The organism is Curtobacterium sp. VKM Ac-1393, from assembly GCF_015350995.1.
Lineage (GTDB): Bacteria > Actinomycetota > Actinomycetes > Actinomycetales > Microbacteriaceae > Curtobacterium.
Window position 1 is genome coordinate 319373 of record NZ_JADKRW010000001.1, and the last position, 111823, is coordinate 431195.

The following is a 111823-nucleotide window of genomic DNA, read 5'->3' on the forward strand; positions in this document are numbered from 1 at the left end:
GGTCGAGGTGGCTCATCAGGTGGTACATGCTCGGAGCGGCATACGGGCTCGTGCCCAGGAACACCGCGGGGTAGCCGAGGATCTGCCACAACCGGCGGTCCTTCACCGCCGAGGCCGCGCGGGACGACAGCGGCTGGAGCAAGAGGCGCGCGAGCTTCGGCAGGCGACGCAGGACGTCGGGGGCCGCGAGCTTCGTGAGGTCTTGGAACGTCGTGTACAGGAACCGGCGCACGGCCATCGTGTAGGTGTCCTCAGCCGAGGCGAGGTACTTCCGGATCCGCTTGCCGGCACCGGGCTCGACCGATTCGAACAGCGCGATGTTCGCCTCGGCGTCGCCACGGAGGTCGATCGGCTCGTCGTGGCCCTCGCTGTACACGCGGTACCCGGGGTCGAGCTTCACGAGGTCGAGCTCGGCATCGGCCGAGGTGCCGAGCAGCTGGAAGAAGTGGTCGAACACCTCGGGCATGAGGTACCACGACGGCCCGGTGTCGAACCGGAAGCCGTCGCGCTCCCACGAGCCGGCACGGCCACCGAGCTGCGACCGCTGCTCGAGCACCGTCACGGCGAAGCCGTCCCGCGCGAGCAGCGCGGCGGACGCGAGTCCGCTGATGCCGCCGCCGATCACGACAGCGCGTCGGGCGGGCACCTTGCGCCGGGTGGTGGTGGCGGTTGCCGTCGGTCGGGAGGCGCGGGGCGGGGTCATGACGTTCCTCCTGACAGACGGGTGGTCGCCTTCGACCGCACGGGGGCGCGTCCGGCGAGCACCTGTGCGGCCAAGCGCGCCTTCACCGGGTTCGGGACGCGCACGCGCGTCGTCACCAGGCGCGTAGCCGGCGTGCGTGCGATGCGGTCGTTGAGTTCCTGGAACAGGGCGTGCGCGAGTCCGACCGCGTTGCGCGCGTCGACCGGCAGCAGCCGGATCGTCCGGGCCGCGTGGTCGAGGTCGGCCTGCACGTCGGCGACCAGGCGGTCCTTCGTGGCCTCGTCGAACGAGCGGATGTCCACCCCCGGGAAGTACGAGCGACCGAGCACCTCGAAGTCGGCGTGCAGGTCGCGCAGGAAGTTCACCTTCTGGAAGGCTGCGCCGAGCGCGCGCGCACCTGCGACGAGCTCCGTCTGGTCGAAGGTCGGGCGGCCGGCGCGGTACACGAACGCGCGCAGGCACATCAGCCCGACGACCTCGGCCGAGCCGTACACGTACGCGTCGAACGAGGCGTCGTCGTGCTCGGTGCGCTCGAGGTCCATCCGCATCGACGCGAAGAACGGCTTCGTGAGCTCCGCGCCGAACCCGGTGACCCTGGCGGTCCGGGCGAACGCGTGCACGACCGGGTTCACCGAGAAGCCGAACGCGATCGCGCGCTCGGTGTCGGCCTCGAGCTCGTCGAGGACCGTCCGTGCCAGCTCCGGGTCCAGCCCCGCCTCGGTCGCGGGACCGTCGACGACCTCGTCGGCGACGCGGACCAGGGCGTAGACGTTCCGGATGTGCTCGCGGGTGTCCTTGGCGAGCAGCCTGCTCGCCAGGCCGAACGACGTGGAGTACCGGTCGATGACGACGCGCGACGCCGCCTCGGCCGTGGCGTCGTACAGGGGGAGCCGGCCGGACGGCGCACTGCCGATCCGGGTGGTGTCCGTCGTCACCGGGCGCGCTCCACGAGTTCGGTCACGAGGCCCTCCAGGCGGTCGGCGAGGTCGTACGGCAGTCCGGACAGCTCGGCACGGGCGAGTGCGACGTGGTCGGCGATCCGGGACTCGGCTGCGGCTCGGGCACCGCAGGTGACCAGGGTCGCACGGAGTTCGGCCGCGCGCTCCTCGGTCAGGTCCGGGTCGCCGAGGTACGGGGCGATGTCCGGCCAGCAGTCGGTCGTGGCGGCGTACGCGATGAGCATCGTCCGCTTGCCCTCGCGCAGGTCCCCGAGCACGCTCTTGCCGGTCATGGTCTCGTCGCCGAACACCCCGAGCAGGTCGTCGACGATCTGGTACGCGATGCCGATCTCGCGGCCGAAGGCGCCGAGCGCGGTGACGACGGTCTCGGGCGCGCCGGCGAGGACGGCGCCGGACTGCAGCGGCGCCTCGAACGAGTACACGCTCGTCTTCGCGCGCTCCATCGCCAGGACCTCGTCCACCGTGGGCATCACGCCCAGGGCGAGGTCGACGTCGGTCATCTCCCCCGCGGCGCTGGCGAACACGGCCTCGTCGAGCAGTTCGAGCAGCCGGCCGCGACGCTCCCCCGTCACCCCGGCCGACTCGATGAAGCGCGGCGCGCCGGAGAGTGCGAGGTCACCGGCGATCACGGCGGCGCTCATGCCACGGTGCTCGGCGATCGGCAACGTCAGCCCGCCCGTGGTGCCGGCGTCGCGGTACGACCCGGCGACGTTGGGTTCCCCGCGGCGTGCCCAGTCGCGGTCGATGACGTCGTCATGCACCACCAGTGCGGTGTGCAGCAGTTCGTACGCGGCGGCCACGTGTGCCGCGGCGTGCACGTCGTCCCCGCCGAGGCCGAGGTACGCCGTGAGGACCATGCGGGGCCGGAACCGCTTGCCGCCCATGCTCGCCTTGCGGAGCACCCGCCAGAGTTCCTCGGACGGACGGCCGTACCGCGCAGCGCGGGCGGAGGACACGACGAAGAACCGCTCGAGACAGTCGTCGACGAGCGCGAGGTCGATGTGCGCCACGGTGGCCGCTTCCTCGGTCATTGGCCTAACCTATCGGTGCAGATGAGCGCTTTCCCGGAAACCGTGGTCCTGCTGGCCGACGACCGTACCCCGATCGGCACAGCGGACAAGTTCACGGTGCACACAGACCACACGCCCCTCCACCTGGCCTTCTCGTGCCACGTCCGCAACACCGACGGGGACGTGCTGGTGACCCGTCGCGCCCTGTCGAAGAAGACGTGGCCCGGTGTCTGGACGAACACGTTCTGCGGGCACCCCGGCCCGGACGAGTCGTTCGAGGACGCCATCGCCCGCCGGGCATCCCGCGAACTCGGCATCACCGTCCGCGACGTCGAGCTCGTGCTGCCGGACTTCCGGTACCGCGCCGTCGACGCCTCGGGCATCGTCGAGAACGAGGTGTGCCCGGTGTTCCGCGCCGTCACCGACGACCTGCCCGCCCCCGCGGACGACGAGGTCGCCGAGTACGCCTGGGTCTCCGAGGACTCGCTGCGGGCCGCCGTCGCCGGTGCGCCGTTCGGGTGGAGCCCCTGGCTCGGCTGGCAGCTGACCGAACTCGAAGCCGCGGGCCTGCGCATCACCCGCTGACCCGGCGGCTCATCTTCGCCGGAGCGCGAGGCAGCAGGGTTCCCTGCCGCCTCGCGCTCCGACAGATCATCGCCAGGCGTTCGAAACACACTTCGCGATGGTGCCGGTCGTGAAACCGGCCGCCGCGGCGAGACACGGCGCACAGAGCACCATGGTTGCGCATGCGGCACCACACGCGACGCCGAGGATCGCGATGACTGCCCAACTGATGCCGATGCTGTTCAAGCAGTTGTTCAGTCGCTTCCAATCGAGCCCGTAGGTCCCGATCGACGACGCTTGCTCCGAGTTGGCTCCCTGCACGAGGTCCACGTTCTTGGTGAGGTGCCCGTCCTGCCACATGGCGAAGTGGACGGCGGTCGCCGACGTCATCGCGGCGGCCATCTCCGTGACGACCGTGGCCCCGTCCGCAGTCACGAACGAGAGCTTCGTCATTTCAGGCACGTCTGTACCCAGGAGCGGGACCGAGACCACGTCCGCGCCCTCGTACGAGTAGGCAGCGGCCGCGGACCAGTCCTCGTCGAGGCCCGATCGGACCGAGTAGCCCATGCTCCGCGCCGTCGCAATCGCACGCGAGCGGTCCGTGCCGTCCTGCTCGTCGAGCTGCGAGACGAGTTGCTCGACACGACTGAGATCGGTGGGCGCGGCGGACGCGGAAGGGGTTGCAGCCTCGGCGCGCGCCGGGGAAATCACTCCGACGAGGGCAATCGCTGCGGCGGCTGCAGCGACGAACGCCACAGAGGAGAACGCGAACGTCCTCGTCCGACGACGCCTGGATCGCATCTCTGCCACGAACGCAGTGATCACCCCGGCCGCCCCCAGCATCCACCACACGACCGCCACTTCACGGAACCAGGGAGCGAACGACAACGCGATGCATCCCACTGATGCCGCGATCGCCCCGATCGTGACCGACTTGCTCTCTCTAGTCATGACACTCCTCTGTGTTGACATCCAGTGTTCTGGATATCAGAACGTTAGTGAACGAGTGGGGTGCCAGCAAGAGGGCATTGAGAGTCCGTGGAGAAATCATTCGGGTTGTCGGGACGGATCGACGGGCGTACGCTCGGCGGTCGGCAGCGGCCAGGGCGCCGCCGCACGATCGACGAACAACGCAGACGAGAAGGGCAGGTGAGGCGCGATGTCGGGTGACCATCCTCGCGCGGGCCGGCAGCCCCTCCCCCTCGCCGCCGCGCCCGTGTCCTAGATCTCCTCCGCCCGCCGCGGGTCAACCGCGGCATCGCGCCTGCCTGCTCCCCGACCACGAGGAGCACGCGCATGGCCATGATCGACAACGCGATCTACGTCGAAGGACGTCGCGTCGAGTCTCCGTCGACCCTGTCGCTCCCCACGCGGAGTGACCTGACCCGGGGCGACCTGACGTGGATCGGGCTGCTCCGTCCGGACCCGCACGAGCTCGACGCCGTCGCGACGGAGTTCGACCTGCACGAGAACGCGGTGGAGGACGCCCGCAAGGGACACCAGCGCGCGAAGCTCGAGCGGTACGGCGACACGCTCTTCCTGGTGCTCCGTCCGGCGTGGTTCGACCGCGCCGAGGGGACCGTCGAGTTCGGCGAGGTGCACCTGTTCGTCGGCGACCGGTTCGTGGTGAGCGTCCGGCACGCCGAGCGCCCCGACCTGGCGGCCCTGCGCGCGCAGGTCGAGGCCGATCCCGAGTTCCTGGCACTGGGGTCCGAGGCCGTCACCGCCGCGGTGCTCGACGAGGTCGTGGACGGCTACGCCCCGGTCGTCGAGGTGCTGCAGGACGGCATCGACGCCATCGAGGACCAGCTCTTCGCCGGCCAGGTCGACCCCGGCGTCTCGAAGCGCATCTACCAACTGCTCAGCGAGGTGCTGTCGTTCCAGCGCGCCACGAAGCCCGTGCCCGCGATGGTCACGGGCCTGCTCCGCGGCGCCGACAAGTACGGCGTCGACGACGAGGTGCAGCACCGGCTGCGCAACGTGCTCGACCACGCCCTGCGGGTGACCGAGCGGGTCGACTCGTTCCGGTCCCTGCTCGAGAACGCCCTGACGCTGCACGCGACCCTGGTGTCGCAGGAGCAGAACGAGGCCATGCGGCGGATGACCAGCGCCAGCCTGGCCCAGGGCGAGGAGAGCCGCCAGCTCGCCCGTGCCGCGCACCGTCAGGGCGAAGAGGTCAAGAAGATCTCGTCGTGGGCGGCGATCCTGTTCGCGCCCGGTCTGATCGCCGGCGTCTACGGGATGAACTTCGACCACATGCCCGAGCTGCACTGGCGGTACGGCTACCCGATCGCGATCGTCGGCATGCTCGCGCTGATGGGCGTGCTCTGGGCGGTCTTCCGCAAGCGCAACTGGCTCTGACGCGCCGTGGGGGCGCAGCGAGACCGCGCCCTCACGAACGTTCAGGTGGCGTCGATCCGCCGGACGTGCATAATGATCTGGCCCGGAATGTGAACGTGCACATCGACGTGCCACGGCCCCGGGCGGAAACGAGCAGCAATGGCGTCATCGCGGGCACAGCAACCGCGGTCGCCCAGCATCCGTGACGTCGCACGGATCGCGGGCGTCTCCCACCAGACCGTGTCACGGGTGCTGAACAACTCCGACGCCATCCGCGATGTCACGCGCGACAAGGTGCTGGCGGCGATGGAGCAGCTGCAGTACCGGCCGAACCGTGCGGCTCGGGCCCTCGTGACGAGCCGGACCCACACGATCGGTGTCCTGACCGCCCGCCGTGCCCACTACGGCCCCGCCGTGGCACTGCAGGCGATCGAGGACGCGGCGATGCTCCGCGGGTACTCGGTGACGACGGCGAACATCGCCGAGGCGACCGACACCGCCGTGCGCGAGGGGCTCGGGCACCTGCTCGACCTGGACGTCGAGGGCATCGTCGTCATCGCACCCCAGCAGCGGGTGTTCGACCTGATCGAGGAACTCGGCATCCGCACGCCGTACGTCACGATGCGGGCCAGTGTCGGCGAGGATCCGACCGCCCTCTGGGTCGACCAGATGGAGGGCGCGAGGCTCGCGACCGAACACCTGCTCGACCTGGGCCACGAGTACGTCCGGCACATCGCCGGCCCGCAGGACTGGATCGAGGCGGACGCCCGGATGCAGGGCTTCCTGCGCGCGATGTCCGACCGGGACATGCCCGTCGTCCCGCCGATCCTGGGCGACTGGACCGCCGACTTTGGCTACCACGCCGGCCGCGAACTCCTGCGCTGGCGGGACTGCACCGCGGTCTTCTGCTCGAACGACCAGATGGCGCTCGGGGTCATGCACGCCGCTCGCTCGTACGGGCTGGACGTGCCGGGCGACCTGTCGGTGGTCGGGTACGACGACATCCCCGAGGCGAAGCACTTCTGGCCGCCGCTCACCACGGTGCAGGTCGACTTCGCCGAGCTCGGTCGCCGGTGCGTGGACCTGCTCCTGCCCGGCGACGACGAGCTGCTCCGCCCCATCGACATCGTCCCGCAGCTCGTCGTGCGCGCGTCCACGGGCGCTCCGCGCGGTCGCTGACGCGACTGACAGGCGGACGGGAGGCCCGTGGCGACCCCGCCACGGGCCTCCCGTCCGATTCGGCGGGATCGCGCAAGGCAGGCCAGATCGCGCGTGGGAAGCCCGGGATTCCGGCCTTCCACACGCGATCCGGCTCCCCACGTGCGGAACGACGCGACCGCGGCTGACCCCAGCCCGGGGGACGTTCACTCCGGATCACGCAGGCCGTTACAGAAACGCGACCAATCCGAATTGACAGCCGCACCGGGGCTGTGCGTAAATTACCTCCGTCCAGCCGATGTGACCGTTCACATGAGCGTCACACCAGCGGGGCACCGGACGCGACAACGAAGTCCACGCAGGCCACCTGCGCCCCTTCGCTGCCGCAGCAGAACCACCCGAACAACTGCCGCATCGCAGCGGCAGAAGGAGATGCACTGTGGCGTCACACCCGATCGACACCGGTCTCGAGACCCGGGCGATCACCGCACCCGAGACCATCCTCGAGATGCGCTCGATCACCAAGGAGTTCCCTGGTGTCAAGGCACTCTCCGAGGTCTCGCTCAACGTCCGCGCCGGCGAGATCCACGCGATCTGCGGTGAGAACGGCGCCGGCAAGTCGACCCTGATGAAGGTCCTGTCGGGCGTCTACCCCTACGGCACCTACGACGGCGAGATCGTCTTCGAGGGCGAAGAGGTCCGCTTCGCGAACATCAAGCAGTCCGAGCAGGCCGGCATCGTGATCATCCACCAGGAGCTCGCGCTGATCCCGGAGCTCTCGATCACCGAGAACCTGTTCCTCGGCAACGAGCCAGGACGCTTCGGGCGCATCGACTGGACCGCCGCGCAGCTCCGCGCACAGGACCTGCTCGCCCGTGTCGGGCTCGCTGACGACCCGGACACCCAGATCAAGAACATCGGTGTCGGCAAGCAGCAGCTCGTCGAGATCGCGAAGGCCCTGCACAAGGACGTCAAGCTGCTGATCCTCGACGAGCCGACCGCGGCGCTCAACGAGAACGACTCGCAGCACCTGCTCGACCTGATCGTCGGGCTGAAGGCCAAGGGCATCGCGAGCATCATCATCAGCCACAAGCTGAACGAGATCGAGCAGATCGCCGACGAGATCACGATCATCCGTGACGGCAAGACCATCGAGACGCTGAACGTCAAGGGCGACGGCGTCAACGAGGACCGCATCATCCGCGGCATGGTCGGCCGGTCGCTCGAGAGCCGGTTCCCGGACCGCACGCCGAAGATCGGTGAGACCTTCTTCGAGGTCCGCGACTGGACCGTGCAGCACCCGCTCGACGCGTCGCGCCTGGTCTGCAAGGGCTCGAACTTCCACGTGAAGCGCGGCGAGATCGTCGGGTTCGCCGGCCTGATGGGTGCCGGGCGCACCGAACTGGCGATGAGCCTGTTCGGTCGCTCCTACGGCACCTGGCTCGGCGGCGAGATCATCAAGGACGGCCACGAGATCAAGGTCACCAACGTCCAGCAGGCGATCCAGAACGGCATCGGCTACGTCTCCGAGGACCGCAAGGCGCTCGGCCTGAACCTGCTCGACACCGTGAAGCGTTCGACGGTCGCCGCCGACCTCAAGAAGATCTCGAAGGCCGGTGTCGTCGACTCGCTCGAGGAGTACTCGGTCGCCGAGAAGTACCGCAAGATGCTCCGCACCAAGGTGCCGAGCGTCGAGGACAACGTCGGCAAGCTGTCCGGTGGCAACCAGCAGAAGGTCGTCCTGTCCAAGTGGATGTTCACCGACCCGGACATCCTGATCCTCGACGAGCCCACCCGCGGCATCGACGTGGGCGCCAAGTTCGAGATCTACGGCATCATCCAGCAGCTCGCGGCCGAGGGGAAGGGCATCATCCTCATCTCGTCCGAGCTGCCGGAACTCCTCGGTCTGTCCGACCGGATCTACACCATCTTCGAGGGCCAGATCACCGCTGACCTCCCGGCCGACCAGGCCGATCCCGAATCGCTCATGCGCAGCATGACCTCCGCGCGGAAGGGCGCCACCGCCTCATGAACAACCTGAAACTGCTCTTCGGCAAGGGCAACAGCATCGGCCAGTACGGCATGATCATCGCGCTCATCGTGCTGCTCGCGTTCTTCGCGATCACCACGCAGGGGCTGATCCTCCAGCCCACGAACGTGATCAACCTGTTCCTGCAGTACTCCTACATCCTCATCCTGGCGCTCGGGATGGTCATGGTGATCATCGCCGGTCACATCGACCTGTCGGTCGGCTCGGTCGCGGCCGTCGTGGGCATCATCGTGGCGCAGTCGATCGCGGTGTGGAACTTCCCCGTGTGGGCAGCGATCATCCTCGGCCTGGCCGTCGGCGCCCTGATCGGTGCCTGGCAGGGCTTCTGGGTGGCGTTCGTCCGGGTGCCGGCGTTCATCGTGACGCTGGCCGGTCAGCTCATCTTCCGTGGCGTCAACCAGATCATCGGCAACTCGACGTCGGTCCCCGTGCCGAACAGCTTCACCCCGATCGGCGCCGGCTTCCTCGGCGACTTCGGACCGGACTTCGGCTACAGCAACGGCACGCTGTTGATCGGCCTCGCGACGATCGCCGCCCTCATCATCATCGAGGCCCGCGGGCGTGCACGCCGCCGCAAGATGCAGGCCGAGGTCCCGCCGCTGTGGGTCTCGGTCGTCCGCACCGGCATCCTGGTCGCCGTGACGCTCGTCGCCACGTACCTGTTCGGCGCCGGCCCGGTCGGTACCTCGGTCCCGATCGTCGCGATCATCCTCGGTGTCCTGACGATCGTCTACGGCTTCGTCACGAAGAACACCATCTTCGGTCGCCAGGTCTACGCCGTCGGTGGCAACTCCAGCGCCGCGGTCCTGTCCGGTGTCTCCGCGAAGAAGGTCAACTTCTTCGTCATGATGAACATGTCCGTCCTGGCCGCAGTCGCCGGCATGGTGTTCGTCGCCTACTCCGGTGCGTCCGGCCCCGCGGACGGCACCGGCTGGGAGCTCGACGCGATCGCCGCCGTGTTCGTCGGTGGTGCCGCGGTCGCCGGTGGTGTCGGCACGATCTCCGGGTCGATCATCGGTGGTCTCGTGATGGCGCTCCTGTCGAACGGCCTGCAGCTGATGGGCCTCGAGTCCAACAAGGTGCAGATCATTCGCGGTCTGGTGCTGCTCGTCGCCGTCGCCTTCGACGTCTACTCGAAGTCGCAGGGACGTCCGTCGCTCATCGGCGGCATGATGCGGCAGTTCCAGCGGAAGGACACCGAGCAGAACACGGTGGCAGCCCAGCAGCCGCGGTCCATCGAGGACCAGCCGGACAAGATCACCCTCCCCTAGCTCACACCTCCCCACAGCGGGGCTCCGGCCCCACCCCTCCTCAACGAAGAGAAAGCAATCACATGCGCAAGAAGATCGTCGCCGGCCTCAGCCTGGCGCTCATCGCGGGCCTCGCCCTCAGCGGCTGCTCGTCCCGTGGCTCCGACTCCGGCAGCGGCTCGGACACCACGATCAAGAAGGGCGACCTGATCGGTGTCGCCCTGCCCGCCAAGACCTCGCAGAACTGGGTCCTCGCTGGTGCCGCGTTCAAGAAGTCGATCGAGGACGCCGGCTTCAAGGCCGACATCCAGTACGCCAACGCCGGCAACCCTGTGCCGGACCAGCAGTCGCAGATCTCGGGCATGATCACCAAGGGCGCCAAGGCCGTCATCATCGGTGCTGCCGACGGTTCGCAGCTGACCGCGCAGGTCAAGTCGGCGAAGTCCTCGGGCGCCGTCGTCATCGCCTGGGACCGCAACATCCTGAACACGACGAACGTCGACTACTACGTCGCGTTCAACAACTTCAAGGTCGGCCAGCTGCAGGCCGAGGCGCTGCTCAAGGGCCTGAAGGAGAAGAAGGGCGACGGACCGTACAACGTCGAGCTCTTCGCCGGTTCGGCTGACGACGCGAACGCGACCGTGTTCTTCAACGGCGCGATGGACGTCCTGCAGCCGAAGATCGACGACGGCACGATCAAGGTCGTGTCGGGTCAGACCACCTTCCAGAAGGTGCAGACGAAGGGCTGGCTCGCGCAGAACGCCCAGTCGCGCATGACCGACCTGCTCTCGCAGTACTACACGGGCAGCACCAAGCTCGACGGCGTCCTGTCGCCGAACGACACCCTCGCCCGCGCCATCCTCACCGCGACCAAGGCCGCCGGCAAGGAGAACCCGGTCGTGACCGGGCAGGACTCGGAGACCGCCTCCATCCCGCTCATCATGCAGGGCACGCAGTACTCGACGATCTACAAGAACACCACGGAAGAGGCCCAGGCGGCCATCGACCTGGTGTCCGACCTCGCCGACGGCAAGACCCCGAAGACGACGAAGGACAAGAACAACGACAACGGCAAGAAGATCGTGCCGGCCGTCGAGCTGACGCCGATCCTCGTCACGAAGGACAACGCGGTCGAGGCCTACAAGGGCAACGACGCACTCGAGGAGCTCGCCAAGAAGGGCTGATCTCTCCAGCACCCACGGACGGCCCCGTCTCGCTTCGGCGAGGCGGGGCCGTCCTGCGTCGTCGTGGGGCCGCCGTTGGGCGGCGTCGCACGACGCCGGCGTGCGCGCACGACGCCGGCGTGCGCGCACGACGCCGTCGTGTTCGCAAGACGCCGTCGTGTTCGCAAGACGCCGTCTCGGCGACATGCCGGCGCAGAACGAAGACACCGGCGTGTTGCAGAGCCAGGTCCGCCCGAAGACACCGGCGTCACGCGGCAGGCCCACCCGGCCGTGGGGCCGGCTACAGGGCGGACGGGAGGCGCGGGGCGGACCCGGCAACGGGCCTCCCGTCCGCCCCGCGCGCGATCTGGAATGCGGTGCAAGACGCCGTCGTGTTCGCAAGACACCGCCTCGTGCTCGAGACGCCGCCGAATTCGGCGGCGTCTCGGCGACGTGCGGGCGCAGAGCGAAGACGCCGGCGTGTTGCAGGGTCCGGTCCGCAGGAAGACACCGGCGTGTTGCGGAACCCAGCCCGCCCGAAGACGCCGGCGTGGTGCGGAGCCGACGAGTCAGGGGCAGGACGCGCGGAGCCGCCGCGCCGCCTCAGCCAGGGACGGCACGTCCGTGCGGGCCGTGCCGAACACCACCGCGCGCGTGGTGTCGAAGTAGCGGCGGGTCAGCCGCTCGCCGAGGTCGGCGACCCGAGCCCAGGGGATCTCCGGCTCGCTCGCGGTGACGGTGCTCGGCAGGACGCGGACCGCCTCACCGATCTCGACCAGTCGCATCCGCACGGCGTCATGCACCAGGTCCTCCGGCAACCGCGCGTCGCCGACGTACCGGCCGATCGCCTCGCACGCGTCGATGACGTCGTCGAGCCGGTCCGCGACCAGGCGGCGCGTCGTCGGGTCGTGGCTCACAGCGGTACCGCGCGCCGGACGACCTCCGGGCTCATGCCCGCGGCGTCCACCACGTCGACGCGCACCCCGAGCAGTCGTTCGGCCGCGTCCTGGATCCGCATGAGCGCGAAGATGCCGAGCCCGGCATCGACGTCGATCATCAGGTCGACGTCACTGCCCGGGCCGTCGTCACCGCGCGCGACGCTGCCGAACAACCGCGGGTTCCGACCGCCGAACCGCTCGACGACGGCGATGAGCTCCTGCCGCGCGGCGGCCACCCGTTCGCGGAGCGGCGGCGGGTCCTCGACCGGCAGCAGGTCGATCGACGTGGTGAAGCCCGCGGCCCGGAGCATGCGCTGGAGGGCGGCGAGCGAGGGTTCGCGGCGGCCGTTCTCGTACGTGCTGATGACGCTCTGCGTGACCCCCGCGCGACGAGCGAGCTGCACCTGCGTCAGCTCGGCGCGGTCGCGGGCGTCACGGATGAGCGCGGCCGCCGACACCATGGGCGTCGGACGTGGTGCAGCTTCGGACATGCTGCAACGATACACAGCATGCGACATTTCGTCCGCTGGATGTCGTGGTTTCGTCGACTCGGAACGACTTCGTCGATGTCGCGCGACATCGATGAAGTCGTTCCGAGTCGACAAGCACCGTATCGGCCGAGCGACCGACCGCCAGGCGAGCCGCCGTCAGGGGCGCGCCGACACGTCCGCGCGGTGGAAGTTCTGCGCCGACCGCGACGGGGTCGGGCCGCGCTGCCCCTGGTACCGCGACTGGTACTCGGCCGAGCCGTAGGGCTTGTCGGCGGGACTGGACAGCTGGAAGAAGCAGAGCTGCCCGATCTTCATGCCCGGCCAGAGCTTGATCGGCAGCGTCGCGACGTTCGACAGCTCGAGCGTCACGTGGCCGGAGAACCCGGGGTCGATGAAGCCCGCGGTCGAGTGGGTCAGCAGACCGAGGCGTCCGAGCGAGCTCTTGCCCTCGAGCCGCGCGGCGATGTCGTCGGGCAGCGTGACGACCTCGTACGTCGAGCCGAGCACGAACTCGCCGGGGTGCAGCACGAACGCCTCGTCAGGGTCGGTCTCGACCAGCCGGGTCAGATCGGGCTGGTCGACCGCCGGGTCGATGTGGGGGTACTTGTGGTTGTCGAACAGCCGGAAGAACTTGTCGAGCCGGACGTCGATGCTCGACGGCTGGACCAGCGAGGCGTCGTGGGGGTCGAGACCGATCCGGCCCTCGGCGAGCTGGGCGGTGATGTCGCGATCGGAGAGCAGCACGCCGTGCAGCCTAGCGGCAGCGGGCCCCCGCCGATATGCTGCGAGGCTGTCCGGGGCCGGGCGGCGTCACACCGCCGGGAGGAACCGCCATGACCGAGTACACCGTCCACGAACTCGTCGTGCCCGCGACGATGGACGACGACCCGGAGACCGTGCGGGCGTTCCGCGAGTGGGTCGACGTGCAGAACCGCGCCGAGGTGTCGATCACCGGGCTGCCGGAGATGCTCTGGACGCCCGAGGAACAACTGCCGTACCTGATCGACCCCGACGCACCCAGCCGACTGTTCCTGGTCCGCGACGACGACGGAACGGCGGTCGGAGCCGGCTCGTACGAGTCGAAGACGATCGCCGACGCCCCGAACTGCTGGATGGCGGTCAGCGTGGTGCCCGAGCAACGGCGCCGTGGCATCGGCACGCTCCTGGCCGAGCACGTCGAAGCGGTCGCGAGGCAGCAGGGTCGCACGCAGTGGAAGACGTACGCCGTGTCACGGCAGGTCGGCCCCGCAGCAGGCCCCGGGTACCTCCGCGCTCCCACCGGGTCCGGCGCCGTCCCCGAGGACGAACCCGGAGTCCGGTTCCTGACGGGCCGGGGTTGGCGGTTCGGGCAGGTGAACCGGATCAGCCGTCTGGAGCTCCCAGCCGACCCCGATGCCCTCTCCGGCATCCGCGCAGCGGCGACGCGGGCGGCGGCCGACCGGTACCGCGTGCACACCTGGGCAGGTCCGACGCCCGCCCGGTGGCAGGCCGACGTCGCACTCCTGCTGACCCGGATGAGCACCGATGCCCCGGCCGGCGACATGGCCGAGCCCGAGGACGCCTGGACGACCGATCGACTCCGGACGCACGAGCAGCACCTCGGCGACGGCCCGCGCACCATGCGCACCGTCGCCGTGGAGGACGTGTCGTCCGGCTCGCTCGTCGGCTTCACCCAGCTCGCCGTCCCCGGGCCCGTGGTCCAGCCGGTGATGCAGGGCGACACCCTCGTACTGCGTGAGCACCGGGGGCACCGGCTCGGGTGGCTGCTCAAGGCCGTCGGGATCGAGACGATCGAGCGCGACCACCCGGGGCACCCCTCGATCGTCACGTTCAACGCCGAGGAGAACCGCCCGATGCTCGACGTGAACGAGGCCGTCGGGTTCGTCGGCGTCGGCAGCGAGGGGATCTGGGAACACCGCCCCTGGCAACACCGCCCGGCGTAGGGTTCCCCCATGGCGCGCTCACGGGGGATGGACGATCTGGTCAGCGACGGGGTCTTCCTGGCCTGGGAGGCGCAACTGCAGCTCGCCGACCGGTACGACGACCACGAGCGCTGGAACGTCGACCTCGCTGCCGGCACCCTGCAGTTCACCGGGCCGCACCCGGGCGAGTTCCGGATCCAGCTGCTGGGGTCGGCCGCACCGGGGCCGCGGAGCTGGCTCTGGGGCTGGGCGAACCCGTCGCAGTACCCCGCGTCGGTGCTCGCCGCCGCGAACGCCACCCGCGCGCTGGGCGAGCGGCTCGGCATCCCGGAACTCGTGCAGGGCGAGGTCCCGTTCGGCGAGCACCGGCAGGCCGACGCCGCAGACGCCGGGTACGAGTTCGCCTGGGACCTGTCGATCGCGGCACGGCTGGCAACCGGTTCGTGGTTCGGCTTCGGCGGCCACGTCGGCGGGGGTTCCCGCCTCTGGGTGCTGTTCGAGGGCCTCCAGTTCGTGCCGCCGACGGTCCCCCGGATGGTCCGCGTGTTCGGCGAGGGGGTCCAGACGACCGAGGTGCACGACCACCGCCGCGCGGTGGGGAGCTGGGCGTCGCTGCGCGGCGTCCCCTGGGACGGGCGCACGCTGACGTTGGCGGACGGCACCATCACGGTCGACTTCGACGAGCTGGGCCGGATCCGCGACCTGCAGGGGTCCTCGACGCGACCCTGAGGCGGGCCGCAGCCCGCCCTGCGGACTGACACCCCGCCTCTCCCCACCGGCACGGCCTGATCGCCGCTGGCGCGACGTTCAGGAACCTGCGGCGTGGGCCCAGACCGACCCGCCTACCATGGAGGGTCCGCGGTCTCGCGGGCGCACGCGTCCCTGGAACAAGGTTGATGACCGTCACGTCCCCCGAAACCCAGCCTGGAGGCCCGGCGCCGGAATCCGCGCCCGTCACCGCGCGCACGTCCACCGTCGCGACCGTCCTGGTCGTCGCGATCCCGCTCGCGGTCGCGTGCTCGCTCCTCGGCCTGACGGTCACCGGCGCCTTCACCGCGAGCCAGCAGCTGGTGTCCGCCGGCGACGTGGTCGAGTACGGCCTGCCGATCGCCCGCGTGGTGCACGACACCATGGCGGCACTGACCGTCGGCCTGCTCATCGTCGCCGCCTTCGCGCTGCCCGCGCAGAAGAAGGACCACCGGGCGCTCTCGAGTGTGCAGCACCGTGCCACACGCTGGGCGGCGGCAACCGGATCGATCTGGTTCCTCGCCGCGGCCGTGACCGTCGTGCTCACCGGCGCCAACACCCTCGGCGTCCCGCTCACCAGCCCGGTGTTCGCCCGCAACTTCATGCTCTTCGCGTTCCAGGTGGAGATCGGCCAGGCGCTCGTGGTGTCCGCCGCGGCGATCCTGATCGCGACCGTCGTCGCCGCCTTCGCCACCCGGGTGACCACCCTCGCCGTCGCCACCGTGTTCGGTCTCTTCGCGCTGCTCCCCCTCGCACTGTCCGGGCACGCCGCCGGGTCGCTCGAGCACGCCAACGCCGTGAACTCGCTCGCCATCCACCTGATCGGCGTCTGCGTCTGGGCCGGTGGGCTCGTCGCCGTGGTGGTCCTGCGCACCCGCACGAAGGGCGCGACCGGCCGGGTGGTCTCCCGCTACTCGACGCTCGCCGGCTGGTCGTTCGGCGCCGTCGCCTTCTCCGGCATCGTCAACGCCTCGCTGCGGTTGACCGGCCCGCTCGACCTCGTCACGACCCCCTACGGCGCACTCATCACCGTCAAGGCGGTCATCCTCGTACTGCTCGGCGTCGCCGGGGTCGTCCAGCGCCGCAAGCTGGTGCCGGGGCTGCTCCGCGCACCACTCGACCGACGCCGGTTCACCCGGTTCGCGCTGGCCGAGATCGTGTTCATGGCCGTGGCGATCGGTGTCTCGGTTGCCGTGTCCCGCTCGCAGCCGCCGATCCCGCAGACGCCCGAGACCGGCGAGGACACCCGCTCCGGACTGATCGGGTTCCCGTTCCCGCCGGCGCAGACGATGCAGACGTACCTGACGCAGTGGCACATCGACTGGGTATGGCTCGGCCTGGCCGTCGTCGGGGCCGTCTGGTACCTGCTCGCCGTCCGGAAGCTCCGGAAGCGCGGCGACAAGTGGCCCGTCGGACGGACCATCGCCTGGGTGCTCGGCTGTGCACTGTTCATCTGGACCACGTCGGCCGGCCCGGCCGTGTACGGCATGATCCACTTCTCGTCGCACATGGTCCAGCACATGCTGCTGATGATGTTCGTGCCGCTGCCGCTCGTGCTCGGCGGCCCGGTGCTGCTGGCCATGCGCACCCTGCCGGTCCGGAACGACGGCTCCCGCGGCGCCCGCGAGTGGCTCATGCTCTTCGTGCACTCGCGCTGGATGCAGTTCCTGGGCAAGCCCGCCGTCGCTGGCGTGATCTTCGCCGGGTCGCTCGTGGTGTTCTACTTCACGCCGGCGTACCAGGCGGCGATGCAGTCGCACGAGTGGCACGTCGCGATGGTCATCCACTTCGTGCTGAGCGGCTACCTGTTCTTCTGGGTGTTCGTCGGCGTCGACCCGGGGCCGAAGCGTCCGCCGTACCCGATCCTGATCATCGCGCTGCTGGCCACCCTGGCCTTCCACGCGTTCTTCGGCGTCGCCGTGATGACCTCGCAGTCGGTGTTCGCGATCGACTGGTTCCACGCCCTCGGGCAGACGAACGACGCCGCCCTGCTGGACGACCAGCACACCGGTGGCGGCATCGCATGGGGCGCGTCCGAGCTGCCGATGGTGTTCGTGGCGCTGCTCGTGGTGAAGAACTGGATGCGGACCGACAAGCGCGATGCGAAGCGGCTCGACCGCAAGGCCGAGCGCGACGGCGACGCCGACCTGAAGGCGTACAACGAGCGTCTCGCCGCCATCAACGCGTCGGACACCGCCGGCCGCGACTGACGCGCACAGGCGGCGCCGGGGTGGCCACGTCGGGGCCGGGGTGGCCGCCGGGCCGGGCCCCGTCAGTCGCCGTGGACGATGCAGACCGCGTCGAGGTCCAGGGCGGCCTCGAGCGCCGCCGAGATCCCGGACTCGCCGTCCGGGCCCACGGGCGTGACGGTGTCGACCCACCACAGCGGCGTCGCGATCGTGGGGGCGTCCGGCAGGATCCGCTCGACCTCGTCGAAGGAATCGACGCGTCGGACCCCGAGCACCGTGATCACCGGGTGTGTAGCGTCACGGCAGACCTGCAGCATCGGGCCGTCGTCGAGGGCACGGACACCCCAGGACTCGTCGTGCAGCAGGAGGGCCTCGGCGACCTCGCGCGGCTCCACCGGCTGGCGGCAGAGGATGGTGACGTCACGGGGCACCGTGGCCGCCCGACACCCGGGTCTCGCGCACGTGCCCGTCGAGCGTGCCCTCGTCGTGGGCCGGGTCGAGTGGTGCGCCGCCGACGAGCTGCAGGAAGCGGTCCTCGTCGATGCGGTCGAGGAAGGACTCGAGTGCCTCCCAGCCGTCCTCGAACCGGACGATCATGCCGCCGTCATCGCTGTCAGCACCGACACCGTCCGCGCCGGCAGCGCCCGAGCGGGTGCCGAACGTCGCCGTCGTGGTGCGCGGCGGCGGCCAGACCCCGTCTCGGTCCAGGAAGGCGGCGGCCTCGGGTCCGACGACGACCGCGAGCGGCGACGGTTCGCCGTGCGAGACCGCACGGACCAGGTGGTCGGCGTCACCCCGCCGCTGCATCACGACGCCGAAGACCGGGACGACCTGGTCGGCGACCTGCTGGACGGCGTCGAACAGGCGGTTCGCGAGCTCCGGGTCGGTGTTCGCCTCGGGCACGGTCAGCACGGCGGACATCGTCTCGACGACGACCCCGTCGACCAGGTGGGCCGTCATCGTGGCGGAGAAGCCGTCGCCCACGGCGTACGAGGTCGAGACGCCGGGCGCCTCGTGCTTGGCGTACTGCGTCACGACCCAGCGGTCCCACGGCACGGTGAGGGGCTCGGCGGTGCCCCAGCGCGTCGGGCACGTGCCGACGGTGTGGCACAGGGCCTCGATCGCGGAACCCATGTCCACGGCCCGTTCGGCGTGGTGGCGGAGGGTCAGGTCGATGCTGATCTGCCGCACGGAGTCCCCCGAGACGGGGTGCTCCGGCGACGGGGTGCCCACGAGCTCGGGGCCGCGGTGCACGAAGTCTTCGATGCCGGACGCGGCGACACCGGTGCGGCCGTCGCGCAGCGTGCCGTCGAAGTCGGCGACGGCCCAGGCCGCTCCGTGGGCGCCGAGCGCGTGCCGGAGCGCGGGGGTGATCGCGGATTCCCGGCCGGTCCGGAGCACGACCGTGCGGCCGGCGTCGGACGATCGGCGGAGCAACGAGGCGAGCGCGTCCGTCAGCCACACGACCGGCGAAGCGGACTCGACCACGATCGCGGGGCCGACCACGTCGTCGATGAGGGGATGCCTGACCATCCGGGTCCTCCTCGGGTTCTCGGGGCTGGAACTCCCTGGACGGTACACACGACGACGACACCTGTCCGTCAAGCTGGCGTGCTCACAGCGGAGACTCGGGAGGCCCGACACGCGCCCGACAGGAGGCGTACGGTGCGCGGTCGGCTGGCTTCCAGGCGAGAATCCGCTAGGCTTGCGGAGTCCCGTTCTGCGGGGCGCGCGAGTGTAGTTCAATGGTAGAACTCCAGCTTCCCAAGCTGGTAGCGCGGGTTCGATTCCCGTCACTCGCTCCGAACGAAGGGCCGCCCGGTGGGCGGCCCTTCTGCGTGTGTCCAGGGTGACGCGCCAGGCTGCTCGCATGCGTCGTTCTGTCTTGTTCGTGATCGGCGGTGTGATCACTGCGCTCGTCCTGACCAGCTGCGCGAACGGCGAGTCCCCGGCTACGTCCCGTTCCGCGGCACCGCCCCGGACGACGGCGAGTCCGACCCCGACGGCGAGCGCCGCTGCACCGGACCAGGAGCGCGTCGGCCGAGCACTCGCGGGCCTCGAACGCGAGTACGACGCGACGGTCGGTGTCGTCGCGACCGACACCGTCACGGGCGACACCATCGTGTACAACGGCGACCGACGCTTCGGCTACGCCTCGACCATCAAGGCGTTCGCCGCGGCACAGTTCCTGCGCTCGGTGCCGCAAGCCGCCCGCGACGAGATCGCGCACTGGACGGCCGCCGACGTCGCGGCTGCGGGGTACTCGCCGGTGACGGAACAGCACGTGGACGACGGGCTGTCGTACGAGCAGCTGGCCGAGGCGGCCGTCCGGATGAGCGACAACACCGCGCTCAACGTCGTGCTCACGCGCATCGGCGGTCCGAGCGGCCTGGACGCCGCGTTGACCGAGCTCGGCGACACCACCACCGAGGTGGTCCACGGCGAGCCGGACCTCAACACCATCGAGCCGGGCAGCACCGAGGACACCACGACCCCGGCGGCGTTCACCGCGGCCCTGGCGACCGCGCTCGACGGCAGCACCCTGAGCGCCGCCGACACCGCGCTGCTGGTCGACTGGATGGGCGGCAACGCGACCGGCGACGCCCTGATCCGCGCCGGTGCCCCGGACGGCTGGGTCGTCGTCGACAAGTCCGGCGGCGCCGGGCCGATCCGGAACGACGTGGCGCGGGTCACACCGCCCGGTGGCGACCCGATCGTGCTCTCCGTCCTGACCACCCGCAACGACCCCGACGCCGCCTACGACGACGCCCTGGTGGCCCGGTCGGCATCGGCGGTGCTCAGCGCGTTCGACCGCTGATCCGACGGTCGTCACACCCGCCGTTGTGCACTGCGTCACGCGACGTCATGAACGACACCTGTCGGTGACCGCGGGACACTACGCTCGCTCCATGTCCTCCCCCGAGTCCCCCGTGATCGTCGTCGGCGCCGGCATCATCGGGCTGAGCGCCGCGTGGCACCTCGCCGGCCTCGGGCAGCGGGTCCTGCTCCTCGACAGCGGGACGGTCGCCGGGGGCACCACCACCGCGGGTGCCGGCTTCGTCGGGCAGTGGGCCGCCGGGTACGCCTGGTACTGGAACGAGTCCGAACGCGACATCGAGCAGTACGGCATCGACTTCTACCGCGACCTCGCCGACGCCGGCCACGGCCCGACCGGGTACCGGCAGAACGGCAACGTCTGGCTGACCGTCACCGAGCAGGGCCGGTCCGACCACCTGCCGCCGTTCGAGCAGCACCCGCTCCGGCCGGCCGGTGCGCGGACGCTCACCCCGGCCGAGGCGGCCGACCTCGTGCCCGGACTCGACCCGACCGCGGTCACCGCGGGCTTCTTGCATCCGGACGGCATCCAGATCAGTGCGCCGGACACGGCCGCAGCGCTGGTGCACGCGGTACGCGCGCGGGGCGTCGAGATCCGCGAGCACACGCCGGTCGTCGGCCTGGAGGCCCGTGGGGGCTCCGTCACGGGCGTCCGGACTGCGAACGGCGAGGTCATCGACGCCGCGAAGGTCGTGCTCGCCGCCGGCAGTTGGACGAACGCGCTGCTGGCACCGCTCGGGCGCGAGCTGCCGACGGTCCGGGTGGTCGCCAGCCGGCTCGTGACGACGCCGTTCGGGCTGCCCGACACCCTGCCGACCCTGATGCTGCCGGAGCTGCACGGCCTGTGGATCCGTGAACACCGCGGCGGCCTGACGTACGGCGCCGGGCCCGGGTACGAGCCGCTGCACGTCGGCGGCACGGACCGGACCACCGACCCCGACCGCCGCCCGGTCCGCACCGACCTGCTCGACGCCATGCGGACGTACTTGCACCCGATCGTGTCTCGGCTGCTACCCGGCGCCGCGAGCATCCTCGGCGTCGACGAGACCGCCACACAGGGCATCGTCTCGATGACCGCCGACCGGAACTTCATCGTCGGCGTGGTCCCCGAGCTCGCGGGGCTCGTGGTGGCCGGCGGCGACAACGAGTCGGGTGTCGCGCACGGCCCGGGCCTCGGGCGGATCGCGGCGGAACTCAGCGTCACGGGCACGACCACACTCGGCGACGCGAGTCGGTACGACCCCGCACGCTTCCCGGCGGCGGCCCCGACCGAGGCCGAGGTGCTCGCGATGATGCCGGCCCGGCGCGAGGCCGACGCCCGACGAGCCGGAGCGCTGGCATGAGCGACGTCCTGAACGACCGGGCGACGACGCACGTCGTGATCGGCGGCGGGGTCGTCGGTGCTGCCACCGCGTACGCCCTCACCCGCCGCGGCGAGCGCGTCCTGCTCGTCGAGCAGCACGCGCGCGGGCACCACAAGGGGTCGTCGCACGGCGCGACCCGGATCTTCCGGCAGGGCTACGCCGACCCCGAGTACGTCGCCCTGACCACCCGGGCGCTCGAGCTGTGGGAAGCCCTCGAAGCCGCGGCGGGCGAGGAACTCATCGTGCGCACCGGTGCCGTCGACCACGGCCGGCCCGAGGTCGTCGACGCCATCGCCGTCGCGCTGACGGACGCCGGCATCCCGCACGAGACCCTCAGCCCGGTCGCCGCTGCCGCACGTTGGCCGGGCATCGCGTTCGAGGGGCACGTGCTCGCACACGCCACCGCCGGTCGCATCAGGTCCGACCGGGCCATCGAGGTCTTCCTCACCCTGGCGGAGCGGACGGGGTTCGCCGACCTGCGCTTCGACACGCGGGTGACCGGGCTCGAGGACCACGGTGACGACGTCAGCGTGATGCTGTCGGACGGGTCCGCCCACCGCACCCCGTCCGTGGTGGCCGCCGTGGGGTCGTGGGCGCCCGCGCTGGTCGGCGACCTGCTCGCCGGACGCGGGGCGGGCCTCCCGGCCATCCGCGTCACCCAGGAGCAGCCCGCTCACTTCCCCAGCCACCTGCCGGACCAGGCGTGGCCGAGCTTCGTGCACTGGGCGGCCGACGACGTGTACGGCCTGCTCACCCCGGGCGAGGGCGTCAAGGTCGGGTTCCACGGCACCGGCCCCGTCGTCGATCCCGACCACCGGGACTTCACACCCGTGTCGGCCGAGGCCGAGCGGCTGCAGGCCTACGTCGCGCGCTACGTGCCCGGCGTCGACGCGACGAAGCCGACGTTCATCAGCTGCCTGTACGACAACTCCCCCGACGAGGACTTCGTCATCGACCGACGTGGACCCGTCACCGTCGCGACCGGCTTCTCCGGCCACGGCTTCAAGTTCGCACCGCTGCTCGGCGACATGATCGCCGACCTCGCGACCGGCGGGGCCGCACATCCCCGTTTCTCCCTCTCGAAACCATCCCCCACAGGAACCCCGTGACGACCCGACTCCTCTCCGCACTCGCGCTCTCCGCTGCCGTCGCCGCCGTGCTCACCGGCTGCGCCTCGACCGGGGCGTCCTCCGACGTCTCCGACGGCCTGGTCGTCGGGACGACCGATCCCGTCACCTCCCTCGACCCGGCAGGGGCCTGGGACCGCGGCAGCTACACGGTGCAGACGCAGCTGTACCAGCACCTGCTCACCTACCCGGCGGGCGGGACCACGACGAGTCCCGAGGTCGCCGAGTCCTGCGACTTCACCGACGGCACCCACTACGTGTGCCGGATCCGCGACGGGCTGACGTTCTCGAACGGCGACGACCTGACGGCGAAGGACGTCGTGTTCTCGTTCGAGCGCCAGGTCGGTGTCGGTTCGGAGAACGGGCCGGGGTCGCTCCTCGCCAACATGGCGTCCGTGGCTGCCGACGGCGACCAGGTCACCTTCACCCTGAAGCAGGCGAACGACCAGACGTTCCCGTACGTGCTCGCGAGCATGGCCGGCGCGATCGTCGACAGCAGTGTGTTCTCGAAGACGGAGATCCACGCGGACGACGGGGTCGTCGGGTCCGGTCCGTACGCGCTGGAGCAGGCCGCCGACGGCGGGGCGACCATCGCGCTGACGGCGAACAAGGAGTACGACGGCACCGCGCCGGAGTCGTCGAGCGTGACGATCAAGCAGTACACGAAGTCCGCCGACCTGAAGCTCGCGGTGCAGGAGGGCGACGCCGACGTGGCGTACCGCCAGCTGACGCCGACCGAGATCACCTCGTTGTCCGAAGACGACGGCCTGCAGCGCGTGCAGGGTTCGTCGGGCGAGGTCCGGTTCCTCGGCTTCAACCTCGACACGATGCCCGGTGACGACACCGCGCAGAAGACCGCGATCCGGCAGGCCGTCGCGGCGACCGTCGACCGCGCGGCGATCGCGAAGGACGTCTACCAGGGCACCTACGCTCCGGCGTACTCGATCGTGCCGTCCGACTTCACCGGCGCGACCGATGCGTTCCAGACGCAGTACGACGGTGCCGATCCCGCGGCCATCCTCGAGAAGGCCGGCGTGCGCACGCCCGTCGCCCTGCCGATCGAGTACACGACCGACCACTACGGTTCCGGGTCGGACGACGAGTACGCACTGATCAAGCAGCAACTCGAGGACACCGGACTGTTCACGGTCGACCTGCAGTCGGCGAGCTGGGACACCTACGTCGGGAACGTCGGCAAGGGCGAGTACCCGGTCTTCCAGCTCGGGTTCTTCCAGGACTACCCCGACGCGTCGTCGTACCTGACGCCGGCCTACGGTTCCGAGGACGTCAACCTGCTCGCGAACCACTTCGATGACCGGGCGGTCCAGCAGCTGGTCGCCGCGCAGGCGGTCGAGGCCGACGCGACCGAGCGGACGAAGCAGATCGAACAGATCCAGCAGGACACCGCCGAGTCCGTCCCGCTCATCCCACTGCTCGCCGGGCAGGAGAACGTCATCGGGCAGAAGTCGCTCACCGGGCTGTCGAAGTCGGTCGACGCCTCGGGCGAGTTCCGCCTCTGGGAGATCGGCCGCTCGTGAGCACCGGAGACGCAGCGCTGCGCGACGCCGTCCGCGCCGGCATGCCCGCGGGGGTCGACGAACTCGCGGCCCTCGTCGCCATCCCGTCCGTGTACGACCCGGGCGTGCAGTCGCTCGACGACTGCCACCGAGCCGCCGAGCGCGTCCGGGCCGGGTTCGAGGGCCTCGGACTGGCAGCGCGCCGCGTCACCACGACGGACGGCTCGCAGGCGGTCATCGCGACCCACCCGGCCCCGGCCGGCGCACCGACGGTCCTGCTCTACGCACACCACGACGTCCAGCCGGCCGGTGACCTGTCCGCGTGGACGAGCGATCCGTGGACGCTGACCGAGCGCGAGGGCCGGCTCTACGGTCGCGGTGCCGCTGACTGCAAGGGCGGGGTCGTCACGCACCTCGTCGCGCTGCGGGCGCTGCTCGACGTGCACGGTGCGTTCCCGGTCGGGCTCGTCGTGGTGGTCGAGGGATCCGAGGAGCAGGGCACCGACGGGCTCGAGCGCTACGTGTCCGACCACGCCGCGGACTTCGCCGACGTCGACACCGCCGTCGTGATGGACGCCGGCAACGCCGCCGTCGGGGTCCCCGCACTGGTGACCACCCTGCGCGGCACCGCGTTCGTCGAACTCGGCGTCCGTGCACTGCGCGGGAACGTGCACTCGGGGATGTTCGGCGGCGCCGCACCCGACGCCATCGCGACCCTGGTCGCCCTGCTCGCCACCGTCCGCGACGACACCGGGGACACCACGGTCGACGGCCTCGACGCCTCGCAGACCTGGGACGGCCTGCCCTACGATGCGACACGGTTCGCGTCCGACGCCGGACTGCTCGACGGCGCGGTGCCGATCGGCTCCGGGGATCCCGCATCCCAGGTCTGGGCGCGGCCGGCGGTGACGGTCGTCGGGATCGATGCGCCAGCCGTGGCGGGGTCGTCACCGTCCGTGCAGGCGACCGCCGGTGCCGCGCTGAACCTCCGGGTGCCGCCGGGCGTCGACCCCGCGGCCGCCGGCGAGCTGCTGGTCGAGCACCTGCTGCGGCGAGCGCCCGCCGGGGTCGAGGTCACCGCGCGGGTCACCGGCACCGGCGACGGGTTCCGGGCGACGGCGGGGCAGTACTCGTCGGCGTTCCGGGAGGCACTGGCGTCGTCCTACCGGACCGCTTCGGCGGGGTCGCTCGGCGGCGGTGGTTCGATCCCGCTCTGTGCGACGCTCGAGCGGGCGATCCCCGGCGTCGAGGTCATCCTCGCCGGGGTGTCCGAGCCGGCCGCGAACGTGCACGCCCCGGATGAGAGCGTCGATCCGTCCGAGATCGAGCACCTGGCCCTGGCCGAGGCGCTCTTCCTCGCGGATCTCGGGGCCGCCCGCGCCTGACGACGCACGGTGCACGTCGCACGTCGCACGACGCCGTCGTCATCGCACGACGCCGTCGTCATCGTTCGACGCCGTCGTCACCGTTCGACGCCTCGAAGTAGTCGAGACGCCCCCGGATCCGGAGGCGTCTCGCGCACTCGGGGGCGTCTCGCGAGGACGCCGGCGTCAGACGAGCGCCGCCGCCGACCCCGACGTCAGACGCCCCCCGGCGTCAAACGCCCGCCGCCGCGCCCGACCCCACCGGCACCGCGGACGGCATGCGACGGGTCCGCACCTGCAGCACCCCGGTCAGCAGCAGCACCACGAGCCCGATCGCCAGCACCACGAGCCCGGCGAGGAACCCGATCACGACGAGCAGCAGTGTCTCGGTGGACATCCCGCCGCCGGTGCCCCCGTCGGGCGTCACTGCTGCAGCGACCGAACCGTCCTCGGGCTGCGCGGCCGTCGCCACGCCGTCGGTCACCGCGAACGGCACCGCCACGACGGTCCCCGCGTCGCCGACGAGCACGACGTGGTGGTCGCCGACCTCCAGACCGGTGGTGTCGACCGTGGCGGTGGCGACGGCGTCGTCCACGGAGAAGTCGTCGCCCTGCACCGGTTCGGAGTAGGTCCACACGCTCCCGCCCGAATCGTCGCCCGTCCACGTCAGACGGAGGTCGAGCTGGTCGCCGGCGCTGACCTCGTCGGGGATCCCGGCGTCGGCGGCTGCGACGGTGCCGATGTCCCCGGCGTCGATCTTGCGCAGCAGTTCGTCCGAGTCCGCGGCCGGGGCGGTGGGCGGCTCTGCGGCCGGCGGGGCCTTCGCCGTGTTCCGGGGCGCCGTGTTCCGGGGCGCGGGGGACTCGGCACGGTTCCCCGGCGCAGTGTCCGATGCGGTGGTGATCGTCGGTGCCGCCGCGGTCGGGGGCAGCTGCACGACGGGCGGCTGGATGACCGTGCCACCGGTGCCGGCGCCGCCACCACCCGAGGTCGGACCGGTCGGCAAGGTGCCGGGGACCGTCTGCCCGGCGAAGTACACCGGGGTGAAGGTCTCGACCGCGGCGTCGGCGGCTCCGTGCGCGCCGATCGTCAGGACGCCACACTGCACGGCACCCGACAAGCAGTCGACGCGCTTGGTCGACTGGCCGGTGAACGACGCGCGCGCGACGATGCCACCCTGGGTGAAACCGGCGTTCTTCGTGCCGCTGAGCTTCGCGGTCGCTGCTGCACCGGTGCCGGTGTTGTCGGGCCAGGCGACGAAGCCCTGGCCGTCCTGACCGGTACCGCCGGCGCCGGGGACGTAGTCGTAGCCCGCACCGGCGGCTCCTCCAGCGCTGGGGTGCTTCGTGACGTAGCCGAACAGCACGTAGAGCCCGGAGCCGTTCGTGTTCTTCGTGAAGCCGGAGCCCGTCACGGTCAGCGTCGTACCGGCCGTCGCGGTGGACAGCCCGGTGGCCGGACGGACGTTCGTCGAGGCGCCCCGGGCGTTCTTCGCCCCGGTGATGGAGCCGTCCGCCCCGACGACCGTCGAACCGCCACCACCGTTCCCGCCACCACCGTTCCCACCACCGCCGCTCCCGCCGCCGTCCCCGCCGCCGGGGTTCGTCGGCGCCTGCACGGTGACACGCAGGGTCGCGGTGTCGGAGGCGACCCGCCCGACGACGGTTGACCCGACGACGTTCGTGGCGACCGCGCGGTACCGGTCGCCGTCCAGGCCCTCGGTGGCGGTGATGCGGAGCGTGCCGGTCGTCGCACCGGAGACCGAGGGACCGTCCTGCAGATCGGCCCAGCCGGACGGCGTCTGCTGCTGCCACTGCACGGTCGGCGTCGGGGTCCCGGTCGTGGTGACGGCGAACGACACCTGCTTCGGCGTCGCCGGGGTCGTGCCGCCGTCCGGACCGGTGGTCGCGCCGGTCAACGTCACGGCGACGTCGGTCGGCTGCTTCGTGACGGAGGGGGTGGTCACGACGGTGAACGTGCGGAGCCCCTGGTCGCGGGCCTCGGTCGCGGCGTTCGTGATCACGACGACCACCCGGCCGTCGGCGGCGAGCACGAACGGGTCACCGGTGTAGGTGCTGCCGGGCGTGTACTCGGTGCCGATCGTGCCCGCGGTGCTGCCGTCGATCGCGTACGCGCGCAGGACGTTGCCCACGTCGGTGGAGCCGGCAGCGGACACCCAGAGACGCTTCGCGGACTCGTCGACGGCCAGGTACGCGGCGCCCCCGACCCGGTCGATCGAGGTCGTCACGGCCGGGGCCCCCCGGAGCGAGACGGCACGGAGCGTGGCGTCGCCGTCGTTGCTCCACCAGGCCCGACCCTGCGCGTCGACGACGGTCCCGCCGGCGGCTCCGGACGTCGCTGCGGCACCGATCGACACGTCGGCGACCGAGGCACCGGTGCCGAGGTCGAGCACACGCGCGAGTGCGGCGGCCTGGTCGAACACGACGGCACGCTTCCCCACCCAGTCGATGCCGACCGACGAGATCGTGCCCGCGACCGACCCGATGCGCTCGGCGGTCCGGGTCACGGCACGGACGGTCCCGCCGGCGGGGCTGGGGCCGACCTCGGACACCGCACCCGAACCAGGGACCGACCCAGCACCCGCTGCCGCACCGACGGCGGCCACCCGCACCAGCCCCGCGGACCCGCCGTTCGCGGCCGGGGCGACCTGGGCGACGATCGAGCCGTCGGCGGGGTCGACCGCGAACGCCTTCGCGGCGGGCACCGCGACGGACGGCTTCACGTGCACGACGTCCCGGTACGCGGCATCCGTGCCGCGCTCGACGACGACCCACCCCTGGACGTTCGCACCGGTGCCCCCGAACTCCGCGGCGGGCAGTGACGCCGTGGCGACGATGTTGCCCGTGGACGGGTCGACGCTCGGCTTCGCGGTGGCGACTCCGGGGTCGATGGGCCCGGCCACGCGCTTCCCGTCGTCGTCCACGACGAAGTAACTGGCCTTGGCGGTTCCGACAGGCGGTACCTGGAGGACGTTCACGGCGCGCGGGGCGTCCCGCACCACGGTGGTGATCCGGCCGACGGTCGTGTCGCCGACGGCGGTCTGCACCCCAGTGCTGACCACCCCGGCGACACCGGGGTGGCTGAACTCCTGACCGCCGCCCGTGCCCTCGGCGGCCCAGTCGCCAGTGACCGCGATCGACAGGGGGTCGAGTGCGGTGCCCGCCGAGTAGAACTGCGTCGGGTTGCTGCCGCCGGTGATGTCCGCCGCGAAGGCCGCTGCGCCCGCGGTGGTGATCGTCGTCGGCAGACCGGTCCACGAGTACTTCCCGTCGGTGACCGAGCGGGTGCCCTTGGTGACGTCGATCGTCGCGAACGCGATGCGCTTCGTCCCCGGGTCGGACGTCGTCGCTCCGGTCGTGGGGTCGACCAGCCGCACGTCCACCCCGGCGGTCAGCGAGCCGGTGGTCGGCGTGAGCTCGATCGCCGGGTCGCGCAGCGAGATCACGAACGTGTGCGCCCGGTAGTCGAACACCATCGCTCCGGAGCCTGCGACCGTGAGCTTCCGCGTGCCGGGGTCGTAGCTGCCGCCCGATGCGGTGAACCGGAACGTGCCGTCGGCGTTCTTCGAGGCGCCACCACTCACGGACTGGCCCGCGGCGGGCACGTAGTTCCGGAACGACTGCTTGAACCCCCAGTCGAGCGTCCCACCCGACACGGTGGCGGCGGGACCCGCGGCGTCGGCAGCGGTCGCCGTCGGCGCGGTGCCGACGACGGCCGCCGTCAGGCCGATGACGGCGGCAACGGTGGCACTGAGCGCCCGGAGGCGGCGGGCCGGTCTGGTCTGGGTGTGCATCGGGTCCTCAGGTCGGGTGGTGCGAGCAGGAACAGGGCGGTGGCCAGGGCGTGCACGGACCGCCACACGGCGGCTCGGGCGTGCCCCGACCGCCACACGGTGGCCAGGGCAGACCCGGACCACCACACGGCGCCCCGGACGTCCCCGGGGCACCGCGGCGGTCACCAGGTGACGGGGACCTGGACCTCGTCGAGGTCGGCCGGGTCGTTCGCGACACCGTGGGCCGAGAACGTCTGCACGAAGCACTCGTACTGCCCGAGCGCCGCGTTGGCGCTCGCGGTCTTCGCGGCGTCGTAGTCGCAGCTCACGGTCGCCGCCGCGTCACCGGTGTGGTGCGGGTCGGCCGTGTAGGACTTCGCGATGTCGATGGTCGTGGTGAAGCCACCGCCGGCCGAGAACGCGCTCTTCGACACCCACTGCGCCGACGCGAACCAGCCGGAGTTGGTGGCGTAGTCCGCCTGCTTGGGGCCGTAGACGACGTAGACGCCGAAGCCGCGGCCCTGGGCGTTGCCGTCGAAGCCGTCACCGGTCACCGTGACCGTGCCGTTCGAGACGCCCTGGACGGCCCCCGAGCCGTCCGTGACGACCGAGGCCGGTCCGCTGACCGACAGGCTGGCGCCGTAGTCGTTGGTGACCGCCGTCGCGGCGGACGCGCTGACGGCGGGCAGGACGGCGATGCCGACCGCTGCGACCCCTGCCGCGAGCGTGATCCCGAACGAGCGTGCGATTCGTGCCATGTCGGTGTTCCCTTTCGATGAGGGCGCCCACTGTGAGCGCCCGGGTCTGGTGGTCCTACGAGGCGTCGGGGGCGACGTCGGCCGCGCGTCGTGCGGTGCGCCGGGAGTGCACGATCGCGAAGGCGACGAGTGCGGCGACGGCCACGACGAGTGCGGACAGCCCGCCGAGCACGATCCGCAGCACGGTCGGGTCGATCCCGGCCGCAGCGGCAGCGACGGCCGAGGGGGTCGCCGCCGGCGCGGTGGGCGTCGCCGGTGCCGTGGGGAGCGCGGTCGCGGTGGGCGTCGCGGTCGGCCGCGTGGTCGCCTTCGCGGTCGCGCTCGCCGCGGACGACGGCTCGGCGGGCGGACGGGAGGCACTGCCCGCGTCCGTCGTGTCGGCCTGCGCCTGTCCGGTGGTCGCCCTGGTGCCGCCACCGGCCAGCGTTCCGCCGCTGCCGTACAGGTTCTGGACGGAGACCGGGGTGAACGACTCGTTGTTCGCGTTCGCGACGCCGTGCGCGCCGATCGTGATGATCCCGCACTGCACGACCGAGCAGTCGACGGTCGTCGCCGCGCCGTTCCGGTCGAGTGCCTGGAACGTCGAACCGGGGACCTTCAGGGTCGCCGACCAGGTGCCGGTGGCGGAGTCGACCGTGCCCCCGTTCGCCGCGGACGCGGTGGAACTGCCCTCGAAGGCGACGAAGTCGAGGTACCCGGTGGGGTTCGACTCGTCGTCGGGCACGTAGCTGTAGTCCACGCCGGTCGCGCCGCCCTTGCTCGGCTGCCAGGTGCCGTTCACGGTGCCGAACGCCACGTAGATGCCGCCGTACCCGTTCTTGATGCCCTGGAACCCGGAGCCGCTCAGGCGCAGCGTCGTCAGGTAGGTCGAGTCGACCTGGTTCGTCACCTCGGGGTGCCCCTCGATCGCGACGCTGACCCGGCCGGCTGCCGAGGCGGGGGCGGCGCCGACCACGGCGGCTCCCCCGGCGCTCAGCGCGACGAGCAGTCCGGCGAGCGCGAGCCGGAGCGGGCGGGTGCGGGTGGTCACGAGGACGCCTCCTGGAGGGTTCTGGACGGCACGACGACGGGCGTGCCGGTGTTCGGGTCGGGCACGACGGTGACCGGGTGCCGGTAGACCGCGCCGATGCGGGCGGCGGTCAGGACGTCGGTCGGTGTGCCGTCGGCGACGATCCGGCCTCCGGCGAGCATGGCGACGCGGTCGGCGTACGCACCGGCGAGGCTCAGGTCGTGGAGCACCACGACGACGGCGCCGCCGGCCTGCGCGTGTGCCCGGGCGACGGCCAGCACGGCCTCCTGGTGCCGCAGGTCGAGGGCGGCGGTCGGCTCGTCGAGCAGCAGCACCGGGGTCGACTGCGCCAGGACCCGGGCGAACGACGCCCGGGCACGTTCGCCGCCGGACAGCGAGGGGAACGCCTGGTCGATCCGGTCGGCGAGCTCGACCTGGTCGAGGACCCGTGCGACCACGGTGTCGTCGTCGACCGCGCGCGGGGTCCCCCGCCACGGCGCCCGGCCCATCCGGACGACCTCGCCGACGCGGAACCCGAAGGCCACGGCGGTGTCCTGCTCGAGCACGGCGCGGCGACGGGCGGTGGCGATCGGGGCCTCACCGCCGGTGTGCACCCCGTCGATCGTGATCGTGCCGCTGTGTGCGAGGTCACCGGCGATCGCCCGGAGCAGGGTCGACTTGCCGGCACCGTTCGGACCGACGAGCGCCAGGACCTCGCCCGTGCGCACCGTCAGGTCGACGTCGGCGAGCAGGCGGCGTCCGTCGACGACGACCCCGAGCCCGGAGACCACGACCGCACCGATCGCCACCGCCCCGCCGGTACGCGGACCGGTCACGCTCGCCGGGGTCATGCCCAGCCGCCCGACCGACGGCGCGCACGGCGCAGCAGCCAGAAGAAGAACGGGCCGCCGACGAGCGAGGTCAGCATGCCGATCGGCAGGTCCGCGTACGGCACCAGGGTGCGGGCGAGCAGGTCGGCGATCGTCAGCAGCAGTGCGCCGCCGAGCGTCGAGACGAGCAGGAGCGGTCCGTGCGCCGGACCGATGACCATCCGCATCAGGTGCGGGACGACGAGCCCGACGAACGCGATGATGCCGGCGAACGCGACCGCGGCCCCGACGAGCAGGGCTACCACGACGATTGCGACGACCCGGACGGCCTCGACCCGCACCCCGACGTGCCGCGCGGCCCGGTCGCCGAGGGCGAGCAGGTCGAGCGAACGCGTCAGCACGACGGCCCCGACGAGTCCGACGCCGATCACGGGGGTGATCGCTGCGGCCTGGTCCCACATCGAGCCGTTCAGCGATCCGAGCTGCCAGAAGACGATCTGTTCGCGCGCCTGCTGGTCGCCGAGGAACGTCAGGAAGGCCAACCCCGCCCCGGTGAACGCGTTCACCGCGATGCCGGTGAGCAGGAGCGTGACGACCTCGGTGCGGCCGCCGGCGCGGGAGAGCCCGTAGACGAGCAGCGTCGCGAGCAGGCCTCCGGCGAACGCCAACAGCGGGGTCGTCCAGTACCCGGCGAACTGCAGTCCGAACACGATCGAGGCGCACGCCCCGAAGGCCGCACCGCCGGACACCCCGACGACCCCGGGGTCGGCCAGTGGGTTCGCGAACACGGCCTGCATGAGCACACCGGCGGCGGCGAGCGCGGCACCGATCACCAGCGCCATCACCACACGGGGGAACCGGATCGTCCACAGCGCCTGGGTGACGAGGTCGTCCGCGGGGCCGTCCACCGGCAGCCCGACCGAGCGGGCCACGGTCCGGAGCACCTCGGCCGGCGAGATGCCGAGCTGCCCGACGCTCGCCGACACCAACGTCGCGACGACGAGCCCCGCCACGAGCGCGATCGTCAGCAGCGTGATGCGGCCGACCCGCGACCTGGACGTGACCGCCGGTGCTGCGGGGACGTGCGTGGCGGGCGCGATCCGTTCCTCCCGGACGGTCACGAGGCGTCCGCCGGACCGTAGATCGCCGCTGCCAACGCGGCCACGATCTCGGGCGTGCGCGGCCCGAAGCTCATCACCGTCGTGTCGGCCATGTCCACGATGCGGCGGTGCTCGCCCGCCGGCGTCTTCGCGATCGCGGGGACCCGCTGGAGCAGTCCGTCGACCCCGTCGACGGACTCGAGCCCCTTGGTCATCATGATGACCAGGTCCGGCTGCATCGCGACGAGCGCCTCGGCGTTGACCGGCCGCATGCCCGTCCAGTCCTGCTCCGTCGCGACGTCCCGCCCGCCGACCGCGTCGATCAGCGAGTCGGCGCCGGACTCGCTGCCGAACAGGTAGTAGACGCCGGCGTTCCCCCGCACGTACAGGAACACCATCTTCAGCTTGTCGGCCGTCGCGGTCGGCGCGATCCGCGCCACCTGCTCGGCGACGGCCCGCTGCTGGGCGTGCACCTCGGCGGCCAGGCGGTCACCCGTCGCCGGTACGCCGAGCGCGGTCGCGACCTGCTCGATGATCGCGTCGGTGTTCGTGGTGTCCCGGTGCGGGTCCAGGACGACCACGGGGACCCCGGCCTTCCGGATCTGCAGGACGACGTCCCACGGCCCGAGCGAGGTGTCGGTGAGCAGCACCGTGGGCCGGAGCGCGAGGATCGCCTCGGCGGAGAGCTCATGGCCGTTCTGGGTGACGAGCGGCAGGTCCTCGGTGCCCGCGAAGCCGGTCGACACATCGCGACCGACCAGGTGGTCCCCCAGGCCGAGGCCGTACACGGTGGACGACAGCGTGCCGGAGATGTCGAGCGCGAGGATCCGGTCCGCACTCGTGACGGTCACCTCGGTGTCCTGGTTGTCGGTGACGGTGACGGGCAGCTCGGGCTCGTCGACCGTGCTCGCCGTCGGCGGCAGGTCGGTCGCCAGGGTCGCGGTGCGCTCGCCGGTCACGTCCCTCGCGTCGGTCACCGGTGCGATGGTCTGGAGGCCCGCGGCCGGGTCCATCGCGCTCGTCCCGCGACCCGCGGCGTGCGTCGCACCCGCGGTGCCGGCACCAGCGCCCGTGCAGCCGGTCGCCACGGCGAGGACGACGAGGGCGGACGCTGCGGCCGTGAGGGCGCGACGGAGTGACGACATGGAGATGATCCCGGGTGCTGGTTGAAAAGTTAGGTGAGCCTCACCTAACTGTTAACTTAGGGCACCCTTACCAACCATGTCCAGCACGTGGCGTGCCGCTCGGTGCCCGCTACGGTGGACCTCGTGCGCATCGTGGTGGCTCCGGACTCGTTCAAGGGCACCGCGACCGCGGCGTCCGTCGCCCAGGCGATCGCGGACGGCTGGCTGACCGAACGCCCCGACGACGACGTGGTGCTCGTGCCGATGGCCGACGGCGGCGAGGGCACCCTGGACGCCTTCGCGACCGCCGTCCCCGGTGCGGTCCGGGTTCCCGTCAGCGTGACCGGGCCCGCGGGCACCCCCGTCGAGACGTGGTGGCTCCGGCTCCCCGACGGCCGTGCGGTCGTGGAGCTCGCGGCGACGAGTGGCCTGCCGCTGCTCGACGAACTCATGCCGGAGACCGCGACGAGCCGGGGGTTCGGCGAGGCGATCGCCGCCGCGCTCGACGCCGGCGCCACGGGGCTCGTGCTCGGCATCGGCGGCAGCGCCTCGACCGACGGCGGACGACCGGTGCTCGAGGCGCTCGGGTACGACGGCGACCGCGGCGCGCTGCGTGCCCTGCCACCGCTCGGTGTCACCGTCCTGACCGACGTGACCTCTCCCCTGCTCGGCCCGACCGGCGCGGCTGCCGTGTTCGGACCGCAGAAGGGGATCGAGCCCCCGCGGGTCGCATTCTTCGACGAGCGGCTGGCCGCCTGGGCCACCCGCTTCCCTTCAGTGGACCCCGCGACCCCGGGCGCCGGTGCAGCGGGTGGCGTCGGCTTCGGCCTGCTCGTCTGGGGTGCGACCCTGGCCCGCGGCGCAGACGGTGTCGCCGAGGTGCTCGGGCTGGCCGACCGACTCGACGGCGCCGACGTCGTCATCACCGGCGAGGGTCGGTACGACGGGCAGTCCGCCGCCGGCAAGGTCCCGTCGGTGGTTCGTGCCCTGACGGCGGCACACGCCCCCGCGGCCCGGGCGATGCTCGTCGCCGGCGCGATCGAGGCCTCCCTCGACGACTACGCCGCGGCCGCCTCGCTCACCGTGCTCGCCACGCAGACCACCGGGGAACCGGACGACGCCCTCGCCGACCCGCTGCGCTTCGCGACGATCGCGGGCCAGCGCCTCGCACGCATGGCCTGAGCACCCCGATTCCCGCACTGGGGAGCCCCATTGGAACCTCCCACGCTGTGGCGCGCTCCATCAGACTGGTTCCGGGCCGGAACCGGCCCGCAACGCACCCCCACGAGGAGATCATTGCGCACCGTCAACGCGTACGCGGCACCGTCAGCGACCGAGCCGCTCGTCAAGACCACCATCACCCGTCGTGACGTCGGAGCGAACGACGTCGAGATCGACATCGCCTACGCCGGCATCTGCCACTCGGACATCCACACCGTCCGCGGTGAGTGGGGCCAGATCCAGTACCCGCAGGTCGTCGGCCACGAGATCGTCGGCCACGTCTCCGCCGTCGGCGAGAACGTCACCAAGCACCAGGTCGGCGACCGCGTCGGCGTCGGCTGCATGGTCAACTCGTGCGGCGAGTGCGAGAACTGCGTCGCCGGCAACGAGCAGTACTGCCTCAAGGGCAACATCGGCACCTACACGAGCGTCGACCCAGCCGACGGCTCGATCACCCAGGGCGGCTACTCGCAGGCGATCGTCGTGAACGAGGACTTCGTCCTCCGCGTCCCCGAGTCGCTCGACATCGAGAAGGTCGCGCCGCTGCTCTGCGCCGGCATCACCACCTACTCGCCGCTGCACCACTGGAAGGCCGGCCCCGGCACGAAGGTCGCGGTCATCGGCATGGGCGGCCTCGGCCACATGGCCGTCAAGATCGCGGTCGCCCTCGGCGCCGAGGTCACCGTCCTGTCGCAGACCACGTCGAAGGAAGCCGACTCGCTCCGCTACGGCGCGAAGGCCCACTACGCGACGAAGGACCCGGAGACGTTCGAGAAGCTCGCGAACTCCTTCGAGCTCATCATCAACACCGTCTCGGCGAAGATCCCGATGGGCTCGTACCTCGGCCTGCTCAAGGTCGACGGCACGCTCGTCAACGTCGGCGCTCCGTCCGAGCCGCTCGAGGTCCCGGCGTTCGCGCTGATCCCGCGCCGGCTCAGCTGGGCCGGATCCGCCATCGGCGGCATCCGCGAGACCCAGGAGATGCTGGACTTCTGCGCCGAGCACGACATCCTGCCGGAGACCGAGCTCATCAGCGCCGACCAGATCAACGAGGCCTACGAGCGCGTCCTGAACTCGGACGTCCGCTACCGCTTCGTGATCGACGCCGCCACCCTGGCGTAGTCGTCACCACCTGCACGTCAGGGAGGCCCGTTGCCAGCCGGCAACGGGCCTCCCGTCTGTCTGCGGTCTCCGCGTCGGACCGTCAGCCGACCTCGTCGCCGGACGGCAGCGCACCGCACCAGTCGACGGAACCCGCGTCGATGCTCGCCTCGAGCGCGCCGGAGGCCGCATCGACGATGCTCACCAGCTCGTCGGTCGCCGACTTCGTCGCGACCGCGACGAACTGGCTGTTCGGGGACGGACAGACCGCCGTGACACTCGCGTCGTCCGGGATCGTCACCGGCAGCCGGGAGGCCCGCCCACCGTCCACGCGCACGATCCGTGCCGAGACGGTGCCGTCGGACCGCACGTCCCCCAGCACCCGCAGGTACGTGTCGTCCGTCAGCGGAGCGATCCTGCCGAGCACCGCCGCCTCGGTGCTCGCGGTCGGGGCCCGCAGCGCCGTCTTCGCACCGTCGGTCAGGTCGAGACGCTCGATGCCCGTACCGGTCTCGACCACGGCCGTGGTCCCCGTGCCGACGAAGCCGTGCAGGTACGTGGCGCTGCCGAGCCGGACCGGGTCGGCGCGGCCGCTCATGTCGACGAGGACCAGGTCATCGCTGCCCGTCCGCACCAGGGCGCTCTCGGTCCGGGGCACGTACGCCCACTGCCCGATCGTCATCGGCACGGCGCCCGTCTGCGGCTTCCCGTCCTCGGCGATGGCGGTGGGCAGGTGTGTACCCGTCATGTCGACCACGTACAGACCGGTGTTCCGCGACTGTCCGGTCGAGGTGTCGGCGTACTCGAACCCGAACGAGGCCCCGTCGTCGGCGACGTGCAGCGCGGTGACCCGACCCTGCGACGACGGCAGGGTGAGGTGCTCGACGGGGGCGTCGTCGTCCTGCACGCCGCCGGACAGCGCGACGATGTCGACGGACGAGCGCGCGTCGCTGCCACTCACCACCACCAGGGAGCGTCCGAGCCGGGCGTACTCCGAGATGTCCGTGCCCTGGTACACCGTGGTCGCGCCCCCGACGTCGAGGGAACGCCTGACGATGCGGTCCTTCGCGCCGGCGGCTCCCGGCACGAGGGCGAGGACGTCCGTGCTGCCGGTCCGGATCGCGGCCCTCAGGTCCGCGGTGGCGCGCTGCCCCGGCGCCCGGACGTTCGCGACGGTCACCGTGTAGTCGCGGTCGTAGGCCAGGGGGCCGGCGAACTCGACCGCGATCGTGTTGCCGCTCGAGGTCACGGTGTGCGCTGCCGCGGGGCTGACCCGGACGTCGGCGGCGTCGACCTTCTGCAGCGCCTGGTTCGCCGTCAGGATGACCCGCTGCGCCGGACGGGAGACGAGACCGGTGGCGTCGTACGACACGTCGCGCAAGCGCGGCCCCTGCTGCGACCCGACGACGGCGGCGAGCGCTGCGACGACCGCCAGGACGAGCACGACGGCGAGGTACCGGCGGTGGAACCGGCGCGTGACCGGGCGGCGGTCCGTGCGCTCAGTACTCATACGGGTCCTTCGGCTGCGCGATCTCGGTGACCTTCGAGGCCTTGATGACGATGCGGGCGTCGGCGGACTGGTCCGGGTTCGCCGCGAGGGCGCCCGTCACGGTGACCCACTGTCCCTCGTCGGGAACGGAGCCGTCGGCGTCGCCCGTCACCACGCCGAGGCCGACGGGCTGGGCGTCGACGGCGCAGCAGCTGATCACGAACCGGGTCAGGGTGAACGAGCCGTCCTCGCCCGGCACGACGAAGCCGGACAGTCGGACCTGCTTGCCGACCAGCGCCGTGGTGTCGGTGGTCTGCCGGATCAGTGCCGCCCAGTCCTTGACGCCGTACTCCGAGGTGTCGACGCCCTCGCTGCCGAGCAGGGACACCGCCGCCTCGGATCCGGTCGCGTTCGACAGGGTCGCCGAGTCCACGCTCCGCTGCTGCGCGGTGCGCGCGGACAGCGTCGTCGGGGGCAGGACCAGCATCGACACGGTGACGCCGATCGTGACGATCGCGGCTGCCCCGCCGAGGGCGATGCGGACGGCGCGACCACGGCCCGGGCGCGGCTGTTCGGCGTCGGCGTCGTGTCCGTGGGCATCGGCATCGTGCTCGTCCGTCCCGTCGCCGTGCGTGTGGCCGTGGCCCCGTGCGATGACCACCAGGCCGGCGATCGACGCGGGTACCCCGACGGCGGCGAGCACGATCGTGAACACCGAGTACCGCGGGTTGATGTACAGGTCGAGGTGGCCGACCAGCGCGAGCCAGAGCGTGCACAGGGCGACCGCCAGCACGGACCCGAGCCCGAGGTACGCCGGGGCGTTGCTGCTGCGTGCATCAGACGAGGACATTCATCACCAATCCCACGGCGCCGGCGAACAGGACGCACACGACGGACAGCAGCACCAGGAACCGGACCCGGAACGTCGTGCGCAGCAGGGCGATCATCTTCACGTCGATGATCGGCCCGATGATCAGGAAGGCCGTGATCGACCCGGGCAGGAACGTCGAGGCGAACGACAGCGCGAAGAAGGCGTCGACGTTCGAGCAGAGCGACACCGTCATCGCCAGCAGCATCATGGCGGCGACGGACAGCACCGGGTTCGAGCCGATCGCGACGAGCGTGGAACGGGGCACGGCGACCTGGATCGCCGCGGCCAGCCCGGCACCGACGAACAGCGCCGGCATCATCGTGGCCGTCTCGCCGCCGAACTGCGCGGCGCTCTCCCGCCACCGGTTCCGGCTCCGTGGTGCGCCGATCGCGGCACGGCACCGGGCCTCGAACGCGGGCAGCAGCAGGTCGGCCGGACGGCGGTGCGCGGCGACGATCCAGCCGACGAGGTTCGCGATCACGAAGCCGCCGACGATCCGGACCGGCAGGATCCAGCCCGACCAGCCGAAGGCCTGCGCGGTGCTGATGATGACGAGCGGGTTGAGGATCGGCGCGGCGACCAGGAACGTCACGGCCTCGGCCGGGGTGAACCCGCGCAGCATCAGGCCGCGGGCGAGGGGCACGTTCCCGCACTCGCACACCGGGAACAGCATGCCGATCAGCGAGATCACGGCGCGGCGGCCCAAGGCGTTCTGCGGCAGGACCCTCTCGAGCGCACCGACGGGCACCCAGACCTCGACGACGATCGACAGCACGATGCCGAGCACCACGAACGGCAGCGACTCGACCACCACGCTGATCGCCAGCGTGAGGAAGTCCTGCACGACGTCCGGCAGCCCCGCGGTCCCGATGCTCGGGGACAGCAGCCGGATCCCCAGGAGCACGACGACGGCGAGCAGCACGAGGCCCGGGCCCGTCAGGGAACGGGAGCGGGAGCGCTGCTGCGGCGGCGTGGTCGTCGTCACCCCGAAAGGATAGGCGACGCGTGCTGCGCGGCGGTCCGCGCGCGGTGCGAGGTTCCGTACTCGGTGCGGGGTCGCGAGCCTCGCACCGAGTACGGAACCTCGCACGACTCGTAGGCGCCCTCGCACGGTGCGAGGGACGCGTGCGCGCTCAACCGGCGGCGATGCCGTCCAGGTGTCGGTCGAGCACGTCGATCGCCCAGTCGGCGGACTCCCCCGGAGCCAGTCGGACGACCTGCATCGCGAGCCCGTCCAGGAGCGCGTGCAGGCGGCAGGCCTCGTACTCCCGGTCGCCCGCCGGCACCCCGAACAGTCGGAGGACCTCCTCGCACCACGTCCGCATCGCCGCGACGACCCGGTCGAGCGTCGGCCGGAGTCCGACGTCGGTGAGCGCGGCGTTCCCGAGTGCCAGGTAGACCTCGAGCTCGATGACCCGCTCCTCGTCGAGGGGCAGCAACTCGAGCACGATCCGGCGTGCGCGTCGGGCCGGCGTGAGCTCGTCGGGGATGGCATCGATGCGCTCGCGGATCCGGTCGAACACGAGCGTGATGGTGTGCTCGCGGACGCTCGCCTGGGTCGGGAACGTGTAGCGGACCGTGCTCGGTGGGAGTCCGGCCTCGGCGGCGACGTTCCGCACGCTGAGCGCCCCGAGTCCGTCGCGGGCGAGGACCCGGCACGCGGCCTCGGACACGATCCGGCGCCGTTCGTCGACGTCCATGCTCCTGGCCACGACGCCATACTCGCACAGTCGTACGAACTAGTGCTACCGTCGAGGTTGTTGTCGCACAGTCGTGCGACTATGCGACCGAAGGAAGGGAACATCGTCATGGCATGGGCAATCCTCGTGCTCAGCGGCGTGCTCGAGGCCGTGTGGGCCACCGCTCTCAGTGCCTCGAACGGCTTCAAGAAGGTCGTCCCGACGATCGTGTTCATCGCCGGGATGGCCCTGAGCATGGTCGGCCTGGCGTTCGCGATGAAGACCATCCCGGTCGGCACCGCCTACGCCGTCTGGGTCGGCATCGGGGCCTCGCTGACGGTCGTCGTCGCGATCCTCCGCCGCCAGGAGCGCGCATCCGCCGCCCGCCTCGGTCTGGTCTTCGGCCTGGTCGCGTGCGTCGTCGGCCTCAAGGTGGTGAGCTGAGGTGGCCTGGATCGTCCTGTTCGCCAGCGCCACCCTCGAGACCGTGTGGGCGACCGCCCTCGGCGAGAGCGACGGCTTCACCCGCCCCGGCCCGACGATGCTGTTCGCCGTCACGATCGTGATCAGCCTCGGCGCGTTCGGCTACGTGCTCAAGCACATCCCGATCAGCACGGCGTACGCGGTGTGGACCGGCACCGGAGCGGCCCTCACGGTGCTGTGGGGCATGGCCACCGGCGCCGAACCCGTCACGGTGCTGCGTCTGCTGTTCATCGCCGGCATCGTCGGCTGCGTCGTCGGCTTGAAGCTCGTGCCAGCGCGCCCCGCCGAGCCCGCCGCCCCTCTCGCGAAAGCGACAGATCTCCGCGGATGATCCGCGGAAGACTGTCGCTTTCGCGGGCCTGACGGCAGCGCGCGCCGCAGGTCTGTCGCTTTCGCGGTGCGGGCCCGGAACGCGCGCCGGGACGGACGGGAGGCCCGGTGCCAGCTGGCTCCGGGCCTCCCGTCCGCTCGTGGTGGCGCTCACGGCACGCGTCAGACGGACGCGCCGGTCCACTCGTCCTCGGCGGCGACGTGGTCGCTGCCGGCCGCACCGGCGGCGAGCGCCGCAGCGGCACGCTCCGTGTGGCTCGGCGGGTTCGACGGCACGCCCTCGGGCCGGCCCTCGTCGTTCAGCTTCCGGAGCTCGGGGACGATCTCGCCGGCCAGGATGTCGATCTGCTCGAGCACCGTCTTGAGCGGCAGCCCGGCGTGGTCGATGAGGAACAGCTGGCGCTGGTAGTGGCCGACGTGGTCCTTCATGGCCGCGTACCGGTCGATGACCTGCTGCGGCGAACCGACGGTGAGTGGCGTCTGGGCGGTGAAGTCCTCCATCGAGGGGCCGTGGCCGTAGACCGGGGCGTTGTCGAAGTACGGACGGAACTCGTCGACGGCGTCCTGCGAGTTCTTGCGGGCGAAGAACTGTCCACCCAGGCCGACGATCGCCTGGTCGGCACGGCCGTGACCGTAGTGCTCGAAGCGCTGGCGGTACAGCCCGACCATCTGCTCGGTGTGCTGGATCGGCCAGAAGATGTTGTTGTGGAAGAAGCCGTCGCCGTAGTACGCGGCCTGCTCGGCGATCTCGGGCGTGCGGATCGAGCCGTGCCAGACGAACGGTGCGACACCGTCGAGGGGACGCGGCGTCGAGGTGAAGCCCTGCAGCGGCGTGCGGAACTTGCCCTGCCAGTTGACGACGTCGTTCTCCCAGAGCTGGCGGAGGAGCGCGTAGTTCTCGATCGCCAGGTTGACACCCTGGCGGATGTCCTGCCCGAACCACGGGTACACCGGACCGGTGTTGCCGCGACCCATCATGAGGTCCATCCGGCCGTCGGATACCACCTGGAGCATCGCGTACTCCTCGGCGAGGCGTACGGGGTCGTTCGTGGTGATGAGCGTGGTGCTCGTCGAGAGCGTGATGTGCTTCGTCTTCGCCGCGAGGTAGGCGAGCAACGTGGTCGGCGACGAGGCGACGAACGGCGGGTTGTGGTGCTCACCGGTCGCGAAGACGTCGAGCCCGGCCTGGTCGGCGTGCTCGGCGATCGTCAGGATGTCGCGGACGCGCTGGGTGTCGTCCGGCGTGGTGCCGGTCGTGGGGTCGGTCGTGACGTCACTGACCGTGAAGATGCCGAACTGCATGATGCGCCGCCTTTCGCGATATCGATGCGTTTGCATCGACTTGCTCGGTACAACGTAGCGCACGGCGTGGCATTCCCGCCAGGCTCACGCCCGTCGCGCGATCCGTTCGGACGGCCTGGAGGCCCGGGTCGGCTCCCCGGGTCAGCGCGCGGTCGACAGCGTGGCCGGGTCGGTGCGAAGCGCGTGGTGCATGCCGTCGAGGAACCACACGACGGTCACGACCGCCAGCACGCTCGCACTCGATGCCAGCCGCCCGGCCATCAGGATCGCCGCGTGGTCGTGCGCCCCGTCGCCGGCCAGCCCGACGACGAGTGCCGCGACCCCGACGACCAGCGTGACCCCGGTCGCGACGAGCAGCACGATGCTCACCACCCGGCGCGGGCCCCGCCGGCCGTCGCGATCACCCCGGAGCCCGCGGTCGACCCGGGGGCCGAACGCGCGGACGACGCCGAGCCAGAACATCGCGATCGCACACGCGCCGACGATGTCGCTCACCCGGTGCCAGCCGTAGACAACCGTCTGGTTGGCGACGAAGACCGCGTAGCCGGCGCCGACCAGGGTCACGATCGGCCGGAAGCGACGGGGCGTGACCATCAGAACGGCGAACAGTGCGGCCAGCGCGATGGTCGCGTGCCCGGACGGGAACGAGTTCGGTGTCGTCGACTCGGCGATCTCCGGGCGCTCGGCGATACGCTTGAGCAGCGTCGAAGTGGCCGCCGACGCGAGCACCACTGCACCCGCGCCGAGCCCCACCGAGAGCCGTCGCCGAGCGAACGCCACCGCGACGATCACGACAACGAGCAACAGGATCACCGGCACCGAGATGACGTTGAGCGCAGTGTCCGAACTGAACAGGTCGGACTCCCGGACCCCGCCGAGCGCGGCGTCCTCCATGCGCTGCCCCACCGGCGTCAGCACCGCGGCCGCGTAGACGGAAGGCACGATGACGAACCCCAGAGCCGCCAGCACACCCCACCGCAGCCGCCGTGAGACGCTCGGTCCACGCGAGTCCGGTGCACTGCGCTCGGGTGTCAAGGTCACCGGGCTGGTCCTCCTCGGGGTGGTCGTCGTCGGTCTCGTCGCACGCCTCGTGACGGCGCTGCGATTCGGACGGTCGGGGTCCGACACGATACCGTTGGAACACCGGCCGGAGGCTGGGAACCGCGCGGCCGTCGCCCGCGGATCCCGCGCTGTGCCGCTCAGTGCCGCGCCGCTCAGTCCGGCGGGCACCGCAGGATCGACGCACGTCGCGTCGGCAGTGTACGAGGAGGAGACCGAAGTGGCCATCAAGGAACCGGGCATCACCGCCTCACCGAACCGCGGTCTCGCACTCACGGTCGGTGGCGTCCTCGCACTCTGGGGCGTCCTGGGCTTCTTCTTCGCCGCCGACGGCGACCCCGGCTTCTTCAGCCGCCAGGGCGGGATGCTCTGGAACGCCTTCGGGGTGAACCCGCCGCTCGCCCTGATCTGGGTCCTGCTCGCGGTGGTCCTGCTCATCACCGGGCTCGGCAACACCATCGGGTCGCGGAACGGCAACTTGCTCGTCGGCGCGCTGCTCGTCGTGCTGGCGGTCTACGGCTTCGTGTTCGTGAACACCTCGGCCAACATCTTCGCGCTCAACACCACCGACAACGTGTTCCACGCCATCGTCGGTGTGATCCTGCTGCTGACGGCACTGGGGGCCGACAAGGAGAACCTCCGCGCGCTGCGTGCGGCGGCTCGCGCCTGACGCACTGACGCTCGCTCCACCGACGCCCGTCTGCCGCCCCGGCAGGCGGGCGTCGTCGCGTGCGGACGCGTGCTGCGCAGCACCCGCGCGGACGCGGTCAGTCTTCGGGGTCCGGATCGGGATCCGGGTCCGGGTCGGGGGCGGGCTTCGCTTTCGGCGCCTCGAGCTCGGTCGCGACGATCCGGGGCGCCTCGGACATGAAGCGTCGGACGTCCGTGTCGACGATGATGTCCTGTGGGCGGAGGGGCCGGGTCAGGTACAGCCCCTCGAGCGAGGTCAGCCGCGACAGCGCCACGTACGTCTGCCCGGCGCTGAACACCCGGTTGCCGAGGTCGACCACGGCCTTGTCGTAGGTGCTGCCCTGCGACTTGTGGATCGTCACGGCCCAGGCGAGCCGGAGGGGGAACTGCTGGAACTCACCGACGGTGTCCTTCTTGAGTTCCTTCTTGTCGGCGTCGTACGAGTACTTGAACTTCTCCCACACCGACGGCTGGACCTCGAACGACTCGCCGTCGACGTCGACCCACACGGTGTCGCGGATCGCCGTCACGATGCCGAGCGTCCCGTTCACCCACCGTTGGTCGGCGTCGTTGCGCAGGAACATCACGTGTGCGCCGGGCTTCAGCTCGAGGGCTTCGTCCGCCGGGAAGTTCCGTCCGCCGAAGTCGCCGTTGACGTCGGCCTTGGCGGTCTTGACCTTGCCCGGCAGTCGCTCGAGCGCCGCCTTGTTGATCCGCGCGACGGTGTCGTTGCGGGTCGCCAGGGTGATCGCGTCGTCGGGCGAGGGCCGCGCGCCTGCGGTGTTCAGCTGGTCCGCGATGTCCGCGGTGACCCGGCCGTGCCGCACCGCCGTGAGCATCGCCGCGAACGCGTCGTCGCGCTGCCGGTGCACGGTCGCGAGCTCGATGATGTTCAGCTCGGCCTCGAGCCACACCTTGGCATCGAAGAACCACATCGATCGGTAGTGGTCGGTGAAGTAGGCGCGCTCGTCGGCATCACCCGGCACCGGCGGCAGCTGGTACGGGTCGCCGAACATCACGACCTGCACGCCGCCGAACGGCTCGAACTGCCGACCCCGGGCCTTGCGCAACGAGCGGTCCATGCCGTCGAGCAGGTCGGCGTTCACCATCGAGACCTCGTCGATCACGAGGGTGTCGATGGTGTTGAGGAGCTTGCGGGTGTCCGGCCCCTGGCGCAGTTCGGCGTCGGCGATGAGACCGATCGGCAGGCGGAAGAGCGAGTGGATGGTCTGGCCGCCGACGTTGAGCGCGGCAACCCCGGTGGGCGCGCAGATCACGACCTGCTTCTCGGTGTTCCACGACAGGTGGTTGAGCAGGGTCGACTTGCCCGTGCCGGCACGACCGGTGATGAAGACGTGGTCGCGGGTGTGCTCGATGTACTCGAAGACGGCACGCTGCTCGTCGCTGAGCTCGATGCTCATCGCGCCTCCGCCTCGAGCGTGCGGGCGGCCGATCCGTCGCGCCGCAGTCGCACGAGCACCACGACGACGACCGCGACGAGCAGCAGCACCCCGGCGACCACGAGGACGAGCCCACCGCGGGCCTGGTCGACGAGCGGGTCAGGACCCCAGGTCCGCCCCATCGCCCCGAACCACGACGCCTGCAGCAGCCCGAGCGGCCCGCGCATCGCGAGACCGAGCGACACCGCACCGGCTGCGACGACCGCAGCGCCGGCGATCCGGACGAGTGCGGCACCCCGTGTGGGACGGTTCTGACCGGCCCCGATCGGGGTGAACAGCGTGGGCATCGCCAGGAGTCCGACGAGCAAGAAGCCCGCGTCGATGACGGTGCGCCCCGTGGAGTCGCTGACCGACCACCGCAGGGCATCGGTCGCGAAGAACGCCCACCACACGGACGCGGCGAGCAGGAACGCGGGGAACGGCTGCACGAGGTACCGGACCGCGGCGTTGTCGACCAGGATGCCGGCCCACTCCCGCACACCGGTGCTGTCGTCGTCACGCGGGCGCACGGCGGCCCGGATGAGCACGACCGGAGCCGCCGCCCACGCGAGCGCCGGCACGACCAGGCCGAGGAGCACGTGCGCACCGACGTTCGCCGAGACCAGGAACCGGTCGTACTGGTGCAGCGCGCCCGACGTCGCGACCACGAGGCACACGATCGCCAGTGCCGCGGCCACCGAGCGGCGCACCGGCCAGTGCACGTCGCCACGACGCAGCCGGACGACCCCCGCGGTGTAGGTGACGGCGAGCAGCACGGCGGCCATCAGCCAGAACAGGTCGAGGTTCCACTGCGTCAGCCAGCCCCACGCCCCCGGCGCGTGCGGCAGCCGGTCGTCGGTGAGGAACTCGGCCGGGCTGGGGTCGGTCGTCTTGCTCAGGGCGAGCTGGTCGGTCGGTGTCGCCGTGCGTCCGAGTGCGGCAGCGAACCCCGAGGCGATCCCCATCACGCCGAGCTCGACCACCACGAGGGTCCAGAAGGGACGGCGTCGGGCGGGGGCGGTGGTCAGGGCACGGATCGCTCGTCGCCGCTGCACGGCACCGAGGATCCCGATGGCCACGATCGCACCGATCTTGACGAGCACGAGGACGCCGTACGGGGTGAACAGGTTCGACAGGGCACCGACGCGGATCTGCGCGGACGCGGTGCCCGACACGGCCACGAGCACGAAGCAGGCGAGCGCGATGCTCGAGTAGCGCGAGACGACCAGGGCCAGGCGATCCCCGGGCAGCACGCCGCGCAGGAGGACGAGCATCAGCAGTCCACCGACCCAGAGCGCCGCGCCGATCAGGTGCAGGCCGAGCGCGGTCACCGCGGCGTCGTGGCTGGCGGTGCCGGCTGCGTGGCCCTGTTGCGCGAGCGGGATGAGGCCGATCATCGCGACGCCCGCGGTCAGGGCGACCATGCCCCGCGAACGGACGGCGAAGCAGAGGACGGTGACGGCTGCGGCGACGAGCACGGTCACCAGCCAGGCGAGCCCGAGGTCCGTGCCGGTGAGGAACACCCCCATCGACTGGCCGAACTGCTCGTCGATGCTGATCTTCGAGCCGGCGACGCTTAGGAACGTGAAGAACGTGGCGACGGCGGACGACACCGTCCAGACACCACTGGCGGCGGCCGCGACGTCGATGGCACGGTTCCATTCGGGGCCCGACCGTGACAGGCCGACGGTGGCGAGCGCGAGCCCACCGATCGTCGCCGCGGCGGACAGGTCCACGACCAGTCGAGCGATCGGCAGACCGAACCGGACGCCGACGCCGGGGTCGGCGATCAGGGCTGCGTCCGCACCACCACCGATGACCAGGGCAGCGAGCAGCGCCACGAACCCGACGAGCAGGAGCACGGCGGGACCGGCGATGCGCGCGATCCGATTCACCCGTCAAGCCTAGGCGGTGCCCACCCGGCCACCGAACCGGCCGGGCCGACCTGTGGGAACCGGCACGGGCCTCCCGGTCGACCCGACAGGACGAACGCGACCCGACCCGACGCGACGAACGCGACCCGACGCGACCAACCCGGCCCCGGGAACGACGAAAGGGACGGCCGAAGCCGTCCCTCCCGATGCGCGGAACAGTCTTACTTGACCGCAGCCTTGAGCTTCGAGCCGGCGCTGACCTTGACCGAGTCGCTCGCGGCGATCTCGATGGCCTCACCCGTCTGCGGGTTGCGGCCGGTGCGGGCGGCGCGGTGCGTCTTCTCGAAGGCGATCCAACCGGGGATCGTGACCTTCGTGCCGTCCGCGACGGACGACGAGACGACGCTGAAGAGCGCGTCGACGACGCCGTTGACGGTGGCCTGGCTCTGGCCGGACTCGGCGGCGACGGCAGCGACGAGCTCGGTGCGGTTCAGTGACTTGTCAGCCATTGGATGTCCTCCTCGGACTTCTTGCAGTATCGGTCGGACGGACGTGCCGTCCGGCGCCCGGAGCGGTTGCCCCGTGCCACGGTGCCAGTGGGCCGAGGGCCCGGCGGAACCGGAGTTGAACCTACCAGCCGGATCGGACGTTTTCAGCCGACTCGCCCGGATTTCCGGGCTTGTCGCGGGTCCAGCGGGGCAGATGTGACCACTGAGGCGCCCTTGTACCCCGGACACAGCGAACGCCCCGCCACCAGGAGGTGACGGGGCGTCGGGTACTGCGAGTGCTTACCAGGAGCTCTTCGTGATGCCGGGGAGCTCTCCACGGTGGGCCATGTCGCGGAAGCGGACACGGCTGATGCCGAACTCACCCAGGTGGCCACGGGGGCGGCCGTCGATCGCGTCGCGGTTGCGGTAGCGGATCGGGGATGCGTCGCGGGGCAGCTTCTGCAGGCCCACGCGAGCGGCCTCACGCGACTCGTCGGAGCCGTTCGGGTCCACGAGGGCCTTCTTCAGCTCGAGACGACGCTCGGCGTAGCGCGCGATGATGACGGCACGCTGGTTGTTCTTCGCGATCTTGCTCTTCTTCGCCATGCTTAGCGCTCCTCACGGAAGTCGACGTGCTTGCGGATCACCGGGTCGTACTTCTTCAGCACGAGACGGTCGGGGTTGTTCCGACGGTTCTTCTTGGTCACGTACGTGAACCCGGTGCCCGCCGTCGAGCGGAGCTTGATGATCGGACGGATGTCCTGACCCTTTTTCGCCATCAGATCTTCTCCCCACGGGCGAGGACGTCCTTGACGACGGACTCGATGCCCCGTGCGTCGATGACCTTGATGCCCTTAGCGCTGACGTTGAGCGTGACGTTGCGACGAAGCGACGGCACGTAGTACGTCTTCTTCTGCACGTTCGGGTCGAAGCGGCGCTTCGTCCGGCGGTGCGAGTGCGAGATGTTGTGACCGAAGCCGGGAACGGCGCCGGTCACCTGGCACACTGCTGCCATGGTTTCCTCCTGAGGTACCGTGCGACCGGACGGCCGCACCCAAGTTCACTTGCCTGGTGCGCACGCGCAGGACCACCGGAGTGGTGCATGCGAGGGGGTTGTGCACACCGCCCAGGTCCGCAGCCCCTGTCGAAGGGTCAACGGACACCACGCGACCGCGGCGTTCGCGACGGTCGGAGGGCTTGGAACAACGGGTCCACCACGCGGACGTGGAGAACCAAGGGGAGAGCTTACGCGAGCTCCGGGCGTGTCGCAAGCCGGGCGTCCAGGCCTGGAGGCCCGTGGCGGCCGGGGCGGCGGCGACGCCCGGCCGCGCGCCGGGGCGCGCTAGGGAGCCTGCGTCGGCTTCGGGGCCAGCGCCTGCACCATCAGCGCACCAAGTTCGAGTGGCGCCGTGAACATCGGCCAGTGTCCGGTCTCGAGTCCGAGGATGCTGAGCTCCTCGGTCGCGACGAGCTCAGCGGCCCAGGTCTGCTGGTCGGCGACCATCGTCGCGAGCTCCGTCGCCGGGATCTCGCACGTGATCACCGTCGCCGGGATCGCGTGCCGGGCGGCGTCGGCGTAGTGGAACCGATCGGACGGCACGGCGGCCGGCTCCGGGATCGCCCGGTGCTCGAAGGCCTGCCGCAACGACGGCGTCATCCCGCGCACCGTCGCCGGTTCCCAGACGTCCCACGCGGGCAGGGGCACGACGCCGTCGACCACGGGCAGCTCGTCGTTCACGCAGCCGCCGGCGGGGCCGGGGAACGTGTCGACGTACAGCAGGTGCGCGACGAGCGACGGCCGCTGGTCCGCAGCCATGTACGCGATCGGTCCGGCACCGGAGTGTCCGGCGAGCACGACGGGCTCGTCCGGGGTGGCGACGTCGTCCAGGCGATCCACCAGCGCCGCGACCTGCTCGTCGAGCGTGTCGCCGTCACGCGTGATCGCCTCGACCGTGTGGCCCGCCTGCAGCAGCACCGGGGCGACGTCGTCCCACGCGCTCGCATCGAGCCAGAACCCGGGGACCAGGATGACGTGCATGGCGCGGACGCTACTCGCCGGCGGCGTCGCCGGTCCGCGGTCCGGCTGCGGCGGCAGATGCCGCGCACACCGCGCACTCGCCGAAGATGTCGACGACGTGGCTGGCGTTCGTGAACCCGTTCGCGGCGGCGACGTCCTGCGCCCACTGCTCGACCGGGTCCGCCTCGATCTCGACGGTCCGGCCGCAGTTCCGGCAGATCAGGTGGTGGTGGTGCGCGTCCGTCGTGCACGCGCGGTACAGCGATTCGCCGTCCTGCTGCAACGAGTCGGCGTCGCCCTCGGTCGCCAGGTCGGCGAGCGCCCGGTAGACGGTGGCGAGGCCGATCGTCGAGCCCTCGTCACGCAGGTGCTGGTGCAGCGCCTGCGCGCTGACGAACCCCTCGGTGGAGTCGAGGGCACCGCGCACCGCTTCGCGCTGCCACGTGTTCCGCTTGACCTTCTGCACGGCGTTCATGCTGGTGCACTCACCTTCGTTTGGGCTGACGTCCCGGTCCCGGTCCCGGTTCCGTTCGTTCCGGACGGGAGGCCCGGCGCACCCCCGCCACGCTGGTCGCGGCGGACGACCCGATCGCGTCCGCGGCGGTCGCGCCTGGCCCCGACGATCCGGCAGACCACCCAGATCGCGAACGAGATGGTCGTCACGTACGGGCTGATCGGCAGACCGCCGCCGAGTGCCAGCAGGATGCCACCGACGACCGACACCACGGCGAACACGGTGGACAGCACCGGCACGACCACCGGGTGTGAACTGAGCCGCAGGGCCGCGGCGGCCGGGGTGACGAGCAGCGACAGCACGAGCAGTGCACCGACGATCTGCACCGACACCGCGGTCGCCAGGCCGAGGACGAGCATGAACACGATCGCGAGCGTCCGCACCGGGATGCCGGCAGCGGCGGCGACGTCCGGGTCCACCGACGCGAACATCAGCGGCCGCCAGATGACGAGCAGGGTCGCGACGACGATGGCGGCGATGACGATCAGGAACGTCAGCTGCGGGTTGTCCACCGACACGATCTGGCCGGTGAGCAGCCCGAACTTGTTGGCCGCACGCCCCTTGTAGAGCGCCAGGCACAGGATGCCGAGCCCGAGGCCGAACGGCATGAGCACGGCGATGATCGAGTTGCGGTCACGAGCGCGCGAACCGAGCACCCCGATCAGCAGGGCCGCGATCACCGACCCGACGAGCGACCCCGTGACGACGTTGACGCCGAGCAGCAGGGACGCACTCGCCCCGGCGAACGACAGCTCCGAGATGCCGTGCACCGCGAAGGGCATGTTCCGGGCGACGACGAACGGGCCGATGAGCCCGCCGACGATGCCGAGCACCGCGCCGGCCCAGATCGAGTTCTGCACCAGCGCCACGAGCTCGCCGTAGTCCTGGAACGAGAAGACCGTCGACAGCAGGTCCATCAGATCCGCCCTTCGTCCGACGCCGGGGCGTGCGGGTCGACCTCGCCGTGGTGGTGCTCGTGCGCCTCGTTGGCGCCGACGATGACGATCCGGCCCATCGTGCGGACGACGTCGACGGGGGTGCCGTACAGGTCGCTCAGCACGTCGGCGCGCAGGACCTCGTCCGGGGAACCGATCCGGAACCGGCCGCCGGCGATGTACAGGACCCGGTCGACCACGTCGAGGATCGGGTTCACGTCGTGCGTCACGAACAGCACCGCGGCGTCGTGCTGCCGACGCTGCCGGTCGATGAGCTCGGTGACGCCGCGCTGGTGCCGCAGGTCGAGTGAGATGAGGGGTTCGTCGCACAGCAGCAGTGCCGGGTCGGCGGCGATGGCCTGACCGACGCGGGTGCGCTGCTGCTCGCCGCCGGACAGCTCGGCGACCGGCGCGTCCGCGAACGCGGTGGCGCCGACCTCGTCGAGGATCCGGTCGATGCGCGCACGGTCGGCCTTCGACGTCGGCAGCACGCCCCAGCGGTGGCCGGTGACGCCCTGCGCGATCATGTCCCGCGCGCGGAGGGGTGTACCCGCCTCCATCAGTCGCTGCTGCGGGATGTAGCCGATCTTCCGGTGCCCGCGGTGGACGGGCTGCCCGAGGAACGACATCGTGCCGCTCGTCAGACGCTGCTGGCCGAGGACCGTGCGCAGCAGCGAGGTCTTGCCGGCGCCGTTGGGGCCGAGGACCGCGACGAACTCCCCGGGGGCGATGTCCAGGTCGAGGTGCCCCCAGAGCTTCCGTTCGCCGAAGGACAGCCCGGCGTCGCGCAGCGCCAGGACCGGACGGGCCTCAGCCCGGTCGTCCACCGTGGTGGTCGCCGGGCTGTCGCTCGTCGTTGCTGCGGTCGAGGTCGTCACTTCTGGAGCGCCGCCTGCACCGCGTCGATGTTCGCCTGCTGCCACGAGACGTAATCCTGCCCCTTGGGGAGCGTCTCCGTGACACCGACCACCGGGACGTCGTTCTGGTCGGCGGCCTTCTTGACCTGTTCGGTCTCGGCGCTCGAGGTCTGGTCGTTGTACGCGAGGAGCTGCACGCGCTTGCCGCTGAACAGCGCGAGGGTGTCCTTGAGGGCTGCCGGGGGGACGTCGTCGCCCTCCTCGATCGCCTCGGAGAACGCTTCGGGCGTGACGTTGTCGAGACCGATCGCGTCGAAGAGGTAGCCCGGCACCGGCTCGGTGTACGCCACCTTCTCGCCGTCGTACGTCTTCTTCAGGTCGGCGGTCTGGGACTCGAGGTCCTCGAGCTTCGCGGTGAGCGCGTCGGCGTTCTTCTCGAAGGTGGCCTTGTCGCCCGCGTCGAGCGCGGACAGGCGCTTCGTGACGTCGTCGACGAGCGTCACCATCGTCGGGTAGCTGTAGAACACGTGCTCGTTGAACTCGGCGTCGCCGCCCTTGTCCAGACCGGAGAGCTTCACGACGTTGATGGTGTCGGCCTTGGTGTCCGAGGCGTCGGCGAGCGTGGTCATGAAGTCGTCGTACCCACCACCGTTCTCGATGAGCAGGTCGGCCTTCGACACCGCGAGCTGGGTGCGGGCGCTCGACTCGAACGAGTGCGGGTCCTGCGAGGGATCGTTCAGGATGCTCGTGACGGACACGTGGTCGCCACCGATCGACTGGACGATCGAGCCGTAGACGTTGGTCGAGGCGACGACGGCGATCGTCCCGTTGCTGCTGGCGTTGCCCGAGGCCGAGGAGGTCGCGCAGCCCGTCAGGGCGAGCGCGGCGGCGCCGGCGACGAGCGGGAGGGCGAGGAAGCGGTTGCGCATGCTCCGACGCTAGCGCTTGCTGATAACGATTGTCAAAACCGGTATCAGCGCCCTGGTGGTGACGACAGGAAGACGGGAGGCCCGGTGCCAGCTGGCACCGGGCCTCCCGTCCGTCACGTGGTGACGTCTACGGCTTCGTGGCCGCTTCGATCGTGTTCTCGGCGATCGTGTCCTCTTCACGCCCGGGCGTGCGGAGGTTCCACTTCTTGATCACGAAACTGAACAGGAAGTAGTAGACGACCGCGTAGCCGAGGCCGATCGGGATGAGCCAGATCGCCCCGTCCGCCTTGCCGAAGTTCAGCACGTAGTCGATCGCGCCGGCCGAGAACGAGAACCCATCGTGGATCCCGAGGGCGTTGACGAGGGCGAGCGACGTGCCGGTGAGCACCGCGTGGATGATGTACAGCGGGAACGCGACGAACATGAACGAGTACTCGAGCGGCTCGGTGATACCCGTCACGAACGAGGTCAGTGCGGCCGAGAGCATGATGCCGCCGACGAGCTTGCGGTTCTGCGGCTTGGCGTTGCGCCAGATGGCGAGGGCACCGGCGGGCAGCGCGAACATCATGATCGGGAAGAAGCCGGTCTGGAAGATGCCCGCGGTCGGGTCGCCGGCGAGGAAGCGCGGGATGTCGCCGTGCACGACCGTGCCAGCGGCGTCGGTGAAGCTTCCGAGCTGGAACCACGGGAAGAAGTTGAGCAGCTGGTGCAGCCCGATCGGGATGAGCATGCGGTTCGCGAACCCGAAGATGCCGCCACCGATGACGGCGTTGTCGGCCACGGCGGTGCCGGCGGCCGTGAGGGCGATGTCGAAGTAGCGGTAGACGAAGGACATCGCGACCGCGATCACGAGGCCGGCGACGGCCGTCAGGATCGGGACGAGGCGACGACCGGAGAAGAACCCGAGGAAGTCGGGCATCTTCGTGCGGTGGAACTTCTCCCACATGACGGCGGAGACGAGCCCCATCACGATGCCGCCGAGGACACCGAAGTTGATCGTGGCCTGGTTGCCGGAAGCGTCCTTCACGCCCGCGAGCACGATCGGGGACATGGCCGCGAACACCTGGTACATGACCATGTAGCCGACGACGGCGGCGAGCGCGGTCGTGCCGTCGGACTTCTTCGCCCAGCCGATCGCGATGCCGACCGCGAAGAGCAGCGGCAGCCAGGTGAACACGCCGTTGCCGGCCGCGGCGATGATCGTCGCGCCCTGCTCGAAGCCGGGAATCGCGCCGAGCATGTCGGCCTGACCCAGGCGGAGCAGGATGCCCGCGGCGGGCATGACCGCGATCGGCAGGAGCAGGCTCCGTCCGAGGCGCTGCGCTTGCGCGAACAGCCGGGACTGCTTCTTCGGCTTCTTCTTCTCCGGCACATCCGTGGCAGTGGTGGCGCTCATCGGAGGTCCTCTCGTCTTTGGGTGGAGCTGTCGGGGTGAGTTGAGTCGTGCAGCCAGCGCAGGTAACCTCGGCGGTGTCGCCAGGTCCGGTCCTGTCCGGTCATGACCAGTTCCGTAGTCTGATCCGAGACCGGTCCGGTGTCAACCTGTGACGCAAACCCTTAACGAGGAGGAAACGATGGCCGACATCAAGGCAGCCGACATCATCGCCGCGCTCGGCGGTGCCGACAACATCGAAGAGGTCGAGGGCTGCATCACGCGCCTCCGAGTCGAGGTCGAAGACGGAGACCTCGTCGACAAGGCCGCGCTGCAGGCTGCGGGCGCCCAGGCCGTCATCGGTGGCGGCACCGGCTGGCAGGTCATCGTCGGCACGGTCGCCGACAACCTCGCGCAGGACATCCAGGACGAGCTGTGACCGCGGTCCGCACGCCGTTCGCCGGCCCGGTCGTCGCCCTCGCCGACGTGCCGGACCCGGTGTTCGCCGGTCAGCTCGTCGGCGCCGGTGTGGCCGTGGACCCGACGGGCATCGAGGGCGCGATCACCGCGGTGGCGCCGGTCGACGGCACCATCGTGAAGCTGCACCCGCACGCGTTCGCGCTGCAGGGCGCGGCCGGCACGGACGTCCTCGTGCACGTCGGCATCGACACCGTGAAGCTCGCGGGTGAGGGCTTCGAGCTCCTCGCGACCGAGGGCGCGACGGTCACCGCCGGCGACCCCGTCGTCCGGTTCACCCCCTCGGTGATCTCCGCCGCCGGCTACTCGCCGATCTGCCCGGTCGTCGTGCTCGGCTCCGCGCCGGACACCGTCGACCAGGGCACGGTGGGCACCTCGGTGCTCGACGGCGACACCCTGTTCGAGGTCTGACCCGGATTCGTTCCGGTCGTTTCCGCCGAAGCGACTGTGTGCTGCGGAACGTTCGCGGCACACAGTCGCTTTCGCGTACCGGGATCGGGATCGGGATCGGGATCGGGACGGAGTCAGGCGACCGCTGGGGTCGCGGTGACCTCCATCTGCACGCGGTAGCGGTCCGAGCGGTACCAGCTGCGGGTGTGCTCCACGGGGCGCTCCCCCGCGTACGACACCCGGTCGAACTCGAGCACCGGCGCTCCGGTCTTCGTGCCGAGCAGGGTCGCGACGTCGTCGGCCGCCGGGTTCGCGGCCACCGTCTGCTGCGCACGGTCGATCGGGGTGCCGTACTCGTTCGCGATGATCGAGTACACCGACCCGGACAGGTCGTGGTCGAGCAGTCCCGGAAACGCGTCGGCCACGAGCCAGGCGTCGTCGATCGACACCGGAGCGCCGTCCGCCATCCGCAGGCGCTTCACGTGGAAGGCCGAGACGTCGGCGTCGAGTCGCAGTGCCGCCACGGTGTCACTCGGCGGCACGCGTTCCTCGCGCACCAGGACCACCGTCGTCGGCACGTGGCCCATCGCCCGCATCTCCTCGGTGAAGGACGCCAGGTGCAGCGTCGACTGCACGGGTCGGTGCGCGACGAAGGTGCCCTTGCCGCGGACGCGCTCGAGGTAGCCCTCGTTGACGAGCTGTCCGAGGGCTTCGCGCACGGTGATCCGCGAGACCCCGTACTCGGCGATGAGCTGCCGCTCGGACGGGATCGCGGCGCCGGGAGCCAGGCGTGCGGTGGCCAGGTCGAGCAGGATGCGCCGCAACTGCTGGTGCTTCGGTTCGGCACCCTCGGTGATGCGGCTCGTCATGCGTCCCTCGTGCTCCGTTGCTGGTCCTGGGCAGTGGTCATGCGCGGACATGACCAGTTCCCATCACAGTACCGAGTCGACCTCGGAACGCCAACGTTCGCGCCGAACTGCGCGACGAGCGGCGGGAGCGTTCAGGCGTTGCGGACGAGCCAGTCGAACTGCTCGTCGGAGAGCAGCCGGTCGGTCCAGACCTGTCCCTCGACCCCGGCGGCGGACTGCACCTGCACGCCGGGAGCCCCCTGCCACACGAGCGACAGCCCGGAACGGCGGAGCACCGCGGCGGAGGCCGGGTTGTTCGTCAGCACACGCCCCGTCACGGGGACGTCCGGCGCGGTGTCGGCAGCCGCGCGCACGGCGGCGAGGGCGATCTCGGAGGCGAAGCCCTGCCCCCAGGACGCGGGCGCCAAGCGGTACCCGAGGTTCCAGACCCCACCCGCGGTCATGTCGACACCGCCGACCCCGACGAACGCGTGATCGGCAGCGGTGCGGACGGCCCACGAGCCGAGCCCGTGCCGAGCACGACCACCGATCTTCCGCTGCACCATGTCGACGCTCGAGCTCCGGGCGACGTGCCGACCGTTCGGCAGGTGTTGCCACGTCCGGGCGTCGGAGAACACCGCGTGCACGTCGTCGATGTCGGCGGGCGTGAGCGGGGTGAGCAGGAGGCGATCCGTTCGGATCTCCTGCGAGGGGGTCAGGAGCTGGTGGACCATGCCCCGATCATCCCCCGCACCACCGACATCCGTGTGAACACCACGCGACGTTTGCGGAAGGCCGCGATCGAGTGTGCAGAAGACGACGAGCCGGCTGGAGCAACCCGTGGTCTTCTGCTCACTCGCGCGCTCAGTCGAGCAGGAGCGCCGGCTCCTCGAGCACCGAGGCCACGTCGTGCACGAAGCGCGACGCCACGTCACCGTCGACGACCCGGTGGTCGAACGAGGCGCCGATGGTCGTCACCATGCGCGACCGGACCTCGCCGTCGACGACCCACGGCTTTGGCTTGATCGTGCCCATGGCGACGATGGCGACCTCGCCCGGGTTCAGGATCGGGGTGCCGGTGTCCATGCCGAACACGCCGATGTTCGTGATCGAGACGGTGCCGTTCGCCATCTGCTTCGGCGTCGTCTTGCCGTCACGGGCGGTCAGGGTGAGCTCCTCGAGCGCCTGCGCCAGCTCGAGCAACGACATGTCCTGCGCGTCCTTGATGTTCGGCACGATGAGCCCACGCGGGGTCGCCGCGGCGATGCCGAGGTTCACGAAGTGGTGGACGATGATCTCGCGGTCGGTCCAGGTCGAGTTCACCGAGCGGTTGCGGCGGACGGCCCAGATGACGGCCTTCGCGACGATGAGCAGCGGCGAGACCTTGACGCCGGCGAACGTCGGCGAGGCCTTGAGCCGCTTGACGAACTCCATCGTGTGGGTCGCGTCGACGTCGACGAACAGCGACACGTGCGGTGCGGTGAACGCCGACGTGGTCATCGCGGTCGCGATGGCCTTGCGGACGCCCTTGACGGGGATCGTCTCGCTGCGGACCTCGCCCCACTCGGGCGTCTCGATGTTCCGGAAGACGCTCGCCTGCTTCGCGTGCCGGATGACGTCGTCACGGGTGACCTCGCCGGCGAACCCGGTCGCGACGATCTCGGCGAGCTCGACGCCGAGGTCCTTCGCGAGCTTCCGGATCGGCGGCTTCGCGAGCACGTTGGTCGCGACGGTCTGCTTGCGCGCGGGCGCGGACGCCAGACCCGCGATGGCCTCGGCGGTGGTGTCCTCGCCGGGATCGCTGGCCGCTTCGGCCGCTGCTGCGGCATCCACACTGGAGGCACGGCTCGCCTCGGCCGCCAGGGCTGCGGCCCGGCGGGCTCCCGGCTTGCGACGCGACGGCGACGAGGTCGCCGAGCCGTAGCCGACGAGGACGGCGCCGGAGGACTCGTCCGTCCCGACGACGGCGGCGCTGTCGGCGACGGGCGGCGCCGGTGCTGCCGGGGCGGGCGCCGGCGTGGGCGCGGCAGCGACGACGGGAGCAGGAGCAGCAGCGGGTGCCGGGGCTGCCGCGGGGGCGGGCGGGGTCTGCGTGACCGGAGCAGCCGGCGCGGGGGCGACCGACGGGGTGGACGCGACGACCGGCGCAGCCGGGCCGCTGTCGACGACCGGTGCCGGGCCTCCCGAAGGAACGGCCGGAGCGGCAACCGGCGCACCGGACGCGACCGACGCGTCGGACTCGACCCGGATGATCGGCTTGCCGACCTCGACCGTGTCGCCCTCGGACACGAGCAGCCCGGTGACGGTGCCGGCGAACGGCGACGGCAGCTCCACGAGGGACTTCGCGGTCTCGATCTCGACCAGGACCTGGTCCACGGTGATCTCGTCCCCGATGGCGACGCGCCACTGCACGATCTCGGCCTCGGTGAGGCCTTCGCCCACGTCGGGCAGGGGGAATTCGGCGACGGCCACTTACGGCTCCTTCGGCGTTCGGACGAGTTGGGTCAGCGGAGCAGGATCAGTACGCGAGGGCGCGGTCGACGGCCTCGAGGATGCGGTCGGCGTCCGGCAGGTGCAGGTGCTCCAGCTTCGAGACCGGGAACGGGATGTCGAACCCGGACACCCGCAGCGGCGGTGCCTGCATCGTGTAGAACGCCTTCTCGGCGACCGTGGCGGCGATCTCGCTGCCGACGCTGACGAAGCCGGACGCCTCTTGCGCGATGACCAGGCGACCGGTCTTGCGGACCGAGGCGAGGAGCGGCTCCCAGTCGATGGGCGAGATCGAGCGGAGGTCGATGACCTCGCAGCTCGTGCCCTCGGACTCGGCGAGCTCCGCAGCCTGCATGAGCGTCGCGACCATCGCACCGTGACCGACGAGGGTGACCTCGGTGCCGGTCCGCGCGACGCGCGTGGTGTGCATCGGGACGTGCCCGTCGACGAGGTCGACCTGGCCCTTGGGCCAGTAGCGCGACTTCGGCTCGAGGAAGACGACCGGGTCCTTCGAGGCGATGGCCTCTTGGATCATCCAGTAGGCGTCGTTCGGTGTGCTCGGGCTGACCACGCGCAGACCGGGGGTGTGCGCGAAGTACGCCTCGGGCGACTCCTGGTGGTGCTCCACGGCGCCGATGTGGCCGCCGTAGGGGATGCGGATGACGACCGGCAGCGACATGTGCGACGGCAGCCGGTTCGCCATCTTCGCGAGCTGCGAGGTGATCTGGTCGAAGCCGGGCCACACGAAGCCGTCGAACTGGATCTCGACCACGGGACGGTAGCCGCGCAGGGCCAGGCCGATCGCGGTGCCGATGATGCCGGCCTCGGCGAGCGGGGTGTCCCGCACACGCTCGGGGCCGAAGCGGTCCTGCAGGCCCTCGGTGATGCGGAAGACACCGCCGAGCTGGCCGATGTCCTCGCCCATCAGCAGGACCTTGTCGTCCGCCTGCATAGCCGCAGCGAGCCCGGCGTTGAGCGCCTTCGCCATCGGCAGGGTCGGGGTGGGGTCGCTCGGGACCTCGCCGGCGCCCGGGTGGGAGCGCAGCGTGTAGTCGAAGAGCTGCTCGGTGGTGCTCATGCGTGGGCGCCCCCTTCGAAGCCGGCCTCGTACTGTTCGAGCCAGGCCTTCTGCTCGGCGACCAGCGGGTGCGGCTCGCGGTAGACGTTGTCGAACATGACGTCGACGGACGGCGGGGTGAGCGCCACGGTGCGGCGGCGGACGTCGGCGGCGATGTCCTCGCCCTCTTCGTCGAACGCGGCGAACTGCGCGTCGGTGGCGCCCTTGGAACGCAGGTACGCCTCGGAGCGGACGATCGGGTCGCGGCGGACCCAGTCCTCGAGCTCACCGTCGGCGCGGTACCGGCTCGGGTCGTCCGAGCTGGTGTGCGCGCCGATGCGGTAGGTGTCGGCCTCGATGAAGGCCGGACCCTGGCCGCTGCGGGCGTGGTCGGTGGCGACGACCGAGGCCGTGTACGACGCCAGGATGTCGTTGCCGTCGATCAGGACGCTCGGGATCCCGAAGCCGCGCGGGCGGTCGACGAGCGGCGTCGGGGACTGCACCGACACCGGCACCGAGATCGCCCAGTGGTTGTTCTGCAGGAAGAAGACGACGGGGGCCTTCGTCGACGCCGAGAACACGTACGCCTCGTTGACGTCGCCCTGGCTCGTCGCGCCGTCGCCGAAGTAGACGATCGAGCACGCGTCGCGGTCGGGGTCACCCGTGCCGACGTCGCCGTCGAGCTTCTGCCCGAGCGCGTAGCCCGTGGCGTGCAGCGTCTGCGAGCCGATCACCAGGGTGGAGATGTGGGTGTTGCCGCGCTGGTCCGGGTCCCATCCACCGTGGGTCTGCCCGCGGTACATCGCGATGATCTCCATCGGCTCGACGCCGCGCTGCATCGTGACGGCGTGCTCGCGGTACGAGGGGAAGACGTGGTCCTGGGCGCGCAGGGCGAAGGCGGAGCCGGTCTGCGCGGCTTCCTGGCCGTGGCTGGGCACCCAGAGGCCGAGCTGGCCGGTGCGCTGCAGGTTGTGGCCAGCGTGGTCGAACCGTCGGGTGAGGACCATGCGGCGGTGCATCGCCAGCAGGGTCTCGTCGGGGATCGCCCGCGCGGCGGCGGCGAACTCGGCGTTCTCGTCGGTCTCCACGAACCGGCCCTCGGGGTCCAGGAGCCGGACGGTGGCCGTCGCAGGGGCAGCGGCGTGGAATGACATGCGGGCCAGCGTAGCGGCAGGCATCAGTCGGCCACCTGGAGGTCCCCCACAAGCGAGCGAGCCGTTTCGAGGAGCGTTTCCACAGCCTCGTGCTCGCCGATCGAGATGCGGATGCCCTCCGGCGGGAAGGCCCGCACGATGATGCCGGCGTCCTCGAACGCAGCGGCAGCGGCGACGGTCCGAGCACCCGTGGGCAGCCAGACGAAGTTGCCCTGCGCGTCCGGAACGGCCCAGCCCTGCCCGCGGAGCTCGGTGACGATGTGGTCGCGGAGTGCGGCGATCTCGGACACCCGCTCGAGCAGTTCCTCCGCGCGTTCCAGGCTCGCCAGCGCTGCGGCCTGCCCCTGCGCCGTGACGGAGAGGGGGATCGCGCACGCGCGGAGCGCCTCGAGCACGTACGCCGGGCCGAACGCGTAGCCGATCCGGAGGCCGGCCAGACCGTACGCCTTCGAGAAGGTCCGGAGGACGACCAGGTTCGGGTAGCGGGCGAGCAAGGGGTGCCCGTGCACGGCGGCCTCGTCGGTGGCGAACTCGGCGTATGCCTCGTCGAGCACGACCAGGACGGACTGCGGCACCGCGGCCATGAAGGTCGCGAACTCGGACTCGGTCACGATCGGGCCGGTCGGGTTGTTCGGTGTGCACACGATCACCATGCGGGTGCGGTCGGTGACGGCGGCGGCCATCGCGTCGAGGTCGTGGCCGCCGTCAGGCCGGTTCGGCACCTGCACGCTCGTGGCGCCCGCGACGGTGACGACACCCGGGTAGGCCTCGAACGACCGCCAGGCGTAGACGATCTCGTCGCCGGGGCCGGAGGTGGCGCGGGCGAGCTCGTGCAGGATGGCGACGCTGCCCGGCGCGACGTGGACCTCGTCGGCGGTCAGGCCGAAGCGGTTCGCGAGCGCGGCGCGGACGGCGAGGGCGGTGGCGTCGGGGTAGCGGTTGAAGGCGGTCTGCGCCTGCACGGCCTGCACGACACCGGGGAGCGGCGGGAACGGGTTCTCGTTGCTCGACAGCTTGAAGGCGTCGTCGGCTGCCTGGCGTCCCTGCTTGTAGGCGGGGAGGACCGCGATCTCGGGCCGGATGTGCACACGCTGCTCGCTCACGGGCCAACCCTACCCAGCGACCACGGGCATCATGGGTGCATGCGATTCCTCGTCCGCCTCGTCGTCAACGCCGTGGCCCTCTGGCTCACCACGCTCATCGTCAGCGGCGTCTCCGTCACCGCGTTCGGCGACGGCGGGACCACGGCGACCGTGCTCACCTACCTGCTCGTGGCCTTCGTGTTCGGGCTCGTGAACGCCGTGATCGGCACCCTGATCCGGATCGTGGCGTTCCCGATCTACATCCTGACCCTCGGGCTCATCTCGTTCATCGTGAACGCGGTCCTGCTGCTCATCGTCGCGGGGATCTCGGACGCGTTCGGCTTCGGACTCGAGGTCGAGTCCTTCGGCTGGGGCATCGTCGGCGCCTTCGTGCTCGCCGTCTTCGCCTGGCTGATCGGGCTGTTCGTCCGTCCGGTGCTGAACCGCCCGCGTGCGTGACGCGGACGGACCTCGCGGTAGGACACCTCCCTGCGTCATGATGTGACCATGGCCCCGGACGTCGACGCCCCGTTCCGCGTCTCGTTCGTCTGCAGTGGCAACATCTGCCGGTCCCCCATGGCCGGCGTCGTCTTCGCGCAGATCGCCGCGGACGCCGGTCTCGCCGACCGCTTCCACGTCGAGTCGGCCGGCACCGGCGACTGGCACGTCGGCGAACCGGCGGACGAGCGGACGATCGCGGCCCTCGCGGCGCGCGGATACGATGGCAGCAGGCATCGCGCCCGTCAGTTCGACCCGGACCGGTTCCCGGACCTCGACCTGGTGGTCGCACTCGACCGCTCCCACGAACGCGTCCTGCGATCGTGGGCACCGACCATGGACGACTCCGCCAAGGTGACGCTCCTGCTGCGGTACGACGATGCCTGGCCCCAGCAGACCGACGTGCCGGACCCGTACTACGCGGACCGGCACGAGTTCGACCGAGTGCTCTCGACCGTCGAACGGGCCTGCCGGGCGCTCTTCCACCAGCTCGAGCCGGCAGTCCGTCAGGGAGCCCCATGACCGCCCTTCCCCCGCAGCCGATCAGCCCGCTCGACGGGCGTTACTACCCGATCGTGCACACGGTGGGCGAGCACCTCTCCGAGGCCGGACTCAACCGCGCACGCATCGTGGTCGAGGTCGAGTGGCTCGTCTTCCTGACCGACCACGCGATGTTCACCACGTCGCCGCTCAGCGTCGACGACAAGGCCGCACTCCGGCGGATCGTGGAGACCTTCGGGCACGACCAGATCGCCGAACTCGCCGAGATCGAGGCGACGACCCGCCACGACGTCAAGGCCGTCGAGTACTTCGTGCGCCGCCGGCTGTCGGAGCTCGGGCTCGACGCGATCGCCGAGCTCACCCACTTCGCCGCCACGAGCGAGGACGTCAACAACCTGTCCTACGCCCTGACCGTGCGGGACACCGTCGACCAGGTCTGGCTGCCGGCCTACCGCGCCGTGCTCGAGAAGCTGCGGACCCTCGCGGTCGAGCTGCGCGCCGTCCCGATGCTGTCGCACACGCACGGGCAGCCGGCGACCCCGTCGACGCTCGGCAAGGAACTCGCCGTCGTCGTCTACCGGCTCGAGCGCGTCCTGTCCCAGATCGAGGGCGGCGAGTACCTCGGCAAGTTCTCCGGCGCCACCGGCACCTTCTCGGCGCACCTCGCCGCCGACCCCGAGGCCGACTGGCCGACGCTGTCGCGCGAGTTCGTCGAGGGCCTCGGGCTGACCTGGAACCCGCTCACCACGCAGATCGAGTCGCACGACTGGCAGGCTGAGCTGTACGACCGGATCCGGCACGCCAACCGCATCCTGCACAACCTGGCGACCGACGTGTGGACCTACATCTCGATGGGGTACTTCACGCAGATCCCGGTCGCCGGCGCCACCGGGTCGTCGACGATGCCGCACAAGATCAACCCGATCAAGTTCGAGAACGCCGAGGCGAACCTCGAGATCTCGTCGGCGCTGTTCTCGACGCTGTCCGAGACCCTCGTGACCAGCCGGCTGCAGCGCGACCTGACCGACTCGACCACGCAGCGGAACATCGGCGTCGCGTTCGGGCACTCGCTGCTCGCGCTCGACAACCTGCGACGGGGCCTCGGGGAGATCTCGGTCAACGAGGCCAAGCTCGCCGACGACCTCGACCACAACTGGGAGGTGCTCGCCGAGGCCATCCAGACGGTCATCCGGGCCGAGGTCACCGCCGGGCAGTCGAACATCGAGGACCCCTACGCGATGCTCAAGGACCTCACCCGCGGCAAGCGGGTGACCCAGCAGGACCTCGTCGTGTTCGTGAACGGTCTGGACATCTCCGACGGTGCGAAGGCCCGCCTGACGAACCTGACCCCGGCGACGTACACGGGTCTGGCGGACGAGCTGGTCGACCACCTCGACGTCTGAGCGCCGAGCGCCGGACGGTGAGCGCCGAGCAGTGCGCGCCGTGTACCGAGCGCCGAGCACTGATCCGTGAGTCGCGATGGATTCTCACAAAGGCGTGCGGAATCCTCACGAAGCCGATAGGTTCGTCCTGCTGAGCGTCGTCTCAGCACGGGGGCGTCACAGAGGACGATCCCTGCCCTCTGACCGGATGGATCTCCACACCGTGCTTCGTTCCCGCATCACCGCGGCCGCCGTCGGCGCCACCGTGCTCGGCGTCACCGCCGCGCTCGTCCCCACCGTCTCCACCGCGAACGTGTCCTCCGGCGCGGCTTCGGCCGTCGTCACGTGGACCGACTCGGCCGCCGACTTCACGGCCGCGCCCGAGGGTACGGTCCCGCTGACCGACCAGTGGTACTGGGCGGCGCTGTCCGACCCCACCGGCGGCGGGAAGATCACCGACCACGCCACGATCGACGAGGACGGCCTGTCCGTCTCCACCGGTGAGGCCATCGGCGTGATCCGCGGTCTGAACAACCCGGTGGCACCGAGCGAGCTCGGCGCACTGGTCGCCGGCGCCGGCGCCGAGACCACCGGTGTGACGAGCTTCGGCCTCGCCATCCAAGAGGGTGGCGACTCGAGCGCCCAGACCGTGGTCTTCGCGGCGGGGGACGGTGACGCCGGTCTCAGTGGCTCCTCGACCGAGTGGATCGACCCCTCCACCGGCACGACCGAGTCGACCTCGGAGCTCGCTGCCGCCCTGAAGGCGGCCGACGCCGAGGTCGTGGGGTACATCGTCTACGTCGGCATCGACATCGCCGGCGAGATCACCGCACCGCCCGCGACGGACGAGCCGACCGAGACCCCCGCGCCGGCCGAGACGCCGACGACCGCCCCGACGCCGCCGACCACCGAGGCTCCGGACACGACCCCCGCTCCCGGAACCGAGCTGAAGAGCCTCGCCTCGCCGCTCGAGTCCAGCGCCGAGCCCCTGGCCGCCGACGCCAGCGGTTCGATCTCGGCCCTGCGCATCGACGACACCACGACGTACTTCACCCCGCAGCCCACCGCCGCGGTGCGCCTGGTCACCACCTCCGCGACCCTGACCGAGGCCACCACCACCGGTGTCCGCGTCCAGGGCTCGGGCTTCGCCCCGAACGAGCTCGTCACCGCCGCGGTCGGCGACGCTGCCGACGCCGTCGCGATCCCCGGCGTGCAGTTCCGCGCCGATGCTGATGGCAACGTCTCCGGCACCATCGTGCTCCCTGCGGACCTCGTGGACGGCGCCGGCACCTACGTGCTGGGCCTGGTCGGCCTCTCGTCGGCACAGACCGCTGCGACGCCGCTCACCGTGACGGCCGACCCGGCCACCGGCACCGCACCGGTTGCCGTCCCGGTGCCCGGAACGGCGACCTTCACGGGCTGATCTTGCCCGTCCTGCCGACCGAGCCACGGCGGCGCGCGACCCTGATCGCCGCCGCCGTGGCCGTCGTCTGTGCGGGGGCCGTCGCGTTCGTCGCGCTCGGCCCCCTGTCAGCCGCGCCCGCCCCGACCCCGACGCGGTCCGTCGCCGCGCCGACGCCGACCCCGACGGCCCCGGAACCGACCCGTTCGGCAGCGCCGGTCGACGCGGTCGACGCCCCGGCCAGCACCACGGTCGCCGCCGTCAGCGGCGCGTCCGTGCCGGTCAGCGCGGCCCCGGGCGGTGACGCCACGAAGACCCTCGAGAACCCGCAGCCGTCCGGCGCACCACTCGTCTTCCGGGTCGTCGACCAGCAGGACGGCTGGGTGGAGGTGCAGCTCGCGCAGCGCCCGAACGGCAGCACCGGCTGGGTGCCGACGAGCGCGGTCACCCTGTCCGAGGACCCGTACGCGATCGTGGTCACGCGCTCGGAGAACACCCTCGACCTGTACAAGGACGGCAAGGTCGTCGACAGCTACCCCGTCGCGACCGGCACCGGCGGCACCCCGTCGCCGACGGGTCGGTTCGCCCTGACCGAGTTGCTCGCCCCGACGAACAGTGGCTACGGCCCGTACGCCTACGGCACGACGGCGTTCTCGGACGTCCTCAACTCGTTCGGCGGCGGCCCGGGCCAGATCGGCCTGCACGGCACCGACGACAGCTCGAGCATCGGGACCGCGGCTTCGCACGGCTGCATCCGCATGCACAACGCCGACATCACCGCGTTGGCCGAGCGCCTGCCGCTCGGCACCCCGTTCCAGGTGCGCTGACGGCCCTGCCGCTCACCGAGTGAGCAGAAGACGACGAGTCGCGTCGCGGGACCCGACGTCTTCTGCTCACTCGAGCGGGTCTGCCGCAGCACGCACCCGGACTGGAGGCGCGGCGTGCGCCCGGCAGTGGGCGCGACCGTCTCAGGTGGTGACGTCCAGGGCCTCGGCGACCAGCGCCTCCAGGACGGTGCGCACCACGGGACGGACCGCACGGTCGGGGCGGACGAGCGCCTCGATCCGGCGCCCTGCGCGCACGTCCGCCAGTTCGGCCAGGTGGAACCGGCCGGACGCCCGGGTGCCCGAGGTGTACCGCGGTACGAGTGCGACGCCGTGGCCCGCGGCGACCAGGTTCTCGATGACCGGCAGGTGGATGGTCCGGAAGGCGACGCTCGGCGGCGCGTCCGACGCCGCAGCCATCGCCTGCAGGACCCGGTCGATCGGGTAGCCCTCGGGCACGCCGATCCACGTCTCGCCGACCACCTCGTCGATCCCGACACGCGCGCGTCCGGCGAGCCGGTGCCCCGGTGGCAGGGCGACGTCGAGCGGTTCGCGCAGGAGCGGCACGGTCTCCACCGAACCCTGGTCTGCCGGTCGCACCCCGTCGGACCGGTGACCCACGGTGATGTCGTGGTCGGCGGCGAGCGGCGCGAACTCCCCCTCGCTGACGTCCACATCGACCAGGGTCAGCGCGATGCCGGGGTGAGCGCGCATCCGGGTGAGGACCCCGGGCAGCAGCAGTTCGGCGGCCGACGGGAAGATCGCGAGGTCGACCTGCCCCGTCGCACCGCCGAGGTGCTCCTGCCAGGCGGCGTCGACCCGGGCGATCGCCGTCGCGACCCCGGTCGACAGTCCGGCCAGGACCTCGCCGTGGGCGGTGAGTCGGACGCCACGGCCGACGCGCTCGACCAGGGGGACGCCGACCTGGCGCTGCAGCGTCTGCAGCTGTTGCGACACCGCGCTGGGCGTGCGGTGGGTGGCCTCGGCGACGGCGGTGACGCTGCCGCGCTCGGCGAGCTCGCGGAGGACGGCGAGCAGGTGCACGTCGAAGTCGACCATGCAGGGAGGCTACAACGTCAGTTGCGAACAATTCGCTGGTCCTACACGTTCGCAGCCGTCACGATCGGACCATGACCGCTCGTGACCGTCTCCTCGCCCTGGTCGTCGCCGTCGTCTGGGGCCTGAACTTCCCCGCCACGGCGCTCGCACTCGAGCACTTCCCGCCGTTCCTGCTCGCGGCCCTGCGGTTCACGATCCTGGCGGTCCCGACGCTGCTGTTCGTGCCGCGGCCGAAGATCCCGTTCGGGCGGCTGCTGCTCGTCGGGCTCGGGCTCGGCGTGCTGCAGTTCTCGTTCCTGTACCTGAGCATGGCGTCGGGGATGCCGTCCGGGTTGGCGTCACTCGTGCTGCAGGCCTCGGCGCCGTTCACGGTCGTGCTCGCCGGTGTGTTCCTGCGCGAACGGCTCACCGGTCGTCAGGTCGTCGGCGTCACGATCGCGGTCGCCGCCCTCGGCCTGATCGCCCTGCACCGGTCGCAGACGGCGGCACTGCTGCCCGTGGTGCTGGCGCTGTGCGGCGCACTCGGCTGGGCGATCGGCAACGTCGCGACCCGCCGAGCCGGAGCCACGAACCCGCTGCACCTGACGCTCTGGTGGTCGGTCGTGCCGCCGATCCCGATGGCCGTGCTGTCGTTCGTGGTCGAGGGGCCGGACCGCATCGGCGCCGCACTCGGCACGGCCGTCACCGCCGAGGCCCTGCCGGCCGACCTGGGCCTGCTCTACATCGTGCTCGTCGCGACCCTGGTCGGCTACGGCATCTGGTCGCGGCTGCTGGCGACCTACCCGTCGAGCACCGTCGCCCCCTTCTCGATGCTCGTGCCGGTCGTCGGCGTGCTCGCGTCGTGGGCGGCCTTCGGCGAGGTACCCGACCTGGTCGAGGTACTCGCGGGCGCCGTCGTCGTCGGGGCGGTGCTGTGGTCGTCCCGACCCGCACGACCCGCACGACCGGCACGCCCGGCGCAGCTGTCACGTGCGGCACGACCGGCGCCGCGACGTGCGGCGCGCCGGCGTCCGGGCGACGTCCCGGTCCCCACGCCGGTCGACGGGGTCCCGGTGGCGGTGCTCAGCCCCGGTGCTGGCGACGCTCCGCGATGATCTCGGCGAGCGCCCCGCGCAGGTGCGGGTACCGGAACTCGTAGCCCGCCTGTGTCAGCCGGGTCGGCACCACCCACCGGCTCTTCAGCACGAGTTCGGTCTCGGTGCGGATCGCGAAGGACCCGACCTCGAGCATCCACCGCGGCGTCGGCAGGCCGAACCGGCGGCCCACGGCGTCGCGGATCGTCGCCATCACGGTCCGGTTGTCGGATGGGTTCGGGCTCGACACGTTCACCGGGCCGTCGATCTCGGGGTGGTCGCGGACGAACCGGATCGACCCGAGGACGTCGGCGATGTGCACCCAGCTGAACCGCTGGCGACCGTTGGTCGGCCGGTGGTGGTGGTACGTGCCCGCTCGGAGCCGGGAACGCGTCGGCACCCAGGCGCCGTCGTGCTGCGGCCCGCCGAGCCCCGCCTGCGCGAGTCGGAGGAGCGGCACGAGCGCACTGCCGTCGCCGAACACGATCGCCATCCGGAGTGCCACACGGCGGGTCGACGGCAGGTCCGCGCCGAAGAAGGCGTCCTCCCACGCGCGCGCCACGGAGACCGAGAAGCCCTCGCCGAGCTCACCGGTCAGTTCGTCCTGTGGGCGGTCGTCGGCGTGCCGGTAGATCGTCGCGGTCGAGGCGTTCAGCCACAGCGGCGGCGGGTGCTCGGCGGTCCGGATGGCCTCGGCGAGCTCGAGCGTGGTGTCCACCCGGGAGCGCATGATCTCGGCGCGGTTGCGGCGGCCGTACCGGCAGTTCACGCTCTTGCCCGCCATGTTGACGACCAGGGCGGCGCCGTCGACGAGCTCGCGGATGCGCAGGGTGTTGCCCCACACGGCGTCGCCGGTCCGGCCGACCGTGACGACCTGGTAGCCCTCTTCGGCGAAGGCATCACGCAGGTACTGCCCCACGAACCCGCTCGCTCCCGCGATCACGACGCGGCGCTTCTGGTCGCTCATCTCATCCCCGTCCTGTGTCCGGCGCGATCTCGTACCGGAACGCCCCCTCGTACCGGTACAGCGTGCCGACCACCGGCGCCGAGAGCACCAGGGACACGCGCTGCAGGTCGGCTTCGTCATCGAATCGTTCTGTGAGCAGCACCCGCGGTGCGATCCGGGCCGGGAGGCGCACCTCGCGTCCCAACGCACGGAACGACACACGCGTGGAGACCAGGCGCAGGGCGCCCGCGTCCGGCCCGTGCGCGTCGACCTCCGCCCGGAGCCGGGCGCTGACGCGCCCGTGGCGACCGAGGTGGTCGACCAGGCCGTCCGGTTCGGCGGTGATGGCGTCCACCATCGTCCGGCTGCCGGAGCGGAACCGGAAGGTGCGGTGCGCGCGGACGGCGGGGCGGGCCTCCCGGCCTCCTCGTCCACGACGGACGCGAGCCGGCCGGTTCTCGACCGTGAAGGGGACGTCCCGTTCCCAGACCGGGAACATGACGGAATCGCGGGCGAACCAGGCGAGCACCGGCCAGAGCCAGCGGCGCGGTGTGCCGACGACGTCGAAGACGCCCTCGCCACGGCCGACGTGTCCGGGCGGGATCGCGCCGAAGTACGCGGTCAGTCGCGGGTGCAACCGGGCCAGCACGTCGGATGGTGTGGACAGCTCGTACGGCGACCGGGTCACGTCCCGATCCTGGCACGTCGTCGGTGGGGATCCCTACGATGTGGCACATGGGTCACGACCACGGAGCAGGGCACTCGCACGGGCACGCGTCCGAGCGCGCGCTGCTGATCGCGTTCTGCATCTCGGCGACGATCCTGCTGGCCGAGGTCGTCGGTGCCGTCGTCACGGGTTCCCTCGCGCTGCTCGTCGACGCCGGGCACATGGTCGTCGACACCGGTGGTCTCGGGATCGGACTCGTCGCCACCAGGCTCGCCCGCCGCAGCCCGACGACGCAGCGCACGTGGGGCTTCCAGCGCGCCGAGGTGCTCGGCGCCACGGCCCAGGCGGCGATCCTGCTCGCGGTCGGCGTCTTCGTGATCATCTCCGCGATCCAGCGGTTGTTCGTCCCCGCCGAGATCCACTCCGGGCCGCTGCTCGTGTTCGGGATCATCGGACTCGTCGGCAACCTGGTGGCCTACGGCGTGCTGCTGCGGGCCTCGGGCGAGGGGTTCACCTCGCGCGCCGCCCGGCTCGAGGTCCTCAACGACACCCTCGGCTCGGTCGCCGTCATCGCCGCCGCGATCGTGCTGATGCTGACCGGGTGGGAGCGTGCGGACTCGGTGGCCGCGATCCTGATCGGGTTGCTCATCCTGCCGAGGGCGATCCGGCTGCTGCGCGAGACCGCGAACGTGTTGCTCGAGTCGACGCCGCCGGGGCTCGACCTCGACGACGTCCGGGGCCACATCCTCGAGCTCGACCACGTCATCGCGGTGCACGACCTGCACGCAACCCTGGTGGCGACGGGGGTGCCGAACCTGACGGCGCACGTGGTGGTGGACGACGAGTGCTTCTCGACGGCGCACGCTCCGCGGATCCTCGACGAGCTGCAGCAGTGCGTGGCGGAGCACTTCGACGTCCCCGTGGAGCACTCGACCTTCCAGCTGGAGCCCGCGTCGCACCGGCGGCACGAGCACGAGGTGCACGCGTAGCGAGCGGGGCGGGCGGGCGTTGTGCCTGTCGACGTGGAACGACATCGTCGACGTCGTACGACATCGGCTTCGTCGGACGTTGCACGCGCGGGCAGTTGCTGACGCACGATTGCGACATGCTCGACGTCGTACGACATCGCGCATGTCGTTCGGGGTCGGCGCTCGCCCCCGCCCGCGTCAGCAGTCGTCGGTGCGCGTGGGGTACGCCGTGATGACCCGGTCGGTGGTGGCGGAGACGATGACCTTCACGAACGGATCCGCAGCGGGTCGCGAACCGTCGTCGAACCGCACGGGAGCCGCGTAGCAGACCTTCCCGTCGCCGGCATCGACCGGGAAGCCCGCGCGCGGGGAAACCAGCGCCGTCTGCACCGCCGTGAGCATCGCGTCGTCCCAGTCGCGGGAGCCGTGGCCGGCCACGACTTCCTGCCAGTCGGCGGTGTGCCGCTGCCGGATGTGCTCGTACCCCTGCGCCGACGTGCCGCACTGCAGCGTGACCCGGCCGAGTGCCGCGGTGTCGTACTGCGCGACGGACGAGCGGCTGTCGGAGTCGCACCGTGCGAGGGCGGCGTCGCCGGGCAGGTCCGGCCCGGTGCGCGTGATGGTGACGGAGCCGTCGCCGGAGGCGGTCGCGGCGCCGCTCGGTTCCCGGGTGGTCGAACCGGCACCGATGGTCGGGTCGTCGGCACCTTGTCGGGCCGTCAGGTACAGCCCGCCGGCGAGGAGTCCGGCAGCCAACACCGCCGCGATCCCCGTGACCACGGGACGGTTGCGGTTCTGGGGCACGCGCCCAGTATGCCGGAGGTGGGTCGCGCCTCCCGTCCTCCGCCGGCCGACGGAACCAGGTTCCGGACACGACACCACGCGATCACGTGGTGCGGTGTCCGGAACCTGGTTCCGGGGGGGTGAAAGGAGCGCGACGGGCGGACGGGAGGCCCGCCCCGCGTCAGGCGCGCGTGGCCAGTCGGGTGCCGGCGATGACGGCCAGGACGGCGACGACCGCCACGTACCCGATCAGGACGGGCAGCGTCGGGACCACCAGCAGCGCCGCCCCGACGGCCACGACCGGCACCGTCAACCCGGCGTAGGCGATGAGGAAGGTCGCCGCGAGCACCCCGCCTCGACGCTCTGGACCGACCAGGGCCCCGGCGCTCGCGATGGCGGCCCGGAACAGCAGCCCGACACCGGCGCCCGCGACGACACCGCCGCCGATGAACCCGGCGACCTGCAGCAGCACTGCGGCGATCGCCAGGACTGCCAGCCCTGCGACGAGGAGCACCATGCCGAGCCGGATCTGTGCGCGCTGCGACAGGCGAGCGAACACGATCTGCGAGACGGCACTCGCGGCGAAGACCCCGAAGGTCGTCGCACCGGCCGCCAACCGGTCGGTGACGTGGAACGTGGTGCCGAGGAACGTCGGGGCGACCGACGTGAAGAGCCCCTGGACGGCGAGCGCGGCGAACGCCGCGGCACCCGCTGCCCAGAACGCGGCGGCCTTGCCCTCCGGCGCCTGCATGCGCTGGGGGTGGTAGGCCACGCGGGTCTCCGGCCGGGCGACGGTCTCCGGCACCGCGAGGACCAGGACGAAGGCCACGGCGAGGGTGACGACGAACACGACGTACGGCACCGTGAGCGGGGCACCGACGAACTCGGCCAGCGCGCCGCCGACGAGGGCGCCGAGCGACAGCCCGCCGAGGTTCACGGCACCGGCGGCCACGCTCGCACCCTTCGCCGAGTCCGACGAACCGGTCGCACGGACCCGGAGCTCGCCGAGGTGCGCGGTCGCCGTGGCGGTGAGCGTGCCGACGCCGAGCCCGGTCACGAGGCGCGCGACGATCAGGCCGGTGACGTCGTTCCAGACCAGGAACAGCACGGCGGCGACGAGCTCGAGGGCGATCGACACCAGGATCAACGGCTTCCGCCCGTGCACGTCGCTGAGGTGTCCGGCCAGGTACAGCGACCCGACGACCCCCACGCCGTACGCGGCGAAGATGATCGTGGTGGTGAAGGTCGGGAAGCCGTCGCGCGCCTGGTAGATCACGTACAACGGTGCGGGAACGGTCGCGAAGGCCATCACCGACAGGAACGCGAAGGCGACGGCCCAGAAGCCGAACCCGTGCCGCCGGCGGGTGTGCGCGCGACGTCCGCGCGGAGCGGGGACGGTGTCGGTCGGGGTGTCGAGGACGGTTGCCATGCTCCGATGGTCGCGCCGATCGGTCATCGAGTCCAACGGATACTCTTGATGTCACCCATCGATCAGATCGATGATCGTCGGATGGAGACCCGCCTGCTGGAACAGTTCGTGACCGTCGCCGCCGAGGGCAGCATCACCCGCGCGGCCGAACGACTGTGGGCCGCGCAGTCCACGGTGTCGGCCGGGATCGCCTCGCTCGAACGGACCTTCGGCGTCCGCCTGTTCGACCGCACCGGACGACACCTCGTGCTCACCACCGCCGGTGAGGACCTGCTCCCCCACGCCCGCACGGTGCTCGAATCGCTCGACCGGATGCGTGACCTGGCGACCGTGGACGACGCCGACCTGCGTGGGCGAGTGCGGCTCGGCATCTTCACGAGCATGGACATCGTCGACCTGACCGGGGTGCTGCGACGGTTCCGGCGGCGGCACCCGCTCGTCGCCGTGGAGCTGATGACCTCGCCGTCTGGCACCACCGGGCTCGTGCAGGACCTGGTCGCCGGGCGGCTCGACATCGCGTACACGGGCTTGCCGACGGTGCCGGCCGGGGTGGTCGTCGAGCCGTTGCGGGAGATGCCGTTCCGGGTGTTCACGGCGTCGGACCACCCGCTGGCGGGGCGCGCCTCGGTGTCGCTCGCCGAGCTGGCTGACGAGCCCTTCGTCGACACGGCGCACGGGTTCGGCAACCGGATCATCCTCGACGGCGCGCTCGAACGCCTCGGGATCCGGCGGCGGATCGTCGCCGAGATGAACGACATGCCCGCGGTGATCCGGTTCGCCTCGGCCGGGCTGGGCGTCGGGGTCGTGCCGGACTCGGGGGTGCGGCACGACGGCGCGGTGCTCGACCTCGAGGACGCGGTCGAACCCCTGCGCATCGGCCTGGCGATCCGCACGAGTCCGGAGCCGAACCGCGCCGTGCAGACGTTGGCGCGCGACATCGTCGCTGCGCGCGTCGTGTGACGCGGCGCCGGTCGGTGGGTCCCACCGGCGGACTGGAGGCACGGGGCTGGGTCCGCCACGAGCCTCCAGGCCGTCAGTCCCCCCAGATCGTCTCGACGAGAGCGGGCAAGAGCCCGTCGGTCGGGACGTTGGTCTGCTCGATGGTGATCCAGGTGTCACCTCGGGTGAAGTACGTGTACGCCTTCTCCACGCCGTAGGGCTCCACGATCCCTCGGGACTGGCAGAACGTGCCGCCGTCGCGCTCGGTGCACGTCCCCCCGCCGTCCCGCGCCGGGAACTCGTCGATCTCCTGCTGGATGGCGGCCTCGGTGGCGGTCCCGACCCGGACCTCGATCCCCGAGACGTCCGCGCGCGGGTCACGCCATGTGCAGGAGACTTTCGACTCCACGCCTGCCGGATCCTGACCGTCGGGCACCCGATCGGTCCCCGACGGCGGATCGGCCTGCGTCAACGGAGTGTCGCCGAAGAAACGGCTGTAGTCCGCTGCCGAGACGAGCGCACGACAGTCCGTCGGGATCGCCGCCACGGCACTCGGAGCGGTCGGCGTGGACGTCGGGGTCGGGGCGCCGGTGATCGGCGCGGAGCTCGGGGTCGTGGCCGACGGCGACGGCTCGGGTGCCTGCGTCTGCGACGGTGCGGCGACCGGGGTGTCCTGCTGCGAGAGCGTCAGGGCGACGGCGCCGGTGGCGGTCCCGACGGCGAGCAGCGCGACGACACCGATGACGATGCCGGATCGGCCACGACCCCGCCTGGCCCGCGGGGTGGCGCGCTCGAGGACGTTCTGCTTCATCGAGACGAGCATGCGCTGCAGGTCGTCTCCCTCGGGAGGTTCAGTGTTCATCGTGCGTCACCACCTTCTTGAGTCGGCGCCGGCTGCGGGAGACCCGCTGGGTGACCGCCCCGACACTGAGACCGAGCATCTCGGCGGCCTCGGCGTAGGAGTACCCCTCGAGCAGGCAGAGTTCGCAGATCCGTCGGTCGGTCTCCGGCAGTGCGGCGATCTCGTCGCGGACCCAGCGCAGGAGTTCCCGCGCCTCGTCCTGGTCGGTCGGCGCGACGAGGTGCTCCGGCAGTTCGTCGGCGCGTCGACGGGCCTGCTTCCGGCCGGTGTTGAACGCGTGGTTCCGGCAGACGACGAGCAGCCACGGCAGCACGGTGTCGGCCGGGAGCTCCAGTGCCACCGCCCGCTGCCAGAGGGTCAGGAACGAGTCCTGCACGATCTCCTCGACGTCGGAACGGTCGTCGACGAGTGCCCAGGCGTACCGGGTGAGTGTGGCGGCGTAGCGGTCGAACACCCGTGCGAGCGCACCGGTGTCCCCCTGCGCGATCGCACGGACGAGTCCTTCGTCCGTGTCGGTGCCGGTCGTCACGTCCACATCCCACCTCCTTCACTCAGAGGTGTCGGCAGGACGCGCGATCCTGACAGGACCGTGGCGGAAACGTGATCCCGGGCGTGTCCGACCCGAGACGCGATCCGGCCGGACCGGTGCCGATCAGTGGAAGTCGTCGCCCTCGCCCTCGCCGGGCGCCTTGTGCCCGCCGAGCATGTCGTTGTCGTCCTGCTCACTCGTCGAGGCGAGCTGCAGCATCGCGAGGACGACGACCACCACGATGAACGCGACGCCGAGGAAGATCACGGCCAGCTGGAGTTCCCGCGTCGAGAACAGCACGACGAGCCCGGTGAACACCGCGATGATCGCGGAGATCCCGAGGAGCTCGACCGGGCGCAGACGGTCACGACGGCTGGGGGTGGTCATGCGTGTGGTGCTCCGTTCGGGGTGACGGCCGGCGAGGCCGTACCCCACTTGTGCGAGAGGCCGGCGATCACGTGGAAGACCGCCGTGACGGCGAGGTAGGCGCCGAGCAGGCCGACCAGGACGATCGAGGCGTCGAGGGTGCCGGTGACCTGTTCCACGCCACCGAGTTGCTGCGAGTAGTCCGGCGGGGTCACGAGGAAGGCGACGGCGAGCAGCAGGGTGAGCCCGCCGATCGTGGTCCAGTCCCGCGCGAAGGGCGAACGGCGTCGGGCGCGGAGCCCCTGCGCCAGCTCGAGGGCCCCGGTCAGCACCGCGAAGGCGACGACGATCGAGATGAACGCGGGCAGGCCGAGGCCGTTGCCGGCGAACCCGGCGACCGCGGCCAGCAGGGTGATGACCGCCTGCAGCAGCGTGGTGCGGCGGGACCGGCCGTCGAGCGGGAGACGCGCGATGCCGGCCCAGAGGAGCACGAGGCCCTCGACCAGCGCGAACCCGGCGAACAACAGCAGGCCGTAACCGGCGGCGTGGTTCGTCGAGAAGGTGATGACGAGTGCGACGACCGCGGCGGGCACGGCCCGGAGGATCGGGATCGGCCAGTACCGCGCGCGTTGGGTCGCCTCGTTCACGGTGGTGGCGTCGTCCACGGTGTCGGACACGGGACCTCTTTCAGGCATGCGGATCGTGGGTTCGATCCTACCGCCGGAGTGGCGGCCGCCCGACCGCCGTGGGGACCCGCAGCACTGAGGATGCTCGAATCCGTGGACGGGGCGGCGCCGACCGAGCGACGCCGCCCCGCACCCGATCAGGGTCGTTGCTGGTCGTCGGTCGTCCCCGATCGCCGTGCACGCCGACGCGCGAGCCACCAGCACGTCGAGCCGGGCGCGACCACCACCCCGGCGAGTGCCGCGAGCACCCCGAGGTCGTCGGCTCCCGTGTAGGCGAGGGCGCCCACGGTGGGCGTCCCGCCGTCGACCGTGCCGCCGCTGCCCCGGTCACCGTCGTCGCCTTCGTCGCCCCGAGGAGCGATCGTGGAAGCGGCCTCGTCAGCATCGGGCTCCGGAGCCCTCGTGGTGGTCGGGGACGGGCTCGGTGCTGGGCCCTCGTCGCCGGGCCCCTCGTCGACGGGGTCCACGACGATCGGCACCTCGGTGGACGGGTCGCCGCCGTCCGGGTCCGTGGGGGACGTCGCCGTGGCCACGTTCACCACGTCCGACCCGTCCCCCTGGTACTCCGGGTCGAGCACGGCACGGATGCGGAAGTCGAGGGTCTCCCCCACGGCGAGCGCGACCTCGGACCGGCAGGTCACGCGCTGCCCCTCGGCCGTGCAGCCGTCGTCGGACCCGACGAAGCGCATCGCCTCGGGCAGGTCGTCCACCGCGCCGACCTGCTGCGCGACCGACGGTCCGCGGTTCCGCGCGGTCACGGTGTACTCGACCTCGTCACCGGGCACGACGGTGGACGGTGACACCGTCTTGTCCGTCTCGACGTGGGCGACGACCGCCGGCGCGGCGACGGTCGTGCTCGCCCGCGAGCTGTTGTCGGCCTCGTTCGTGTCGGACATCGACGCCGGAGGTGCGATGGTCGCGACGCTCTCGAGTTCCCCCTCGGCCCCCTCGGCGATCCGCCCCTCGATCGTCACCACGGCCGATCCGCCCCGGGGCAGGTCGAGGTCGGTCGCCACGTCACCCTGGCCGGATCCGGTCACACAGCCGGAGCCCTCCGCCGCCGCGCACGTCCAGGAAGCACCCTCGATCGCGTCGGGGACGTCCACCCGCAGCGGGCTGGGGTCGGCCGCGTTCGGCCCGGGGTTCCGCGCCGTGACGGTGTACCGGACGGGCGCCCCGGCGACTGCGGTGGCGGGCAGGTCGTGCTCGACGGACAGGTCGGCGGGCTTCCAGACCCGGAGGGCGTCGACCTCGTGGTTGTCCACGTGGCTGCCGGTCGCACCGGCGAACCCGAGCCGGAGGGTGCTCGGCAGCGGGGTCTGCTCGTCTCCGTGCAGGGGAACCGAGTCGAGCACGGTGCGCATGGCCGAGCCGACCTGCAGGCGGACGGTCATCGACAGCTCGCCAGCGTCGCCGGGCAGCAGGGTGATGCGGACCTTCCGCGGCGTCGATCCGTTCGTCACCGTGCCGCCGGGGGCGGGTGCCCCGGCGACGTACCGGTAGCCCTCGAGCCCGTTGCCGGACCCGCGGACGACGACGTGGTCCGGCTGTGCTCCGGGGCCGGAGGCGTTGATGCGCGACGAGAAGTTGCCGTAGTGGTCGATCGCGATCCCCGCGAAGCCTCCGGGGACACCGGGCAGGTCGCACAGTCGCCCGCCACCCTCGGTGGCCTCCTTGCGGCAGGCGTACCCGAGCCCGGCACCGAAGGACCCCACACCCTGCGCCGCCGCACCGTCGGCGAGGTACAGGAGCAGCCCGTCGGCCCCGGGGTCGTCCTTCGCGGTGTGCATCGCGTAGGTGAACTCGATCTCGAGCCCGGTGTCGGACGGGAACGTGTCGTTGGTCGACCACGCTCCCGCCTGGTTGCGGACGTCCTCGGTCAGACGCAGCCGTCCGCCGGTGACCGTGGCGTCACCGTGCAGCGCGCCGCCGGACGCGCTGGAGAACTGGTTGACGTACGGGAAGTCGAGCGTCGCTGCGCTCGAGCCCGCGGGCAGGATCGTCGGTGCCGCGAGCACGGCGAGCGCGGTCAGTGCGGTGCACGTCGCGGCGAGGCGGCGGACGAGCCGCGACCGGACCGGACGTGGGACGGATGCTGGAGCAGTGGGTTCTCTCATGCCCCGATCGTCGCGATCCGGACGTCACCGGAGGGCGGCCCCGACCCGATCTGTGGAACGGGGCCACGGGCCTCCTGGCTGTGGAGGAAGAACGGACTGACCCGGTCCGCTCAGGCCAACCACACCGTTGTCTCACCCGGCAAGACGCGCGGCGAGACGCCCGGCGAAGCACCGGGCACCGCGCCGAGCGGCCCCGACGCGACCACGACGTCTCCCGCCGGCATCGGCACCGGCGTCGTGCCGAAGTTCGTGACCGACCGCCACCCGTCGTGCCGGGCGAAGGCGACCACACCGTCGGGCGCGTCCAGCCAGGTGAGCTCCTCCCCCTGCTGCAGCCGGCGACGGGCGTCCAGCGCTGCCCGGTACAGGGACAGCGTCGACGTCGGATCGCCGTCCTCCGCCTGCACCGACGACGCCCCGAAGTCGGCCGGCTGCGGCAGCAGCGGTGCGACGTCGCCGAAGCCGAACGACGGCCCGGAGGTCGTCCACGGGATCGGCACACGGCAGCCGTCGCGGCCCTTCACGGTGTGCCCCGAGCGCAGCCACTTCGGGTCCTGCAGCTCGTCGTGCGGGATGGCCGTGGCCTCGTGCAGCCCGAGCTCCTCGCCCTGGTAGACGTACGACGAACCGGGCAGCGCGAGCATGAGCAGGGTCGCGGCGCGGGCACGGCGCAGTCCCCGCTCACGGTCGAGCTCGGGCGCGGTGCCGTCGGTCAGCAGCCAGGCGTCGGTGTCCGTACCGTCCGGCAGGCCGTAGCGGCTGGCGTGCCGCACGACGTCGTGGTTCGACAGCACCCAGGTACTCGACGCCCCGGACTGCTCCGACGCCGCCAGGTTCCGTTCGACGATGCTCCGGAAGTCGGCGGCTTCGAACGGTGCCTCCAGCAGGTCGAAGTTGAACGCCTGTCCGAGTTCGGTGGGCCGGGCGTACAGGACGCGTCGTGGTCCGGGCGCCCAGGCCTCGGCCACGGCGGCGCGGGGCGGTGCGTACTCGTCGAGCACGGTCCGCCACGACGCGAAGACCTCGTGCACCTCGTCGCGGTCGTACAGCGGGTCGGAACCGTCGAGCGGCAGCGCGTGCTCGTTCGACGGGCGGTACGGCGTCGACAGGTCCTTCGCCAGGCCGTGTGCGACGTCGACCCGGAAGCCGTCGACCCCGCGGTCGGACCAGAAGCGCAGCGTGTCCTCGAAGTCGGCGCGGACCTCGGGGTTCGACCAGTCCAGGTCCGGTTGCTCTGGAGCGAACAGGTGCAGGTACCACTGACCGTCCGACACCCGCGTCCACGCGCTCCCGCCGAAGTTCGAGACCCAGTCGCTCGGCGGCAGCGCTCCGGAGGGGCCCGCGCCGTCGCGGAACACGTACCACGCTCGTTCCGGAGAGCCGGGGGCGGCCGCCAGCGCGGCCCGGAACCACTCGTGCTCGTCCGAGGTGTGGTTCGGCACGATGTCGACGATCACCCGCAGGTCGTGCTCGTGCGCGGCCCGCACCAGGGCGTCGAGGTCCTCGAGCGACCCGAGCCGCGGGTCGACAGCCCGGTAGTCGGCCACGTCGTAGCCGCCGTCGGCGAGTGGCGACGGGAAGAACGGCGAGAGCCAGATCGCATCGACGCCGAGCTCCGCCAGGTACGGCACGCGGCTGGTGATCCCGGCGACGTCGCCCAGGCCGTCGGCGTCCGAGTCCGCGAAGCTGCGCGGGTAGACCTGGTAGACGACGGCGTCGCGCCACCAGTCCGGGTTCGTCGTGCGGGGCGTGCTGGCCGGCGTCCGAAGCGTGCTCACGTCGCCACCGTACCCAGCGGAGCGGACACCGGGTACCCAGCGGAGCGGACACCGGGCACGGATCGGGAATGGCTGCCGACGTGACAGCATTGGTTGTCGCTGACACCTTTCCGTCACAGAACGGGCTCACACCCGTCGAAGAACCAGAAGGATCACCATGACGAACGTCCTCACACTCGTCGGCAGCCTGCGCGCCGACTCCATCAACCGCAAGCTCGCCGAGGCCGCGGCGCACCACGCGCCGGAGGGCATCGAGGTCTCCACGTTCGACGGCATCGTCGACCTGCCGTTCTACAACGAGGACATCGACGGGGACACCCCGCCCGCCGCGGCCGTCGCCTTCCGCGACGCCATCGCCGCCGCGGACGCTGTCCTGCTCGTCACCCCCGAGTACAACGGCACGATCCCGGCCGTCCTGAAGAACGCACTCGACTGGGCATCGCGTCCGTTCGGCGCGTCGCCGCTGTCCGGCAAGCCGCTCGCCGCCATCGGTTCGGCGTTCGGTCAGTACGGCGGCGTCTGGGCCCACGACGACGCGCGCAAGGTCGCCGGCATCGCCGGCGCGAAGGTCCTGGAGGACGTCAAGGTCGCCATCCCGCAGTCGGTGGTCCGCTTCGCGGAGACCCACCCGCGCGAGGACGCCGAGGTCACGGAGCTCGTCCAGGGCGCGCTGCGCGCGCTCGCCGACGCGTCGACGGAGCAGGCCGCCGCGTAGTCGGCCGGGTGCGGTCGTCCGCACCACACGACGGACGGGAGGCGCGTGGCGACCCCGCCACGGGCCTCCCGTCCTGCGCGTGAGCGCCTCGAACGCCGGGTGCAGGCACACCCACAGGAAGTCGCTAGACGGCCTCCATACGAGACGGACTAGCCTGTTCGAATGGCAACGGAGGAGATCACCGAGGCGTCCGGGTACTGGTTCCCCGACGACGACGCGACGCAGCGCGGGGTCGCCGTGCTGAACGCCCTGCGCCGCTACCGGGCCGCCGAGACCGCGATGCGCCGCCGGACCCGCGACTCCATGGGCATGGGCGAGACGGACCTGCTCGCCGTGCGCTTCCTGCTGCAGTCGCAGCGTTCGGGACGCAGCATCAGCCCGAAGGACCTCGCGGCACACCTCAAGATCTCGTCGGCCTCGACCACGATCCTCGTCGACCGGCTGGTCAAGTCGAACCACGTGCGCCGCGACCCACACCCCACCGACCGCCGCGCCCTCGTGATCACGCCGACCACCGAGACCGACGACGAGGTCCGCGCCACGCTCGGCATCATGCACCGTCGGATGATGACCATCGCCGAGGGGCTCCCCGCCTCGGAAGCCCGCATCGTCGCGTCGTTCCTCGAGCAGATGCGCGGTGCCGTCGACCAGGTGGACCCCGCACCGGCCCACTGATCGCCGCGAGCACGCCCCGGTCGAACGCTCGGGGGACAGTGCGGTTCCGTGTGCACTGAGAACGGACTCGGGTGCACCGCGTAGACCGGAACGGTCACCGACGCGAAAGGAGCCACAACCATGCACGCATCGGACAAGATGGCCAAGAACCTCCAGGCGGTCCTCGTGGACCTCATCGACCTGCACCTCCAGGGCAAGCAGGCCCACTGGAACATCCTCGGCACCAACTTCCGCGACCTCCACCTGCAGCTCGACGAGATCGTCGACGCCGCGCGCGAGTTCGCCGACGACACCGCGGAGCGCATGCGTGCGCTCTACCTCGTGCCGGACGGCCGCTCGGCGACCGTCGCTGCCTCGAGCCACCTCGACCAGTTCCCCGAGGGCGAGATCACCACGCACGACGCGATCGACCAGGTGACGCTCCGCCTGTACCAGGCGACCGGCACGATGCGCGACGTCCACGACGAGGTCGACGACGAAGACCCGACGACCGCGGACCTGCTCCACGGCTTCATCGAACGGCTCGAGCAGCTCGCGTGGATGGTCTCCGCCGAGAACCGCGCACCGCGCACGCCGCTCGCCTCGGCCACGACGCCCGCGGTCGCCGACGCCTCCGCACACGCGTAGGAGGTCAGGTGGACCTCGGCATCCAGGGCAAGACCGCTCTCGTCTTCGGTGCCGACTCCGGCATCGGCTGGAACACGGGTCGCATCCTCTTGGCAGAGGGTGCGACCGTGGTCGTGAGCGACCTCGACCAGGCGCAGCTCGACAACAGTGCCGACCAGCTCGAGGCACCGCTGGGCAAGCTGCACGCGTTCGCGGCAGATGTCACGAGCGCGTCCAGCCTCGCAGTCCTGCACGACAAGGTGCGCGACGCCGTCGGCGAGATCGACATCCTCGTGCAGTCCTCGGGCGTCACCGGCGCGCAGGGACTGTTCCACGAGATCGACGAGCAGGGCTGGCTCGACACCATCGACGTCGACTTGATGGGCCCGGTCCGCATCACGCGCGAGTTCATCGGCGACCTGCGGCAGGGCGGTTGGGGACGCATCGTGTACCTCGTGTCCGAGGACGCCTCGCAGCCGTACGACGACGAACTGCCGTACTGCGCCTCGAAGGCGGGCGTGCTGTCCTTCGCGAAGGGCCTGTCCCGGAGCTACGCGGCAGAGGGCCTGCTCGTCAACACCGTCAGTCCCGCGTTCATCCACACGCCGATGACCGACGCCATGATGAACAAGCGGGCGAAGGAGACGAACCAGAGCTTCGACGACGCCGTCACGAGCTTCCTCGACGAGGAACGTCCGTACATGGAGCTGGGGCGCCGCGGGGAGCCGGAGGAGGTCGCGAACGTCATCGCCTTCCTCTGCTCCGACCTCGCGAGCTTCGTCAACGGCTCCAACTACCGGGTCGACTCCGGCTCGGTCGCCACGATCTGACCCGGGAGGCCCCGTGACCGACTACCGCTACCTCATCATCGGCGGCGGGATGGTCGCCGACGCCGCAGCACGCGGCATCCGCGAGCTCGACGCCGACGGCACGATCGGCATCCTCAGCGAGGACGTCGACCGGCCCTACGCCCGTCCGGCCCTGTCGAAGAAACTGTGGACCGACCCGGACTTCAGCTGGGACGAGAAGGTCGACCTGCACACCGAGGAGACCGGCGCGACATTCGTGCTCGGCACCGCGGTGACGGCCATCGACCGTACCGCCAAGACGGTGACCACCGCCGACGGCCAGACCCACGGCTACGAGCGGCTGCTCATCGCCACCGGTGGGAAGCCCCGCGGGCTGCCCGGGCTCGACCCCTCGGACCGCGTGCTCGACTACCGCAGCGCCGACGACTACCGGAAGCTCCGCGAGCTCGCCGACGCCGGGGCCCACGTGGTCGTCGTCGGCGGCGGGTACATCGGCCAGGAGATCACCGCCGGGGTGGTGCAGAGCGGCGCCCGCGTCACCTTCGTCGACCCGGACGAGGTCGTGGGCGGTCGGATGTTCCCGGACGACCTCGCTCGCGCCTTCCAGCAGCGCTTCGTCGACGCCGGCGTGGACCTGCGGCTCGGCCGCCGGGTCGAGTCCGGCACGCAGACGACCGACGGGGTCACGCTCACCCTCGACGACGGCACGGTCCTCGAGGCCGACGCCGTGGTCGCCGGACTCGGCATCGAGCCCTCCACCCAGCTGGCCGCCGACGCCGGACTCACCGTGCGCGACGGCATCGTCGTCTCGTCGACCCTGCTCACGGACGACGACTCGGTCTTCGCTGCCGGCGACGTCGCCGAGTACCCGGACCGGATCCTCGGGACCCGGCGGGTCGAGCACGTCGACAACGCACAGCAGCAGGGACGGCAGGCCGGCCGCAACCTGGCCGATGCCGACGAGACCTACGACCACACACCGATGTTCTACTCCGACGTCTTCGACATGGGGTACGAAGCGGTGGGGCAGGTCTCCACGAAGCTCCGCACCGTCGAGGACTGGCAGGACCCCACCGTCACGGGCGTCGTCTACTACCTGGACGACGACGACACGGTACGCGGCGTGCTGCTCTGGAACGTGTGGGACAAGACCGACGAGGCCCGCAAGGTCCTCGCCGAGGCGAACTCCCTGACGTCGGACATGCTGCCGGGCCGCATCACGGCCTGACCGGGCCGCGGGGCGCCCTGGACGCGACCGACCGGGAGGCCCGGTGCCGGTTCTCGGAACCGGCACCGGGCCTCCCGTACGTGCGTCCAGTGCGCGGTGTCAGTCCGTCTTGCGGGTCTCTGGTGCGACCGCGTCGACGACCGCCTGGCGGTCGGCCGGATCGACCGGCAGGTCGTCGCCGTCGGCCATGGCGACCGCGTGCGCGGACTTGGCGGCCTCGAGGGTCTCGTCGTCGTTCTTCGCCATGCCCAGCAGTTCGACGAACCGCGACTTCACGAGCATCCACGCCTCGCCCGGGCTCAGGCGCGACAGGTCGGACGCCGTCGAGTCGTCCCGCACCCGCTGCAGGGACCCGACCCCGCGGTCCGGCAGCCGGTGGTCGACGTGCGCCACCGCGAGCCGCGCGACCGCGTCGGCCTGGGCGTGCATGACGGAGTGGGCGCCGTCGACGACCTCGCGCAGGACGGCGTACGGGAACACCCGCGCGAGCCGGCGGATCCAGTCCCGCGGGACCATCGCATCGTGCTCACCGCGCACGATGAGGGTGCGCGCCTGCACGTGGGCCGCGCGCTCCTCGATCGGGAACGCGATCATCCGCGGCAGCACCTTCGAGAACCAGTGCCAGCCGCACAGCGCGTAGGCGGTGATGCCGTGCCACCGGACCGCCGACGGCTCGTGCAGGGTCGAGCGGAGGAACCGCCAGGCGGACTGCCGGGCCGTGCGCGCGTGCGAGTCCACGACCGGGCTGATGAGCACGAGGTCGGAGATGTCCGGGCGTCGGGCGGCCACCTCGGTCACGACCTGGGTCCCCATCGAGTGCCCGACCAACACCGGGTCGACCAGCCCGAGGTCGTCGATGACCTTCTCGACCGCGTCGGCGTACCGCTCGATCGAGACCTTCCCCCGGAACCGCGGGACCCCGGCGAAGCCCGGCAGGTCGAGGGCGTGGACCGGGCCGTTCTCGTTCAGGTGCGGGGCGAGCCGCTCGTAGTAGGTGGCCGCGATGCCGAGGCCGGCGACGAGCAGGAAGGCGCGCTCCCCGGGCTCGCCGATCGAACTGACGCGGACGTACGTGCCGTCCACGGCGACCCGGTCGACCTCGACGGTGACGTCGGCGTCCTCGGCCTTCGCCAGCTCGCCGCCCGGGTCCGGGGTGGCTGCCGTGTGCTCGTCGTTCACGTGGGTCTCCTCGGTTCTGGCGAGCGCCCACGATACCCGCCGTCGGGCCGGACGGAGGGGCGCACCGAGTTCACGGCCTGAGCGACACCTCACGGGCGCTCGGGCGCGTGCGGTGTCGCTGGGCGCGAAACTCCGCCGGCCAGCGTCGGTCAGAGGCGGGCGTAGCGCGCGCGGAAGAAGCTGTAGACGCCGAAGGCGAGGAACCCGATGCCGATCGCGACCAGGACGAACACGCCACCGGGCATCGAGCGCACCGCGTCGAACGCCGCGTCGAGGCCCGTCGCCTGGTCCGGGTCGCTGCGCAGTCCGGCCACGCCGATGAGCACGCCGACGATGACGACGGCGATGCCCTTGCCGACGTAGCCGACGATCCCGAGCACCGTGACCACGCGGTCCAGCTGACCCGACGGCCGCGTGATCTGCTTGCGGAACGACCGGCGGCAGCCGATCACCACGAGACCGATGCCGACGGCGACCGCGATCGCGCCGGCGAGGAGCAGCACGAACACGCCACCGGGCGTCGCGAGGGTCTTCGCCGCGGCACTCTGCGACGAGCTGCTGGAACTCGACCCGGCGCCGAGGGCGTACGACGCCGACGAGTACGCGATGATGCCGTAGACCACGGCCTTCGCGACGTCCTTCGCCCGGGCGAGCCACCCACGTGTGCTGTCCGACCGGCCGCCGACGACGGCCTCGACGATCAGCCGCACGGTGAGCGCGGCGGTGCCGATCGCGATGAGCCAGAGCAGGAAGACCCCGCCCGGCACGGCGGCGATCTGCTGCAGCGCCCCGGACTGGTCGGTCTCACCACCGGAGGACGCGTTGCCGATGCCGAGCAGGATCGCGAGGTACCCGATCAGCAGGTGGACGATGCCGCTGCCGACGAACCCGGCGCGAGCGGTCAGCTCGAACCACCGGCTGTCCGCCGCTCGTCGGACCTGTCGTCCGGTCTCCCGTGCTGCCTGCTCTGCTGTGTCACTCATCCGGTCAAGCGTGCCCGACGCGAGCCGGTCTGTCCGGGCCGCGCCGGGCGGTGGACGCTCACCGGCACCGGACGGGAGGCGCGGGGCGGGTCCGAACCGCGCCTCCCGTCCGCACCGTCATCAGTCACCCTTCACGTTGACGATCTGCCGGAGCGTGTGCCGGATCGACACGAGCTCCGACGCGTCCGCCATCACCTGGTCGATCGGCTTGTAGGCGGCCGGGATCTCATCGAGGAACGCGTCGGTGTCGCGGTACTCGATGCCGACCATCGCCTCGCGCAGCTGGTCGTGCGTGAACGTCCGCCGGGCGGCGCTCCGCGAGAACAGCCGGCCGGCACCGTGCGGCGACGACTCGAGCGACGGCTTGTTGCCGAGGCCCTCGACGACGTACGACGCCGTGCCCATCGACCCGGGGATCAGGCCGGCCTGGCCGGCCTTCGCCTGGATCGCACCCTTGCGCGACACCCACACGGACTTCCCCCAGTGCGTCTCGCGCTGCGTGAAGTTGTGGTGGCAGTTGATGCGCTCCTGCTCGTCGACCGGGGTCCCGACGACCTCGGACAGCTGCCGGACGACCCGGTCCATCATCTCCTCACGGTTGAGCAGGGCGAAGTGCTGTGCCCACCGCAGCTCGGCGATGTACCGGTCGAACTCGGGCGTGCCCTCGACCAGGTAGGCCAGGTCGGGATCCGCCAGCTGGATCCACCAGCGCTCCATCAGCCGCTTGGCGACCGTGATGTGGCGCTGCGCGATCTTGTTGCCGACGCCCCGCGATCCGGAGTGCAGGAAGAGCCAGACCCGGTCCTGCTCGTCGAGGGAGACCTCGATGAAGTGGTTGCCGGAGCCGAGCGTGCCGAGCTGGTTCCGCCAGCCGCCGTGCACCTGCGCGGGGTCGAAGCCGGCGGCCTCGGCCATCGCCTCGAGCTCCGCGATGCGGGGTGCGGCGGTCGCGACGACCTTCCGGTTCGAGGCACCCGCCGACAGCGGGACGGCGCGCTCGATCTGCTCGCGCAGCTCCTGCAGGTCGTCGGGCAGATCGGCCGTCGTGAACTGGGTCCGGACCGCGATCATGCCGCAGCCGATGTCGACGCCGACGGCTGCCGGCATGACCGCGCCGAGGGTCGGGATGACCGACCCGACGGTGGCGCCGAGGCCGAGGTGGGCGTCCGGCATCAGGGCCAGGTGCGGGAACACGAACGGCATCCGTGCGGTGGTGCGGGCCTGCTGCTCGGTGTTGTCCTCGAGCATCGAGGCCCAGCTGAGCAGCCGGTCGTTGATCTTCTCCATTGCTTCGTCTCGCTTTCTGGACGGTCGTCCGGACGGTCGTCCGGACGGTCGTCTGGACGGTCTTCGATGACGGTCCGGGACGGACGTGCGCCGTGCCTCTCGGTCGTCGCCGGGCGGGCGACCGGGAGAGGCAGCGATGACGAACGCCCCGGGCCGGGTGGGCACGGGGCGTCGTGGGACGTTCCGTGCCTACGCGGGATAGCGGAGGGACCGCTGCTGCTGCGGTTCGGGCAGCACGGCGATCGCGGCGAGCGTGAGCTCGACGCGGTGTTCGCTGTTGTGCACGGCGCGCATGCGCGGTCCTTCCGGTGTGCCCGGGGCGGGCGGTCCTGCCGACGGCCTTGGTGCCGCTGGCGTTCCTGCCGATGGGCAGGAGAGCGACAGTAGTGCGACACGCCCGGGGTGCACAAGTGCGACACGCCCGGGTTGCGCGGGTCCGGAGCGGACGTCGCACACGGGATCGTCCAGCCCGGCGAGAGGAGGTCGGCGCGCGTGCCGGTCAGGGCGCGGCGAGCCCCGCGCGCCCGTCTGGTGCCGCGCGCCCGTCGAGCCCGGCGCGCAGTCGTTCCAGCACCGGCATCGCATCGGCGAGCGCTTGCTGGTCGTCGTCGGACAGGGCCGCCATGGCATCGACGAGCACCCGCTCGGCAGAGGCGTCGTAGTCGGCCAGTCGACGTCGGGCGAGGTCGGTCAGCCCGACCTCGGTGCTCCGGCCGTCGCCGCGCGCCAGCCGTCGTTCGACCAAGCCGTCGCCCTCCATCGCAGCGACGAGGTTGCTCACCGTCGACCGGGCGAGCCCGAGGGACCGGCCGAGCACGGTGGGACTCGACCAGCCGTCCTCGTCGAGCCGTCGGAGCACCTCGATCTGCGCGTCGGGGATGTCGGGGAGGGCGACGGAACGTCGGGCTGTGGTGAGCAGCGTCCGTCGGAACGGACCGATCTCCGCGCTCAACCGCCGGGCCACCCGGCGCAGGTCGGGGTCGTCCGGTCGCTCGTCCACGTTCCCAGGCTAGTCATCAAAATTACGCTTGCAACAAACGCAGTTCGGTAGCAAACTCAAAACATGAACTCCAGCACCAGCGTCGAGCACCCCGTCCCCGAGCAGGACCTCTCCGGCATCGTCGGCCACCGCTTCGTGTACACGTACGCGAACGGCTGGCAGTACGAGATGTACGTCAAGAACGCGACCACCATCGACTACCGGATCCACTCCGGCATGGTCGGCGGTCGCTGGGTGAAGGACCAGCAGGTCGACCTCGTCGCGCTCACCGCCGGCGTCTACAAGGTGTCGTGGAACGAGCCGACGGGCACCAGCGTGGTCGTCACGGTCGTCCCCGACGAGCGCGTCCTGCACGGCACGATCTTCTTCCCGCGCTGGGTGGAGGAGGACGGCAGCAAGACGGTGCTCTTCCAGAACGACCACCTCGACCGCATGCGCGAGTACCGCGACCAGGGCCCCACCTACCCGATCTACGTCGTGCCCGAGTTCGCCCGCATCACCCTCTTCGAGCACGTCGGCGTGGACGACGAGTCCGTGGTCGACACCGCCCCCGACGACCTGCCAGCCGGTTTCGCGGACCGGACGAACTGATGCCCGCGTTCGTCCGGGTGACGCTCCGCCACCGCGGCCAGACACTCCACGGATGGCAACTCGGCGAGGTCGCTCCGCCCGATGGTGGCGGCGACGCGCCCGGAGCACCGGGACCCGCCCTGCTCGTCCACGGTTTCGGGAGCACCGACACCGGCGGCCAGCAGCTCTTCGTGCAGACCGCCCGCACGTTGGCCGAGCGCGGCGTCGGGGTCCGCTCCTACAGCCGACTCGGGCACGGCACCAGCGACGGGGACTTCACCGACATCACCATCAGTGACGAGGTCGACCAGGTCAGCTCCATGATCCGGACGCTCGCGACGGACGCGGGTCGGCCGGTGCACGTCGTGTCGCACAGCCTCGGCGCCGTCGAGTCGGCCATCGCCGCTTCGCGGGTGCCCGACCTCGTGGCGACCCTGACGCTGTGGTCCCCGGCAGGGGTCGTCGTGGACGACATCGCCAGGGACGACGAGATCCAGGGCCGACCGCTGGCCCCCGCCCGGGAACACGGCTGGTTCGACTTCGGCGGCATGGCGCTGGGTACCGCGTTCATCGACGAGGTGACTTCCGGCCTCGACGTGTACGCGTCGATCGCGGCCTACACGGGACCCGCCGAGGTCCTGCACGGCACCGCTGACCAGATCGTGCCGCTCGAGTACGGGCAGCGGTACGGCGATCTGCTCCCCGGTGCGACGTTCACCGCCGTCGAGGACGGCGACCACGGCTGGTCGTCCGTCCCGCTCCGACGGGTGCTGCTCGACCACCTCGTCGCCTTCGTCGCGGCGCCCGGCAGACGCTGACGGTCCGTCCGCCGACCTGCGCTGTCGGATCGGTCCGTCCGCCGACCTGCGCTGTCGGTTCGTCCACAGCCGGGAGGCGCGGTGCACGTCGTCCACAGCGGGGTACGTCCGCCTGATGGTCGGGCTCCGGGCCAGGGCAGGCTGGGTGCATGACGGAGCGCACGGAAGACACCCTCGACGCGGTCGACACCCATGCACGCACCGACGGGTACGCCCCGCTCCGCACCTACGGAGCGATCGGCGACGGCCGCACCGTCGCCCTGATCGCCCGCGACGGGCAGATCGACTGGCTGCCCATCCCCTCGATGGACTCACCGCCCGTGTTCGCGGGAATCCTCGACTCCGAGCACGGCGGCCACGTTGCCCTCCGGCCGGTGGACCGGTCGGCCGAGGTCAGTCGCGAGTACCTGCCCGGCACCAACGTCCTCGTCACCACGTGGACGACGACGACCGGCAGCTGCACCGTCACCGACGCCATGGTCACCGGTGTCGCCGGACGCCTGCCGTGGGCCGAGATCGCCCGTTGCGTCCAAGGGGTCAGCGGCACCGTCGACCTCGAGTGGGCGGTCGTGCCCGGCACGCTGTTGGGCACCGCCGAGCCGAAGCGCCTCGACACCGCGAACGGTGCCGTGATCGGGATCGACGGCGTCACCATCGCCATCGTCGAGCAGGGATTCGACCCGGCGCACGACGACGGCCCGCGCTTCTCCGGGCGGTTCACCACCGGCGACGACTCGAAGCACATCCTGACCATCGTCGGCACCCACGACGAACCGATCTTCATGCCGCGGCCGGAGAGCGCCCTCGCCGCGATGGACCGGACGATCGACAACTGGGCGACCTGGTCGGAGGAGTTCTCCTACGACGGCCCCTGGGCCGAAGCGGTGCAGCGCAGCGCCCTCGCCCTCAAGCTGCTCATCTTCTCGCCGACGGGCGCGATCGCTGCAGCGCCGACGACGAGCCTGCCCGAGGACCGCACCGGCGGCAAGAACTGGGACTACCGGTTCGCCTGGGTGCGCGACCTGTCGTACACGGTCCACGCGCTCACCCGCTTCGGCCTGCGCGAGGAGACGCACGCGGCGGTCTCGTGGGTGATGCGCACCATCGCCGAGCACGACGAGGACATGCCGATCTTCTACCAGCTCGACGGCACGAAGAGCGACGACGTCGAAGAGCGCGACGTGCCCGGCTGGAACGGCATCGGTCCGGTCACGGTGGGCAACCGGGCCGGCGACCAGCTGCAGCTCGGGGTCTGGGGGGACGTCTTCGAGATCCTCCGCCAGTACGTCGACGCCGGCAACGTCCTCGACCGCAAGACCGCCGCGGTCCTGCAGCGGCTCGCCGACGACGCCTGCCACCGGTGGGAGGAGCCGGACTCGGGCATGTGGGAGCTCGAGGACACCCAGCACTACGTCACGAGCAAGATCGGGTGCTGGCAGGCCCTCGACGCCGCGGTGGAGCTGCACGACGCCGGCATGATCGACGGGCCGCGTGCGAAGTGGGTCGAGAACCGCGAACTGATCAAGCAGTGGGTCGCGGAACACGGGTGGGACGAGGACCGCGGCCACTACGTGATGTTCCCGGGCTCGGACGCGCTCGACACGTCGATCCTGCTGCACGCGATGAGCGCCTTCGACCGGGGCCCTCGCATGGCGTCGACGATCCGAGCGATCGAGGAGCAGCTCCAGCGCGGCCCGCTGGTGTACCGCTACTCGGGCATCGAGGACGAGGAGTCCCCCTTCGTCGCGTGCTCGTTCTGGCTCGCCGCGGCGATGGCCTGCACGGGACGGGTCGACGACGCCCACCGGCTCATGGACGAGATGGTCGGTCAGGCGAACGACGTCGGGCTGTTCAGCGAGATGATCAGCGAGGACGGTTCCTTCATGGGCAACATCCCGCAGGGCCTCTCGCACCTGGCGCTGATCCAGGCTGCGCTCACGATCGAGGAACTGACTGGCGGGAACGACCACCCGGAGTGATCATGGAGGGGTCATGAACGACGTCGATGCACGGATGGACCGGCTCCGCAGGGCCGCTCGCTACCGGTACCAGCAGCTGGTCGACAGTGAGATCGAGCGGGGGTCCCTCGATCCGGACGAGGTGCGCGAGGAACGCCGGCTGCTGAAGGCTGCCGACGTCGCCGCCCACGCGCGGGCCCAGATCGAAGAGGCCGAGCGCCGTGGCGTCTTCGAGGGCAATCCGTACCACGGCAAGCCCTTGCCCGGGAACGACGGGCAGCACGACCCGGACTGGTGGATCCGCTCGAAGATCGAACGCGAGGACATCCGCGGCATCGCGCCGCCGGCTCTGGCGCTCCGGACCGAGGACGCCGAGCTCGACGATGCCCTCGACGCGCTGTCGACAGAGGCCGACGTCCGCGACGTCCTGGTGGACTTCAACGCACGCGTGAAGGAAGCCCGGCGGCAGCTGCTCGGCGGGCCGCCGGTGGTCACGCCGCTGCGGGACGTCGACGACGAGCTGGTCGCGTGGCGAGAGCGCCGGGAGGCCCGTCTCGCGTCCGCCGCAGCGGCTGCGGCTGCGCTGACGGCCGCGTCTGACGACCGTCGTCACCGGTGGTGGCGTCGCTGGCGCTGAACACGACGGAAGGGCCGTCCCGGTTGTCCGGGGCGGCCCTTCTCGTGTGGTGCGGTGGTGCGTGTGGTGCTGGGTGTTACTTGATCTGTGCGGTGATGGTGGCGGTGCCGACGAGGAGGCCGCGCTTGACGGCGTCGGTGCCGAAGGTCTTGTTCAGCAGGCCGGCTGCGTCTTCGGAGACGTGGACGGTGGTGCCGGTCAGGATGGCGTTGTCGCCCTCGAGCTGGAGGGGCTTGAGGGAACCGCCCCAGAGCTCGAACAGGTACGCGTTGGACGCGGCGACCTTGCCGTTGACCAGGACGTCACCGTAGAGCTTCGAGGAGCCCGGGTTGACGACGAAGTTCTCCAGCGTGACGGTGGTGTCGCCGGCCTTCAGGGTGAGGCCGGAGTCGTCGTGGTTGAGCAGGCCCTGCACGTAGGGCTTGTAGTTGCCGTCCGGCGACCAGTACGTGACCGATCCGGCGGTGATCGGGAACGACACCGACCCGTCAGCCAGGGTCGCGTCGCCGGAGACGCCGGGGGTGAGCTTCAGGGCGGTGAGGGCGTCGGTGAAGCCGGAGTCGAGCTTCACGGCGGTGGAACCGCCGAGGACCTCGGGGACCGAGGCGACGGGTGCGGGGATCTTCGACGACGACGACACCGTGTGGATCGCCGGGGTGCTTGCCTGGGCGGAGGAGATGCCGAACGCGGCACCGCCGAGGACGAGGGCGCCGGTCGTGGCGAGGGTGATGGAGGTCTTCAGGCTCTTGCGCATGGTGAACAATCCTTTGCTGAGTGGGAGCTGCAGACCGGCCGGGTGTGACCGGGAAGCGCCCTGGGCTTCTGCCCTGTGCAAGTCATTCGGCGCCCCTCGCCGATCGGTTTGGAACGTCTTTCCTGAGGTTCGCCGGGCACGGGTTTCGTAGCGTGGGGACATGGCTCCTGCACAGATCTCCACGACCGATCGACTCCGCGCGGTCGACGCCTGGTGGCGCGCCGCCAACTACCTGACGGTCGGGCAGATCTACCTGCTGGACAACCCACTGCTCAGCCGGCCGATCGAACCGGACGACATCAAGCCACGGCTGCTCGGCCACTGGGGCACGTCGCCGGCACTCAACCTCGTGTACGCGCACTGCAACGCCCTCATCGCCGAGACCGGACGGGAGTTCCTCTACGTCTGCGGACCCGGCCACGGCGGTCCGGCGATGAACGCCAACGCCTGGCTCGACGGCACCTGGGGCGAGCTGTACGCCGACGACGACCTGCAGCGGTTCTTCCGGCAGTTCTCGTTCCCCGGCGGGATCCCCTCGCACGCGGCGCCCGACACCCCGGGGTCGATCAACGAGGGCGGTGAGCTCGGCTACTCCCTCGCGCACGCCTACGGTGCAGCGCTCGACAACCCCGACCTCGTGGTCGCCTGCGTCGTCGGCGACGGCGAGGCCGAGACCGGGCCGCTCGCCGGGTCGTGGCAGGCACACACCTTCCTCGACCCCGTGTCCGACGGCGCGGTGCTGCCGATCCTCAACCTGAACGGGTGGAAGATCGCGAACCCCACGATCCTCGCCCGCATCCCCGGCGAGGACCTGACCGCGTACTTCCGCGGCCTCGGCTACGACCCCATCGTGGTGGACTCGAAGCGGGTCGACGACGATCCGTACGCAGTGCACGCGCTGTTCGACGGCGCACTGCGTCGGGCGCTCGCGTCGATCGACGACATCCAGGCGGCAGCCCGGGCGCAGGCCGAACGTGCGGCAGCCGGGCAACCCGCCGGCGCCGCCGACCTGCGTCCCCGCTGGCCGATGATCATCCTGCGCAGTCCGAAGGGGTGGACCGGGCCGAAGGAGGTCGACGGCCAGCGGATCGAGGGGACGTTCCGTGCGCACCAGGTGCCGCTGTCCGAGGTCCGCGAGAACCCCGGACACCGCGCCCAGCTCGAGGAGTGGATGCGGTCCTACCGACCCGACGAACTGTTCGACGCGGACGGCAGCCCCGTCGGCATCATGACGACCATCCGGCCGACGGGTGATGCGCGGATGAGTGCCACGCCCCACGCCAACGGTGGGCGCATCCGGACGCCCCTCGACCGGCCCGCGCTCGACGCGTACGGGGTCCCCGTGGGGTCGACCGCCTCGGCCACCGGCACGCTCGGACCGTGGCTCGCGGCGCTCATCACGCAGAACCCGTCGTCGTTCCGGCTGTTCGGCCCCGACGAGACGATCTCGAACAAGCTCGACGCCGTGTTCGACGTCACCTCGCGGGTGTGGCGTGCACAGCGCGCGGCCGGCGACGAGCACCTCGCCGCGCGGGGCCGCGTGACCGAAGTCCTGTCCGAGCACCTGCTCGAGGGCATGCTCGAGGGCTACGTCCTCTCCGGTCGGCACGGACTCCTGAACACGTACGAGGCGTTCGCGCACATCATCGACTCGATGGTCGGGCAGTACGCCAAGTGGCTCGAGTCCTCGACCGACATCGACTGGCGTGCGCCGGTGTCCAACCTGTCGATCCTGCTGTCGTCCCACGTCTGGCGGCAGGACCACAACGGGTTCTCCCACCAGGACCCGGGGTTCCTCGACGTCGTCGCGTCCAAGCAGCAGGACCTGGTCCGGATCAAGCTGCCGGCCGACGCGAACACCCTGCTCGCCGTCGCCGCGCACGCCTTCGAGACCACCGACCGCATCGAGGTGATCGTCGCCGGCAAGCACCCCGAGCCCGTCTTCCTGTCGCTCGAGGACGCCGTCGCCCACGCCGACGCCGGCCTCGGGGTGTGGGACTGGGCCGGCACCGAGCAGGCCGTCGGTCACGTCGACGTGGTCCTCGCCTGCGCTGGGGACGTGCCCACGGTCGAGGCCGTCGCCGCCGCGGACATCATCCGGAAGCACGCTCCCGGGGTCGGCGTCCGTGTCGTCAACGTCGTCGACCTGCTGTCGCTCGGAGATGCACGCAAGCACGAGCACCCGATCCCCGACGAGCAGTACGACGAGCTCTTCCTGCCCGGGACCCCGACGGTCTTCGCGTTCCACGGGTACCCGTCGCTCGTGCACCAGCTGACGTACCGCCGCAACGGGCACGACGACCTGCACGTGCACGGGTTCCTGGAGCAGGGCACGACGACGTCGCCGTTCGACATGCTCATGCGGAACGAGATGGACCGCTTCGCACTCGCGCACGACGCCCTGACGCGGGTCGATGCGGGGGCGCACGCCGAGTTGCTCGACCGGCTGACCGCTGCTCGGGACGCCGCGCGCGAGTACGCCTACTCGCGGGGCGAGGACCACGGGTCGGTCGACGGCTGGGAGTTCTCGGGCTGGCCGCAGGACGCGCCTGCCTGATCCCTCCTGCACAGACCGGGAGGCCCGGATCACCGTCCACATGACCGGTCACGCCCGCCGCGTGGCCGGTCCCGTGGCGTCAGGCTGGTCCGCATGGATGTCGCGGTGACGAGTGCGGTCGTGTCGGTGGTCGGTGCCCTCGTGGCCGTCGGCGCGTTGGTCGTGTCGGTCGTCGACGGGCGCGCTGGGCGGCGGAATACAGAGTTCTTGGGGCACCGGGATCTCTGGTGGCAGCGTTGGTCGTGGGTCGCCGACCGAGCGACCTCGGACGACGAGGACAGGCGCGCCGCAGCGGCCGTGATGTCTGCGGCACTGGTGAGCCGGAGCTGGACGACCGATGACGACACGTGGACGTCCACAGCCCTCGCCGGCTTCGAGGCAGCACGAGCGGAAGCCCGGACACAACAGGAAGGACTGGTCACAGATGATCTCGAGACTGACTGATGAAGAGTTCAAACGATGGCTCGACAACCGCGAGATGACGACACCACGGCTCCTCGCGAGCCCCCACTACGGTCCGCTCATGCGCGCCAAGGGCGCCGAAGAACAGCTCGAGCAGATGCGGATCGAGTGGCGCGAACGGCAGGAGCGCGCCCGTGCGCGGAAACTCAAGTACGAGGCGTCCTTCGGTGAGAGCTGAACCGATGCCCTGCGAGGCGGGCACGCTGGGACCGTGACCGACCTCGTGATCCCGGCCCCGAGCCTCCCGACCGTCCCCACGACGACGGTCGCGCGCTTCCCCGTCCGCCGTGTCTTCTGCGTCGGCCGCAACTACGCGGCGCACGCACGCGAGATGGGCCACGACCCGGATCGCGAGCCGCCGTTCTTCTTCACCAAGCCGGCGGACGCCGTCGTCGTCGACGACGCGGACACCCCGTACCCGCCGCAGACCGCACAGCTCGAGCACGAGGTCGAGCTCGTCGTCGCGATCGGTACCGGCGGCGCGGACATCAGCGTCGACGACGCCCTCGCCCACGTCTGGGGCTACGCGGTGGGCATCGACCTCACCCGACGCGACCTCCAGTCCGAGGCCAAGCGACTCGGACGCCCCTGGGACACGGCGAAGGGGTTCGACGCCTCGGCGCCGATCGGTCTGATCGCGCCGGCGCGGGGCATCGATCCGACCACGGGTGCGATCGAACTCACCGTCGACGGCGAGCGTCGTCAACTCGGCGACCTGGCGGACCAGATCTGGTCGGTAGCCGAGACCATCGCGGCACTGTCGCGTTCGGTCGCGCTCGCCCCCGGAGACCTGCTCATGACCGGCACTCCCGAGGGGGTCGGGACGCTGGAGCGCGGTCAGCGGGCCGTCGGCACGATAGCGGGTGTCGGCGAGGTCCGGACCCGGATCGTGTGATGCCCGTTTCGCGGGTGTGACAGCCTGCTGGGAGCCCTCGCAGCGGCGGCGCGTATCCCTTGATCGACGCCCGGTGGGGATCGCGGCGTCGCACACACGGGGCAGGTCATCGCGACGGGCGTCTGCGGCTGCTCCGGGATGACGGAGGTACGGCCGTGATGGAACACGATCTGCTGGCGACGTCGTGGACGTGGGCGGGCGACGAGACCATCCGCGAGCGCGTCCACGCGGTCGGTGCCGCCGGGTTCGCCGGGCTCTCGTTGTCCCTCGACGACCTGCACGAGGTCCGCGCGACGACGGGCTTCGCTGAACTCCGACGCATGCTCGACGGCGCGGGCATCGTCTGGGTCCAGCTGGGGCCGCTCGACCGCTGGTGGACGTGCGCGAGCCTCACCGACGACGACGCCGCCGACCGTGGAGTGGTCCTCGAGGCCGCCGCGGCGCTCCGCGCCTGGCAGGTCATCGCACGTGCCGACACGACGTTGCCGGGCGCTTCACCGATCACCATGGCCGACGACTGGACGGTCCTGGCCGACCAGGCCGCGGCCGTCGGCGCGCAGCTCGTCCTCGAACCGGAGCCGTGGTCGAACCTGCCGACGATCGAACGGGCGTCGCGCTTCGTCGTGGCGGCCGGCCACCCGAACGGCGGGTTGCTGCTCGACGCGATGCACACCCTGCGTGGCGGGTCGACGCTGGCATCGATCCGCCAGGCCGTCGCACCGTCGACGCTCGCGGCGGTCGAGCTGAGCGACGGTCTCCTGCACACCCCGGCCGGCATGACGCTGTCCGAGGAATCGCGCGACGCCCGGTACCTGCCCGGAGCGGGTGCCTGGGACCTGCCGGGCCTGGTGCGCACCGTCCGTGACCTCGGCTTCGACGAGCCATGGGGCGTCGAGGTCCGCACCCCCGGTCACCGTGCGATGCCGGTCGGCGACGCGCTCCGCACAGCCGCCGCTGCGACCCGTGCGGTGCTCGACGCGGCCGACGCCTTCGGTGCGCCCGCCGCTCCGGCCATGCCGTCGTCGCCCGCCCCGACCTCTGCCGTCGACTACGAGCCGCCGCGCGGTGGGACCGGCCGGCCGGTCAGTCGATCTCGACGACCCGCACGGTGACGTCGGAGGGATCCGCGCCGAAGGCGTGCCGCGCTGCTGCGGCCACGGCGTCGCGTACCGCCCGCACGACCGCGATCGTCGGCACCGCGCGATCGGTCGTCACGACCACCCGGATGCGCGCGCCGTCGGGGCGGTCCTGCACGAGGACGGCGCCACCGTCCCGGGGGATGTCCAGCACGGACCGGACGTCGCGGACGAGCGTGGCGAGGCCGGGGCCCGGTGGCAGGACGGAGCGGACGCCGGGCACCGCGAGCACGGCTGCGGTGAGTTCGCGGGAGACGTCCCGGACGTCGGCGGTCACGGTGTCCCGCCGACCACGACGTCGGCGACCCGGACGACCACGGTCCGGAGCGTGAACGGTGCGTGCGCCCCGAGCACCGACGTGACGTGTGCCCGGAGCGCTTCGGCACGCTCCGCGACGGACGCCTCGAGGGTGACCACGACGGTGACCTCGACGTCCACGACACCTCCGGGGACGCCGACGTCCCCGCTGAACCGGGTGCGTCGGACGACGACACCGGGGACGTCGTCGCCGAGGGTCCGGACGAGGCCGCGCAGCGCACCCTCGGTCACGACCAGGTGTGCGGCGGGGTCGTCGTCCGGCACGGGGATGTCGCGGCCTGCGTGCGCGGTGGTCCTGATCGAGGCGAGCACCGAGCTGATCCAGCGCTCGTCACCGGCGGCTGGCTCGCCGCTGTCGAGCAGGTCCCGTGACGCCACCCGCAGGGCGTGCAGGCGGTCGAGTGCCACGACCGCATCGGGGTCGCCCTCGATGTCCGCCCGGAACGGGGTCCGGTCGGCGTCGAGGTAGTCGGAGAGTTCGTCCAGCGTGAAGGCGCCGTGACGGTCGTCGACCTCGTCGGTCATCGCCACCCCTCCATCTGGTCGAGCACACGGCGCCGTGCGCGAGCGAGCAGGCCGCGGACGGTCGGACCGGACAGCCCGGTCGCCTCGGCGATCTCGGCGTACGGTGCGCCGCCGACTTCGCGCATCACCCAGACGGCGCGCTGTGCGTCCGGGAGTGCCTGCACGATACGCGCGAGTTCCCGCACCTGCATCCGGGTCGCGACCACCTCGTCGACGGCACGGTCGTCCGGCGCATCGGCCATCGTCTCCAGGTCGTCGTGCGGGTGTCGACGACGAAGACGGTCGAGTGCCTTGTTCGCTGCGATCCGGAACAGCCAGTTGCGCACCCGGTCGGGGTCCTCGACCCGGTCGATGCGCTGCCAGGCCTGCAGCGCGGCTTCCTGGACGGCGTCGTCGGCTTCACCGTCGCCGTACCCGAGGATGCGCGCCGCGTAGGCACGCATGTGCGGCCCGTACCGGCGGATGAGCACGCCGAACGCCGCCGTGTCACCGTCGGCGCTGCGCTCCACGAGCGACGCATCGGACAGCGCCGCGAGGGCTTCGTCGCTGGACAGGTGCAGCTCCTCTGCCGGGATCTGGGGTTCTCGTGTGACGAATCGGCCGGTCGGTTCGTCCTGAGTACGTGCCTACCAGGTGCGCCTCTGCGCGCCTGGTGCGAGCGCGCCGTGGCCGGCCACCCCTGAACGGTCGGTCACGGCGCTCCGGCGGCGGCCCGTGCGTTCCCTGATCCGGCGCACGGGCCGTCTTCCACACGATCGACACCGACGAGTGCTCGCCTGCTACTCGTCGGTGTCGTCCGCGAGGAAGTCCGCGTAGGTCGCCTCGGTGTCCGCCACCACGATCACCGGAGCGGCCGGGGTGTGCGCCACGCGACCCCCGTTGATCGCGACGCGTTCCGCGGCCGTGAACGGCGGCAGGTACTTGCTCGAGCTCATCCCCAGGCCCTTTCGTCCCGGTGAACGTAACAGCCGACGGCAGGTCGTCGGGTGGCGGTCCGGAAACGTCCCCCGAGCGGGCGCCGGACGGGGGACGGAATTTCGCCACGGGCTGACCCCATGCGCACGCATGAGCGAGCCGACTCAGGTCTCGCGCACGACGTCCGCGGGGGCCTTGTCCGTGCGCCATCCCCGCCAGGACGGCTGCCGCAGGCGTCCGTCGCCGGTCCACTCGGCGAACTCGACCTCGCCGACGTGCTTCGGCGTCACCCAGTGGGCGTCAGGCGCGTCGACCCGCGGGACGTCGACGAACGGCGAGGTCTTCCGGTCGATCGGTCGCAGGACCTCGGCGATCTCGTCGAGTTCGCGGTCGCGGAACCCGGTGCCGACCTTGCCGACGTACTCGAGGCCCTCCGGACCGGGCACGCCCAGCAGCAACGAGCCGATGCCGCCCGCCCGGCGGCCGCTGCCGGGCTTCCACCCACCGACCACGACTTCTTGCGTGGCGTGGTGCTTCAGCTTCAGCCAGGCCTCGGACCGCCTGCCCTCGGCGTACTTCGAACTGCGCTTCTTCGCGACGACCCCTTCGAGGCCCTGCTCCTGCGACGCAGCCATCACGTGGTCGAGGTCCCCTTGGGACACCGCCGGCACGTCGATGGCCCCGCCGGGCGCCACGACCGTCTCGAGTGCCTGGCGTCGGGCGTCGTAGGCGAGCCGGGTGAGCTCATGCCCGTCCGCCTCGAGCACGTCGAACAGCAGGAACCGCACGGGGGTCTCCTGCTGCGCTGCACGGACTTCGCGCGCCTTCGTGAGCCCCATCCGGTTCTGCAGGAGCTGGAAGCTCGGGCGACCCCGGTCGTCGAACGCCACGATCTCACCGTCGAACACCCCGTCGACCCCGGCACGCTCGCCGAGTTCCTGGAGTTCCGGGTACTGCGCCGTCAGGTCGTTGTCGTTCCGGCTCCGCAGCATGACCGAGCCGTCACGGACGGTCGCGAGGGCCCGCACGCCGTCCCACTTCATCTCGAACGCCCAGTCCGCCGGGTCCAGCCGGGGCGCGTCCTTGGCCAGCGTGGCCTGCATCGTCCGACGGTCCCCCGGCGCGGTGTCCGCGGGGCTGGCTCCGCTGATGCGCCGCTGTCCGTCCCGGTGTCCGGAGGACTGACGGGAGGGCCGTCCCGCGTCCGTCGCGCCACCCGCGTCCGGCAGTCGGTCGGGTTGCTCCTTGGTGCGGTGGATGAGCCAGTTCTTCTCGTCGCCGGCACCGCCCCGGCCGCGGGTGTGCAGGAGTGCGAGTCGGCGAGCGCCGCCGGTCCGGCCGTGCAGGGTGACGATGACCTCTTCGCCGTCGCGCCACTTCTCGAGCTCGTAGGTGCCGTCGTCCCAGAGCGTCACCGTGCCGCCGCCGTACTCGTCCTTCGGGATCGTGCCCTCGAAGGCGCCGTACTCGAGCGGGTGGTCCTCGGTCTGCACCGCGAGGTGGTTCTTGCCGGGGTCGGTCGGTTCGCCCTTCGGCAGGGCCCAGCTGACGAGCACGCCGTCGTGCTCGAGCCGGAAGTCGTAGTGGTCGCGGGTGGCGTGGTGCTCCTGGATCACGAAGGTCGGGGTGCCGTCCGTCCGGACCGTGGGGGCCCCTTCGGGCACCGGCTCCGGCGTCTTCGCGGCGTCGCGCTTCGCGCGGTACGCGGTGAGCCGGTCGCGGGCCGGCTGCTCGGCCGCGTTCGCACGCTCGGTCCGGTCGCCGTCCCAGTGACCGTGGTCGTCGCGTCCGACGGCCAACGAGGCGGACGCGACCGGGTGCAGGTGGTCCCCGTGCGCCTGCAGACGTTCGAGCACGTCGTCCAGCGTCAGCTGGGCGAGCCCGCGCTCCTCGAGCTCCTTCCAGGTGCGGGGCGCAGCGACCGTCGGTCGATCCCGCCCGCGCAGGGAGTACGGCGCGATGGTCGTCTTGTTGCCGTTGTTCTGCGACCAGTCGACGAACACCTTGCCGGTGCGCTCCGCCCGGCTCATCGACGACAGCACCAGGTCGGGCAGGTCCTGCTCGAGGGCCTTCGCGAGTTCGTGCGCGACGTCGGACACGTGCGCCGTGGTGGAGCGGCCGTCCAGGGCGGCGTACAGGTGGATGCCCTTCGACCCGGAGGTGACCGGGTACGGGTCGAGTCCCATGCCGTGCAGGATCTCGCGCGCGGCGATCGCGACCTCGACGCACTCCGGCAGGCCGACGCCCTCGCCGGGGTCCAGGTCGAGCACGAGCCGGTCGGGGTTCTGCTGCCCACCGCGCGGGCCGAACCGCCACTGCGGCACGTGCAGCTCGAGCGCGGCCTGCTGCGCCATCCACACCAGGGTCGGCAGGTCGTCGACGATCGGGTACTCGTTGTCGTGCTCCGCGTGGTGGATGGTGTGGTGGCGGACCCAGTCCGGGGCGGAGTCCGGCAGGTTCTTCTCGAAGAAGACCTTGCCGTCGACGCCGTTCGCCCATCGTTTCCGGGTGACCGGTCGGTCCTTGACGTGCGGGATCATCCACGGCGCCACGCGCTCGTAGTACTCGATCACCCGCCCTTTGGTCGTGCCGGTCTCGGGGTAGAGCACCTTGTCGGTGTTCGTCAGCGCGAGTCGCCGGTCCCCCACCAGCACGACGGTCTTGCGCGACGCCGGACTCACAGTGCCACCCCCGTCGCTCCCGCCACCGTCAGGGTCGTGCCCGAGGTGTACGACGACTCCGGCCCCGCCAGGTACACGTAGGCGCTGCCGAGCTCGACGGGCTGCGCCGGCCGACCGAACGGGGTGTCCTGTCCGTACCGTGCGATCTCGTCGCCCGGGTAGCTGATCGGCTGCAGCGGCGTCCACACCGGGCCGGGCACCACGGTGTTCGCCCGGATCCCCTTCGCCGCGAGCTGCCGCGCCAGGCCGTTCGTGTACGTGATGATCGCGGCCTTCGTCGCCGCGTAGTCGATCATGCGGTCCTGCGGCTGGTACGCCGACACGGAGCTCGTCGTCACGATGGCGCTGCCCGGTGCCATGTGCGGCACGGCGGCCCGCACCAGCCAGAACAGCGAGTACAGGTTCACCTTCATCGTGCGGTCGAAGTCCTCGGTCGACTGCTCGGTGACGTCCTCGTGCACCAGCTGGTGTCCGGCCACCAGGACGAGGGCGTCCAGCCCGCCGAGGTCGCGCACCGCGGTCCGGACGAGTTCGTCGCAGAAGCCCTCGTCCGTCAGGTCACCGGGCAGCATGACCGCGTTGCGCCCGAGGTCGGCGATCAGGTCGCGCACCTCGGTCAGGTCGTCGAGTTCTTCGGGCAGGGCGTTCAGCGCGACGTCGGCGCCCTCCTTCGCCATCGCGATCGCCGCAGCCCGACCGATGCCGGAATCCGCGCCCGTGACGAGCACCCGGTACCCGCGCATCCGCCCCGTGCCGAGGTAGGACACCTCGCCGTGGTCGGGTGGCGGGTCCATCGCGCTCGCCAGGCCGGACCCCTGTTGGGTCTGCGCGGGGAACGGCGGCCGGGCGAACTGCGAGCGCGGGTCCTGCTTGTCGAGCTGGCTCATGCGACCATCGTGCTCGCGTCGGCCGGTCGACGGTCCAGTGAACCCGGATCTGTGGAGAACCCGTCGGCTGCGCGCGCTCCCCTGCGCAGACGGGCATCATGTGCGCATGAGGTCGATCTGGAAGGGCTCCATCGCGTTCGGGCTCGTCAACGTGCCCATCAAGGTCTACGCGGCCACCGAGACGCACGACGTGTCCCTGCACCAGGTCCACGACGAGGACAAGGGCCGCATCCGGTACAAGCGCGTCTGCGAGTTCGGTCACGAGGTCGAGTACGCCGACATCCAGCGTGCGTACGACGACGGCGACAAGACCGTCGTGCTCACCGCCGACGACTTCAAACAGCTCCCCGAGGAACAGTCGCACGAGGTCGAGGTGCTCGAGTTCGTGCCCGTCGACCAGGTCGACCCGATGATGTTCGAGAAGACGTACTACCTCGAGCCCGACTCGCGCTCTCCGAAGGCGTACGTGCTGCTGCGCGAGACCCTGGCGAAGACCGACCGGCTCGCGATCGTGCAGTTCACGCTGCGCCAGAAGACCCGGCTCGGCGTGCTCCGCGTGCACGACGACGTCATCCTGCTGCAGGGGCTCCTCTGGGGCGACGAGGTGCGGGCCGCCGACTTCACGGCCCTCGACGCCTCGGTCAAGGTGAGCGCGAACGAGCTGAAGATGTCGTCCTCGCTCGTCGAGAGCATGTCGACCGACTTCGATCCGGACCGGTACACCGACTCCTACCAAGAGGAACTGCAGCAGCTCATCGACGCCAAGCTCGACGCCGGTGACGACATCGACACCGAGAAGACGTTCGGCGCGAAGGACGACGAGGACGACGAGGGCGAGGGCGGCGACGTCCTCGACCTGATGGCCGCCCTGCGTGCGTCCGTGGACAAGAAGCGGACGGGAGGCCCGGGGTCGCGTTCGGCGTCCCGGTCGCGGTCGTCGTCGGCGTCCGACGAGAGCGCGTCCGGCTCCAAGAAGAAGGCGCCGGCTGCGAAGGCCCCGGCGACGAAGTCGACGGCGGAGAAGGCCCCGGCGAAGACGAAGGCACCCGCGAAGAAGGCGCCCACCAAGAAGCCCGCGGCGAAGAAAGCACCCGCCGAGAAGAAGCAGGCGAGCTGACCGCTCCCGGTCAGGCCGGCGTCGACACGCCGGCCGCCAACCGCTCCAGCGTCGCGAACGCGTCGGCGTGCGCGTCACGCAGAGCGTCCCACCCGGCGGTGGTGTCGAGCTGTTCCGCGTGCTCGATCGGCACCGCGAACCCGTGCTGCGCCCGCGGGATCGGGTCACCCGGCAGCCGGAGCTCCTGCGTGAACGCACCGCTCGACGCCTCGAAGGTCAGCGTGTGCGCCGCGACGTTCCGGTCCCAGTCGACGGACGGCCACGACATGAACCCGACGTGCCGCAGATGCTCGGCGGGATCGGTCGCCGAGACGTAGCAGCCGTGGTGGTCCTCGCCCGGCGACAGGATCGTGTACGTGCCGTTGTCCCGGTAGACGAGCAGGGCTTCGGCGAAGGGCTTCGGTGCGTACATCGCGGTGTAGCGGAGCGCCTGGGCTGCGATGGGCGATCCCAGTGGGATCGAGACGGTGGAGGCGGTGGTGGTGTGCATCACCGACACCGTCGACGATCGAGCTGGGGAAGCGGTGCGCTCCGCCCGAGGGGTTGCTCAGCCTCGCACGAGCGCTCGGCGTCTGCTGCGACACGAGCCGGTAACACGGGTCCGCGAGACTGGTCGCATGACTCCACAAGAGCCTGGGAGCCTGCAGTCGTCATCCGAGACCGCCGGCCCGCCCGTCACCGTGTCCATCACCCGTCTGGTCGAACCCGACCGCATCCCCGAGGTCACCCACTGGGTGCAGTCCGGCGTGAACCTGGCCAACCGCTACCCGGGCTTCCTCGGCTCCGGATGGGTGCGGTCCCGGGCACAGTCCCGCGAGTGGCACATGCTCTACCGCTTCGCCGACCACGACTCCCTGGCCACGTGGGAGAACTCCGACGACCGGCTCCGCTGGCTCGACCTCGGGCGCGACCTGGTCGTGGAGTCGCGCGTCGAGAAGCGCACGGGCATCGAGGGCTGGTTCGACGTCCCGCAGGATGCCCCGGCGTCGAGCGCTCCCCCGCGGTGGAAGCAGGCCGTGAGCATCTGGCTCGGGTTCTTCCCGGTCAACCTGGCGTTCACGTACCTGATGGCGTGGGTCGTCCCCGCGTTCGCGCACGTCGCGATCCTGCCCCGAGTCCTGATCACCACGGTCGTGCTCACGCCGATCATGACGTTCTGGGTGCTGCCCTTCGTCACGACGCTGATCCGCCCTTGGCTGCTCGCTCCGCCGCGGCCACGGCGGTAGGCCCTACTACGCTCCGAGCACCGACAGCTGGTCGAGCCGCTCGAGGATCACGCCCTCGCGGAGCGCCCACGGGCAGATCTCCAGCGCCGGCAGGTCGAAGATGTCGAGGCACGCCTCGGCGACGAGGGCTCCGGGGACCACCTGGTGCGCACGGCTGGCCGACACCCCGGGGAGCTCCGCCAGCTCGGCCACCGACATGGTGAGCAAGGCCGGCAGCTTCTGCCGCAGCACCACGCCGTCGAGCGCACGGGGCACCAGCGGCCCGGCCGCGGACGGCGCGGAACCGCAGATCCGCGCGATCGACCGGAAGGTCTTCGACGTCGCCACCGCACGGTCCGGACGCCCCGCTCGGAGCAGCTTGCCGGCGTCGCGGGCGATCTCGACCCGGATCTCGTGGCGGATGCGGCGGACGTCGTCCTCGGTCGGTGTGCCGGCCGCGAAGTACGAGCGGGCGAGCCGTGCGGCGCCGATCGGCATCGACCACGCGACGTCCGGCGCCTCGTCGGCTCCCCCGGCGATCTCGAGCGAGCCGCCGCCGATGTCGAACACCGCGAGCCGCCCGGCCGACCACCCGAACCACCGCCGGACGGCCAGGAACGTCAGTCGCGCCTCGTCACCACCGGACAGGACGGCCAGCTCCACGCCGGTCGAGGCCTCGACGTGGGCGAGCACCGCGTCGGAGTTGACGGCGTCGCGCACAGCCGAGGTCGCGAAGGCGAGCATGTCCTCGCAGCCGCGCTCCTCGGCGACCCGGACCGCGTCCGCCACGAACCGCGTCAGGGCATCGACACCCTGCGGCGTCACCGCGCCGGAGTCGTCGAGGTGCTCGGCCAGTCGGAGCGGCTGCTTGAACGAGGACGCTGGCAGCGGCGCGGCGCCGCCGTGGGCGTCCACGACGAGCAGGTGGCCGGTGTTGGACCCGATGTCGAGGACTCCCACGCGCATGAGAACAACGCTAACGGCCTGGAGGCCCGACTCACGCCCGCAGGAACGCCTCGAGCTCCGCCGTGGTCGGGTACGAGGCCTGTGCTCCCGCCTTCGTCGCGGCGTACGCCCCGACCCCCACTGCGAACCGCGCGGCGTCGACGAGGGAGTCCCCCGCCGCCAGCCGCAGGGCCACCGACCCCATGAAGGCGTCGCCGCAGCCCGTGGTGTCCACCGGCTCGACCCGCACGGCGTCGATCGACACCGGTCCGGCGTCGCCGTCGTGCACGACACAGCCCGAGCCGCCGCGGGTGACGATCGACCGTGCGACACCGTGCTGACCGAGCGACGCGGCCTCGTGCTCGTTCACCAGCAGGACGTCGGTCAGCTCGAGCAGTTCGGCGGGGACGTCGCCGAACGGCGACAGGTTCGTCAGCACCGTCACCCCGGCGGCGTGCGCGGACCGTGCGGCGGCGAGGACGACGTCGATCGAGACCTCGAGGCAGAGGCCGAGCACGCCGGCGTCGTCGAACGCGTCGGCGGGCAGGTCGTCCGGCGTCAGCGTGGCGTTCGCGCCGCCGGAGATCACGATCGTGTTCTCCCCCGCGCGGTCGACCGTGATGACGGCGGTGCCGGTGGCCACGCCCTCCCGGACGGCGACGTGCGTCGTCTCCACACCCGCAGCCGCGACGGAGTCGCGGAGCAGCGCACCGTTCCCGTCGTCGCCGACCGCACCGATCATGCGGACCGTGCCCCCGAGCCTCCCGGCAGCCACCGCCTGGTTGGCGGACTTGCCACCGGGCAGGATCGCCAGGTCGGACCCGTGCAGGGTCTCACCGGGCTTCGGGAACCGCTCGGTCCGGACCACCAGGTCTGCGTTGAGCGATCCGACGATCACGATGGTCTCGGTCACCGGACGGTCTCCTTCTGCGGAGCGACGGACGTGGTCTCGGCGCTCTCCGGACGGGGGATGAGGAACGAGATCGCGAGTGCGACGGTCGTGATCGCGGCCCCGAGCAGCATGCCACCGGAGTACCCGGAGGTGCCGGCGGACCCGCCGACCCCCAGGGCGATCTGCAGTGCTGGTAGGACCGCGAAGCTGACACCGGCGCCGAGGTTGAACGCACCGGCGTTCAGGCCGGGCAGGAAGCCGGGGTTCGACTCCGGCGACAGCACGATGCCAAGGCCGTTCAGGATGATGTTGGCGATGCCGGCGTAGGTGATGCCGATCAGGACGGTCGCGGTGACCAGGACGGGCAGCGAGTGCACGCCGACCAGTGCCATCAGGACCGTCGAGACGATGCTGCCGATCAGGCCGAAGCGGAGCACGGCCCGGTAGCCGATGGTCGGCGCGAGGCGTCCCGCGAACGGACCGACGATCCAGCCGACCAGCGCGTACGGGGTGAGGAACACGAGCGACGCCAGGTCGGGTTCCATGCCGAAGCCGGCATCGCCGTTCTGCGCGAGCGACGTGACCAGGCCGTTGACCACGGCGAAGACGCCGGTCATGGTCAGGAACGTCGTCGCCAGGAGCGCCCACGTGGCACGACGCTTCAGGAACCGGGTCTCGACGAGGGGTTCCTTCACGCGGGACTCGACCGCCCAGAAGACCGCGAACGCGGCGAGCGCGACGACGATGCCGCCGACCACCAGTGCGGGGTTCGCGGCACCGAGCTTGCCGGCTTCGTTGAAGGCGGTGAGCAGTGCGCCGACCGAGATCACCAGGGGCACGACGCCGATCCAGTCCATCCGGGTGCCGGCCGAGGGCTTCGACTCGACGCCCCACACGGCGACGAGCGCCAGCGCGATGACCGTGACGACGGCGATGACCCAGAAGATCCCGCGGAACCCGAAGTTCGTGGCGATCCAGCCACCGGCCAGCGCGTCGACCCCGGCGATGCCGCCGTTCACCGCGGTGAGCAGACCGAGTGCGGCGCCGTAGCGCTTCGGGTCGGCGATCTCGTTGCGCAGGACGAGCAGGCAGATCGGGACGACCGGGCCGGTGACGCCCTGGATGATCCGGCCGGCGAACAGCATCGGCACGTTGACCGCGAGCGCGGCGACGATGCTGCCGACGAGCATCACGGCGAGCATGCCGATCAGGACGCGCTTGCGGCCGACGATGTCGGACAGGCGCGGCAGGAACAGCGAGAACAGCGCTGCGAGCGTGAAGTACAGCGTCTGCGACAGGCCGATGGTGGCGTCGTCGGTCTGCAGCTCGCGCGCCATGGTGACCAGCGCGGGGCTGAGCATGCTCGCGTTGAGCTGGAACGCGATGCACGCGGCGAGGAGCGCCGCGGTGAGGGCGCCGATCGACTTCTTCGTCGATGTGGTGGTCATGGTTCTCAGATCTCCGAGGTCGTGGCGGTCGTGGCGGCGCGGGGCGTCCAGCCGGTGTCGGGGGTCTCGCCGATGCGCTCGAGGGCGTCGACGACCAGGTCCCAGAACCGTTCGTGGTCGAGCTCCATGGCGGCGCTCGTACGGCAGTCCTCCGGCGCGGGCGCGCGGAAGTCGGCGACGGTCATGCCGAGCGTCAGGGTGCCCTGGGTCTCGATGTGGATCGGGACCTTGACGGCGCGGACGATGGTCGGGTCGATGACGTACGCGACGGCGCAGGGGTCGTGCACCGGCGGGGAGTCGAAGCCCTGGGCGTCCTTGTAGGTCTGTCCGAAGAAGTCGAGCAGCTCGCCGACGAACGCGGCGGGGGCGGTACCGACGGCGGCGATGCGCGCGGCGACCTCGGGGGTCGCGAGCGCCTGGTGGGTCAGGTCCAGCCCCACCATCACGACGTCCCAGCCGGCGTCGAACACGATCGAGGCGGCCTCGGGGTCGATGACGATGTTGAACTCGGCGACCGGGCTCCAGTTGCCGACGTGCACGCCACCACCCATGAGCACGACCTGCTTGACGCGCTCGATGATCCGGGGCTCCTTGCGGGCGGCGAGGGCGATGTTCGTCAGGCCGGCGGTCGGCACGATCGTGACGGTGCCGGGCTCGTGGGCCATGACCGTCTCGATGATGAGGTCGACGGCGTGCCGCTCGTCGAGGGCGAACGAGGGCTCGGGCAGCATCGGCCCGTCGAGTCCGCTCTCGCCGTGGATCTCGGGTGCGACCTCGATCTCCCGGAGCAGGGGGCGGTCGGCTCCCGCGGCGAACGGCACGCCGGTGATCCCCGCGATGCGGGCGACGGCGAGGGCGTTGCGCGTGACCTTCTCGAGCGTCTGGTTGCCGACGACGGTGGTGACGGCGAGGAGCTCGATGTCCGGGTTGCCGTGGGCCAGCAGGAGGGCGACGGCGTCGTCGTGGCCGGGGTCGCAGTCGAGGATGATCTTCGCTGGCTGGGTCGCAGCGGTCTGGGTCGCACTGGGCACGCTGGGCGCTCCACTTCTTCGGGGAATCGAGGGGGGTCTGTGCTCGACGCGGTGGGGATCCGTGGTCCGACAGAACGCCGCACCACAGCGCGTCAAGCGTTTGACATCGAAACACGTCAAGCGCTTGACGTCAAGTCGTCGAGGTGTCCTCGATAGGCTCGACCCGTGCCTTCATCCGTCGCCCCGGGCCGCCGTGTGACCGCTGCCATGGTCGCCGAGCGCGCCGGCACGAGCATCGCCACGGTCTCCCTGGTCGTCAACGGCAAGGACCGCGGCCGGGTGTCCGTCCCCATCGCCACGCGGGTGCGCGATGCCGTCGACGAGCTCG

Annotated in this window: 111 protein-coding genes and 1 tRNA gene (2 of these 112 cut by a window edge); 46 read left to right on the forward strand and 66 right to left on the reverse strand. The window is 71.2% G+C overall.

Annotation, left to right across the window (positions count from 1 at the left end):
* The 3 genes in view from crtI to ITJ59_RS01465 are tightly spaced (each overlapping or abutting the next) and all read right to left on the reverse strand, a layout consistent with a single transcriptional unit that may run on beyond the window.
* Positions 1-703, reverse strand: partial view of a phytoene desaturase family protein gene (gene crtI, locus ITJ59_RS01455; protein ID WP_228510746.1) — the beginning only. It extends 938 nt beyond the left edge of the window; 703 of the gene's 1641 nt are visible here — the first part of the coding sequence; the start codon lies at positions 701-703; the stop codon falls past the left edge of the window.
* Positions 700-1638, reverse strand: coding sequence for a phytoene/squalene synthase family protein (locus ITJ59_RS01460; protein WP_323749363.1), 939 nt, complete (start codon positions 1636-1638; stop codon positions 700-702). Before ITJ59_RS01460 ends, crtI begins: the two co-directional genes overlap by 4 nt.
* On the reverse strand, positions 1635-2693 hold the full coding sequence (locus tag ITJ59_RS01465) for a polyprenyl synthetase family protein (protein WP_194649374.1): 1059 nt from the start codon (positions 2691-2693) through the stop codon (positions 1635-1637). Before ITJ59_RS01465 ends, ITJ59_RS01460 begins: the two co-directional genes overlap by 4 nt.
* 21 nt (positions 2694-2714) lie before the next feature.
* Between ITJ59_RS01465 and idi the strand changes: the two genes are divergently transcribed.
* Complete coding sequence (idi, locus tag ITJ59_RS01470; protein WP_194649375.1) at positions 2715-3257, forward strand: isopentenyl-diphosphate Delta-isomerase; 543 nt, start codon at positions 2715-2717, stop codon at positions 3255-3257.
* A 66-nt stretch (positions 3258-3323) separates the two neighbouring features.
* On the opposite strand, the gene ITJ59_RS01475 is transcribed toward idi, so the two are convergent.
* On the reverse strand, positions 3324-4187 hold the full coding sequence (locus tag ITJ59_RS01475) for a hypothetical protein (RefSeq protein ID WP_194649376.1): 864 nt from the start codon (positions 4185-4187) through the stop codon (positions 3324-3326).
* Between the two features lie 345 nt (positions 4188-4532).
* Here ITJ59_RS01475 and ITJ59_RS01480 point away from each other — a divergent pair, with 345 nt between their 5' ends.
* The 5 genes from ITJ59_RS01480 to ITJ59_RS01500 all read left to right on the forward strand — a co-directional run bounded on the left by ITJ59_RS01480 (position 4533) and on the right by ITJ59_RS01500 (position 11218).
* On the forward strand, positions 4533-5597 hold the full coding sequence (locus ITJ59_RS01480; protein ID WP_194649377.1) for a magnesium and cobalt transport protein CorA: 1065 nt from the start codon (positions 4533-4535) through the stop codon (positions 5595-5597).
* Between the two features lie 138 nt (positions 5598-5735).
* Entirely contained in the window at positions 5736-6755 is a 1020-nt protein-coding gene (locus ITJ59_RS01485) for a LacI family DNA-binding transcriptional regulator (protein ID WP_194649378.1), read from the forward strand.
* Between the two features lie 487 nt (positions 6756-7242).
* A complete protein-coding gene (gene mmsA / locus ITJ59_RS01490; RefSeq protein WP_194649799.1) occupies positions 7243-8766 on the forward strand; it encodes a multiple monosaccharide ABC transporter ATP-binding protein in 1524 nt (507 codons plus the stop codon).
* Positions 8763-10055 carry a multiple monosaccharide ABC transporter permease gene (gene mmsB, locus ITJ59_RS01495; protein WP_194649379.1) on the forward strand — a complete coding sequence of 431 codons (1293 nt, stop codon included), beginning with the start codon at positions 8763-8765 and terminating at the stop codon, positions 10053-10055. Before mmsA ends, mmsB begins: the two co-directional genes overlap by 4 nt.
* Positions 10056-10117: 62 nt before the next feature.
* A complete protein-coding gene (locus ITJ59_RS01500; protein WP_194649380.1) occupies positions 10118-11218 on the forward strand; it encodes a substrate-binding domain-containing protein in 1101 nt (366 codons plus the stop codon).
* A gap of 548 nt (positions 11219-11766) precedes the next feature.
* Here ITJ59_RS01500 and ITJ59_RS01505 read toward each other — a convergent pair.
* The 3 genes from ITJ59_RS01505 to dcd form a co-directional block, all read right to left on the reverse strand.
* The gene (locus tag ITJ59_RS01505) at positions 11767-12114 is read right to left on the reverse strand and encodes a DUF86 domain-containing protein (RefSeq protein ID WP_194649381.1); all 348 of its coding nucleotides are present in this window, start codon (positions 12112-12114) and stop codon (positions 11767-11769) included.
* A complete protein-coding gene (locus ITJ59_RS01510) occupies positions 12111-12626 on the reverse strand; it encodes a helix-turn-helix domain-containing protein (protein WP_194649382.1) in 516 nt (171 codons plus the stop codon). The genes ITJ59_RS01505 and ITJ59_RS01510 overlap by 4 nt, the downstream gene beginning before the upstream one ends.
* Positions 12627-12782: 156 nt before the next feature.
* On the reverse strand, positions 12783-13370 hold the full coding sequence (gene dcd / locus ITJ59_RS01515) for a dCTP deaminase (protein WP_111085408.1): 588 nt from the start codon (positions 13368-13370) through the stop codon (positions 12783-12785).
* An 89-nt stretch (positions 13371-13459) separates the two neighbouring features.
* On the opposite strand from dcd, the gene ITJ59_RS01520 reads away from it, so the two are divergent.
* From ITJ59_RS01520 to ITJ59_RS01530, 3 genes are all read left to right on the forward strand, one after another.
* On the forward strand, positions 13460-14569 hold the full coding sequence (locus ITJ59_RS01520) for a GNAT family N-acetyltransferase (protein WP_194649383.1): 1110 nt from the start codon (positions 13460-13462) through the stop codon (positions 14567-14569).
* Positions 14570-14578: 9 nt separating this feature from the next.
* Positions 14579-15277, forward strand: a complete 699-nt coding sequence (locus ITJ59_RS01525; RefSeq protein ID WP_194649384.1) for a DUF6882 domain-containing protein — start codon at positions 14579-14581, stop codon at positions 15275-15277.
* Positions 15278-15444: 167 nt separating this feature from the next.
* A complete protein-coding gene (locus tag ITJ59_RS01530; protein WP_194649385.1) occupies positions 15445-17505 on the forward strand; it encodes a cytochrome c oxidase assembly protein in 2061 nt (686 codons plus the stop codon).
* Positions 17506-17567: 62 nt separating this feature from the next.
* Here the strand turns inward: ITJ59_RS01530 and ITJ59_RS01535 are convergent, their stop codons facing one another.
* The gene (locus ITJ59_RS01535) at positions 17568-17915 is read right to left on the reverse strand and encodes a hypothetical protein (RefSeq protein WP_194649386.1); all 348 of its coding nucleotides are present in this window, start codon (positions 17913-17915) and stop codon (positions 17568-17570) included.
* Entirely contained in the window at positions 17905-19017 is a 1113-nt protein-coding gene (locus tag ITJ59_RS01540; protein ID WP_194649387.1) for a DUF6177 family protein, read from the reverse strand. Before ITJ59_RS01540 ends, ITJ59_RS01535 begins: the two co-directional genes overlap by 11 nt.
* Before the next feature lie 198 nt (positions 19018-19215).
* Between ITJ59_RS01540 and ITJ59_RS01545 the strand changes: the two genes are divergently transcribed.
* The 6 genes from ITJ59_RS01545 to ITJ59_RS01570 all read left to right on the forward strand — a co-directional run bounded on the left by ITJ59_RS01545 (position 19216) and on the right by ITJ59_RS01570 (position 25712).
* A tRNA-Gly gene (locus ITJ59_RS01545) sits at positions 19216-19286 on the forward strand.
* Positions 19287-19354: 68 nt separating this feature from the next.
* Complete coding sequence (bla, locus tag ITJ59_RS01550; protein ID WP_194649388.1) at positions 19355-20302, forward strand: class A beta-lactamase; 948 nt, start codon at positions 19355-19357, stop codon at positions 20300-20302.
* A 91-nt stretch (positions 20303-20393) separates the two neighbouring features.
* Positions 20394-21662 carry an NAD(P)/FAD-dependent oxidoreductase gene (locus ITJ59_RS01555; protein WP_194649389.1) on the forward strand — a complete coding sequence of 423 codons (1269 nt, stop codon included), beginning with the start codon at positions 20394-20396 and terminating at the stop codon, positions 21660-21662.
* Positions 21659-22792 carry an FAD-dependent oxidoreductase gene (locus ITJ59_RS01560; RefSeq protein WP_194649390.1) on the forward strand — a complete coding sequence of 378 codons (1134 nt, stop codon included), beginning with the start codon at positions 21659-21661 and terminating at the stop codon, positions 22790-22792. The genes ITJ59_RS01555 and ITJ59_RS01560 overlap by 4 nt, the downstream gene beginning before the upstream one ends.
* Complete coding sequence (locus ITJ59_RS01565; RefSeq protein ID WP_194649391.1) at positions 22789-24348, forward strand: ABC transporter substrate-binding protein; 1560 nt, start codon at positions 22789-22791, stop codon at positions 24346-24348. Before ITJ59_RS01560 ends, ITJ59_RS01565 begins: the two co-directional genes overlap by 4 nt.
* Entirely contained in the window at positions 24345-25712 is a 1368-nt protein-coding gene (locus tag ITJ59_RS01570) for a M20/M25/M40 family metallo-hydrolase (RefSeq protein WP_323749364.1), read from the forward strand. Before ITJ59_RS01565 ends, ITJ59_RS01570 begins: the two co-directional genes overlap by 4 nt.
* Before the next feature lie 211 nt (positions 25713-25923).
* Here the strand turns inward: ITJ59_RS01570 and ITJ59_RS01575 are convergent, their stop codons facing one another.
* From ITJ59_RS01575 to ITJ59_RS01600, 6 genes are all read right to left on the reverse strand, one after another.
* Entirely contained in the window at positions 25924-29505 is a 3582-nt protein-coding gene (locus ITJ59_RS01575; RefSeq protein WP_194649392.1) for an HtaA domain-containing protein, read from the reverse strand.
* 161 nt (positions 29506-29666) lie between these two features.
* A complete protein-coding gene (locus tag ITJ59_RS01580) occupies positions 29667-30242 on the reverse strand; it encodes a hypothetical protein (RefSeq protein WP_194649393.1) in 576 nt (191 codons plus the stop codon).
* 55 nt (positions 30243-30297) lie between these two features.
* Positions 30298-31272: a hypothetical protein gene (locus tag ITJ59_RS01585; RefSeq protein ID WP_194649394.1), complete on the reverse strand. Its 975-nt coding sequence runs from the start codon at positions 31270-31272 to the stop codon at positions 30298-30300.
* Positions 31269-32087, reverse strand: a complete 819-nt coding sequence (locus ITJ59_RS01590; RefSeq protein WP_323749365.1) for a heme ABC transporter ATP-binding protein — start codon at positions 32085-32087, stop codon at positions 31269-31271. Before ITJ59_RS01590 ends, ITJ59_RS01585 begins: the two co-directional genes overlap by 4 nt.
* 11 nt (positions 32088-32098) lie before the next feature.
* Positions 32099-33202 carry a FecCD family ABC transporter permease gene (locus tag ITJ59_RS01595; protein ID WP_416354848.1) on the reverse strand — a complete coding sequence of 368 codons (1104 nt, stop codon included), beginning with the start codon at positions 33200-33202 and terminating at the stop codon, positions 32099-32101.
* Positions 33199-34326: a heme/hemin ABC transporter substrate-binding protein gene (locus tag ITJ59_RS01600; RefSeq protein WP_194649396.1), complete on the reverse strand. Its 1128-nt coding sequence runs from the start codon at positions 34324-34326 to the stop codon at positions 33199-33201. The genes ITJ59_RS01595 and ITJ59_RS01600 overlap by 4 nt, the downstream gene beginning before the upstream one ends.
* 123 nt (positions 34327-34449) lie before the next feature.
* Here ITJ59_RS01600 and ITJ59_RS01605 point away from each other — a divergent pair, with 123 nt between their 5' ends.
* Together ITJ59_RS01605 and ITJ59_RS01610 are read left to right on the forward strand one after the other, a co-directional pair.
* The gene (locus ITJ59_RS01605) at positions 34450-35487 is read left to right on the forward strand and encodes a glycerate kinase (protein WP_194649397.1); all 1038 of its coding nucleotides are present in this window, start codon (positions 34450-34452) and stop codon (positions 35485-35487) included.
* Positions 35488-35601: 114 nt separating this feature from the next.
* Positions 35602-36648, forward strand: a complete 1047-nt coding sequence (locus ITJ59_RS01610; RefSeq protein WP_194649398.1) for an NAD(P)-dependent alcohol dehydrogenase — start codon at positions 35602-35604, stop codon at positions 36646-36648.
* Positions 36649-36730: 82 nt separating this feature from the next.
* Here the strand turns inward: ITJ59_RS01610 and ITJ59_RS01615 are convergent, their stop codons facing one another.
* The 4 genes from ITJ59_RS01615 to ITJ59_RS01630 all read right to left on the reverse strand — a co-directional run bounded on the left by ITJ59_RS01615 (position 36731) and on the right by ITJ59_RS01630 (position 40699).
* Positions 36731-38137 carry a hypothetical protein gene (locus ITJ59_RS01615; protein WP_194649399.1) on the reverse strand — a complete coding sequence of 469 codons (1407 nt, stop codon included), beginning with the start codon at positions 38135-38137 and terminating at the stop codon, positions 36731-36733.
* Complete coding sequence (locus tag ITJ59_RS01620) at positions 38127-38966, reverse strand: TIGR03943 family putative permease subunit (protein WP_194649400.1); 840 nt, start codon at positions 38964-38966, stop codon at positions 38127-38129. Before ITJ59_RS01620 ends, ITJ59_RS01615 begins: the two co-directional genes overlap by 11 nt.
* Entirely contained in the window at positions 38953-39972 is a 1020-nt protein-coding gene (locus ITJ59_RS01625; protein ID WP_194649401.1) for a permease, read from the reverse strand. Before ITJ59_RS01625 ends, ITJ59_RS01620 begins: the two co-directional genes overlap by 14 nt.
* 148 nt (positions 39973-40120) lie before the next feature.
* Entirely contained in the window at positions 40121-40699 is a 579-nt protein-coding gene (locus ITJ59_RS01630; RefSeq protein ID WP_323749366.1) for a TetR/AcrR family transcriptional regulator, read from the reverse strand.
* A gap of 96 nt (positions 40700-40795) precedes the next feature.
* Between ITJ59_RS01630 and ITJ59_RS01635 the strand changes: the two genes are divergently transcribed.
* Both ITJ59_RS01635 and ITJ59_RS01640 read left to right on the forward strand, forming a co-directional pair.
* The gene (locus tag ITJ59_RS01635) at positions 40796-41110 is read left to right on the forward strand and encodes a DMT family transporter (RefSeq protein ID WP_194649402.1); all 315 of its coding nucleotides are present in this window, start codon (positions 40796-40798) and stop codon (positions 41108-41110) included.
* A 1-nt stretch (position 41111) separates the two neighbouring features.
* Positions 41112-41480 (forward strand): DMT family transporter, encoded by a 369-nt coding sequence (locus tag ITJ59_RS01640; RefSeq protein ID WP_194649403.1) that lies wholly within the window; start codon positions 41112-41114, stop codon positions 41478-41480.
* Positions 41481-41641: 161 nt separating this feature from the next.
* Here the strand turns inward: ITJ59_RS01640 and ITJ59_RS01645 are convergent, their stop codons facing one another.
* Positions 41642-42781: a CE1758 family FMN-dependent luciferase-like monooxygenase gene (locus ITJ59_RS01645; protein WP_194649404.1), complete on the reverse strand. Its 1140-nt coding sequence runs from the start codon at positions 42779-42781 to the stop codon at positions 41642-41644.
* Positions 42782-42922: 141 nt separating this feature from the next.
* Positions 42923-43822: a phosphatase PAP2 family protein gene (locus ITJ59_RS01650; RefSeq protein ID WP_194649405.1), complete on the reverse strand. Its 900-nt coding sequence runs from the start codon at positions 43820-43822 to the stop codon at positions 42923-42925.
* 238 nt (positions 43823-44060) lie between these two features.
* On the opposite strand from ITJ59_RS01650, the gene ITJ59_RS19510 reads away from it, so the two are divergent.
* Positions 44061-44510, forward strand: a complete 450-nt coding sequence (locus ITJ59_RS19510) for a DUF4383 domain-containing protein (RefSeq protein ID WP_194649406.1) — start codon at positions 44061-44063, stop codon at positions 44508-44510.
* 97 nt (positions 44511-44607) lie between these two features.
* On the opposite strand, the gene ITJ59_RS01660 is transcribed toward ITJ59_RS19510, so the two are convergent.
* The 12 genes from ITJ59_RS01660 to ITJ59_RS01715 form a co-directional block, all read right to left on the reverse strand.
* On the reverse strand, positions 44608-45951 hold the full coding sequence (locus ITJ59_RS01660; RefSeq protein WP_194649407.1) for an ATP-dependent DNA helicase: 1344 nt from the start codon (positions 45949-45951) through the stop codon (positions 44608-44610).
* On the reverse strand, positions 45948-47864 hold the full coding sequence (locus tag ITJ59_RS01665) for a cytochrome c oxidase assembly protein (protein WP_194649408.1): 1917 nt from the start codon (positions 47862-47864) through the stop codon (positions 45948-45950). Before ITJ59_RS01665 ends, ITJ59_RS01660 begins: the two co-directional genes overlap by 4 nt.
* Before the next feature lie 200 nt (positions 47865-48064).
* Positions 48065-48352 (reverse strand): HU family DNA-binding protein, encoded by a 288-nt coding sequence (locus tag ITJ59_RS01670; protein ID WP_111085379.1) that lies wholly within the window; start codon positions 48350-48352, stop codon positions 48065-48067.
* A 279-nt stretch (positions 48353-48631) separates the two neighbouring features.
* The gene (gene rpsN / locus ITJ59_RS01675; RefSeq protein WP_111085378.1) at positions 48632-48937 is read right to left on the reverse strand and encodes a 30S ribosomal protein S14; all 306 of its coding nucleotides are present in this window, start codon (positions 48935-48937) and stop codon (positions 48632-48634) included.
* Positions 48938-48939: 2 nt separating this feature from the next.
* Positions 48940-49110, reverse strand: a complete 171-nt coding sequence (gene rpmG, locus ITJ59_RS01680) for a 50S ribosomal protein L33 (protein WP_017886456.1) — start codon at positions 49108-49110, stop codon at positions 48940-48942.
* Positions 49110-49346 (reverse strand): 50S ribosomal protein L28, encoded by a 237-nt coding sequence (gene rpmB / locus ITJ59_RS01685; protein ID WP_111085377.1) that lies wholly within the window; start codon positions 49344-49346, stop codon positions 49110-49112. Before rpmB ends, rpmG begins: the two co-directional genes overlap by 1 nt.
* Before the next feature lie 327 nt (positions 49347-49673).
* Positions 49674-50369 (reverse strand): alpha/beta fold hydrolase, encoded by a 696-nt coding sequence (locus ITJ59_RS01690; RefSeq protein ID WP_194649409.1) that lies wholly within the window; start codon positions 50367-50369, stop codon positions 49674-49676.
* 10 nt (positions 50370-50379) lie between these two features.
* The gene (locus ITJ59_RS01695) at positions 50380-50823 is read right to left on the reverse strand and encodes a Fur family transcriptional regulator (RefSeq protein ID WP_194649410.1); all 444 of its coding nucleotides are present in this window, start codon (positions 50821-50823) and stop codon (positions 50380-50382) included.
* A complete protein-coding gene (locus ITJ59_RS01700; protein WP_194649411.1) occupies positions 50820-51779 on the reverse strand; it encodes a metal ABC transporter permease in 960 nt (319 codons plus the stop codon). Before ITJ59_RS01700 ends, ITJ59_RS01695 begins: the two co-directional genes overlap by 4 nt.
* Complete coding sequence (locus ITJ59_RS01705) at positions 51779-52624, reverse strand: metal ABC transporter ATP-binding protein (protein ID WP_194649803.1); 846 nt, start codon at positions 52622-52624, stop codon at positions 51779-51781. The genes ITJ59_RS01700 and ITJ59_RS01705 overlap by 1 nt, the downstream gene beginning before the upstream one ends.
* A gap of 47 nt (positions 52625-52671) precedes the next feature.
* Positions 52672-53583: a metal ABC transporter solute-binding protein, Zn/Mn family gene (locus ITJ59_RS01710; protein WP_194649412.1), complete on the reverse strand. Its 912-nt coding sequence runs from the start codon at positions 53581-53583 to the stop codon at positions 52672-52674.
* A 127-nt stretch (positions 53584-53710) separates the two neighbouring features.
* The gene (locus ITJ59_RS01715) at positions 53711-54979 is read right to left on the reverse strand and encodes a PTS transporter subunit EIIC (RefSeq protein WP_194649413.1); all 1269 of its coding nucleotides are present in this window, start codon (positions 54977-54979) and stop codon (positions 53711-53713) included.
* A gap of 178 nt (positions 54980-55157) precedes the next feature.
* On the opposite strand from ITJ59_RS01715, the gene ITJ59_RS01720 reads away from it, so the two are divergent.
* A complete protein-coding gene (locus ITJ59_RS01720; RefSeq protein WP_111085371.1) occupies positions 55158-55394 on the forward strand; it encodes a PTS transporter subunit EIIB in 237 nt (78 codons plus the stop codon).
* Positions 55391-55843, forward strand: a complete 453-nt coding sequence (locus ITJ59_RS01725) for a PTS sugar transporter subunit IIA (RefSeq protein ID WP_194649414.1) — start codon at positions 55391-55393, stop codon at positions 55841-55843. Before ITJ59_RS01720 ends, ITJ59_RS01725 begins: the two co-directional genes overlap by 4 nt.
* A 113-nt stretch (positions 55844-55956) precedes the next feature.
* Here the strand turns inward: ITJ59_RS01725 and ITJ59_RS01730 are convergent, their stop codons facing one another.
* From ITJ59_RS01730 to ITJ59_RS01755, 6 genes are all read right to left on the reverse strand, one after another.
* Positions 55957-56691, reverse strand: a complete 735-nt coding sequence (locus ITJ59_RS01730; RefSeq protein ID WP_194649415.1) for a GntR family transcriptional regulator — start codon at positions 56689-56691, stop codon at positions 55957-55959.
* A gap of 131 nt (positions 56692-56822) precedes the next feature.
* The gene (locus ITJ59_RS01735; RefSeq protein WP_194649416.1) at positions 56823-57404 is read right to left on the reverse strand and encodes a GNAT family N-acetyltransferase; all 582 of its coding nucleotides are present in this window, start codon (positions 57402-57404) and stop codon (positions 56823-56825) included.
* A 130-nt stretch (positions 57405-57534) separates the two neighbouring features.
* Entirely contained in the window at positions 57535-59142 is a 1608-nt protein-coding gene (locus ITJ59_RS01740; RefSeq protein ID WP_194649417.1) for a dihydrolipoamide acetyltransferase family protein, read from the reverse strand.
* Between the two features lie 46 nt (positions 59143-59188).
* Positions 59189-60148 carry an alpha-ketoacid dehydrogenase subunit beta gene (locus ITJ59_RS01745; RefSeq protein WP_228510911.1) on the reverse strand — a complete coding sequence of 320 codons (960 nt, stop codon included), beginning with the start codon at positions 60146-60148 and terminating at the stop codon, positions 59189-59191.
* 86 nt (positions 60149-60234) lie between these two features.
* On the reverse strand, positions 60235-61371 hold the full coding sequence (locus ITJ59_RS01750; RefSeq protein ID WP_194649418.1) for a thiamine pyrophosphate-dependent dehydrogenase E1 component subunit alpha: 1137 nt from the start codon (positions 61369-61371) through the stop codon (positions 60235-60237).
* Between the two features lie 23 nt (positions 61372-61394).
* Positions 61395-62474, reverse strand: coding sequence for a histidinol-phosphate transaminase (locus ITJ59_RS01755; protein WP_194649419.1), 1080 nt, complete (start codon positions 62472-62474; stop codon positions 61395-61397).
* Positions 62475-62513: 39 nt separating this feature from the next.
* Here ITJ59_RS01755 and ITJ59_RS01760 point away from each other — a divergent pair, with 39 nt between their 5' ends.
* The 5 genes from ITJ59_RS01760 (at position 62514) to ITJ59_RS01780 (ending at position 67063) form a co-directional block, all read left to right on the forward strand.
* On the forward strand, positions 62514-62912 hold the full coding sequence (locus tag ITJ59_RS01760) for a phage holin family protein (protein ID WP_194649420.1): 399 nt from the start codon (positions 62514-62516) through the stop codon (positions 62910-62912).
* 48 nt (positions 62913-62960) lie between these two features.
* Positions 62961-63473 carry a low molecular weight protein-tyrosine-phosphatase gene (locus ITJ59_RS01765; protein WP_111087056.1) on the forward strand — a complete coding sequence of 171 codons (513 nt, stop codon included), beginning with the start codon at positions 62961-62963 and terminating at the stop codon, positions 63471-63473.
* Positions 63470-64855, forward strand: coding sequence for an adenylosuccinate lyase (gene purB / locus ITJ59_RS01770; RefSeq protein ID WP_194649421.1), 1386 nt, complete (start codon positions 63470-63472; stop codon positions 64853-64855). The genes ITJ59_RS01765 and purB overlap by 4 nt, the downstream gene beginning before the upstream one ends.
* A 202-nt stretch (positions 64856-65057) precedes the next feature.
* The gene (locus tag ITJ59_RS01775) at positions 65058-66257 is read left to right on the forward strand and encodes a hypothetical protein (protein ID WP_194649422.1); all 1200 of its coding nucleotides are present in this window, start codon (positions 65058-65060) and stop codon (positions 66255-66257) included.
* A gap of 2 nt (positions 66258-66259) precedes the next feature.
* Positions 66260-67063: a L,D-transpeptidase family protein gene (locus ITJ59_RS01780; protein ID WP_228510750.1), complete on the forward strand. Its 804-nt coding sequence runs from the start codon at positions 66260-66262 to the stop codon at positions 67061-67063.
* Between the two features lie 141 nt (positions 67064-67204).
* Here the strand turns inward: ITJ59_RS01780 and ITJ59_RS01785 are convergent, their stop codons facing one another.
* Positions 67205-68119, reverse strand: a complete 915-nt coding sequence (locus ITJ59_RS01785; RefSeq protein ID WP_194649423.1) for a LysR family transcriptional regulator — start codon at positions 68117-68119, stop codon at positions 67205-67207.
* Between the two features lie 71 nt (positions 68120-68190).
* On the opposite strand from ITJ59_RS01785, the gene ITJ59_RS01790 reads away from it, so the two are divergent.
* Positions 68191-69213, forward strand: coding sequence for an EamA family transporter (locus ITJ59_RS01790; RefSeq protein WP_194649424.1), 1023 nt, complete (start codon positions 68191-68193; stop codon positions 69211-69213).
* Here ITJ59_RS01790 and ITJ59_RS01795 read toward each other — a convergent pair.
* Both ITJ59_RS01795 and ITJ59_RS01800 read right to left on the reverse strand, forming a co-directional pair.
* On the reverse strand, positions 69182-70159 hold the full coding sequence (locus ITJ59_RS01795) for an epimerase (RefSeq protein WP_194649425.1): 978 nt from the start codon (positions 70157-70159) through the stop codon (positions 69182-69184). The genes ITJ59_RS01790 and ITJ59_RS01795 overlap by 32 nt on opposite strands.
* Position 70160: 1 nt before the next feature.
* Positions 70161-70826, reverse strand: coding sequence for a DUF4166 domain-containing protein (locus ITJ59_RS01800; protein ID WP_194649426.1), 666 nt, complete (start codon positions 70824-70826; stop codon positions 70161-70163).
* Positions 70827-70873: 47 nt separating this feature from the next.
* Here ITJ59_RS01800 and ITJ59_RS01805 point away from each other — a divergent pair, with 47 nt between their 5' ends.
* Positions 70874-71794: a cation diffusion facilitator family transporter gene (locus ITJ59_RS01805; protein WP_194649427.1), complete on the forward strand. Its 921-nt coding sequence runs from the start codon at positions 70874-70876 to the stop codon at positions 71792-71794.
* Positions 71795-71971: 177 nt separating this feature from the next.
* Here the strand turns inward: ITJ59_RS01805 and ITJ59_RS01810 are convergent, their stop codons facing one another.
* Both ITJ59_RS01810 and ITJ59_RS01815 read right to left on the reverse strand, forming a co-directional pair.
* Entirely contained in the window at positions 71972-72577 is a 606-nt protein-coding gene (locus ITJ59_RS01810) for a hypothetical protein (protein WP_194649428.1), read from the reverse strand.
* Between the two features lie 160 nt (positions 72578-72737).
* Complete coding sequence (locus ITJ59_RS01815; protein ID WP_194649429.1) at positions 72738-73985, reverse strand: MFS transporter; 1248 nt, start codon at positions 73983-73985, stop codon at positions 72738-72740.
* A 48-nt stretch (positions 73986-74033) separates the two neighbouring features.
* Here ITJ59_RS01815 and ITJ59_RS01820 point away from each other — a divergent pair, with 48 nt between their 5' ends.
* Positions 74034-74945: a LysR family transcriptional regulator gene (locus ITJ59_RS01820; RefSeq protein ID WP_194649430.1), complete on the forward strand. Its 912-nt coding sequence runs from the start codon at positions 74034-74036 to the stop codon at positions 74943-74945.
* Positions 74946-75018: 73 nt separating this feature from the next.
* Here the strand turns inward: ITJ59_RS01820 and ITJ59_RS01825 are convergent, their stop codons facing one another.
* The 6 genes from ITJ59_RS01825 to ITJ59_RS01850 all read right to left on the reverse strand — a co-directional run bounded on the left by ITJ59_RS01825 (position 75019) and on the right by ITJ59_RS01850 (position 81262).
* Entirely contained in the window at positions 75019-75786 is a 768-nt protein-coding gene (locus tag ITJ59_RS01825; RefSeq protein ID WP_194649431.1) for a hypothetical protein, read from the reverse strand.
* Positions 75776-76315 (reverse strand): RNA polymerase sigma factor, encoded by a 540-nt coding sequence (locus ITJ59_RS01830; protein ID WP_194649432.1) that lies wholly within the window; start codon positions 76313-76315, stop codon positions 75776-75778. Before ITJ59_RS01830 ends, ITJ59_RS01825 begins: the two co-directional genes overlap by 11 nt.
* Before the next feature lie 123 nt (positions 76316-76438).
* On the reverse strand, positions 76439-76702 hold the full coding sequence (locus ITJ59_RS01835; RefSeq protein WP_194649433.1) for a hypothetical protein: 264 nt from the start codon (positions 76700-76702) through the stop codon (positions 76439-76441).
* Positions 76699-77358, reverse strand: a complete 660-nt coding sequence (locus tag ITJ59_RS01840; RefSeq protein WP_194649434.1) for a hypothetical protein — start codon at positions 77356-77358, stop codon at positions 76699-76701. Before ITJ59_RS01840 ends, ITJ59_RS01835 begins: the two co-directional genes overlap by 4 nt.
* Positions 77359-77504: 146 nt before the next feature.
* Positions 77505-79484 (reverse strand): lectin-like domain-containing protein, encoded by a 1980-nt coding sequence (locus ITJ59_RS01845; protein ID WP_194649435.1) that lies wholly within the window; start codon positions 79482-79484, stop codon positions 77505-77507.
* Between the two features lie 110 nt (positions 79485-79594).
* Positions 79595-81262 carry a glycoside hydrolase family 13 protein gene (locus tag ITJ59_RS01850; RefSeq protein ID WP_323749367.1) on the reverse strand — a complete coding sequence of 556 codons (1668 nt, stop codon included), beginning with the start codon at positions 81260-81262 and terminating at the stop codon, positions 79595-79597.
* Between the two features lie 157 nt (positions 81263-81419).
* Between ITJ59_RS01850 and ITJ59_RS01855 the strand changes: the two genes are divergently transcribed.
* The 5 genes from ITJ59_RS01855 to ITJ59_RS01875 all read left to right on the forward strand — a co-directional run bounded on the left by ITJ59_RS01855 (position 81420) and on the right by ITJ59_RS01875 (position 85295).
* A complete protein-coding gene (locus tag ITJ59_RS01855) occupies positions 81420-81977 on the forward strand; it encodes an NADPH-dependent FMN reductase (RefSeq protein ID WP_194649437.1) in 558 nt (185 codons plus the stop codon).
* A 162-nt stretch (positions 81978-82139) separates the two neighbouring features.
* Positions 82140-82652, forward strand: a complete 513-nt coding sequence (locus ITJ59_RS01860) for a MarR family winged helix-turn-helix transcriptional regulator (RefSeq protein ID WP_194649438.1) — start codon at positions 82140-82142, stop codon at positions 82650-82652.
* Between the two features lie 120 nt (positions 82653-82772).
* Positions 82773-83279: a Dps family protein gene (locus ITJ59_RS01865; protein ID WP_194649439.1), complete on the forward strand. Its 507-nt coding sequence runs from the start codon at positions 82773-82775 to the stop codon at positions 83277-83279.
* A gap of 8 nt (positions 83280-83287) precedes the next feature.
* Positions 83288-84088: an SDR family NAD(P)-dependent oxidoreductase gene (locus tag ITJ59_RS01870; protein WP_194649440.1), complete on the forward strand. Its 801-nt coding sequence runs from the start codon at positions 83288-83290 to the stop codon at positions 84086-84088.
* Between the two features lie 13 nt (positions 84089-84101).
* Positions 84102-85295 carry an NAD(P)/FAD-dependent oxidoreductase gene (locus ITJ59_RS01875; protein WP_194649441.1) on the forward strand — a complete coding sequence of 398 codons (1194 nt, stop codon included), beginning with the start codon at positions 84102-84104 and terminating at the stop codon, positions 85293-85295.
* Between the two features lie 99 nt (positions 85296-85394).
* Here the strand turns inward: ITJ59_RS01875 and ITJ59_RS01880 are convergent, their stop codons facing one another.
* The 4 genes from ITJ59_RS01880 to ITJ59_RS01895 form a co-directional block, all read right to left on the reverse strand.
* The gene (locus tag ITJ59_RS01880; RefSeq protein WP_194649442.1) at positions 85395-86474 is read right to left on the reverse strand and encodes an alpha/beta fold hydrolase; all 1080 of its coding nucleotides are present in this window, start codon (positions 86472-86474) and stop codon (positions 85395-85397) included.
* 149 nt (positions 86475-86623) lie between these two features.
* Positions 86624-87457: a DUF1206 domain-containing protein gene (locus ITJ59_RS01885; RefSeq protein ID WP_194649443.1), complete on the reverse strand. Its 834-nt coding sequence runs from the start codon at positions 87455-87457 to the stop codon at positions 86624-86626.
* A gap of 120 nt (positions 87458-87577) precedes the next feature.
* Positions 87578-88744: an RtcB family protein gene (locus ITJ59_RS01890; RefSeq protein WP_194649444.1), complete on the reverse strand. Its 1167-nt coding sequence runs from the start codon at positions 88742-88744 to the stop codon at positions 87578-87580.
* Between the two features lie 499 nt (positions 88745-89243).
* Entirely contained in the window at positions 89244-89744 is a 501-nt protein-coding gene (locus tag ITJ59_RS01895; protein ID WP_194649445.1) for a MarR family winged helix-turn-helix transcriptional regulator, read from the reverse strand.
* A gap of 63 nt (positions 89745-89807) precedes the next feature.
* Between ITJ59_RS01895 and ITJ59_RS01900 the strand changes: the two genes are divergently transcribed.
* The 4 genes from ITJ59_RS01900 to ITJ59_RS01915 all read left to right on the forward strand — a co-directional run bounded on the left by ITJ59_RS01900 (position 89808) and on the right by ITJ59_RS01915 (position 93727).
* Positions 89808-90335 (forward strand): phenolic acid decarboxylase, encoded by a 528-nt coding sequence (locus ITJ59_RS01900; RefSeq protein WP_228510752.1) that lies wholly within the window; start codon positions 89808-89810, stop codon positions 90333-90335.
* The gene (locus ITJ59_RS01905) at positions 90335-91132 is read left to right on the forward strand and encodes an alpha/beta hydrolase (RefSeq protein WP_194649446.1); all 798 of its coding nucleotides are present in this window, start codon (positions 90335-90337) and stop codon (positions 91130-91132) included. Before ITJ59_RS01900 ends, ITJ59_RS01905 begins: the two co-directional genes overlap by 1 nt.
* A gap of 149 nt (positions 91133-91281) precedes the next feature.
* Positions 91282-93111, forward strand: a complete 1830-nt coding sequence (locus tag ITJ59_RS01910; protein ID WP_194649447.1) for a glycoside hydrolase family 15 protein — start codon at positions 91282-91284, stop codon at positions 93109-93111.
* A gap of 13 nt (positions 93112-93124) precedes the next feature.
* On the forward strand, positions 93125-93727 hold the full coding sequence (locus ITJ59_RS01915; RefSeq protein ID WP_194649448.1) for a DUF1992 domain-containing protein: 603 nt from the start codon (positions 93125-93127) through the stop codon (positions 93725-93727).
* A gap of 76 nt (positions 93728-93803) precedes the next feature.
* Here the strand turns inward: ITJ59_RS01915 and ITJ59_RS01920 are convergent, their stop codons facing one another.
* Complete coding sequence (locus ITJ59_RS01920) at positions 93804-94481, reverse strand: hypothetical protein (protein ID WP_194649449.1); 678 nt, start codon at positions 94479-94481, stop codon at positions 93804-93806.
* A 160-nt stretch (positions 94482-94641) separates the two neighbouring features.
* Between ITJ59_RS01920 and ITJ59_RS01925 the strand changes: the two genes are divergently transcribed.
* The 4 genes from ITJ59_RS01925 to ITJ59_RS01940 all read left to right on the forward strand — a co-directional run bounded on the left by ITJ59_RS01925 (position 94642) and on the right by ITJ59_RS01940 (position 99507).
* Positions 94642-97038, forward strand: coding sequence for a phosphoketolase (locus tag ITJ59_RS01925; protein WP_194649450.1), 2397 nt, complete (start codon positions 94642-94644; stop codon positions 97036-97038).
* A gap of 424 nt (positions 97039-97462) precedes the next feature.
* Entirely contained in the window at positions 97463-97678 is a 216-nt protein-coding gene (locus ITJ59_RS01930) for a hypothetical protein (protein ID WP_194649451.1), read from the forward strand.
* A gap of 33 nt (positions 97679-97711) precedes the next feature.
* Positions 97712-98395, forward strand: a complete 684-nt coding sequence (locus ITJ59_RS01935; RefSeq protein ID WP_194649452.1) for a fumarylacetoacetate hydrolase family protein — start codon at positions 97712-97714, stop codon at positions 98393-98395.
* Between the two features lie 158 nt (positions 98396-98553).
* Positions 98554-99507 carry a sugar phosphate isomerase/epimerase family protein gene (locus tag ITJ59_RS01940; protein WP_228510921.1) on the forward strand — a complete coding sequence of 318 codons (954 nt, stop codon included), beginning with the start codon at positions 98554-98556 and terminating at the stop codon, positions 99505-99507.
* Here the strand turns inward: ITJ59_RS01940 and ITJ59_RS01945 are convergent.
* From ITJ59_RS01945 to ITJ59_RS01970, 6 genes are all read right to left on the reverse strand, one after another.
* Complete coding sequence (locus tag ITJ59_RS01945; RefSeq protein WP_194649454.1) at positions 99479-99808, reverse strand: hypothetical protein; 330 nt, start codon at positions 99806-99808, stop codon at positions 99479-99481. The genes ITJ59_RS01940 and ITJ59_RS01945 overlap by 29 nt on opposite strands.
* Complete coding sequence (locus tag ITJ59_RS01950; RefSeq protein ID WP_194649455.1) at positions 99805-100374, reverse strand: hypothetical protein; 570 nt, start codon at positions 100372-100374, stop codon at positions 99805-99807. The genes ITJ59_RS01945 and ITJ59_RS01950 overlap by 4 nt, the downstream gene beginning before the upstream one ends.
* Positions 100371-100883, reverse strand: coding sequence for a sigma-70 family RNA polymerase sigma factor (locus ITJ59_RS01955; protein ID WP_323749368.1), 513 nt, complete (start codon positions 100881-100883; stop codon positions 100371-100373). The genes ITJ59_RS01950 and ITJ59_RS01955 overlap by 4 nt, the downstream gene beginning before the upstream one ends.
* A gap of 270 nt (positions 100884-101153) precedes the next feature.
* The gene (locus tag ITJ59_RS01960; protein WP_194649456.1) at positions 101154-101309 is read right to left on the reverse strand and encodes a hypothetical protein; all 156 of its coding nucleotides are present in this window, start codon (positions 101307-101309) and stop codon (positions 101154-101156) included.
* 144 nt (positions 101310-101453) lie between these two features.
* Complete coding sequence (locus tag ITJ59_RS01965) at positions 101454-103970, reverse strand: ATP-dependent DNA ligase (RefSeq protein ID WP_194649457.1); 2517 nt, start codon at positions 103968-103970, stop codon at positions 101454-101456.
* Positions 103967-104857 carry an SDR family oxidoreductase gene (locus ITJ59_RS01970; protein ID WP_194649458.1) on the reverse strand — a complete coding sequence of 297 codons (891 nt, stop codon included), beginning with the start codon at positions 104855-104857 and terminating at the stop codon, positions 103967-103969. Before ITJ59_RS01970 ends, ITJ59_RS01965 begins: the two co-directional genes overlap by 4 nt.
* A gap of 106 nt (positions 104858-104963) precedes the next feature.
* On the opposite strand from ITJ59_RS01970, the gene ITJ59_RS01975 reads away from it, so the two are divergent.
* A complete protein-coding gene (locus tag ITJ59_RS01975; protein ID WP_194649459.1) occupies positions 104964-105974 on the forward strand; it encodes a Ku protein in 1011 nt (336 codons plus the stop codon).
* 10 nt (positions 105975-105984) lie between these two features.
* On the opposite strand, the gene ITJ59_RS01980 is transcribed toward ITJ59_RS01975, so the two are convergent.
* Positions 105985-106464, reverse strand: coding sequence for a hypothetical protein (locus tag ITJ59_RS01980; protein ID WP_194649460.1), 480 nt, complete (start codon positions 106462-106464; stop codon positions 105985-105987).
* Positions 106465-106591: 127 nt separating this feature from the next.
* Here ITJ59_RS01980 and ITJ59_RS01985 point away from each other — a divergent pair, with 127 nt between their 5' ends.
* On the forward strand, positions 106592-107200 hold the full coding sequence (locus tag ITJ59_RS01985; protein WP_194649461.1) for an antibiotic biosynthesis monooxygenase: 609 nt from the start codon (positions 106592-106594) through the stop codon (positions 107198-107200).
* A 6-nt stretch (positions 107201-107206) separates the two neighbouring features.
* On the opposite strand, the gene ITJ59_RS01990 is transcribed toward ITJ59_RS01985, so the two are convergent.
* From ITJ59_RS01990 to ITJ59_RS02005, 4 genes are read right to left on the reverse strand one after another with little or no spacing between them, the layout of a single operon-like run.
* Positions 107207-108145, reverse strand: a complete 939-nt coding sequence (locus ITJ59_RS01990) for a Ppx/GppA phosphatase family protein (RefSeq protein WP_194649462.1) — start codon at positions 108143-108145, stop codon at positions 107207-107209.
* 31 nt (positions 108146-108176) lie between these two features.
* Entirely contained in the window at positions 108177-109037 is an 861-nt protein-coding gene (locus tag ITJ59_RS01995) for a ribokinase (RefSeq protein ID WP_194649463.1), read from the reverse strand.
* A complete protein-coding gene (locus ITJ59_RS02000; protein ID WP_194649464.1) occupies positions 109034-110464 on the reverse strand; it encodes an MFS transporter in 1431 nt (476 codons plus the stop codon). Before ITJ59_RS02000 ends, ITJ59_RS01995 begins: the two co-directional genes overlap by 4 nt.
* 5 nt (positions 110465-110469) lie before the next feature.
* Positions 110470-111495 (reverse strand): nucleoside hydrolase, encoded by a 1026-nt coding sequence (locus tag ITJ59_RS02005; RefSeq protein WP_194649465.1) that lies wholly within the window; start codon positions 111493-111495, stop codon positions 110470-110472.
* Positions 111496-111660: 165 nt separating this feature from the next.
* Here ITJ59_RS02005 and ITJ59_RS02010 point away from each other — a divergent pair, with 165 nt between their 5' ends.
* Positions 111661-111823: the start of a LacI family DNA-binding transcriptional regulator gene (locus tag ITJ59_RS02010; RefSeq protein ID WP_323749369.1), read on the forward strand. The gene runs 836 nt beyond the window's last position; 163 of the gene's 999 nt are visible here — the first part of the coding sequence; the start codon lies at positions 111661-111663; its stop codon lies beyond the right edge, outside the window.

What these genes read in the sequence shown, in the direction of transcription:
- ITJ59_RS01465 (WP_194649374.1), bottom strand. Translation starts at nt 2,693, where the DNA reads ATGACCGAGGAAGCGGCCACCGTGGCGCACATCGACCTCGCGCTCGTC.
- idi (WP_194649375.1), top strand. Translation starts at nt 2,715, where the DNA reads ATGAGCGCTTTCCCGGAAACCGTGGTCCTGCTGGCCGACGACCGTACC.
- ITJ59_RS01475 (WP_194649376.1), bottom strand. Translation starts at nt 4,187, where the DNA reads ATGACTAGAGAGAGCAAGTCGGTCACGATCGGGGCGATCGCGGCATCA.
- ITJ59_RS01480 (WP_194649377.1), top strand. Translation starts at nt 4,533, where the DNA reads ATGGCCATGATCGACAACGCGATCTACGTCGAAGGACGTCGCGTCGAG.
- ITJ59_RS01485 (WP_194649378.1), top strand. Translation starts at nt 5,736, where the DNA reads ATGGCGTCATCGCGGGCACAGCAACCGCGGTCGCCCAGCATCCGTGAC.
- mmsA (WP_194649799.1), top strand. Translation starts at nt 7,243, where the DNA reads ATGCGCTCGATCACCAAGGAGTTCCCTGGTGTCAAGGCACTCTCCGAG.
- mmsB (WP_194649379.1), top strand. Translation starts at nt 8,763, where the DNA reads ATGAACAACCTGAAACTGCTCTTCGGCAAGGGCAACAGCATCGGCCAG.
- ITJ59_RS01500 (WP_194649380.1), top strand. Translation starts at nt 10,118, where the DNA reads ATGCGCAAGAAGATCGTCGCCGGCCTCAGCCTGGCGCTCATCGCGGGC.
- ITJ59_RS01510 (WP_194649382.1), bottom strand. Translation starts at nt 12,626, where the DNA reads ATGTCCGAAGCTGCACCACGTCCGACGCCCATGGTGTCGGCGGCCGCG.
- ITJ59_RS01520 (WP_194649383.1), top strand. Translation starts at nt 13,460, where the DNA reads ATGACCGAGTACACCGTCCACGAACTCGTCGTGCCCGCGACGATGGAC.
- ITJ59_RS01525 (WP_194649384.1), top strand. Translation starts at nt 14,579, where the DNA reads ATGGCGCGCTCACGGGGGATGGACGATCTGGTCAGCGACGGGGTCTTC.
- ITJ59_RS01530 (WP_194649385.1), top strand. Translation starts at nt 15,445, where the DNA reads ATGACCGTCACGTCCCCCGAAACCCAGCCTGGAGGCCCGGCGCCGGAA.
- ITJ59_RS01540 (WP_194649387.1), bottom strand. Translation starts at nt 19,017, where the DNA reads ATGGTCAGGCATCCCCTCATCGACGACGTGGTCGGCCCCGCGATCGTG.
- bla (WP_194649388.1), top strand. Translation starts at nt 19,355, where the DNA reads ATGCGTCGTTCTGTCTTGTTCGTGATCGGCGGTGTGATCACTGCGCTC.
- ITJ59_RS01555 (WP_194649389.1), top strand. Translation starts at nt 20,394, where the DNA reads ATGTCCTCCCCCGAGTCCCCCGTGATCGTCGTCGGCGCCGGCATCATC.
- ITJ59_RS01560 (WP_194649390.1), top strand. Translation starts at nt 21,659, where the DNA reads ATGAGCGACGTCCTGAACGACCGGGCGACGACGCACGTCGTGATCGGC.
- ITJ59_RS01575 (WP_194649392.1), bottom strand. Translation starts at nt 29,505, where the DNA reads ATGCACACCCAGACCAGACCGGCCCGCCGCCTCCGGGCGCTCAGTGCC.
- ITJ59_RS01580 (WP_194649393.1), bottom strand. Translation starts at nt 30,242, where the DNA reads ATGGCACGAATCGCACGCTCGTTCGGGATCACGCTCGCGGCAGGGGTC.
- ITJ59_RS01600 (WP_194649396.1), bottom strand. Translation starts at nt 34,326, where the DNA reads ATGTCGTCACTCCGTCGCGCCCTCACGGCCGCAGCGTCCGCCCTCGTC.
- ITJ59_RS01615 (WP_194649399.1), bottom strand. Translation starts at nt 38,137, where the DNA reads ATGAGTACTGAGCGCACGGACCGCCGCCCGGTCACGCGCCGGTTCCAC.
- ITJ59_RS01620 (WP_194649400.1), bottom strand. Translation starts at nt 38,966, where the DNA reads ATGTCCTCGTCTGATGCACGCAGCAGCAACGCCCCGGCGTACCTCGGG.
- ITJ59_RS01635 (WP_194649402.1), top strand. Translation starts at nt 40,796, where the DNA reads ATGGCATGGGCAATCCTCGTGCTCAGCGGCGTGCTCGAGGCCGTGTGG.
- ITJ59_RS01645 (WP_194649404.1), bottom strand. Translation starts at nt 42,781, where the DNA reads ATGCAGTTCGGCATCTTCACGGTCAGTGACGTCACGACCGACCCCACG.
- ITJ59_RS01660 (WP_194649407.1), bottom strand. Translation starts at nt 45,951, where the DNA reads ATGAGCATCGAGCTCAGCGACGAGCAGCGTGCCGTCTTCGAGTACATC.
- ITJ59_RS01670 (WP_111085379.1), bottom strand. Translation starts at nt 48,352, where the DNA reads ATGGCTGACAAGTCACTGAACCGCACCGAGCTCGTCGCTGCCGTCGCC.
- rpsN (WP_111085378.1), bottom strand. Translation starts at nt 48,937, where the DNA reads ATGGCGAAGAAGAGCAAGATCGCGAAGAACAACCAGCGTGCCGTCATC.
- rpmG (WP_017886456.1), bottom strand. Translation starts at nt 49,110, where the DNA reads ATGGCGAAAAAGGGTCAGGACATCCGTCCGATCATCAAGCTCCGCTCG.
- rpmB (WP_111085377.1), bottom strand. Translation starts at nt 49,346, where the DNA reads ATGGCAGCAGTGTGCCAGGTGACCGGCGCCGTTCCCGGCTTCGGTCAC.
- ITJ59_RS01690 (WP_194649409.1), bottom strand. Translation starts at nt 50,369, where the DNA reads ATGCACGTCATCCTGGTCCCCGGGTTCTGGCTCGATGCGAGCGCGTGG.
- ITJ59_RS01695 (WP_194649410.1), bottom strand. Translation starts at nt 50,823, where the DNA reads ATGAACGCCGTGCAGAAGGTCAAGCGGAACACGTGGCAGCGCGAAGCG.
- ITJ59_RS01700 (WP_194649411.1), bottom strand. Translation starts at nt 51,779, where the DNA reads ATGGACCTGCTGTCGACGGTCTTCTCGTTCCAGGACTACGGCGAGCTC.
- ITJ59_RS01710 (WP_194649412.1), bottom strand. Translation starts at nt 53,583, where the DNA reads ATGCGCAACCGCTTCCTCGCCCTCCCGCTCGTCGCCGGCGCCGCCGCG.
- ITJ59_RS01715 (WP_194649413.1), bottom strand. Translation starts at nt 54,979, where the DNA reads ATGAGCGCCACCACTGCCACGGATGTGCCGGAGAAGAAGAAGCCGAAG.
- ITJ59_RS01720 (WP_111085371.1), top strand. Translation starts at nt 55,158, where the DNA reads ATGGCCGACATCAAGGCAGCCGACATCATCGCCGCGCTCGGCGGTGCC.
- ITJ59_RS01730 (WP_194649415.1), bottom strand. Translation starts at nt 56,691, where the DNA reads ATGACGAGCCGCATCACCGAGGGTGCCGAACCGAAGCACCAGCAGTTG.
- ITJ59_RS01735 (WP_194649416.1), bottom strand. Translation starts at nt 57,404, where the DNA reads ATGGTCCACCAGCTCCTGACCCCCTCGCAGGAGATCCGAACGGATCGC.
- ITJ59_RS01745 (WP_228510911.1), bottom strand. Translation starts at nt 60,148, where the DNA reads ATGGCGAAGGCGCTCAACGCCGGGCTCGCTGCGGCTATGCAGGCGGAC.
- ITJ59_RS01750 (WP_194649418.1), bottom strand. Translation starts at nt 61,371, where the DNA reads ATGTCATTCCACGCCGCTGCCCCTGCGACGGCCACCGTCCGGCTCCTG.
- ITJ59_RS01760 (WP_194649420.1), top strand. Translation starts at nt 62,514, where the DNA reads ATGCGATTCCTCGTCCGCCTCGTCGTCAACGCCGTGGCCCTCTGGCTC.
- ITJ59_RS01765 (WP_111087056.1), top strand. Translation starts at nt 62,961, where the DNA reads ATGGCCCCGGACGTCGACGCCCCGTTCCGCGTCTCGTTCGTCTGCAGT.
- purB (WP_194649421.1), top strand. Translation starts at nt 63,470, where the DNA reads ATGACCGCCCTTCCCCCGCAGCCGATCAGCCCGCTCGACGGGCGTTAC.
- ITJ59_RS01785 (WP_194649423.1), bottom strand. Translation starts at nt 68,119, where the DNA reads ATGGTCGACTTCGACGTGCACCTGCTCGCCGTCCTCCGCGAGCTCGCC.
- ITJ59_RS01790 (WP_194649424.1), top strand. Translation starts at nt 68,191, where the DNA reads ATGACCGCTCGTGACCGTCTCCTCGCCCTGGTCGTCGCCGTCGTCTGG.
- ITJ59_RS01795 (WP_194649425.1), bottom strand. Translation starts at nt 70,159, where the DNA reads ATGAGCGACCAGAAGCGCCGCGTCGTGATCGCGGGAGCGAGCGGGTTC.
- ITJ59_RS01805 (WP_194649427.1), top strand. Translation starts at nt 70,874, where the DNA reads ATGGGTCACGACCACGGAGCAGGGCACTCGCACGGGCACGCGTCCGAG.
- ITJ59_RS01815 (WP_194649429.1), bottom strand. Translation starts at nt 73,985, where the DNA reads ATGGCAACCGTCCTCGACACCCCGACCGACACCGTCCCCGCTCCGCGC.
- ITJ59_RS01820 (WP_194649430.1), top strand. Translation starts at nt 74,034, where the DNA reads ATGTCACCCATCGATCAGATCGATGATCGTCGGATGGAGACCCGCCTG.
- ITJ59_RS01825 (WP_194649431.1), bottom strand. Translation starts at nt 75,786, where the DNA reads ATGAACACTGAACCTCCCGAGGGAGACGACCTGCAGCGCATGCTCGTC.
- ITJ59_RS01835 (WP_194649433.1), bottom strand. Translation starts at nt 76,702, where the DNA reads ATGACCACCCCCAGCCGTCGTGACCGTCTGCGCCCGGTCGAGCTCCTC.
- ITJ59_RS01845 (WP_194649435.1), bottom strand. Translation starts at nt 79,484, where the DNA reads ATGAGAGAACCCACTGCTCCAGCATCCGTCCCACGTCCGGTCCGGTCG.
- ITJ59_RS01855 (WP_194649437.1), top strand. Translation starts at nt 81,420, where the DNA reads ATGACGAACGTCCTCACACTCGTCGGCAGCCTGCGCGCCGACTCCATC.
- ITJ59_RS01860 (WP_194649438.1), top strand. Translation starts at nt 82,140, where the DNA reads ATGGCAACGGAGGAGATCACCGAGGCGTCCGGGTACTGGTTCCCCGAC.
- ITJ59_RS01865 (WP_194649439.1), top strand. Translation starts at nt 82,773, where the DNA reads ATGCACGCATCGGACAAGATGGCCAAGAACCTCCAGGCGGTCCTCGTG.
- ITJ59_RS01885 (WP_194649443.1), bottom strand. Translation starts at nt 87,457, where the DNA reads ATGAGTGACACAGCAGAGCAGGCAGCACGGGAGACCGGACGACAGGTC.
- ITJ59_RS01890 (WP_194649444.1), bottom strand. Translation starts at nt 88,744, where the DNA reads ATGGAGAAGATCAACGACCGGCTGCTCAGCTGGGCCTCGATGCTCGAG.
- ITJ59_RS01900 (WP_228510752.1), top strand. Translation starts at nt 89,808, where the DNA reads ATGAACTCCAGCACCAGCGTCGAGCACCCCGTCCCCGAGCAGGACCTC.
- ITJ59_RS01905 (WP_194649446.1), top strand. Translation starts at nt 90,335, where the DNA reads ATGCCCGCGTTCGTCCGGGTGACGCTCCGCCACCGCGGCCAGACACTC.
- ITJ59_RS01910 (WP_194649447.1), top strand. Translation starts at nt 91,282, where the DNA reads ATGACGGAGCGCACGGAAGACACCCTCGACGCGGTCGACACCCATGCA.
- ITJ59_RS01915 (WP_194649448.1), top strand. Translation starts at nt 93,125, where the DNA reads ATGAACGACGTCGATGCACGGATGGACCGGCTCCGCAGGGCCGCTCGC.
- ITJ59_RS01920 (WP_194649449.1), bottom strand. Translation starts at nt 94,481, where the DNA reads ATGCGCAAGAGCCTGAAGACCTCCATCACCCTCGCCACGACCGGCGCC.
- ITJ59_RS01925 (WP_194649450.1), top strand. Translation starts at nt 94,642, where the DNA reads ATGGCTCCTGCACAGATCTCCACGACCGATCGACTCCGCGCGGTCGAC.
- ITJ59_RS01930 (WP_194649451.1), top strand. Translation starts at nt 97,463, where the DNA reads ATGATCTCGAGACTGACTGATGAAGAGTTCAAACGATGGCTCGACAAC.
- ITJ59_RS01940 (WP_228510921.1), top strand. Translation starts at nt 98,554, where the DNA reads ATGGAACACGATCTGCTGGCGACGTCGTGGACGTGGGCGGGCGACGAG.
- ITJ59_RS01950 (WP_194649455.1), bottom strand. Translation starts at nt 100,374, where the DNA reads ATGACCGACGAGGTCGACGACCGTCACGGCGCCTTCACGCTGGACGAA.
- ITJ59_RS01960 (WP_194649456.1), bottom strand. Translation starts at nt 101,309, where the DNA reads ATGAGCTCGAGCAAGTACCTGCCGCCGTTCACGGCCGCGGAACGCGTC.
- ITJ59_RS01970 (WP_194649458.1), bottom strand. Translation starts at nt 104,857, where the DNA reads ATGAGCCAGCTCGACAAGCAGGACCCGCGCTCGCAGTTCGCCCGGCCG.
- ITJ59_RS01975 (WP_194649459.1), top strand. Translation starts at nt 104,964, where the DNA reads ATGAGGTCGATCTGGAAGGGCTCCATCGCGTTCGGGCTCGTCAACGTG.
- ITJ59_RS01980 (WP_194649460.1), bottom strand. Translation starts at nt 106,464, where the DNA reads ATGCACACCACCACCGCCTCCACCGTCTCGATCCCACTGGGATCGCCC.
- ITJ59_RS01985 (WP_194649461.1), top strand. Translation starts at nt 106,592, where the DNA reads ATGACTCCACAAGAGCCTGGGAGCCTGCAGTCGTCATCCGAGACCGCC.
- ITJ59_RS01990 (WP_194649462.1), bottom strand. Translation starts at nt 108,145, where the DNA reads ATGCGCGTGGGAGTCCTCGACATCGGGTCCAACACCGGCCACCTGCTC.
- ITJ59_RS02000 (WP_194649464.1), bottom strand. Translation starts at nt 110,464, where the DNA reads ATGACCACCACATCGACGAAGAAGTCGATCGGCGCCCTCACCGCGGCG.